The 110,896-nt window shown below is 66.4% G+C and carries 109 protein-coding genes, 2 tRNA genes, 2 pseudogenes and 1 riboswitch (1 of these 114 cut by a window edge); of the genes and pseudogenes, 52 read left to right on the forward strand and 61 right to left on the reverse strand.

The window, feature by feature from the left end:
- From JNO53_RS11940 to JNO53_RS11950, 3 genes and pseudogenes are all read left to right on the forward strand, one after another.
- A pseudogene (locus JNO53_RS11940) lies at positions 1-323 on the forward strand (hydantoinase B/oxoprolinase family protein); the annotation flags it as partial.
- Positions 324-377: 54 nt separating this feature from the next.
- Positions 378-1,823 (forward strand): NADP-dependent succinate-semialdehyde dehydrogenase, encoded by a 1,446-nt coding sequence (gene gabD / locus JNO53_RS11945; protein ID WP_203111455.1) that lies wholly within the window; start codon positions 378-380, stop codon positions 1,821-1,823.
- Positions 1,824-1,978: 155 nt separating this feature from the next.
- The gene (locus tag JNO53_RS11950; protein WP_203111459.1) at positions 1,979-2,737 is read left to right on the forward strand and encodes a GntR family transcriptional regulator; all 759 of its coding nucleotides are present in this window, start codon (positions 1,979-1,981) and stop codon (positions 2,735-2,737) included.
- Here JNO53_RS11950 and leuD read toward each other — a convergent pair.
- The 6 genes from leuD to JNO53_RS11980 form a co-directional block, all read right to left on the reverse strand.
- On the reverse strand, positions 2,734-3,324 hold the full coding sequence (leuD, locus tag JNO53_RS11955; protein WP_203111462.1) for a 3-isopropylmalate dehydratase small subunit: 591 nt from the start codon (positions 3,322-3,324) through the stop codon (positions 2,734-2,736). The genes JNO53_RS11950 and leuD overlap by 4 nt on opposite strands.
- Complete coding sequence (locus JNO53_RS11960) at positions 3,321-4,736, reverse strand: 3-isopropylmalate dehydratase large subunit (RefSeq protein WP_203111465.1); 1,416 nt, start codon at positions 4,734-4,736, stop codon at positions 3,321-3,323. Before JNO53_RS11960 ends, leuD begins: the two co-directional genes overlap by 4 nt.
- A gap of 294 nt (positions 4,737-5,030) precedes the next feature.
- Positions 5,031-5,106, reverse strand: a tRNA-Lys gene (locus JNO53_RS11965).
- Between the two features lie 26 nt (positions 5,107-5,132).
- A complete protein-coding gene (gene folK / locus JNO53_RS11970; protein WP_338015353.1) occupies positions 5,133-5,609 on the reverse strand; it encodes a 2-amino-4-hydroxy-6-hydroxymethyldihydropteridine diphosphokinase in 477 nt (158 codons plus the stop codon).
- Between the two features lie 17 nt (positions 5,610-5,626).
- Positions 5,627-6,478 (reverse strand): N-carbamoylputrescine amidase, encoded by an 852-nt coding sequence (aguB, locus tag JNO53_RS11975; RefSeq protein WP_203111468.1) that lies wholly within the window; start codon positions 6,476-6,478, stop codon positions 5,627-5,629.
- Positions 6,479-6,529: 51 nt separating this feature from the next.
- Complete coding sequence (locus JNO53_RS11980) at positions 6,530-7,363, reverse strand: class I SAM-dependent methyltransferase (RefSeq protein ID WP_203111471.1); 834 nt, start codon at positions 7,361-7,363, stop codon at positions 6,530-6,532.
- Between the two features lie 102 nt (positions 7,364-7,465).
- Between JNO53_RS11980 and msrA the strand changes: the two genes are divergently transcribed.
- Together msrA and catB are read left to right on the forward strand one after the other, a co-directional pair.
- Complete coding sequence (gene msrA, locus JNO53_RS11985) at positions 7,466-8,002, forward strand: peptide-methionine (S)-S-oxide reductase MsrA (RefSeq protein ID WP_203111481.1); 537 nt, start codon at positions 7,466-7,468, stop codon at positions 8,000-8,002.
- Positions 8,003-8,195: 193 nt separating this feature from the next.
- Entirely contained in the window at positions 8,196-8,828 is a 633-nt protein-coding gene (gene catB / locus JNO53_RS11990) for a type B chloramphenicol O-acetyltransferase (RefSeq protein ID WP_203111484.1), read from the forward strand.
- 29 nt (positions 8,829-8,857) lie between these two features.
- Here the strand turns inward: catB and JNO53_RS11995 are convergent, their stop codons facing one another.
- Positions 8,858-10,090, reverse strand: a complete 1,233-nt coding sequence (locus tag JNO53_RS11995; protein ID WP_203111487.1) for an RsmB/NOP family class I SAM-dependent RNA methyltransferase — start codon at positions 10,088-10,090, stop codon at positions 8,858-8,860.
- A gap of 54 nt (positions 10,091-10,144) precedes the next feature.
- Here JNO53_RS11995 and JNO53_RS12000 point away from each other — a divergent pair, with 54 nt between their 5' ends.
- Positions 10,145-10,303 (forward strand): DUF1674 domain-containing protein, encoded by a 159-nt coding sequence (locus JNO53_RS12000; protein ID WP_203111490.1) that lies wholly within the window; start codon positions 10,145-10,147, stop codon positions 10,301-10,303.
- Positions 10,304-10,441: 138 nt separating this feature from the next.
- Here the strand turns inward: JNO53_RS12000 and JNO53_RS12005 are convergent, their stop codons facing one another.
- From JNO53_RS12005 to JNO53_RS12020, 4 genes are read right to left on the reverse strand one after another with little or no spacing between them, the layout of a single operon-like run.
- Positions 10,442-11,842, reverse strand: coding sequence for a cytochrome P450 (locus JNO53_RS12005; RefSeq protein ID WP_203111500.1), 1,401 nt, complete (start codon positions 11,840-11,842; stop codon positions 10,442-10,444).
- 45 nt (positions 11,843-11,887) lie between these two features.
- Positions 11,888-12,910, reverse strand: a complete 1,023-nt coding sequence (gene hemH / locus JNO53_RS12010; RefSeq protein ID WP_203111502.1) for a ferrochelatase — start codon at positions 12,908-12,910, stop codon at positions 11,888-11,890.
- Positions 12,907-15,192 (reverse strand): molybdopterin cofactor-binding domain-containing protein, encoded by a 2,286-nt coding sequence (locus JNO53_RS12015; protein ID WP_203111504.1) that lies wholly within the window; start codon positions 15,190-15,192, stop codon positions 12,907-12,909. Before JNO53_RS12015 ends, hemH begins: the two co-directional genes overlap by 4 nt.
- 2 nt (positions 15,193-15,194) lie before the next feature.
- Positions 15,195-16,160 carry an Mrp/NBP35 family ATP-binding protein gene (locus tag JNO53_RS12020; RefSeq protein ID WP_203111507.1) on the reverse strand — a complete coding sequence of 322 codons (966 nt, stop codon included), beginning with the start codon at positions 16,158-16,160 and terminating at the stop codon, positions 15,195-15,197.
- Between the two features lie 116 nt (positions 16,161-16,276).
- On the opposite strand from JNO53_RS12020, the gene hflK reads away from it, so the two are divergent.
- The 6 genes from hflK (at position 16,277) to JNO53_RS12050 (ending at position 21,656) form a co-directional block, all read left to right on the forward strand.
- Positions 16,277-17,389, forward strand: coding sequence for a protease modulator HflK (hflK, locus tag JNO53_RS12025; protein ID WP_203111510.1), 1,113 nt, complete (start codon positions 16,277-16,279; stop codon positions 17,387-17,389).
- 1 nt (position 17,390) lies between these two features.
- Complete coding sequence (gene hflC / locus JNO53_RS12030; protein WP_203111513.1) at positions 17,391-18,236, forward strand: protease modulator HflC; 846 nt, start codon at positions 17,391-17,393, stop codon at positions 18,234-18,236.
- Between the two features lie 123 nt (positions 18,237-18,359).
- Positions 18,360-19,877: a Do family serine endopeptidase gene (locus JNO53_RS12035; protein ID WP_203111516.1), complete on the forward strand. Its 1,518-nt coding sequence runs from the start codon at positions 18,360-18,362 to the stop codon at positions 19,875-19,877.
- A 112-nt stretch (positions 19,878-19,989) separates the two neighbouring features.
- Complete coding sequence (locus tag JNO53_RS12040; protein WP_203111519.1) at positions 19,990-20,397, forward strand: SufE family protein; 408 nt, start codon at positions 19,990-19,992, stop codon at positions 20,395-20,397.
- 1 nt (position 20,398) lies between these two features.
- Positions 20,399-20,746, forward strand: coding sequence for a YbaN family protein (locus JNO53_RS12045; protein ID WP_203111522.1), 348 nt, complete (start codon positions 20,399-20,401; stop codon positions 20,744-20,746).
- An 88-nt stretch (positions 20,747-20,834) separates the two neighbouring features.
- The gene (locus JNO53_RS12050) at positions 20,835-21,656 is read left to right on the forward strand and encodes a hypothetical protein (RefSeq protein ID WP_203111525.1); all 822 of its coding nucleotides are present in this window, start codon (positions 20,835-20,837) and stop codon (positions 21,654-21,656) included.
- A gap of 3 nt (positions 21,657-21,659) precedes the next feature.
- On the opposite strand, the gene JNO53_RS12055 is transcribed toward JNO53_RS12050, so the two are convergent.
- Positions 21,660-22,178 carry a sterol desaturase family protein gene (locus JNO53_RS12055; protein ID WP_203111533.1) on the reverse strand — a complete coding sequence of 173 codons (519 nt, stop codon included), beginning with the start codon at positions 22,176-22,178 and terminating at the stop codon, positions 21,660-21,662.
- An 18-nt stretch (positions 22,179-22,196) separates the two neighbouring features.
- Positions 22,197-22,598, reverse strand: a complete 402-nt coding sequence (locus tag JNO53_RS12060) for an acyl-CoA thioesterase (RefSeq protein ID WP_129522958.1) — start codon at positions 22,596-22,598, stop codon at positions 22,197-22,199.
- 138 nt (positions 22,599-22,736) lie between these two features.
- On the opposite strand from JNO53_RS12060, the gene leuC reads away from it, so the two are divergent.
- Positions 22,737-24,170: a 3-isopropylmalate dehydratase large subunit gene (gene leuC, locus JNO53_RS12065; protein WP_203111536.1), complete on the forward strand. Its 1,434-nt coding sequence runs from the start codon at positions 22,737-22,739 to the stop codon at positions 24,168-24,170.
- 154 nt (positions 24,171-24,324) lie between these two features.
- Here the strand turns inward: leuC and JNO53_RS12070 are convergent, their stop codons facing one another.
- The 5 genes from JNO53_RS12070 to JNO53_RS12090 all read right to left on the reverse strand — a co-directional run bounded on the left by JNO53_RS12070 (position 24,325) and on the right by JNO53_RS12090 (position 28,708).
- Positions 24,325-26,496 carry a PBP1A family penicillin-binding protein gene (locus tag JNO53_RS12070; protein WP_203111539.1) on the reverse strand — a complete coding sequence of 724 codons (2,172 nt, stop codon included), beginning with the start codon at positions 26,494-26,496 and terminating at the stop codon, positions 24,325-24,327.
- A gap of 97 nt (positions 26,497-26,593) precedes the next feature.
- Positions 26,594-26,992 carry a peptide-methionine (R)-S-oxide reductase MsrB gene (gene msrB / locus JNO53_RS12075; protein WP_203111542.1) on the reverse strand — a complete coding sequence of 133 codons (399 nt, stop codon included), beginning with the start codon at positions 26,990-26,992 and terminating at the stop codon, positions 26,594-26,596.
- Between the two features lie 46 nt (positions 26,993-27,038).
- Positions 27,039-27,710 carry a glutathione S-transferase family protein gene (locus JNO53_RS12080; protein ID WP_129524581.1) on the reverse strand — a complete coding sequence of 224 codons (672 nt, stop codon included), beginning with the start codon at positions 27,708-27,710 and terminating at the stop codon, positions 27,039-27,041.
- Positions 27,711-27,794: 84 nt separating this feature from the next.
- Positions 27,795-28,271: a hypothetical protein gene (locus JNO53_RS12085; RefSeq protein ID WP_203111545.1), complete on the reverse strand. Its 477-nt coding sequence runs from the start codon at positions 28,269-28,271 to the stop codon at positions 27,795-27,797.
- A gap of 68 nt (positions 28,272-28,339) precedes the next feature.
- Positions 28,340-28,708 (reverse strand): hypothetical protein, encoded by a 369-nt coding sequence (locus JNO53_RS12090; protein ID WP_238401876.1) that lies wholly within the window; start codon positions 28,706-28,708, stop codon positions 28,340-28,342.
- A gap of 110 nt (positions 28,709-28,818) precedes the next feature.
- Here JNO53_RS12090 and JNO53_RS12095 point away from each other — a divergent pair, with 110 nt between their 5' ends.
- The 5 genes from JNO53_RS12095 (at position 28,819) to fghA (ending at position 33,653) form a co-directional block, all read left to right on the forward strand.
- Positions 28,819-30,252 carry an NAD-dependent succinate-semialdehyde dehydrogenase gene (locus tag JNO53_RS12095; RefSeq protein ID WP_203111548.1) on the forward strand — a complete coding sequence of 478 codons (1,434 nt, stop codon included), beginning with the start codon at positions 28,819-28,821 and terminating at the stop codon, positions 30,250-30,252.
- 275 nt (positions 30,253-30,527) lie between these two features.
- Positions 30,528-31,640, forward strand: a complete 1,113-nt coding sequence (locus JNO53_RS12100) for an S-(hydroxymethyl)glutathione dehydrogenase/class III alcohol dehydrogenase (protein WP_203111551.1) — start codon at positions 30,528-30,530, stop codon at positions 31,638-31,640.
- Positions 31,641-31,696: 56 nt separating this feature from the next.
- Positions 31,697-32,098: a VOC family protein gene (locus JNO53_RS12105; RefSeq protein WP_203111554.1), complete on the forward strand. Its 402-nt coding sequence runs from the start codon at positions 31,697-31,699 to the stop codon at positions 32,096-32,098.
- A gap of 5 nt (positions 32,099-32,103) precedes the next feature.
- The gene (locus JNO53_RS12110) at positions 32,104-32,604 is read left to right on the forward strand and encodes a prolyl-tRNA synthetase associated domain-containing protein (protein ID WP_203111556.1); all 501 of its coding nucleotides are present in this window, start codon (positions 32,104-32,106) and stop codon (positions 32,602-32,604) included.
- A 206-nt stretch (positions 32,605-32,810) separates the two neighbouring features.
- Positions 32,811-33,653, forward strand: coding sequence for an S-formylglutathione hydrolase (gene fghA / locus JNO53_RS12115; RefSeq protein WP_203111558.1), 843 nt, complete (start codon positions 32,811-32,813; stop codon positions 33,651-33,653).
- Here the strand turns inward: fghA and metW are convergent.
- Positions 33,650-34,255 carry a methionine biosynthesis protein MetW gene (metW, locus tag JNO53_RS12120; RefSeq protein ID WP_203111560.1) on the reverse strand — a complete coding sequence of 202 codons (606 nt, stop codon included), beginning with the start codon at positions 34,253-34,255 and terminating at the stop codon, positions 33,650-33,652. The genes fghA and metW overlap by 4 nt on opposite strands.
- The gene (gene metX, locus JNO53_RS12125) at positions 34,248-35,354 is read right to left on the reverse strand and encodes a homoserine O-acetyltransferase MetX (protein ID WP_203111564.1); all 1,107 of its coding nucleotides are present in this window, start codon (positions 35,352-35,354) and stop codon (positions 34,248-34,250) included. Before metX ends, metW begins: the two co-directional genes overlap by 8 nt.
- Before the next feature lie 131 nt (positions 35,355-35,485).
- Between metX and hisC the strand changes: the two genes are divergently transcribed.
- Both hisC and JNO53_RS12135 read left to right on the forward strand, forming a co-directional pair.
- Positions 35,486-36,589, forward strand: coding sequence for a histidinol-phosphate transaminase (gene hisC, locus JNO53_RS12130; RefSeq protein ID WP_203111567.1), 1,104 nt, complete (start codon positions 35,486-35,488; stop codon positions 36,587-36,589).
- Positions 36,586-37,491, forward strand: a complete 906-nt coding sequence (locus tag JNO53_RS12135; protein ID WP_203111570.1) for a prephenate/arogenate dehydrogenase family protein — start codon at positions 36,586-36,588, stop codon at positions 37,489-37,491. Before hisC ends, JNO53_RS12135 begins: the two co-directional genes overlap by 4 nt.
- Before the next feature lie 42 nt (positions 37,492-37,533).
- Here the strand turns inward: JNO53_RS12135 and JNO53_RS12140 are convergent, their stop codons facing one another.
- The 4 genes from JNO53_RS12140 to ftsE are packed head-to-tail and all read right to left on the reverse strand — an operon-like array spanning position 37,534 to position 40,425.
- A complete protein-coding gene (locus JNO53_RS12140) occupies positions 37,534-38,229 on the reverse strand; it encodes a lysophospholipid acyltransferase family protein (protein WP_203111574.1) in 696 nt (231 codons plus the stop codon).
- Positions 38,230-38,237: 8 nt separating this feature from the next.
- Positions 38,238-38,765 (reverse strand): YdcF family protein, encoded by a 528-nt coding sequence (locus JNO53_RS12145; RefSeq protein ID WP_338015354.1) that lies wholly within the window; start codon positions 38,763-38,765, stop codon positions 38,238-38,240.
- The gene (locus tag JNO53_RS12150) at positions 38,762-39,694 is read right to left on the reverse strand and encodes a cell division protein FtsX (protein WP_203111577.1); all 933 of its coding nucleotides are present in this window, start codon (positions 39,692-39,694) and stop codon (positions 38,762-38,764) included. Before JNO53_RS12150 ends, JNO53_RS12145 begins: the two co-directional genes overlap by 4 nt.
- Positions 39,691-40,425, reverse strand: a complete 735-nt coding sequence (ftsE, locus tag JNO53_RS12155) for a cell division ATP-binding protein FtsE (protein WP_203111579.1) — start codon at positions 40,423-40,425, stop codon at positions 39,691-39,693. The genes JNO53_RS12150 and ftsE overlap by 4 nt, the downstream gene beginning before the upstream one ends.
- A gap of 154 nt (positions 40,426-40,579) precedes the next feature.
- Here ftsE and JNO53_RS12160 point away from each other — a divergent pair, with 154 nt between their 5' ends.
- Positions 40,580-41,401, forward strand: coding sequence for a zinc-ribbon domain-containing protein (locus tag JNO53_RS12160; RefSeq protein ID WP_203111581.1), 822 nt, complete (start codon positions 40,580-40,582; stop codon positions 41,399-41,401).
- Positions 41,402-41,510: 109 nt separating this feature from the next.
- Positions 41,511-41,597 (forward strand) — tRNA-Leu (locus JNO53_RS12165).
- A 187-nt stretch (positions 41,598-41,784) separates the two neighbouring features.
- Here JNO53_RS12165 and JNO53_RS12170 read toward each other — a convergent pair.
- From JNO53_RS12170 to JNO53_RS12185, 4 genes are all read right to left on the reverse strand, one after another.
- Positions 41,785-43,470 carry a recombinase family protein gene (locus JNO53_RS12170; RefSeq protein ID WP_203111583.1) on the reverse strand — a complete coding sequence of 562 codons (1,686 nt, stop codon included), beginning with the start codon at positions 43,468-43,470 and terminating at the stop codon, positions 41,785-41,787.
- Positions 43,463-43,885: a DUF2924 domain-containing protein gene (locus JNO53_RS12175; protein WP_203111585.1), complete on the reverse strand. Its 423-nt coding sequence runs from the start codon at positions 43,883-43,885 to the stop codon at positions 43,463-43,465. The genes JNO53_RS12170 and JNO53_RS12175 overlap by 8 nt, the downstream gene beginning before the upstream one ends.
- Complete coding sequence (locus JNO53_RS12180; RefSeq protein WP_160734062.1) at positions 43,882-44,253, reverse strand: DUF3489 domain-containing protein; 372 nt, start codon at positions 44,251-44,253, stop codon at positions 43,882-43,884. The genes JNO53_RS12175 and JNO53_RS12180 overlap by 4 nt, the downstream gene beginning before the upstream one ends.
- Before the next feature lie 137 nt (positions 44,254-44,390).
- A complete protein-coding gene (locus tag JNO53_RS12185; RefSeq protein WP_203111587.1) occupies positions 44,391-44,606 on the reverse strand; it encodes a hypothetical protein in 216 nt (71 codons plus the stop codon).
- 403 nt (positions 44,607-45,009) lie between these two features.
- Here JNO53_RS12185 and ybaL point away from each other — a divergent pair, with 403 nt between their 5' ends.
- Complete coding sequence (gene ybaL, locus JNO53_RS12190; RefSeq protein ID WP_203111590.1) at positions 45,010-46,845, forward strand: YbaL family putative K(+) efflux transporter; 1,836 nt, start codon at positions 45,010-45,012, stop codon at positions 46,843-46,845.
- Positions 46,846-46,887: 42 nt separating this feature from the next.
- On the opposite strand, the gene JNO53_RS12195 is transcribed toward ybaL, so the two are convergent.
- The 3 genes from JNO53_RS12195 to JNO53_RS12205 form a co-directional block, all read right to left on the reverse strand.
- Positions 46,888-47,154, reverse strand: a complete 267-nt coding sequence (locus JNO53_RS12195; RefSeq protein ID WP_203111592.1) for a hypothetical protein — start codon at positions 47,152-47,154, stop codon at positions 46,888-46,890.
- Positions 47,155-47,185: 31 nt separating this feature from the next.
- Positions 47,186-47,347 carry a hypothetical protein gene (locus JNO53_RS12200; RefSeq protein ID WP_203111594.1) on the reverse strand — a complete coding sequence of 54 codons (162 nt, stop codon included), beginning with the start codon at positions 47,345-47,347 and terminating at the stop codon, positions 47,186-47,188.
- 533 nt (positions 47,348-47,880) lie between these two features.
- The gene (locus JNO53_RS12205; protein WP_338015355.1) at positions 47,881-48,741 is read right to left on the reverse strand and encodes a transglutaminase family protein; all 861 of its coding nucleotides are present in this window, start codon (positions 48,739-48,741) and stop codon (positions 47,881-47,883) included.
- A gap of 170 nt (positions 48,742-48,911) precedes the next feature.
- Here JNO53_RS12205 and JNO53_RS12210 point away from each other — a divergent pair, with 170 nt between their 5' ends.
- Positions 48,912-49,355, forward strand: coding sequence for a hypothetical protein (locus JNO53_RS12210; protein ID WP_203111596.1), 444 nt, complete (start codon positions 48,912-48,914; stop codon positions 49,353-49,355).
- Between the two features lie 300 nt (positions 49,356-49,655).
- On the opposite strand, the gene JNO53_RS12215 is transcribed toward JNO53_RS12210, so the two are convergent.
- Positions 49,656-49,865, reverse strand: a complete 210-nt coding sequence (locus JNO53_RS12215) for a cold-shock protein (RefSeq protein WP_203111598.1) — start codon at positions 49,863-49,865, stop codon at positions 49,656-49,658.
- 192 nt (positions 49,866-50,057) lie between these two features.
- A complete protein-coding gene (locus JNO53_RS12220; RefSeq protein ID WP_203111601.1) occupies positions 50,058-50,282 on the reverse strand; it encodes a hypothetical protein in 225 nt (74 codons plus the stop codon).
- A gap of 924 nt (positions 50,283-51,206) precedes the next feature.
- Between JNO53_RS12220 and JNO53_RS12225 the strand changes: the two genes are divergently transcribed.
- Both JNO53_RS12225 and JNO53_RS12230 read left to right on the forward strand, forming a co-directional pair.
- On the forward strand, positions 51,207-51,431 hold the full coding sequence (locus JNO53_RS12225; RefSeq protein ID WP_203111604.1) for a hypothetical protein: 225 nt from the start codon (positions 51,207-51,209) through the stop codon (positions 51,429-51,431).
- Between the two features lie 35 nt (positions 51,432-51,466).
- Positions 51,467-51,712, forward strand: a complete 246-nt coding sequence (locus tag JNO53_RS12230; protein ID WP_203111607.1) for an antitoxin Xre/MbcA/ParS toxin-binding domain-containing protein — start codon at positions 51,467-51,469, stop codon at positions 51,710-51,712.
- A 248-nt stretch (positions 51,713-51,960) separates the two neighbouring features.
- On the opposite strand, the gene JNO53_RS12235 is transcribed toward JNO53_RS12230, so the two are convergent.
- A complete protein-coding gene (locus tag JNO53_RS12235) occupies positions 51,961-52,710 on the reverse strand; it encodes a spermidine synthase (RefSeq protein ID WP_238401879.1) in 750 nt (249 codons plus the stop codon).
- Entirely contained in the window at positions 52,682-52,999 is a 318-nt protein-coding gene (locus tag JNO53_RS15390; RefSeq protein WP_238401880.1) for a DUF6481 family protein, read from the reverse strand. The genes JNO53_RS12235 and JNO53_RS15390 overlap by 29 nt, the downstream gene beginning before the upstream one ends.
- A 441-nt stretch (positions 53,000-53,440) precedes the next feature.
- On the opposite strand from JNO53_RS15390, the gene JNO53_RS12240 reads away from it, so the two are divergent.
- A complete protein-coding gene (locus JNO53_RS12240) occupies positions 53,441-53,746 on the forward strand; it encodes a hypothetical protein (protein ID WP_203111613.1) in 306 nt (101 codons plus the stop codon).
- A 325-nt stretch (positions 53,747-54,071) separates the two neighbouring features.
- Here the strand turns inward: JNO53_RS12240 and JNO53_RS12245 are convergent.
- Positions 54,072-54,173: pseudogene (locus tag JNO53_RS12245) on the reverse strand (transposase); the annotation flags it as partial.
- Between the two features lie 107 nt (positions 54,174-54,280).
- Here JNO53_RS12245 and JNO53_RS12250 point away from each other — a divergent pair.
- Positions 54,281-55,435 carry a hypothetical protein gene (locus JNO53_RS12250; RefSeq protein WP_203111616.1) on the forward strand — a complete coding sequence of 385 codons (1,155 nt, stop codon included), beginning with the start codon at positions 54,281-54,283 and terminating at the stop codon, positions 55,433-55,435.
- A gap of 169 nt (positions 55,436-55,604) precedes the next feature.
- On the opposite strand, the gene JNO53_RS12255 is transcribed toward JNO53_RS12250, so the two are convergent.
- Together JNO53_RS12255 and JNO53_RS12260 are read right to left on the reverse strand one after the other, a co-directional pair.
- Entirely contained in the window at positions 55,605-56,018 is a 414-nt protein-coding gene (locus JNO53_RS12255) for a DUF5681 domain-containing protein (protein ID WP_203111619.1), read from the reverse strand.
- 126 nt (positions 56,019-56,144) lie between these two features.
- On the reverse strand, positions 56,145-57,470 hold the full coding sequence (locus JNO53_RS12260) for a site-specific DNA-methyltransferase (protein WP_203111622.1): 1,326 nt from the start codon (positions 57,468-57,470) through the stop codon (positions 56,145-56,147).
- A gap of 340 nt (positions 57,471-57,810) precedes the next feature.
- Between JNO53_RS12260 and JNO53_RS15595 the strand changes: the two genes are divergently transcribed.
- The 3 genes from JNO53_RS15595 (at position 57,811) to JNO53_RS12275 (ending at position 59,771) form a co-directional block, all read left to right on the forward strand.
- A complete protein-coding gene (locus JNO53_RS15595; RefSeq protein ID WP_443111179.1) occupies positions 57,811-58,236 on the forward strand; it encodes a hypothetical protein in 426 nt (141 codons plus the stop codon).
- Between the two features lie 46 nt (positions 58,237-58,282).
- Positions 58,283-59,173, forward strand: coding sequence for a hypothetical protein (locus tag JNO53_RS12270; protein WP_203111628.1), 891 nt, complete (start codon positions 58,283-58,285; stop codon positions 59,171-59,173).
- A 358-nt stretch (positions 59,174-59,531) separates the two neighbouring features.
- Positions 59,532-59,771: a DUF6356 family protein gene (locus JNO53_RS12275; RefSeq protein WP_203111631.1), complete on the forward strand. Its 240-nt coding sequence runs from the start codon at positions 59,532-59,534 to the stop codon at positions 59,769-59,771.
- Between the two features lie 111 nt (positions 59,772-59,882).
- Here JNO53_RS12275 and JNO53_RS12280 read toward each other — a convergent pair whose 3' ends face one another.
- Positions 59,883-60,311 carry a DUF2147 domain-containing protein gene (locus JNO53_RS12280; protein ID WP_228766254.1) on the reverse strand — a complete coding sequence of 143 codons (429 nt, stop codon included), beginning with the start codon at positions 60,309-60,311 and terminating at the stop codon, positions 59,883-59,885.
- Positions 60,308-61,162 (reverse strand): metal-dependent hydrolase, encoded by an 855-nt coding sequence (locus JNO53_RS12285; protein ID WP_203111633.1) that lies wholly within the window; start codon positions 61,160-61,162, stop codon positions 60,308-60,310. Before JNO53_RS12285 ends, JNO53_RS12280 begins: the two co-directional genes overlap by 4 nt.
- Positions 61,163-61,328: 166 nt before the next feature.
- Here JNO53_RS12285 and JNO53_RS12290 point away from each other — a divergent pair, with 166 nt between their 5' ends.
- On the forward strand, positions 61,329-61,955 hold the full coding sequence (locus tag JNO53_RS12290; RefSeq protein ID WP_203111635.1) for a TetR/AcrR family transcriptional regulator: 627 nt from the start codon (positions 61,329-61,331) through the stop codon (positions 61,953-61,955).
- Positions 61,956-61,968: 13 nt separating this feature from the next.
- Here JNO53_RS12290 and JNO53_RS12295 read toward each other — a convergent pair whose 3' ends face one another.
- The 4 genes from JNO53_RS12295 to lgt form a co-directional block, all read right to left on the reverse strand.
- Positions 61,969-64,470: a hypothetical protein gene (locus tag JNO53_RS12295; RefSeq protein ID WP_203111637.1), complete on the reverse strand. Its 2,502-nt coding sequence runs from the start codon at positions 64,468-64,470 to the stop codon at positions 61,969-61,971.
- Positions 64,471-64,595: 125 nt separating this feature from the next.
- Positions 64,596-65,159 (reverse strand): hypothetical protein, encoded by a 564-nt coding sequence (locus tag JNO53_RS12300; protein WP_203111639.1) that lies wholly within the window; start codon positions 65,157-65,159, stop codon positions 64,596-64,598.
- 273 nt (positions 65,160-65,432) lie between these two features.
- Positions 65,433-66,497: a class I SAM-dependent methyltransferase gene (locus tag JNO53_RS12305; protein WP_203111641.1), complete on the reverse strand. Its 1,065-nt coding sequence runs from the start codon at positions 66,495-66,497 to the stop codon at positions 65,433-65,435.
- Positions 66,494-67,357: a prolipoprotein diacylglyceryl transferase gene (gene lgt, locus JNO53_RS12310; protein ID WP_203111644.1), complete on the reverse strand. Its 864-nt coding sequence runs from the start codon at positions 67,355-67,357 to the stop codon at positions 66,494-66,496. The genes JNO53_RS12305 and lgt overlap by 4 nt, the downstream gene beginning before the upstream one ends.
- A gap of 151 nt (positions 67,358-67,508) precedes the next feature.
- Between lgt and JNO53_RS12315 the strand changes: the two genes are divergently transcribed.
- From JNO53_RS12315 to JNO53_RS12325, 3 genes are all read left to right on the forward strand, one after another.
- Positions 67,509-69,206 (forward strand): class I adenylate-forming enzyme family protein, encoded by a 1,698-nt coding sequence (locus JNO53_RS12315; protein WP_203111647.1) that lies wholly within the window; start codon positions 67,509-67,511, stop codon positions 69,204-69,206.
- Positions 69,203-71,962, forward strand: a complete 2,760-nt coding sequence (locus JNO53_RS12320) for a [protein-PII] uridylyltransferase (RefSeq protein ID WP_203111649.1) — start codon at positions 69,203-69,205, stop codon at positions 71,960-71,962. Before JNO53_RS12315 ends, JNO53_RS12320 begins: the two co-directional genes overlap by 4 nt.
- Positions 71,963-72,065: 103 nt before the next feature.
- Positions 72,066-74,795, forward strand: a complete 2,730-nt coding sequence (locus JNO53_RS12325; protein ID WP_203111651.1) for a TonB-dependent receptor — start codon at positions 72,066-72,068, stop codon at positions 74,793-74,795.
- A gap of 36 nt (positions 74,796-74,831) precedes the next feature.
- On the opposite strand, the gene JNO53_RS12330 is transcribed toward JNO53_RS12325, so the two are convergent.
- Complete coding sequence (locus tag JNO53_RS12330; RefSeq protein WP_203111653.1) at positions 74,832-75,494, reverse strand: YggS family pyridoxal phosphate-dependent enzyme; 663 nt, start codon at positions 75,492-75,494, stop codon at positions 74,832-74,834.
- A gap of 22 nt (positions 75,495-75,516) precedes the next feature.
- Between JNO53_RS12330 and JNO53_RS12335 the strand changes: the two genes are divergently transcribed.
- The gene (locus JNO53_RS12335; RefSeq protein ID WP_338015356.1) at positions 75,517-76,056 is read left to right on the forward strand and encodes a thiamine phosphate synthase; all 540 of its coding nucleotides are present in this window, start codon (positions 75,517-75,519) and stop codon (positions 76,054-76,056) included.
- Between the two features lie 155 nt (positions 76,057-76,211).
- Positions 76,212-78,557, forward strand: a complete 2,346-nt coding sequence (locus JNO53_RS12340; protein WP_203111665.1) for a DNA translocase FtsK — start codon at positions 76,212-76,214, stop codon at positions 78,555-78,557.
- Here the strand turns inward: JNO53_RS12340 and JNO53_RS12345 are convergent.
- The 4 genes from JNO53_RS12345 to JNO53_RS12360 all read right to left on the reverse strand — a co-directional run bounded on the left by JNO53_RS12345 (position 78,554) and on the right by JNO53_RS12360 (position 81,845).
- Entirely contained in the window at positions 78,554-80,272 is a 1,719-nt protein-coding gene (locus JNO53_RS12345; RefSeq protein WP_203111667.1) for a sensor domain-containing diguanylate cyclase, read from the reverse strand. The genes JNO53_RS12340 and JNO53_RS12345 overlap by 4 nt on opposite strands.
- 132 nt (positions 80,273-80,404) lie before the next feature.
- Positions 80,405-80,989 carry a DUF4142 domain-containing protein gene (locus tag JNO53_RS12350; protein ID WP_203111669.1) on the reverse strand — a complete coding sequence of 195 codons (585 nt, stop codon included), beginning with the start codon at positions 80,987-80,989 and terminating at the stop codon, positions 80,405-80,407.
- 92 nt (positions 80,990-81,081) lie between these two features.
- Entirely contained in the window at positions 81,082-81,411 is a 330-nt protein-coding gene (locus JNO53_RS12355) for an antibiotic biosynthesis monooxygenase family protein (RefSeq protein ID WP_203111671.1), read from the reverse strand.
- A 134-nt stretch (positions 81,412-81,545) separates the two neighbouring features.
- A complete protein-coding gene (locus JNO53_RS12360; protein WP_238401881.1) occupies positions 81,546-81,845 on the reverse strand; it encodes a helix-turn-helix domain-containing protein in 300 nt (99 codons plus the stop codon).
- Positions 81,846-81,936: 91 nt separating this feature from the next.
- Between JNO53_RS12360 and JNO53_RS12365 the strand changes: the two genes are divergently transcribed.
- The 3 genes from JNO53_RS12365 to JNO53_RS12375 are packed head-to-tail and all read left to right on the forward strand — an operon-like array spanning position 81,937 to position 83,329.
- Positions 81,937-82,392: a GFA family protein gene (locus tag JNO53_RS12365; RefSeq protein WP_203111673.1), complete on the forward strand. Its 456-nt coding sequence runs from the start codon at positions 81,937-81,939 to the stop codon at positions 82,390-82,392.
- Between the two features lie 25 nt (positions 82,393-82,417).
- Positions 82,418-82,810 (forward strand): GFA family protein, encoded by a 393-nt coding sequence (locus JNO53_RS12370; RefSeq protein WP_203111675.1) that lies wholly within the window; start codon positions 82,418-82,420, stop codon positions 82,808-82,810.
- 60 nt (positions 82,811-82,870) lie between these two features.
- Positions 82,871-83,329 carry a pyridoxamine 5'-phosphate oxidase family protein gene (locus tag JNO53_RS12375; RefSeq protein WP_203111678.1) on the forward strand — a complete coding sequence of 153 codons (459 nt, stop codon included), beginning with the start codon at positions 82,871-82,873 and terminating at the stop codon, positions 83,327-83,329.
- Positions 83,330-83,368: 39 nt separating this feature from the next.
- Here the strand turns inward: JNO53_RS12375 and JNO53_RS12380 are convergent, their stop codons facing one another.
- Together JNO53_RS12380 and arr are read right to left on the reverse strand one after the other, a co-directional pair.
- Positions 83,369-83,746 (reverse strand): VOC family protein, encoded by a 378-nt coding sequence (locus JNO53_RS12380; protein ID WP_203111681.1) that lies wholly within the window; start codon positions 83,744-83,746, stop codon positions 83,369-83,371.
- A 57-nt stretch (positions 83,747-83,803) separates the two neighbouring features.
- Entirely contained in the window at positions 83,804-84,214 is a 411-nt protein-coding gene (gene arr / locus JNO53_RS12385) for an NAD(+)--rifampin ADP-ribosyltransferase (RefSeq protein WP_203111683.1), read from the reverse strand.
- Positions 84,215-84,293: 79 nt separating this feature from the next.
- Here arr and JNO53_RS12390 point away from each other — a divergent pair, with 79 nt between their 5' ends.
- Positions 84,294-84,464 carry a hypothetical protein gene (locus JNO53_RS12390; RefSeq protein ID WP_203111685.1) on the forward strand — a complete coding sequence of 57 codons (171 nt, stop codon included), beginning with the start codon at positions 84,294-84,296 and terminating at the stop codon, positions 84,462-84,464.
- Positions 84,465-84,522: 58 nt separating this feature from the next.
- Entirely contained in the window at positions 84,523-86,085 is a 1,563-nt protein-coding gene (locus JNO53_RS12395; protein WP_203111687.1) for a P-loop ATPase, Sll1717 family, read from the forward strand.
- A gap of 74 nt (positions 86,086-86,159) precedes the next feature.
- Here the strand turns inward: JNO53_RS12395 and thiC are convergent, their stop codons facing one another.
- Positions 86,160-88,016, reverse strand: a complete 1,857-nt coding sequence (gene thiC / locus JNO53_RS12400; RefSeq protein WP_203111689.1) for a phosphomethylpyrimidine synthase ThiC — start codon at positions 88,014-88,016, stop codon at positions 86,160-86,162.
- Positions 88,017-88,062: 46 nt separating this feature from the next.
- Positions 88,063-88,174: riboswitch (TPP riboswitch) on the reverse strand.
- 147 nt (positions 88,175-88,321) lie between these two features.
- Between thiC and JNO53_RS12405 the strand changes: the two genes are divergently transcribed.
- Entirely contained in the window at positions 88,322-89,413 is a 1,092-nt protein-coding gene (locus tag JNO53_RS12405; RefSeq protein WP_203111692.1) for a glycosyltransferase family 4 protein, read from the forward strand.
- A 38-nt stretch (positions 89,414-89,451) separates the two neighbouring features.
- Complete coding sequence (locus JNO53_RS12410; protein WP_203111804.1) at positions 89,452-91,662, forward strand: amylo-alpha-1,6-glucosidase; 2,211 nt, start codon at positions 89,452-89,454, stop codon at positions 91,660-91,662.
- Between the two features lie 45 nt (positions 91,663-91,707).
- Here JNO53_RS12410 and JNO53_RS12415 read toward each other — a convergent pair whose 3' ends face one another.
- Both JNO53_RS12415 and JNO53_RS12420 read right to left on the reverse strand, forming a co-directional pair.
- Positions 91,708-93,540: a DUF885 domain-containing protein gene (locus tag JNO53_RS12415; RefSeq protein WP_203111695.1), complete on the reverse strand. Its 1,833-nt coding sequence runs from the start codon at positions 93,538-93,540 to the stop codon at positions 91,708-91,710.
- Positions 93,541-93,641: 101 nt separating this feature from the next.
- Complete coding sequence (locus tag JNO53_RS12420) at positions 93,642-94,910, reverse strand: metal-dependent hydrolase family protein (RefSeq protein WP_203111698.1); 1,269 nt, start codon at positions 94,908-94,910, stop codon at positions 93,642-93,644.
- Between the two features lie 139 nt (positions 94,911-95,049).
- Here JNO53_RS12420 and JNO53_RS12425 point away from each other — a divergent pair, with 139 nt between their 5' ends.
- The gene (locus JNO53_RS12425; RefSeq protein WP_203111701.1) at positions 95,050-97,089 is read left to right on the forward strand and encodes a S9 family peptidase; all 2,040 of its coding nucleotides are present in this window, start codon (positions 95,050-95,052) and stop codon (positions 97,087-97,089) included.
- Positions 97,090-97,130: 41 nt separating this feature from the next.
- Here the strand turns inward: JNO53_RS12425 and JNO53_RS12430 are convergent, their stop codons facing one another.
- Complete coding sequence (locus JNO53_RS12430; protein WP_203111704.1) at positions 97,131-97,985, reverse strand: MipA/OmpV family protein; 855 nt, start codon at positions 97,983-97,985, stop codon at positions 97,131-97,133.
- A gap of 61 nt (positions 97,986-98,046) precedes the next feature.
- Positions 98,047-98,637 carry a DUF2585 family protein gene (locus JNO53_RS12435; RefSeq protein WP_203111707.1) on the reverse strand — a complete coding sequence of 197 codons (591 nt, stop codon included), beginning with the start codon at positions 98,635-98,637 and terminating at the stop codon, positions 98,047-98,049.
- A gap of 87 nt (positions 98,638-98,724) precedes the next feature.
- Here JNO53_RS12435 and crtY point away from each other — a divergent pair, with 87 nt between their 5' ends.
- The 6 genes from crtY to JNO53_RS12465 all read left to right on the forward strand — a co-directional run bounded on the left by crtY (position 98,725) and on the right by JNO53_RS12465 (position 103,802).
- Entirely contained in the window at positions 98,725-99,903 is a 1,179-nt protein-coding gene (gene crtY, locus JNO53_RS12440) for a lycopene beta-cyclase CrtY (RefSeq protein ID WP_203111710.1), read from the forward strand.
- On the forward strand, positions 99,900-101,459 hold the full coding sequence (locus JNO53_RS12445; protein WP_203111713.1) for a phytoene desaturase: 1,560 nt from the start codon (positions 99,900-99,902) through the stop codon (positions 101,457-101,459). The genes crtY and JNO53_RS12445 overlap by 4 nt, the downstream gene beginning before the upstream one ends.
- Positions 101,460-101,526: 67 nt before the next feature.
- Complete coding sequence (locus JNO53_RS12450) at positions 101,527-102,090, forward strand: hypothetical protein (RefSeq protein ID WP_203111716.1); 564 nt, start codon at positions 101,527-101,529, stop codon at positions 102,088-102,090.
- Positions 102,091-102,192: 102 nt separating this feature from the next.
- Positions 102,193-102,654, forward strand: a complete 462-nt coding sequence (locus JNO53_RS12455; RefSeq protein ID WP_203111718.1) for a Dps family protein — start codon at positions 102,193-102,195, stop codon at positions 102,652-102,654.
- Between the two features lie 72 nt (positions 102,655-102,726).
- Entirely contained in the window at positions 102,727-103,347 is a 621-nt protein-coding gene (locus JNO53_RS12460) for a 6-phosphogluconolactonase (protein WP_203111720.1), read from the forward strand.
- Complete coding sequence (locus JNO53_RS12465) at positions 103,335-103,802, forward strand: NUDIX domain-containing protein (protein WP_203111722.1); 468 nt, start codon at positions 103,335-103,337, stop codon at positions 103,800-103,802. The genes JNO53_RS12460 and JNO53_RS12465 overlap by 13 nt, the downstream gene beginning before the upstream one ends.
- On the opposite strand, the gene dinB is transcribed toward JNO53_RS12465, so the two are convergent.
- Positions 103,797-104,924 (reverse strand): DNA polymerase IV, encoded by a 1,128-nt coding sequence (dinB, locus tag JNO53_RS12470; protein WP_203111731.1) that lies wholly within the window; start codon positions 104,922-104,924, stop codon positions 103,797-103,799. The genes JNO53_RS12465 and dinB overlap by 6 nt on opposite strands.
- A gap of 65 nt (positions 104,925-104,989) precedes the next feature.
- On the opposite strand from dinB, the gene JNO53_RS12475 reads away from it, so the two are divergent.
- Positions 104,990-106,264, forward strand: coding sequence for a multidrug effflux MFS transporter (locus JNO53_RS12475; protein WP_203111734.1), 1,275 nt, complete (start codon positions 104,990-104,992; stop codon positions 106,262-106,264).
- A gap of 135 nt (positions 106,265-106,399) precedes the next feature.
- Here JNO53_RS12475 and JNO53_RS12480 read toward each other — a convergent pair whose 3' ends face one another.
- From JNO53_RS12480 to JNO53_RS12495, 4 genes are all read right to left on the reverse strand, one after another.
- Positions 106,400-108,304: an acetyl/propionyl/methylcrotonyl-CoA carboxylase subunit alpha gene (locus tag JNO53_RS12480; RefSeq protein WP_203111737.1), complete on the reverse strand. Its 1,905-nt coding sequence runs from the start codon at positions 108,302-108,304 to the stop codon at positions 106,400-106,402.
- 53 nt (positions 108,305-108,357) lie between these two features.
- Positions 108,358-109,404, reverse strand: a complete 1,047-nt coding sequence (locus JNO53_RS12485) for a phytoene/squalene synthase family protein (protein WP_443111180.1) — start codon at positions 109,402-109,404, stop codon at positions 108,358-108,360.
- A gap of 76 nt (positions 109,405-109,480) precedes the next feature.
- The gene (locus tag JNO53_RS12490; protein ID WP_203111741.1) at positions 109,481-110,062 is read right to left on the reverse strand and encodes a TIGR00730 family Rossman fold protein; all 582 of its coding nucleotides are present in this window, start codon (positions 110,060-110,062) and stop codon (positions 109,481-109,483) included.
- 102 nt (positions 110,063-110,164) lie between these two features.
- On the reverse strand, positions 110,165-110,896 hold the 3' portion of the coding sequence (locus tag JNO53_RS12495) for an alkaline phosphatase PhoX (RefSeq protein ID WP_203111743.1). Its footprint extends 591 nt past the window's final position; only the last 732 of its 1,323 coding nucleotides appear in the window; its start codon lies off the right edge, out of view; the stop codon is at positions 110,165-110,167.

Genomic DNA, 110,896 nt, shown 5'->3' on the forward strand with positions numbered 1-110,896 from the left:
TGCTCCACTTCATCACCTGGGGCGGCGGCGGTTGGGGCGATCCGCTCGAGCGCGACCCCGAACTGGTCGCGAAGGAGATCGTGCAAGGCCTCCTCACACCAGAAGGCGCCCGCGCCTACGGCGTCGTCATCACCCCGGACGGCTCCATCGACACCCCAGCCACCGACACGCTCCGCAAAACCATCCGCGACGAGCGCGGCACCGTCCAAGTCTTCGACTTCGGTCCCAGCATCGATACCCTCCGCACCAACTGTGAGAAGGAGACCGGCCTGCCGGCACCGCGCCAGAAGATGTGGGAGGCCGTCGCCGAGGCGGCCGAATAGGTGGCAGGCGGGATTATCGACGGTCCGCCTCCGATCTCTCCCAAGGAATCCTCGATGAGCTTCGAAACGTTGCTGAAGCGGCAAGCCTATATCGACGGCGCCTGGATCGATGCCGACGACGGCGAAACGATTCCGGTCACCGATCCCGCCACGGGGGACGAGATCGGAACCGTGCCCAGAATGGGCGCCGCGGAGACGGAGCGGGCGATCGCGGCTGCTGAGGCCGCCCTGCCCGGATGGGCGGCACTGGCGGCGAAGGAGCGCTCGGCGATCCTGCGTCGCTTCTTCGACCTGATGATGGCCAACCAGGATGCTCTCGGTGCCCTGCTGACCCGCGAGCAAGGCAAGCCGCTTGCGGAGGCGAAGGGCGAAATCGCCTACGCCGCCTCGTTCGTCGAGTGGTTCGCCGAAGAGGCGAAGCGCGCCTACGGCGAGGTTATACCCGGCCATGCGCGCGACCGCCGCATCCTCTGCCTGAAGCAGCCGATCGGCGTGGTCGGGGCGATCACACCCTGGAATTTTCCCTCGGCGATGATCACCCGCAAGCTCGGACCCGCATTGGCGGCGGGATGCACGATGGTGCTGAAGCCAGCATCGCAAACCCCGTTCTCGGCCCTGGCACTGGCGGCGCTGGCCGAGGAAGCAGGCATTCCCAAAGGGGTGTTCAATGTCGTGACCGGCAGCGCCCGCGCGATTGGCGGGGCGCTGACCGCCAGCCCGATCGTGCGGAAGATCAGCTTCACCGGATCGACCGAAGTAGGGCGCGAGTTGATGCGGCAATCGGCCGACACGATCAAGAAACTGTCGCTGGAACTGGGCGGGAACGCGCCCTTCTTGGTGTTCGACGACGCAGATGTCGATTCCGCCGTCGAGGGCGCCATCGCTTCCAAATATCGCAACGCAGGACAGACCTGTGTCTGTACCAACCGCTTCTATGTGCAGGACGGAATCTACGATGCGTTCGTGGAGAAGCTGGCGGCGCGTACCGCCGCGCTGAAGGTGGCCAACGGGATGGAAGCGGGCGCGGAAATCGGTCCGCTCATCGATGCCGCCGCAGTGGCCAAAGTGCAGGAGCATATCGACGACGCGCTCGAGAAGGGCGGCCGCCTGGTCGCGGGCGGGCAGCCGAGCCCGCTCGGCGGGACCTTCTTCACGCCAACGGTGATCGCCGACGTGAAAGCGGACATGAAGATCGCGTCGGAAGAAACGTTCGGCCCCCTGGCGGGTATAGTGCGCTTCCACGACGAGGGCGACGCGATCCGCCAGGCCAACGACACCGAGTTCGGTCTCGCAAGCTACTTCTATGCCCGCGACCTCTCCCGCGTCTGGCGGGTCGCGGAGGCGCTGGAAGCCGGCATCGTAGGGATCAACACAGGCCTCATCTCCACGGAAGTTGCACCGTTCGGAGGGGTGAAGCAATCCGGCCTCGGGAGGGAGGGATCCCGCCACGGGCTGGATGACTACATGGAGATCAAGTACCTGTGCATGGGCCTGGACTAGCGTCCTCGGGAAGACGGTCGCTGGTGAACGAACGGCGGGTTTCGTGGACGAGAGGCGGCGGCCATCATCTCGTAAAAAGTTTGCACATCGCGCTCCGATTTAGATAGAGCCCTGTATTTGCAATAATCTCAATCCAAAATGTCGAAGGGGCGACGATGACGGAGACCGGTCTTGCAAGGGATGACGCGATCCCCCTTTACCATCAGTTGTTCCTGACATTGCGAGACGAAATCCTGTCGGGAAAGCGCCCTCACGGCAGCGTCTTGCCGACCGAACACCAGTTGGCGGAGATGTTCAGCGTGTCGCGCATCACCGCCCGCCGCGCACTGGACGAACTGGCGCAGCATGAATTCGTCGAGCGCCGCCGCCGTACCGGCACGCGGGTGATTTATCAGTCCGCGATGAAGCCGATCGAGGCCAATCTCGAACAGACCGTCGAGGCCCTGCTCGCCTTCGGCCGTGACACACGCGTGCGGGTTCTCTCCGTGGGCGAAGTCGAGGCCGACGCGGGCGCGGCCGAAGCCCTACGTCTGGCGCCGGGCGCGCCCGTCGTACGGGCGGTCAGGCTGCGTACGCTGGACGGCGAGCCTCTGGGGCAGATCGTCAGCCACATTCCCGCGACAGTCGCGCGGGGGCGCATCGACCGGGCGGCGCTCCAGTCGCAGCCCATCCTGTCGATGATCCGCGATCTGGGGCATCAGATCGTAGGCGGCTGGCAAGCCGTGTCGGCGCTTTCAGCGGATCCCGTGCTGGCGGCAACGCTCGACATCGAACCGCGTGCCGCCATCCTCCAGGTCGAACGCGTGGTCACAGGAGAAGGGGACGCACCCCTCCTTCATACCGTCGCCAGCTACCGCGCTGACCGTTACCGCATCAGCCTGGATCTGCGCGGATCGACCCTCGGCTTCGCCTAGAGATAGGCCCATGGGCGTTCCGCCCGATCCGCGTCGCGGAATGCATCGATCTTGTCACGAGACTTGAGCGTGAACTCGATCTCGTCGAGCCCGAGCGTCAGCATCGTCGCAGCCTCTTCCTCGATCGCGAATGACCATTGCCGACCGTCCGACGCGGTGACCGAGCGCTGCTCCAGATCGACGGTTACAGGGCCTGGCACCGCTATGACCGGTCCCGGGTCCAGTTGAACCGGCAGGATGCCGTTCCTTATGCAGTTGCGGCGGAAGATCGAGTTGAACGACGGCGCGATTATGACTCTGAAGCCGTATTCCGCCAGTGCCCAGACGGCCTGTTCCCGGCTGGATCCGCAGCCGAAATTCTCGCCGCCACCGAGGATTTCAGCTCCGGCATAGAGCCGCTGGTTCAGCACGAAAGATGGATCGGGCGTGCGATCGGAATCGAGGTAGCGCCAGCCCGCAAAGAGGCCATCCGCCAATCCGTTCTTGGAAACCGTGCGTATCTCTTTCGAGGGAATGATTGCGTCCGTATTGATATTGTCGCAGACAAGGGGGACCATCAGGCTCTCGACCTTGGTAAACCGGATCATGCGTCGGTCTCCCGCTGGAGCGGAGGAAGGTCTGCAACGCCCCCGATCCGGCCCAATACGGCGGAGGCTGCAACTGTCTCCGGCGATGCCAGGTGCGTGCGCGTTCCGGGCCCCTGCCGTCGTTCGAAGTTACGATTGGTACTCGAAATTACCCGATCGTCGGCGGCGAAGCTTTCTCCCCCGGCAAAGAAGCACATGGAACAGCCGGGCTCCCGCCATTCGAATCCGGCATCGCGGAATAGCTTGTCGATACCTTCGCTTTCCGCCGCCGCCTTGACCTGCCCCGACCCCGGCACGCAGATGGCGCGGACGTGGCTCGCGATTCGCCGGCCCTTCAGGACGCTGGCGGCACGGCGCAGATCGGACAGCCGGCTGTTCGTACAAGATCCGATAAACGCCGCCGTGATCGATAGATCGGAAACCGCGGCACCGGGCATTACATTCATGTAGTCCCGCGTCCTCGCCTCCGCCTCGTCGCCCGTCGCCGCCAGCACGTCCGGAACGGCGCCGACGAGCGGCACGGCCTGGTCCGGGCTGGTGCCCCAGGTCACCATCGGCACCACCTCGCAAGCGTCGAATGCGTATTCGGTGTCGAACTCTGCGTCGGGGTCGCTCCTCAGGTCCTGCCAGTGGCGCATGGCCATCTCCCACGCTTCGCCCTTGGGGGCGAACGGGCGGTCTTGCAGAAACGCAATGGTCTTCTGGTCCGGCGCGATCACGGCAGTGAACGCCGCCAACTCGGCAGCCATGTTGCAGAGGGTCATTCTGCCTTCCACCTCCAGATCGTCGACCGCGCTGCCCGCGAATTCGACAGCCGACCCTTTCGCGCCCGAGCTGCCGAGGCGGCGAATGATGTGGAGCGCCAGATCCTTCGCGGTGGTGCCCTGTCGCAAGGCCCCGTGCACCGTTATCCGCATGGTGGCCGGCCGATTCACCCGCAAACTTCCGGTGGCGAGCGCGTGCTCGGCCTCCGTCGAGCCTATGCCCCACGCGAGCGCGCCGAGAGCCCCTTGCGAGCACGTATGGCTGTCGGGACACACAAGCGTCAGACCGGGCAGAACGATGCCCTGCTCCGGGGAGATGACGTGGACGATGCCCTGGCGTGGGTCATCGATATCGAAAATCGTCAGGCCAGCGGCGAGTGCCTCTCGGCGCGTGGTCGTGATGAAATCGCGGCCCGTCGGCATCAGCGTATCGTCGGTGCGGCCCGGCAACGTATCCACGACATGGTCCATCGTGACGAAGACATGCGACGGCGTGGCGATCTCGCGCCCCGTTTCTGCCAGGCTCTTGAGGGCGACGCCCCCGGTGCGCTCGTGCAGCAGGATGCGATCGATCAGCAGCAACGACGCTTGGTCGTCGCCATCGATCGCATGGCGATTCCAAATCTTCTCGAACAAGGTCTTAGGCAACTGTGACTTCCATCTAAGTATGATCTTGGCTGCGCAGCTCGCCCCCGATGTAGGGCTTTGCACACAAGCCCCGCGATCTAACGCGTTAGGTCATAATTTGATATAAGAATATATCAATTAGGCGAAAGAGCTCAAGCCACACTTCCGCGTTGCCTTCAGCGTCGGTGCCCTGAGGGGCTGCGTCCGGTGCAGCGGAGGATGCCCGGTCATCTCCAAACGATGACCCACGGCGAGTCCTTCTCCGTTCTTGACCGGAGACCGACCTTCGATGGCGGACAAGTTACTGAGGAAAGGTGGTGAGCCCTGCTGGGTTCGAACCAGCGACCTACTGATTAAAAGTCAGTTGCTCTACCGACTGAGCTAAGGGCCCACGTGCGCTTCGGCGCCGAGGGGGGTTCACCTAGGGAGGGGGCGCGGGCGGGTCAAGCGGGCATGCAGATGGCGGGGCGTCAGGCCGGTGGCCGGATCGCGCCAGCGGGACGCGATGGCGGCGGCCGGCGTGAGGACGAACGTCCGGCGGCGGAATTCGGGGTGGGGGATCGTCAGCCGCTCGCTGCGGTGGGTACCGCCGCTCCACAGCACCAGGTCGAGGTCGAGCACGCGGGCGCGCCAGCGCCGGCCGCGGCGGCGGCGGCCGAAGGCGCGCTCGATTCGCTGCAGGGCGGAGAGCATCTCCTCGGGCGACAGCGCGCTCTCGATCACCGCCGCGGCATTGGCGTAACGCCGGTTCGAAGGGCCGAGCGGCGCCGTGTCGAAGACGGCGGAGCGCGCGACGATCCCGGCGCCTGCCGCTTCCAGCTCGCCGAGCGCCGCGGCGATCACCCCGCGCGGCGGCCCGTATCGCGGATGGCGGACGTTCGAGCCGAGCGCCACCAGATAGCAATGCGCGCTCAGATATCCTCGCAGATGCGGCGGTAGAGATGCGGGCGGCGGTCGCGGAAGAAGCCCATGCCGGCGCGGTGCTTCGCGGCGCGCGCGAGGTCGATCTTCGCCACCAGGGCACCGCTCTCGTCCGCGCCATATTCGCACAGGAAATCGCCCCACTCGTCGGTCACGAAGCTGTGGCCGTAGAACCGCTGCCCGTCCTCCGTGCCGATGCGGTTGGCCGCGATCACCGGCATGCAGTTCGACACCGCGTGGCCGAGCATCGCACGGCGCCACATGCGGCTCGTGTCGAGATCGGCGTCGTAAGGCTCGGACCCGATCGCCGTGGGATAGAACAGCAGCTCCGCGCCCATCAGCGCCATAACGCGCGCGCTTTCGGGATACCACTGGTCCCAGCAGATCCCGACGCCGATGCGCGTGCCGAACAAGTCCCACACCTTGAACCCGTCGTTCCCGGGGCGGAAGTAGTACTTCTCCTCGTAACCCGGTCCGTCGGGGATGTGGCTCTTGCGATAGGTGCCCAGGATCTCCCCGTCGGCGCCGATCATCGCGAGCGTGTTGTAGTAGTGGTGACCGTCGCGCTCGAAGAAGCTGGTCGGGATCGCGACGCCGAGCTTCTTCGCCAGCGCCTGCATCGTGGCGACCGAGGGATGCTCGGCGACCGGCCGCGCGAGAGCGAACAGGCCCTCGTCCTCGACCTTGCAGAAGTAGGGGCCGGAGAAGAGCTCGGGCGGCAGCACGATCTGCGCGCCCTGCCGCGCGGCATCCTCGACCAGCGCGGAGACGGCGGCGATGTTTTCCTGCTCGTCGTTCGACGAGAGATCGAGCTGCAGGGCGGCAACGGTGATTTCGCTCATGCCCGCGCGATTACCGGCGCGGGACCCCGGAGTCCATTCGACTGCGGCGAATCAGCGCTTGCGGAAAAGCAGCGTCATCCGGTCGCTTTCGCCCAGAACCTTGAGCTCCTCCCGCTTGGTGGCGAGCGTGGGCGGCATTTCCCACACGCCCTCGGGATGGTCGGCGGTGTCGTTCGGATTGGCGTTGATCTCGCTCGCGGCGACCAGTTCGAAGCCGAGCGCCTCGACGAAGCGGACCACGTCCTCCTGCCGCAGATAGCCCTTGCTGCCGTCGGCATAGTCGTCCGGCGCATCGGCCTTGGCGCGGTGCTGGACGATGCCCAGCATGCCGCCGGGCTTGAGCAGATCGCGCATCACCGTCAGTTCGCTGTCCGCGATGCCCCAGCGCATCATGTTGTGCAGCATGCGGATCACGAGCACCCGGTCGAACGTGCCCTTCTGCGCATCGGTCACATCATCGAGCGTGAGCCCCGCGAAGTTCGCAGCGGGCTTGCCGGTCCACCCGGCCACTTGGGCGGGGAATGCCGCTGCGCCCTCTCTGATGCCGGCCTGCCGCTGTGCGTCAAAGGGGCCCGACTCGGGCGTGAAGTAGAGCCCGACCAGCTTGCCCCCGTCGCCGAGGTAATTGCCGAGCACGCGCGAGTACCATCCGCCGCCGGGCGCGTATTCGCCGACCTTCATGTCGGGCGCGACCTGGAAGAAGGCGATCGTCTCGGCCGGATGGCGGAATTCGTCGCGTGCGCGGTCGGCGTCGCGGTTCGGATTGGCGATGGCGGCCGCGAGCGCCGCCTCCCCGGCGGGGTCTTCGGTAGCCTCCTGCGCAAGCGCGGGTGCGGACATGGCAAGCGCCGCAATCGGCGCGGCAGCGGCAAGCAGGAAACGCATCGGATTCTCTCCCCGATTGAACGGTGCGCAGTCTTAGGTCCCGGCGGAGCGATGACAAGTGCGCATGCGCTGCCTATCTCCCCTCGCGAAGGAGAAGTTCGAATGGCGAACAGCGAGCAGGCGATCGTTGCCGGCGGGTGCTTCTGGTGCACCGAGGCGGTGTTCCGCGACGTGATCGGCGTCAGCGAAGTCGAGAGCGGCTATATCGGCGGTACGGCGGCGAACCCGACCTACAAGCAGGTCTGCAGCGGCGACACAGGGCATGCCGAAGCGATCCGGGTGACTTACGACCCGGACGTCATCACCCTGCCCGAAATCTACGACGTGTTCCTCGGCACGCATGATCCGACGCAGTTGAACCGCCAGGGCAACGACGTCGGCACACAGTACCGCAGCGCGATCTTCCCCCTGGACGATACCCAGCGCGCGGAGGCCGAGGCGGCGATCGCACGCTGGAACGCCGAACACGACGGCGAAGCGGTCACGACGATCGAGGGCCCTTCCGAATGGTATCCGGCCGAGGACTACCACCAGGAATACTGGGAAGGCGAAGGCCAGCGGAACCCCTACTGCCTCGCGACGATCCCGCCCAAGCTGATGAAGCTGCGGAAGAGCTTTCAGGACAAGGTGAAGGCCTAGGCCGCGGGACTTGCTCGCCGCGCGATCGCGCGGCATAGCGCCCGGCATGAAGGCGGCAGACTGTACCACCTGCATCGCGTTCCCGCGTCGCTGACGCCAGGAACCACAGCGGGGAGCCCGGCGGCTTCCCCGCGCACCCTCGTCTTATCTCGAGAAGGCCGGCGCTGGCGCCGGCGATGCAGCAGGTACTTTCATGACCAATTTCTTCGAAAGCCCCTTCCGGGGCATCACGCTCGACAAGCAGGTGACGCAGCCGAACATCCGCGTCGGGCGGTACAGCTACTATTCCGGCTACTACCACGGTCACAGCTTCGACGATTGCGCGCGCTTCATCCTGCCCGATGAGGATGCGGACAAGCTGATCGTCGGCAGCTTCTGCTCGATTGGCACGGGCGCCGCCTTCATCATGGCTGGCAACCAGGGCCACCGGAACGATTGGATCAGCACCTTCCCGTTCTTCTGGATGCCCGAAGTGCCCGCGTTCGAAGGCGCACAGAACGGCTTTCTGCCCGCCGGCGACACGGTGATCGGCAACGACGTCTGGATCGGCTCCGAAGCGATCGTCATGCCGGGCGTGACGATCGGCCATGGCGCGGTCATCGGCACGCGCGCGCTCGTCGCCCGCGATGTCGAGCCCTACACGATCGTCGGCGGCAATCCCGCCAGACCCATCCGCAAGCGGTTCGACGAGACGCAAATCGCGATGCTGCTCGAGATGCAGTGGTGGGATTGGCCGGAGGACCGGCTGCACGGCGCCATGCCGCTACTCACGAGCGGCGATATCGAGGGGCTCTACCGCTACTGGAACGACGCCCAGGGCGCGTGAGCGAACGGGCGGGCGGCCTCGGCTGCGGATCAGGCGCGGAAACGTGCGATGAAGAATCCGTCGAGGCCGCCCGCTTCCGGTAGCATGCCGGGGTCGGTGCGGACCCAGCCCTCGGATGACGGCGAGAGACCGGCTGGCAGTTCCTCCGCCCGGATGGGCAGCGACTCGAGGCCGGCTTTGTCGAGCTGTTCCTCTCCCTCTTCGCGTTCGAGCGAGCAGGTGGCGTAGACGAGCACGCCGCCAGGCTTGAGCCATTCCGCGGCCCGGGCAAGCAGTGCGGTCTGGAGCTCGGCCATTTCGGCGATCTGGCGCGGGCCGATGCGGTGGAGCACGTCTGGGTGGCGCCGCGCGGTGCCGGTGGCGGTGCAGGGCGCGTCGAGCAGGATCGCGTCGAAGCGGTGCTTCGGTTCCCAGGTCAGCGCGTCGGCGCGGACGACGCCTGCCTTGAGCCCGGTGCGCTTCAGGTTGTCCTTCAGCAGATCGAGCCGGCGTTTCGAAATATCGAGCGCAGTCACCCGCCATCCGGCAGCGGCGAGTTGGAGCGTCTTGCCGCCGGGCGCCGCGCAGAGGTCGAGCACGTGGCGCCCCTCCCCCGCACCCAGCAGGCGCGCCGGCAGCGAGGCGGCAAGGTCCTGCACCCACCAGCCGCCGTCTGCGAAGCCCGGCAGTTGCTCGACTGGCGTGCCGCGCGGCAGCCGGACATGGCCGGGCGCGAGCGATTCGCCGCCGAGCCGGACGGTGAGCGACGTCGTTTCGCTCGGATCGCGCAGGGAGAGGTCGAGCGGCGGCGGGTCAGCCAGCCCCGTCGCGATTCCCGCCGCTGCCTCTCCCCACCGCGCGCGAGCGGCTTCGGGTAGCGTCGGCACCTCCGGCAGCGCCGCGTTCCGCTTGGCCAGCGTCGAGAACACGCCATGCGCCAGCCGCCGCGGACCGCCGGAGAGCAGCGGCAGCGCCGTCGCGATCACCGCGTGGGGCGGCGTGCCGAGGCGAGGCCACTGCGCCAGCATCAGCCGCAGCACTGCGCGGGGCTTGGCGTCGTCCGGCAGGCGTTTGGCCGTGGCGCTATCGATCAGCGCGTCGAAATCGACCAGCCAGCGCAAGGTCTCGCTCGCGATGGCGACGGCGAGCGCGCGGTCGGGCGCGGCGCGCACCGAACGCAGCGCGGCGCCTTCCGCCTGCTCGAGCGTCTCGCCCCGGCGCAGCACGGCATCGAGCATATGCAGCGCGGCGCGGCGCGCGGGCAGTCCGGGTGTTTCGGCCATCGCCGCGCCCTAGCCGGGCTTGCGCCAGCCCGCCAGTGCGCGCATCTTGGCGAAATGTCGAAACGCGCAACCAAGCGGCCCGAAACCTTCGAGAAGCCCGCCCACTGGAGCGATGCTCCGCCGCCCAGACCGGAGGCGGGCAAGCAAGACGAGGAACTCAGCCCAACCCGCTACGGCGACTGGGTGAAGAACGGTATCGCCATCGATTTCTAACTGGCACGAGCCCCCGCGAAGGCGGGGGCCTCAGGCCGCCTGGGACGACATAGTTGCCCAAGCCTTCGGCCGAACAATCCCAATACACGCGGAGCGCCAGCGGCATGAGGTCCCCGCCTTCGCGGGGACACAAGCTCCTTACAGCGGCTTGAACGTCACCCTCAGCCCATCCTTCGGCCGAGGGATCGGCCAAGGCTGCCACTGCGGCTCGTAGCCGTGCTCGATCGCGATCTCGTAGCGGGTGAGGAGCTGCGCCATCAGCACCTTCACCTGCATATAGGCAAAGTGCAGCCCCAGGCACATGTGCGCCCCGCCGCCGAACGGGATCCAGGCGTACTTGTGCCGGTCCTTCACCGCTTCGGGCGTGAAACGCATCGGATCGAAGCGCGCGGGATCGGGCCAGTATTCTTCCATGCGGTGGACGAACTGCGCATTGATGCCGACCGGCGCGCCGGCGGGGATACGATAGCCGCCGAATTCGAACTCGCGCAGCGCGCGGCGCGGGGTCGAGGGCACCGGCGGGATCATCCGCAGCGCTTCCTTGAACGCCATCTCGGTCAGCTCCAGTCTCCCGAGATCGTCGTAGCCGATGTCGCCGCTACCGCCGGTGATGGCGGTGATCTCGGCCCGCAGCCGCTCCTGCCATTCAGGGTGCTTCGCCAGCAGCCAGACGAGCGTCGTCGCCGACGAGGTGATCGTGTCGTGCGCCGCCATCATCAGGAAGTTCATGTGGTCGACGACTTCGTCCACCGGCAGCATCGAGCCGTCCTCGCGCGTCGCCGTGGCGAACTGGCTGAACATGTCCTGCCCGCCGCCCTCGGCGCGGCGGCGGCGCGTCTCCCTAGTGAAATAGTCGACCAGGAATTCGCGCCCCTTCACGCCCTTGCGCATCAGGGTGAAGGGCAGCGGCGTTCGGATCGGCGCGACCGAGGCCTGAACCATGTAGACGAACGCCTCGTTAATCCGGTCCGCTTCCGGCCCCCAGGGGATGCCGATGAAGCTGTCCGCCGCGAGGTCGAGCGTGAGCTGCTTGATCGCCGGGTAGAACTGCATCGGCGCGCCGCCCCAGCCCTTCACCGCCTGCGCGATCCCGCGATTGAGACTGCCGGCGTAGTGCCGCATCGGCCCGGGCTTGAATGCGATCGACAGCGCGCGCCGGTCGGCGCGGTGATGGTCGAAATCCATCAGCATCAATCCGCGCGGGAACAGCCGGTCGAGGATCGGCCCCCAGCCCTGCTCCGAAGAGAACAGCTTCTCGCGGTCGAACAGCACCAGTTCGTTAGCGTCGGGGCCGACCATGGCGATGTTCCAGCCGCCGAAGGCCTTGCTCTTGTAGACCCGCCCATAGGTCTCGACCATCCGCCGGGTGAAGGCATGCGGATCGGCCAGCATCCGGAAGGTGTTGCCGACGACCGGCAGGCCCGCCTCGCCGGGAATGTGCGCGATGTCGGCATCGGTCAGCACGTCCTCGCGCCAGTGGCGCGGCGCGGCTTCGGCCGGAGCATGGGCGGACAGGGCAGGTTCGGCGAGCGTGGCCATGGCAACGGACCTCCTTACTTACCGCAGTGTAAGTAATCCGCGCGGTTAAATCCAGCCCGCAAGTTCGCGCCGGACCAGCGCCTCCAGCATCTCCATTCCCGGCTCGCGCGCGTTGAGACAGGCCAGCGCGGCGAACCGCTCGCCGCCGGCGCAGAGGAATTGATCGCGGCCGCGGATCGCCAACTCCTCCAGTGTCTCGAGACAGTCGGCGGAGAAGCCCGGTGCGGCGACTACGAGCCGCTTGGTGCCTTTGTGTGCTTCTGTGACCAGCGTCGCGTCGGTCGCGGGCCCGAGCCATTTCGCCCGGCCGAAACGGCTCTGGAACGTGGTCTCTATCCGTAAATCCGCCCGCCCCAGCGCTTCTTCCAGCAGCCGCGCCGTCTTGCGACAGTGGCAATGATAGGGATCGCCCAGGTGCAAAGTGCGCTCGGGCATGCCGTGAAAGCTCAGCAGCAGAACCTCCGGCGCGAAGTCGAGCGCATCGAGCTGCGCGCCGATATCGCTGGCGAGCGCATCGATGTAGAGCGGGTCGTCATGGTACGGCGGCAGCGTCCGCAGCGCGGGTTGCCAACGCATTTTCCGCAGCCTTTCCGCAGTTTTGTCCACAACCGTCGCGGTCGTCGCGGCGCAGTATTGCGGATAGAGGGGCGCGAGCAGAACACGCTCGCAACCTTCGTCCATCAGCGCCTGCAGCTCATCGCCGATCGACGGGCGGCCGTAACGCATGGCCCAGCGGACCCGCACCGTCTCGCCGAGCCGCTCCTGCAACTCCGCCGCCTGCTCCGCCGTAATCGCCGCCAGCGGCGAGCCGGCCTCGGTCCAGATCTGGCGATAGGCGTGCGCGCTTTTCTTCGGCCGCGTGGTGAGCACGAGCCCGCGCAGGATCGGTTGCCACGCGAGCCGCGGAATCTCGACCACGCGCGGGTCGGACAGGAACTCGGCGAGATAGCGCTTCACGGACGCCGCATCCGGCGCATCGGGCGTGCCGAGATTGACGAGTAGGACGCCGACACCCCCGCTCCTCACCGGCGCGTGATCGCGCGGCACATTCTGTTCCTGCCAGGTCATAGCCCGCCCGATAGCAGCGGCAGGCGGCGCAGGCGAAGCCCCGTTGCCGAATGGAGCGCATTGGCGATCGCCGGTGCCGCCACCGCCACGCCGAGTTCACCCGGGTCGAATGGCTCCGCCTCGCTCGCAACGAAGTCGACCTCGATCTCCGGCACGTCGGCCAGCAGCGGCAGGTTCAGGTCGGCGAGCCGGCCCTGGACCGGCAGCCCTTGCCGGTATTCGATCGCGGCGCCGAGCGCCTGCGCCATGCCGAAGACCAGCCCGCCCTCGATCTGCTGCCGCGCAATGTCGATATTGACGATCCGTCCGATGTCGACCGCCGCCGTCAGCCGGGTCACGCGCACGCCGCCCTCGTCCTGCCGAGCCGTGGCGATGCACGCTATCCGTCCGCCGCCTGCCGCGCCGCCCATCCGGTGACAGGCGAGCCCCTTGCCGCTCTGATCGAGGCCCCCGTCCCATTCCGCAAGCCGCGCGGCGCGCTGGAGGCATTCGGCCAGCCGCGCATCCTCCCCCAGCATCCCGATCCGGTACGACAGCGGTTCGCGCCCATGCCGCGTCGCCAGTTCGTCGATGACGCATTCGATGAAGAACGCGGTGTACCCGTGCGCATTGGCGCGCATCCGGCCACTGGGCATCCCGGTCGCGACCGGGATGTGCTCCACCGTGACATTCGGGATAGCGTAGGGCGGCAGCGCGCCTTCGGTCACCATCGGATCCGTTTCGCCGGCCGTGTTTTCCAGCGCGGCCCGGCTCGTCTCGTTGTCGAACAGCCGGCGGCCGAACTCGCGGGCCGCCGGCTGCATCGCGATCCTGACCTTGAGCGCCGTTATCTCGCCATCGCCGTTCGGGCGAACATTGGCCGAGACGATGGCGGAGACCGGTGCGCGAGGGTGCCCGGCGAGCTGTTCCTCCCACCGCGACCAGACGATCTGGACCGCGCGGCCGTGCCTCTCCCCCACCTCGCGCGCAATCAGCGCCGCTTCGATCGCATGATCGTGTTCGAGCCGCCGATCGAAGCTGCCGCCGGCCGCCATCGGGTAGAGGATCACGTCCGAGAGCGAGAGTCCGATCGCCTCGGCCGCCGCCCGGCGGGCCCGCTCCGGCGCCTGGCTTGCGATCCACAGCTCCAGTCGCCCGTTGGCGAAGCGCGCTGTTGCGCTCGCGGTTTCCAGCGTTGCGTGGACCGCCGGCGCGACGTCGTAGCGCAAGGCGAGGTCGGGCGCCTCGGCCCACTCAGCCCCCTCGCCCGTAACAGCGACCGCATCCCCAGTGCCGCGCCGGATCGCTTCGTCGAGCTTCGTTTCGATCTCTCCGGAATCGAGCGGCCCGGTGACGCGGAATCGCGGACGCATGACCTGGAGCGCGCGATCGGCGGCCCACCAGTTGGTCGCGACCGCGGCAAGCCACCGCCTGCCCTCAACCACCTGCACCAGTTCGCGAATGCGTGCCGCGCGGCGCGGTTCGAAGTGCGACAGCTCCGCCTGGACCGCCGGCCCGTGCTTGATCGCGGCGTAGACCATGCCTGGCAGGCGCACGTCGCCCGCGAACAGGAAGCTGCCGTCGACTTTCGAGGGGAGATCGAGCCGAGGAAAGGACGTCGCCGCATCGGCCGCGCCCGTAATCGGACGTTCGGACGCGGGCAGCGGCCGTAGCGGCGGCGGATCGGGCGGATCGAGCCGCGCCGCTTCTGCCGCGAGTTCGGCGAAGCGCAGCCGGCGTTCGCCGTGGCGCACGAAACCGGCGGCTGCGTCGCATTCCTCCCATGCCACACCCCACCGCTGGGCCGCAGCCATGCACAGGACCGCGCGAGCCGCGGCCGCCGCCATCCGGCAAGGGCCCTCATGCGCGGCGAGCGCGGTGCCCTCGGCCGTCGCCACGAAGCGGGTTTCCTGCGCGTAGCGCTTGGCCAGAAGATCGTCGGGATCGCCCGCGAGGCCGGGGGCAAAAGGCATCCACAGCGGCGCCCATTGCGCAGCCAGTGGGACGTTCGCATAGGCCCCGCTCACAGGCGCGGGCTCGACTGCGATCTGCCGCCAGTCCGCGCCGAGCTCGACCGCGACGATCTGCGGCAGGATCGTCGTCACGCCCTGCCCCATCTCGAGCTGGGGCACCGCCACGGTGATGACGCCGTCCTGCGCGATCTTGAGCCAGGCGCCGAATCCGTATTCGCCGCGACCGGGAGCCAGCGGGTCGGGAAAGTTTCGGGGCCGCAGCGTCCAGGCGACGAGCAGACCCCCGCCCACCGCGGCACCGATCAGGATCCCGCGGCGGCTGACCCGCATCCTCAGACGTCCGCGCCGTCGAGCCAGCGTGAGAGCTTATCCGCGATCGCGCGGAATGCGTCGCCCTGTGCGCCGTCGCCCGCGGCGGGCGGCGTCCCGGCGTCGCTCGCCTCCCGAATTTCGAGCGACAGGGGAATGCGCCCCAGGAAGGGCACGCCTTTCGCCGCGGCGGCAGACTCCACGCCGCCCGCGCCGAACGGATCGCTCACTTCGCCGCAATGCGGGCATGCGTAGCCCGCCATGTTCTCGACCAGGCCGATCACGGGAATGGAGCCCGTTTCGAACAGCTGCATCGCGCGCGTCGCATCGATCAGGGCGAGATCCTGCGACGTCGAGACGATCACCGCGCCGGCGGGCTTGAAGCGCTGGAGCATGGTCAACTGGACGTCGCCCGTGCCCGGTGGGAGGTCGATCAGCAGCAGTTCGGCATCGCCCCAGTTCGCATCGATGAGCTGGCCGAGCGCACTGCCGACCATCGGCCCGCGCCAGGCGATCGCGCGACCCGGTTCGACCAGATGCCCCATCGAGAGCACGGGCACGCCCCACTTGCTTTCGACCGGCACCAGCTTGTCGTTCTCGGCCACGGGCCGCTCGCTCTGGTTCGCGAGCAGCGTCGGCTGGGAGGGCCCGTAGATGTCGGCGTCGACGATGCCGACCTTGCGGCCGGCGCGCGCGAGCGCGATCGCCAGATTTGCGGTCAGGGTCGACTTGCCGACGCCGCCCTTGCCCGATCCGATGGCAATGATCCGGCGCTGCGGGCGATCGGCCATCATCGCGACCCGAACCTCCTCGACGCCCTCGGCCTGCCCCAGCAGATCCTGCACCGCCCCTTCGACGTCCCGCCGCGCCGATGCATCGAGACCGGAGGCATCGAGGATCGCGGTCACCTTGCCATCCGCAATGCGCAGCGATCGCACCCGCATGGCAATCGCATCGGGCAGGCGGGCTTTCAGCTCCTCGTCGGTCATGGCGCGGGTCACTAGCACCAAAATCGGCTGCGCAACCCCTGTTTTTCCCGCCATCGCCACCTATAAAGGCTGCCATGAACATCTTGGGCGGTTTTCAGAAACGCATAGCGCTGGCGATGGCCGGCAAGAGCCCGTGGGGCGGGAAGCCAGGCGGCAGCGACGGCAAGGACGGCGAGCAGCCGGAAGAAGCACCGGCGGCGGAGGATGCCCCGCGCGGCCCGCGCAATCCGTGGCTCCCGGGCGGCGGCGAGGAGCCGCGCCGTTCGGCCAATATCGAGGATATCTTCAAGCATCGCGGCGCCGAAGGCCCCCGCCGCCGAGGTGGAGGGGGAGGCGATGGCCCCCGCTTCCGGCTGCCCGAAGGGCCCGGAGGACGGAGCTGGTTCCCGCTCGCTATCGCGGGAATCGCCGGAATCTGGCTCTTCGTCACCAGCATCCATCAGGTCGCTCCGCGCGAGCAAGGGATCGTCACCTGGGTGGGCGGCAAGTATTCGCACACGCTTTCCTCGGGCATCAACTTCACGCTGCCGTGGCCGATACAGGTCGTGGAGATCGAGAACGTCAGCCAGATTCGATCCGAGAGCATCCCCGGAACCAACGAGGAGAAGCTGATCCTCACCGGAGATCAAAACCTGGTCGACTTGTCCTATCTTATCCGCTGGAACATCAAGGATCTGCAGCAATTCAAGTTCCAGCTCGCTGATCCCGAGGAAACGATCCGCGAGGTCGCCGAAGCGGCCATGCGTGCCTCGGTCGCCGAGCAGGATCTCGACAGCGTGCTCTCCGGCGCCGGCCGCGCCACGATCGAGGAGCGCGTGCGCACCCGCATGCAGTCGATCCTCGACGCCTACCGCGCCGGCGTTGCCGTGCAGGGCATCGAGATCGAGAAGACCGACCCGCCCGCCGAGGTCGTCGAGGCGTTCAAGGACGTTTCCGCGGCGCAGCAGGATGCCGAAACCGCCGTCAACAGCGCGCGCGCCTATGCCCAGCGCGTTCTCGCACGGGCGCAGGGCGATGCGGCCGCGTTCGACAAGATCTACGAGGAATACCGCCTGGCGCCCCAAGTCACCCGCCAGCGGCTCTATTACGAAACGATGGAAAGCGTGCTGAGCAAGACGAACAAGACGATCATCGAGGCGGACGGCGTCGTGCCGTACCTTCCGCTGCCCGAAGTGCAGCGCCGCCCGTCGGGCACGCCCCCGATCGTCTCCAGTCCGGAGGGCCAGTGACATGACCCGCATCTGGCAAGACCACAAGGGTAGCGTCATCGCGCTCGGCATCGCGCTCCTGGCGCTGCTTTCGAGCATCGTCATCGTGCCCGAGACGCATCAGGCGGTGATCATCCAGGGCGGGCGGCCCGACCGGGTCGCCAACCAGTTCCAGCCGGACGCGCCTTATGGCGAGACCGGCGCGGGCATCGTGCTCCGCATCCCCGGCTACGAGCGGGTGCAGATGATCGATAAGCGGATCCTCGATCTCGACATGGAGCGGCAGCAGGTCCTCTCCAGTGACCAGCAGCGCCTCCAGGTCGACGCCTATGCCCGTTTCCGCATCATCGATCCGGTGCTGACGGTCGAGAACGCCGGTTCGGAGGAAATCCTGCGCACGCAGCTCTCGCCGATCCTCACCTCGGTGCTGCGGCAGGAACTCGGACGCCGCTCGTTCGCTTCGCTGCTGACGGCGGAACGCGGGACGGCCATGGCGAACATTCGCGACGCGCTCGACCGCGAGGCGCGCAGCTACGGCGCGCAGATCATCGACGTGCGGATCAAGCGCGCCGACCTGCCCGACGGGGCCCCGCTCGCAGCCGCCTTCACACGCATGCGGACCGACCGCGAGGAAGAGGCGGCGACGATTCGCGCGCAGGGCCAGAAGAATGCGCAGATCATCCGCGCGGAGGCCGAGGCGGACGCGGCGTCGACCTATGCTGCCGCTTACGGCAAGGATCCGGAGTTCTACGACTTCTACCGCGCGATGGAGAGCTATCGCCGCACCTTCGAGCAGGGCGAAGGCGAGAGCACGATGATCCTGTCGCCGGACAACGAGTACCTGCGTCAGTTCCAGGGAGAGCGCTGAGGGCGCGGATATTCAAGCCGGGTTCAGGGCTTCGCGCCATCTATCCGGCTCGGGACTGAGCGGCCCTCTCTCGAGGGCATCGAGACTGACGATTACGAGAGGAAGCATAAGGAAGTGAAGCCCGTGAAATACGCCTATGGCCTGACTTCGGCACTCCTTGTCGGCGGCGCCGCGATCTCGCTCGCGACCGGATACCCCGCCGGGGCGCAAGTCGCCCAGAACGACGACACCCGCATCGCGAGCGCCGTGCCCCGTGCCGGAGCGCCCGAAAGCTTTGCCGACCTGACGGCCCAGCTCCAGCCTGCGGTGGTCAATATCTCCACCCGCCAGCGGGTCGAGGTGCAGAACGTCAACCCCTTCGCCGGCACGCCGTTCGAGAACTTCTTCGGCCGCCGCGGCGGGTCCGAGCCGCAATACCGCGAGGGCCAGTCGCTCGGCTCCGGCTTCATCATCTCGGCCGACGGCTACGTGGTCACCAACAACCACGTCATCAGCCCGCCGGGCGGCAACGGCACGGTCGAGGAGATCACCGTGAAGATGCCCGACGGCACCGAATATCCGGCCGAGCTGATCGGTTCGGACGCAGCCTCGGATCTCGCGGTGCTCAAGATCGTCCGCGACGAGCCCTTCCCGTTCGTCGAATTCGGAGACTCGCGGCAGGCGCGCGCGGGCGACTGGGTGATCGCGATCGGTAACCCGTTCGGGCTCGGCGGCACCGTCACCTCCGGCATCATTTCCTCGGTTCTGCGCACCGCCGGAAGCGGAGCCTACGACCGCTACATCCAGACCGACGCGAGCATCAACCGCGGCAACTCCGGCGGCCCGCTGTTCGACATGCGCGGCAACGTCATCGGCATCAACAATGCGATCCTGTCGCCGACCGGCGGCAGCGTCGGCATCGGCTTCGCCATTCCGGCCGAAATCGCGGCCCCGATCGTCGAGCAGCTCCGCCGCGGCGAGGAGATCGAGCGCGGCTATCTCGGCGTCCGCATTCAGCCGGTAACCGAGGACATGGCCGACTCGCTCGGGCTCCAGCGCAACGTCGGCGAGTTCGTCCAGTCGGTCGAACCCGGCGCCGCCGCCGATGAAGCCGGCATCCAGGCCGGCGACGTGGTCGTGGAAGTGAACGGGGAAAGCGTAACGCCCGACCAGACCCTTTCCTTCCTGGTCGCCAACATCGAACCCGGCACGAGCATTCCGGTCGAGCTCTATCGCGACGGTCGGCGGCGGAGCGTGAATGTGACGGTCGGCAAGCGTCCCAGCGAGGCGGAGCTCGCCCAGCAGCAGATGTTCGATCCGAACGCCGAACCGGAGGTTCCGGAAGGAACCGAAGGCGGCGCTATCGGAGAGAGCCTGGGCCTCCAGGTGATCGAGCTGACGCCGCAGATCCGGCGTCAGCTCGGCGTATCGACCGATACGACGGGCGTGGTCATCGCCGCGGTCGATCCGAACTCCGACGCGGCCCGCAAGGGCCTGCAGCGCGGCGACATCGTGCTGAGCGCGAACTACAACGAGACCGCGTCGATCTCGGGGCTCGAGCAGGTCGTGGGCCAGGCCAAGGAGAGCGGCCGCGAAGCCGTCCTCCTGCGGATCCAACGCCGCGGCCAGCCGGCGATCTACGTGCCCGTCCGGCTCCGCTAGGCACCGCAACAGGTTCGCACAACCAAGGAGGCCCTCCCCCACCGGGAGGGCCTTTTTCGTTTGAACGCGGCGGGACTTTCGTTTTCCCCCTAGCCCTCCTAACTGGCCTACCATGCGCACGCTCGACGATATCCGCGAAGAATACGAGTTTCTGGAAGGCGACGAACGCTATCGCCTGCTGATCGAGCTCGGCCGTGAGCTGGAGCCGATGCCCGATGCGCTCAAGACCGACGCCACGCTGGTGCGCGGGTGCTCCGCCGCCGTGTGGGTCTATCCGACCGGCGACACGCAGCGCCTGCACTTCCTCGCCGACAGCAATGCCGCGATCACCAAGGGCATCGTCGCGCTGGTGATCGCCGCCGTACAGGACAAGCCGGCGGCCGAGGTCGCCGCGATGGACGTGACCGCGGCGCTCGCGCCGTTCGACCTCAGGAACCAGCTCAGCTCCAACCGCACGCAGGGCGTGCCCAACATGATCGCGCTGGTGAAGGACCACGCAGCGCGGATCGCGGCCGGCTGACATGCGCCGCCTCTATCTGGCAGGCGGCATCCTCGCGGTCGGACTGGGGGCGGTCGGCGCCTTCCTGCCGATCATGCCGACGGTGCCGTTCCTGCTGCTGGCGGTCTATTGCTTCGCGCGCAGCAATCCCGAGTGGGAACAGCGCATCCTCGACCACCCGCACTGGGGGCCGCAGGTGCGCGACTGGCGCGAACGGCGCGCGATCTCGCGCCGGGCCAAGACCCTCGCGATCGGCGCGATGACCGTGGGCGCGGTGTTCACCTGGTACACCCTCGGCCATCCCTGGTACTGGATCTCGATCGCGATCCTCGTCGTAGCGGGGAGCTGGATCGCCACCCGCAACGAATAAGCGACGGCGCGGCGAATCCGCGCGGATTAAACCGCCGTCGCCATCCGTTGTCCGATCGGAACCTGTTCTGCCGATCGGAGACGATGACTTGCCTTACTTTCGCGCCTGCCTGCTGTCCCTGCCCCTGTTCGTCCTCGCCGTGCCGCTCGCCTCGCAGCAGCGCGAGGAGGTGAAACCCGAGGCCGCCACCGAGGGCGACGACACCGCGGTGGAATTCTTCACCGGTGCGGAGTTTCAGGAGATCGAGCTGAGCGACGGGCGCAAGGTCGAGAAGTTCTCGATTCCCGTCGCCGCGCAAGTGACGGCCGGGCGCCTGCGCGTCACCGCGCAGCTCCCCTACATGCGCGTGAAGGCGCCCGGAGACGTGGTGGTGCCGAGCGGCCCGCTCGGCCTTCCCATTCTGGTCGACCCGGCCGGGCCTGCCGAAGTCAGCACTCGCGAGGGGATCGGCGATCTGCGGGTCGATGCCGCCTACCAGCTTCCGATTTCCGGGCTGAACGCCTCGATCAGCAGCGGCGTCAAGCTTCCGACCGCGTCGACCGAGAAGGGCCTCGGCACCGGCGAGACCGATTACCGCGTCGGCGCCGATCTTTCCAAGACGGTCGGGACGGTGACACCGTTCGCAGGGGTGAGCTACACCAAAGTCGGCGATCCGGCGGAGTACGATCTGGAGGACACGCTGGCCGGCCACGCAGGCGCCGCGGTGCGCCTCGGCAGGTCGGCCTCGGCCCACGTCGGCTACAGCTACGAGGAGAACGCCAGCGGCCTGGTGGACGATCAGCAGCGGGTCTTCGGCGGGGTCAACACCGCGCTGGGGAGCGGGCTGTCGCTGGGTGTGTACGGTTCCGCAGGGGTGAATGGCCCGGCGGATATCGGCGCGGGCATCAGCCTCGGCGTGCGGCTGGACTGAGGCTCAGCCCTCGGCGCTGTAGCGCAGCGTCGCCAGCCCCGCCTCGCGCTGGCGTTTCAGTTCGGCCTTCAGCTTTGCCGGATCGCGGGCGAAGACGAAGCCGAAGCTCACCCCGCCCTCCTTGCCCAGGGTCGCGTGGTGGAGCTTGTGGGCCTGGACCAGTCGGCGGGCGTAGCCGCGCTTGGGCACCCAGCGGAAATAACGCTGGTGGACCAGTCCGTCGTGCACCAGCGTGTAGATCACGCCGTAGATCAGCACGCCCAGCCCGATCCACGTCCCCGGCCACCACGCGCCCTCGCCCATCACCAGCGGGCTGCCGAGCGCGAACATGGCGATGCTCAGCGCCGCGCCGACGAGGGCGAAGCGGTCGTTCTTCTCCAGCACCTTGCCGTGCGGTTCGTGATGGTCGCGGTGCCAGGCCCAGGCGAAGCCGTGCATGACGTACTTGTGGCTGGCCCAGGCGATCCCCTCCATCGCGACCGCGGTGGCGATGACGATAAGAGCTGGGACGATCACGCTCATGACGAGCGCGACTATACGCTAGTCGTCCTTGGGAAAGAAGAAGCGCGAGATGTCCTCGCCGATCCGCGCGGGGCGCAGGGTTTCTGCGTCGATGCAGCACCAGCTCGATTTCACTTCGGCCAGCACTTCCTCCCCGCGGTGGATCACGGTGGAGTAGAACGCCCGCGCGCCCTTGATGCTTTCCAGCACGGTGCGCGCGATCACGTCGTCCTCGAGGAAGGCCGGCTTGCGATAGGTGATCTCGTGCTTGAGCGCGACCCAGGCCTTGCTCGCCACCTCGTCCGACGGGGCCAGCTTGCGCCAGTGCGCGAGCACCGCGTCCTGAACCCAGCCGAGGTAGCGCGCGTTGTTCACGTGCCCCATGAAATCGATATCGGCCGGCTGGACCTTGATCGGAAATGCGAATGACCTTGCTGACATAGGTGTAAGCTATCAGATTTCCGTTGCAATTGCATTGCAAATCTCAGGGCAAATCTCGACCCCTGCCACGCCGATCCTTGAGCGCGCTCAAGTTTTCCCATCTTGTCGGGCGCAGGCCGCAGGCATAGCCCGGCAGACATGCCCGACACCCCCCGCACGCTCTACGAGAAGATCTGGGACGCGCATGTCGTCGAGACCCGCGACGACGGCACCAGCCTGATCTTCATCGACCGCCACCTGGTCCACGAAGTCACCAGCCCGCAGGCCTTCGACGCGCTGCGGGCGAGCGGCCGCACCGTCCGCCGCCCGGACCTGACGCTGGCGGTGCCCGACCACAACCTGCCGACCACTGCGCGCCTCGACGCGGCCGGCAAGGCGATCCCGATCGCCGACCCGCAGAGCGCCGCCCAGCTCGCCGCGCTCGAGCGCAACGCGCCCGACTTCGGCATCCGCTACATCGGGGCGAGTGCGCCCGAGCAGGGCATCGTCCACGTCGTCGGGCCGGAGCAGGGCTTCTCGTTGCCGGGCGCGACGATCGTCTGCGGCGACAGCCACACCGCCGCGCACGGCGGGATCGGCGCACTCGCCTTCGGTATCGGCACCAGCGAAGTCGAGCACGTGCTCGCCACCCAGACCCTGCTGCTCAAGCGCTCGAAAACGATGGAGGTCCGCGTCGAGGGCGATCTCGGCCCCGGGATCACGCCCAAGGACCTGATCCTCCACGTGATCGGGGTGATCGGCACCGCCGGCGGCACCGGCCATGTGATCGAATACCGCGGTCGCGTGTTCGAGGAGATGAGCATCGAAGGCCGCCTCACCGTCTGCAACATGAGCATCGAGGCCGGCGCGCGCGCTGGCCTGATCGCGCCCGACGACGTCACGTTCGAATACCTGAAAGGCCGCCCCTATGCCCCCAAGGGCGAGGAATGGGGCCGCGCAGTCGCCTGGTGGCGCACGCTGCGGACCGACGAGGGCGCCGTGTTCGACAAGTCGGTGACGATCGACGCCGCCGCCGTCCAGCCCACCGTCACCTGGGGTACCAGCCCCGAGGACGTAGCCCCGATCGGCGGCACCATCCCCGCCCCCGAAAGCTTCGCCGACCCCTCCAAGCAGGAGGCCGCGCGCAAGAGCCTCGCCTACATGGGCCTCGAGCCCGGCCAGCGCCTCGCCGACGTGGCGATCGAGAACGTCTTCATCGGAAGCTGCACCAACAGCCGGATCGAGGACTTGCGCGCCGCCGCCGAGGTCCTGCGCGGGCGGCACAAGGCCGAGGGCGTACGGTGGGCCATCGTCGTGCCCGGATCGGGGCTGGTGAAGCACCAGGCAGAGGCCGAGGGGCTGGACAAGGTCTTCACCGATGCCGGGTTCGAATGGCGCGAACCGGGCTGCTCGGCCTGCCTTGCGATGAACCCCGACAAGGTGCCCGCCGGCGAGCGCTGCGCCAGCACCAGCAACCGCAACTTCGTCGGCCGCCAGGGCCCCGGCGCCCGTACCCACCTGATGAGCCCCGCCATGGCCGCCGCCGCCGCGGTGACCGGCCGCCTGACGGACGTTCGCGAACTGGTGCGCTGAGGAGGCGCCGCCCGGCCTGCTCGTCCGAAGCAGGCAAGCGGCACGGTCTCCGTCACCCGGCGAAGCCGGGATGGCAGAGCGTGGTGGAATATCTTCGCGCTTCAGCGCTTTTGCGTGCCGGCGATGAAACCTCGCGGCCCCAGCGCGGTAGTGCCTATTCGACCCCGCCGACCCCCGGCTGGGGCGTGGGCGCCGGTGCGCGGGGCTGGAGGCGGATCGGCGGCGGTGACGGTCTACCCTGCGGCTCGGCGCGTCCGGTCGCGCGATCGAGGAAGTCGTCGCTTGCCGCCTGTCCGGGATCGCCATTGCTCGTCGGAGGCGGCGGCTGACGCGGACGATCGCCGGGCGGCAGTTCGCCTTCGATCGGGAACGGCAGCTCGCCCGGTTCCTCCGGCACGCCGGGTTCGATCAAGTTCCCCTGCTCATCGATGTAGTAGTAGTCGTCCGGCTCGCCGTAATAATACTCGTCGTCCGGCTCGAGCTGCCATTCGGGCAATTGCACTTCGGTATCGAACTGCTCGACCGGGCGATCCTTCACTGCATAGCGCATGTAGGCGGCGAAGGCCTGCGCCGGTGCGCGCCCGCCCTGCAATCCCGGCACCGGATCGGCATCGTCGCGGCCCATCCACACCCCGGTGGTGATCCCGCTGGAGAAACCGAGAAACCAGCCGTCCTTGTTGGAATTGGTCGTCCCTGTCTTGCCCGCGACCGGCCGGCCGATCTGCGCCGCGCGCCCCGTTCCCGTATTGACGGTGGTCTGGAGCAGATCGGTGATGCCGGCCGCCACGTAGTCCGGGACAAGCCGGGTCGAACGCGGCGCGTCGTGCTGGTAAAGCACCTCGCCGTCGGCCGTAGTGACCTTGACGATGCCGTAGGGTTCGACCGAGCTGCCTTCGGCCGAAATGGCGGCGAAGGCGCGCGTCATGTCGATCAGCCGCACTTCCGAGCTGCCGAGCACCATCGCCGGATAAGTCGAGATCGGGGTGGTGATGCCGAAACGCTTGGCCATCGAGGCGACAGTGCCGAAGCCGACCTCGTTGCCGAGCTGCGCCGCGACGGTGTTCTTCGAATAGGCGAAGGCGGCGCGCATATCGATCTCGCCGGCATAGGTCCCGCCCGAATTGCGCGGGCTCCAGCCGTCGATGGTGACCGGCGCATCGACCACGCGGTCGTCGGGCGTGTAGCCGGCCTCGAGCGCAGCGAGATAGACGAACAGCTTCCATGCGGAGCCCGGCTGTCGCAGCGCGTTCGTCGCCCGGTTGTAATTGGTCGTGACGTAGTCGGTCCCGCCGACCATCGCCAGGATCGCCCCGTCGCGGTCGAGGCTGACCAGCGCGCCCTGCGCGCCGCCAGGGGTATTCGACTTGACCGCCGCGGTCGCCGCCCGCTGCATGCCCACGTCGATCGTGGTCCAGACCTCGATCGGCTCGAAAGTCTCGGGCAACAACAGGTCGAGCTGCGGCAGCGCCCAGTCGGTGAAGTAGCGCACCGAGTTCTGGCCGCTTTCCTCCTTGAGATTGACGGTCGCGGGATCGACGCTTGCCTCGCTCGCCGAGATACGTCCCTGCTCGCGCATCAGCCGCAGGACGACGTTCGCGCGGCCGACCGCGGCTTCGACGTCGGCGGTCGGCGAGTAGCGGCTCGGCGCTTTCACCAGCCCGGCGATGATCGCCGCTTCGGCGGTCGAAAGCTCGGTCGCGGGATGGCTGAAGAACTTCCGGCTCGCGCTGTCGATGCCGTAAGCGCCGCCGCCGAAATAGACCTTGTTCAGATAGAGCTCGAGGATCTGTTCCTTCGAGAACTTGCTTTCCAGCGCGATCGCGAGGACCGCCTCGCGCAGCTTGCGGTCGAGCGAGCGGTTGGAATTGAGGAAGATATTCCGCGCGAGCTGCTGCGTGATCGTCGAGGTTGCGGAGATGCGCCCGTCACCCGTCATCGCCACCCAGAGTGCGCGAACGAGGCCGTAGGGATCGATCCCGAAGTGCGAATAGTAGCGCCGGTCTTCGACCGAGATCATCGCGTCCTTCATCACCTGCGGGATTTCGGAGCTGTCGAGCCATTCGCCGTAGCTCGGCCCGAGTTCGACGATCTCGGTCCCGTCGCGCGCGCGCACGATGATGGTCTGGGCGTTGTCGGTCGCCTTGAGTTCCCCGTAGCTGGGCAGCGAGCGCGCAGCGAAAGCGACGGCCAGGCCGAGGAACAGGGCGCCGAGCAACGCCAGGGCGCCGCCCCAGATGAGCAGGCGCCGCGCCCACAGCCGCCAGCCGCTCGCCGTGCGCCTGCCGGTCGACTTCGGTGCCTTCCGCCGGCTCCCCCGCTTCGCCATCAGTATTCGCTTACCTTCTTGCGGGCCGCAGCCCGATTACCCGTCGCGTGCCCGATGCATAGGGCAGTTGTAACCCGGCGTGAACGGGGCGGCGGGATTATTCCTCGGGCATGAAATCCAGCGCCGCGCTGTTGACGCAGTAGCGCAGGCCGTCCGGCCCCGGACCGTCGGGGAAGACATGCCCCAGGTGCCCTTCGCACTTCGAGCAGACGACCTCCGTTCGCACCATGCCGTGCGAGGTATCGCGATGCTCCTCGACCGCATCGCCTTCGGCCGGCGCGGTGAAGCTCGGCCAGCCCGAACCGCTGTCGTACTTGTCGGCGCTTTCGAACAGCAACTGGCCGCAGGCGGCGCACCGGTATTCGCCGGACAGCTTGTTCTTCTCGTACTTGCCGGTGAAGGCGCGCTCCGTCCCGCCCTCGCGCAGCACGTGATACTGCTCGGGCGTCAGGCGTTCGCGCCATTCGGCATCGGAAAGCTGGATCTTGTCGGACATCGTGCGTTCTCCTCGGCAGGAGATATGGGAAACGCGGCGCGCGCCTTCAAACGTCCAGTTCGGCATAGTGGCGCGGCGGCTGGATCACCTCCATGCGCTCCGACAGCAGCGGGCGGAACGAGGGGCGGCTCTTGAACACCGAATACCACCCGCGCGTCTGCTCGTGCCCGGTCCAGTCGATTCCGCCGAGATAGTCGGCAACCGAAATCTGTGCCGCGGCGGCAAGATCGGCGAGGCTCATCGTCGCACCGGCGAGCCAGGTGCGGTTGTCGATCAGCCAGTCGATATAATCGAGATGCCCGTGCGCCAGCTTCATCGCCTCGCGCAGGATCCGCGAGTCGGGCGGCTGGCGCAGCACGAGCCGCTTCTTCATCCGTTCGTGCAGCAACGGCATGGTCACGTCGCCGAAGAAATTCTCGTCGAACAATGCGACCAGCCGGCGGATCTCAGCCCGGTTGGCGGCGGTGCCGTTGATCATCGGCGCCTTGTCGACCGTCTCTTCGAAATACTCGCAGATCGCGCGGCTGTCGGACAGCGCCAGGCGCCGTTCCGGATCGTAGAGCACCGGGGTGCGCCCGGCCGGGTTGAGCGCCCAGAACTCGTCGCTAGCGTCCCACGGGTTCTCGCGCCACAGCTCGTAGCCGACGCCTTTCTCGCTGAGGAGCAGGCGAACCTTGCGACTGAAGGGACAGAGGGGAAACTGATAGAGGCGCCACATATGCGCCCCTGCTCATGCCGCAAGTGCGCGGGGTCGTCTACAGTGCCGGGCGAGGCGAAACAGGGTTTTACGCAGACCGCCGCATCAGCGCTGGCCGCGAGTCGCCTGATCGATGCCGAATTCCAGCCGCTCGGCCATTTCGCGGAGCGCCGGGCGCATCGCTTCCAGGCTGTCGGCCATCGACGCCATCGCGCCCATCGCGCGCGGCAGATCGCGGGCGACGCGGGCGGGCACGTCGCTCGCCTCCGGCCGCATCTTGCGCAGGGTCAGGTCGGGATCGACGCTGCCCGGGTCGCGGCCGGTGATTTCGGCCATCGGCTCGACGATCGGCGCCAGCGGCATGTCGAGGAGGATTTCGCCGAGCACCGCGACGGTGCTGGCAAGCTCGTTCTGCACCACGGGGTCGGCGAGCCGCTGCGACAGGGGCTCTTCGTATTCCACCTCCGGCGCGTAGAGCGGCGCGTCGTAAAGCTCGAAATCAGGCAGCGGCGCGGGTTCGGAGGCGCTGGCGGCCGCCGGAAACGCGAGCGCAGCGGCCGCGCAAAGAGCGAGAATACGCATGGTCGTTCTCCGATTCGTTCGCGGGCGAAAAAGTGCCCGAGAGTGCCTGACCGGGCACTGAACGGCCCTTAAAGACCCGATGCGTCGAGCAGCAGCATGCACGGCGACATGACCCGATCGAGCGCCTCTTCCTCACGCAGCGATTCGACCTCCGCACCAAGGAGGCCGGCGACCGCGTCGCGGCTCATGCCAGTCTCGTCCATGATGCGTGCGGAGGTGCGGACGAAGAATTCGCGTCCTCGCTCGCCGAGTGCGGGGTAGGCGGCCATCGCTGCGTCGCCGCGTGCCTGCCCCTCGGCGACCAGCGCGAAGGCGACCGAGCAGCGCAGGGCGGTGCGCTGCTCGATGGTGAGATTCGGCTTGGGCGGCTCCTGCGCCTGCGCGGCGGGTGCGAGTGAGGCGAGCGCCAGCGTGGCGAAGGTGAGAAAGCGGGTCATGGCCGCCGCCCTATACGAGGCAAGATCAACGCTTGCCTAGATCGGCACAGTTGACGCGCCCGGCGCGCGCGGCCATCCCCCGCGCAAACACGACAAGAGGAGCTGCTGCAATGGCCGATTACCCTTCCCTCCACCTCCTGATCGGCGGCGAACAGGTGACCGGCGGCGGGCGCGAGACCGAGGAGGTGATCGATCCGGCCACCGGCGAGACGATCGGCACCCTGCCCCGCGCGACCGCCGAGGATCTCGACCGCGCGCTCGACGGCGCGCAGCGAGGCTTCCGCGAATGGCGCAACGCCCCCGCGGACAAGCGCGCCGCGATCCTGACCAAGGCCGCTGCGCTGCTCAAGGAGCGCGCCAGCCAGATTGCCCCCGCGATCACGCGCGAGCAAGGCAAGCCGGTCAAGGAAGCGATGGGCGAGGTGATCTATTCGGCCATGCTGCTCGAATTCTACGCCGGCGAGATCAAGCGCATCTACGGCCGCACGCTGGTACGTCCCACGGGCCAGCGGGTCGAGGTGCAGTACCACCCGATCGGCCCGGTCGCGGGCTTCGCGGCGTGGAACTTCCCGATGATCAACGTCGTGCGCAAGATCGGCGGCGCGCTTGCCGCAGGCTGCTCGGTGATCGTCAAGCCATCGGAGGAAACCCCGGCGGGCGGCATCGCGCTAGTCCAGGCGCTGCTCGACGCGGGCGTGCCGGGCGATGCGGTGCAGTGCGTGTTCGGCGTGCCCGACACGGTCAGCCGCCACCTGCTCGGCTCGCCGGTGATCCGCAAGGTGACCTTCACCGGCTCGACCGCAGTCGGCAAACATCTCGCCCGCCTCGCCGCGGATGACCTCAAGGTCGCGACGATGGAGCTCGGCGGCCACGGCCCGGTGCTGGTGTTCGACGACAGCGACGTCGACAAGGTGCTCGATACGATGGTCGCGGCCAAGTACCGGAACGCGGGCCAGGTCTGCGTCAGCCCGACCCGCTTCCTGATCGAGGAAGACGTGTTCGAGCGGTTCCGCGACGGCTTCGTCGAGCGCGCGAAGACGGTGAAGGTCGGCAACGGCTTCGACGAGGACACGCAGATGGGGCCGATGGCCAACGCGCGCGGGCCCGACTCGCTGGCGAAGCTGATCGGCAACGCGAAGGACAAGGGCGCGAACCTGCTGACCGGCGGCGAGCGGATCGGCAACCGCGGCTTCTTCCACGAGCCGACCGTGCTCTCCGAAGTGCCGGTCGATGCCGACATCATGAACAACGAGCCGTTCGGTCCGGTCGCGCTGCTCAACCCGATGAAGGGCGAGGACAGCATGATCGAGGAGGCCAACCGCCTGCCCTACGGTCTTGCCGCCTATGCCTGGACCCAGGACCCGGCGCGCCGCAGCCGCCTGGCCGCCGAGATCGAGACGGGCATGCTGGCAATCAACGGCGCCAACGTCTCGGGCGTCGATGCGCCGTTCGGCGGTGTAAAATGGTCGGGCTACGGCAGCGAGGACGGGCGTGAGGGCGTCATGGCGTGCATGGTGCCCAAGACCGTGCATGAGACGGACTGAGGTCAGGGGTATAACCTATTTGGTGTTTTTTATTGACATCGCGATGCCATAAGGTTATCTGATCAGAATTCGCAACCGGAATTGGCTCGGCCGTAGTCATCCGAAACGGAAGTTCGATACATCATCCCCCGTCATGCTGAACTTGTTTCAGCACCCATCGCGCCTCCAGAATCGGCAGCGCGAAGGGAAGAATGGGCCCTGAAACAGGTTCAGGGTGACGGTTTTGCAGGATATGAACGTCGTTCCCGCCATAGACGTTTTACAGGAGTGCCCAGATGAAGACCCGCGCCGCCGTCGCTTTCGAGGCGAAGAAGCCGCTTGAGATCGTCGAGCTCGACCTCGAAGGGCCGAAGGACGGCGAGGTACTGGTCGAGATCATGGCGACCGGCATCTGCCACACCGACGCCTACACGCTCGACGGACTGGATTCCGAAGGCATCTTCCCCAGCGTGCTGGGCCACGAGGGCGCGGGGATCGTGCGCGAGGTGGGCGCGGGCGTGACCAGCGTGAAGCCCGGTGATCACGTCATCCCGCTCTACACCCCCGAATGCCGCCAGTGTAAGTCGTGCCTCAGCGGCAAGACCAACCTGTGCACCGCGATCCGCGCCACGCAGGGCAAGGGCCTGATGCCCGACGGCACCAGCCGCTTCTCCTACAAGGGCCAGACGATCTACCACTACATGGGCTGTTCGACGTTCTCGAACTTCACCGTGCTGCCGGAGATTGCGGTGGCGAAGATCCGCGAGGACGCGCCGTTCCAGACGAGCTGCTACATCGGCTGTGGCGTCACCACCGGCGTCGGCGCGGTGGTCAACACCGCCAAGGTCCAGGTGGGCGACAACGTCGTGGTGTTCGGCCTCGGCGGGATCGGCCTCAACGTGATCCAGGGCGCCAAGCTCGCCGGCGCGAACATGATCGTCGGGATCGACATCAATCCGGACCGCGAGGAATGGGGCCGCAAGTTCGGCATGACCCACTTCCTCAACACCAAGGGCCTGAGCCGCGACGAGGTCGTTGCCAAGGTGGTCGAGCTGACCGACGGCGGCGCGGACTACAGCTTCGACTGCACCGGCAACACCGAGGTCATGCGCACCGCGCTCGAATGCTGCCACCGCGGCTGGGGCACTTCGGTCGTCATTGGCGTGGCCGAGGCGGGCAAGGAAATCGCCACCCGCCCGTTCCAGCTCGTGACCGGCCGCAACTGGCGCGGCACCGCATTCGGCGGCGCGCGCGGCCGGACCGACGTGCCGAAGATCGTCGACTGGTACATGGACGGGAAGATCCAGATCGACCCGATGATCACCCACGTCCTCAGCCTGGAGGAGATCAACAAGGGCTTCGACCTGATGCACGCCGGCGAGAGCATCAGGAGCGTGGTGGTCTATTGACCGGCGGCTCGCAACCGATATAGGTAGCGAATCGAAACTTAATGGGAGGCTTGGCGATGTTCAATCATATCATGGTCGGCACGAACGATATCGAGAAGGCCAAGACGTTCTACGACGCCGTGCTCGGCACACTGGGCTTCACCGGCGAAGCGATGCGCCATGTCTCCGCGAGCGGGCACACGCGCCTGTTCTACATGCACAACGGCGGCACGTTCTGCGTATCCGAGCCGATCAATGACGAGCCCGCGACCTTCGCCAACGGCGGGACGATCGGCTTCAAGTGCGATTCGCCGGAGCAGGTGCAGGCCTTCCACGACGCCGGCGTCGCCAGCGGCGGCACCTCGATCGAGGATCCGCCGGGGCCGCGCGACGGCGGCGCGCTCGGGCCCATGCACCTGAGCTACGTGCGCGATCCTTCCGGCAACAAGCTCTGCGCGCTCCACCGGCCGAAATCCTGACCGCAATGCGCGGCGAAGCGGGATTGCTGGCCGACCTGGCGTCGCTCGCGATCCCGCATTCGCTGCACGAGCACCCGGCGGTCTTCACCGTCGCAGAAAGCCGCACGCTCGACCGCGACATTCCGGGCGAGCACACCAAGAACCTGTTCCTGAAGGATACCGCCGGCGCGTTCTGGCTGGCGACCGTGCCGGCCGAGGCGCGGGTCGACCTCAAGGCCCTGCCGCAGGCGATCGGCTGCAAGCGGGTGAGCTTCGCCAAGGCGGAGGACATGCAGCGCCTGCTCGGGATAACGCCGGGCTCGGTCACCCCGCTCGCCGTGATCAATGCCGCGCCGGGCAGTGTGACCGTGGTGCTCGACGCGGGGCTGGCCCAAGCTGAGCGGATCAACGTCCACCCGCTGCGCAACACCGGGACCCTGGGGCTGGCGGGTGCCGAGGTCCTGCGGCTGCTCCGGCACTGGGGCCATGCGCCGCTAGTGGCCGAGGTGCCGACGGTCCAAGCCTAATCCTCCCCATTTTGCGAAGCCAAATGGGGAGGTGGCAGCGCGCAGCGCTGACGGAGGGGCTAAAGCACGCCGCTGAGGCAGCGCAATACCCCTCCACCACGCGCTACGCGCGCGGTCCGCCTCCCCATTTGCCCCTTCGACAAGCTCAGGGGAAAATGGGGAGGATCCGCTTCGACACACAGGCGGCGAACGGATAGGGAGGGCGGATGAAACTCGAGACCATCAGCACCAATCGCAGCCACGGCGGCACGCAGGGCGTCTATTCTCACCAGTCGGCCGAAACCGGCACGGAGATGACCGTCTCGGTCTTCGTGCCCGAGCATGCCGACGGCGCGAAGCTGCCCGTGCTCTGGTATCTCTCGGGCCTGACCTGCACCCACGCCAACGTCACCGAGAAAGGCGAATACCGCGCGGCCTGCGCCGAACACGGCGTGATCTTCGTCGCCCCCGACACCTCCCCGCGCGGCGACGACGTTCCCGATGCCGAGGGCGAATACGATTTCGGCAAGGGCGCGGGCTTCTACGTCGATGCGACCGAGCAGCCCTGGGCGGCGCACTACCGCATGCGCAGCTATATCGAGCGCGAGCTGCCCGAGGCGATCGCGGCGAACTTCCCGGCGGACATGGCGCGCCAGTCGATCACCGGCCATTCGATGGGCGGCCACGGCGCGCTGACCATCGGCCTGCGCAACCCGGAGCGCTTCCGCTCGATCAGCGCCTTCTCCCCGATCGTCGCGCCGGGCGAAGTGCCGTGGGGTGAGAAGGCGCTCGGCCGCTATCTAGGAACCGACCGGGCATCGTGGCGCGAATATGACGGGGTCGCCCTGATCGAAGGCGGTGCCCGCCACGACCACATTCTCGTCGACCAGGGCACCGCCGACGACTTCCTGGTCGAACAGCTCCGCACCCACCGCCTCGCCGAAGCCTGCGAAGCGGCCGGCCTCGACGCCACGATCCGCCTGCAGGCCGGCTACGACCATTCTTACTACTTCATCTCGACCTTCATGGCCGAGCACGTGGCGTGGCATACGGAAAGGTTGAAGCGCTAGCGCCGCACTTCGAACAGCGCGTATTCGGCGCGCCAGTTGGCGCCGGCCGGGCCGATCTCGCGTTCGCGGGTGAAGAACCAGCGGTTCTCGAGTTCGATGCCGAGATCGCGTGCCAGTTCCTCGAAATCGCGCACGGTCATGTGGTGGATGTTCTCGGTCTCGTACCAGGTCACCGGCAGGTGGCGCGTCACCGGCATGCGGCCGCGGCTGAGCAAGGCCCAGCGCATGCGCCAGTAGGCGAAGTTGGGGAAGCTGACGAAAGCGCGGCGGCCGACCCGCAGCAGCTCGGCCAGCATCCGGTCGGGCCGCGCGGCGGTCTGCAGCGTCTGACTGAGGATCGCCACGTCGAACGCGCCGTCGGGGTAGAAGGCGAGGTCGCGGTCGGCGTCGCCCTGCACCACGCTGAGGCCGCGCGCGACGCAGCGTTCGACCAGTGCGCCGTCGATCTCGATCCCGCGCGCGTCGATCTGCTTGGTGTCGCGCAACACCGCCATCAGCGCGCCGTCGCCGCAGCCGATATCAAGCACGCGCACGCCGGCGGGCACCTGCCGCGCGATCACGGCGAGATCGGGACGCAGCGCTTCGGACCCGGGCTCAGCCATCGAGAAACCCCTTCACCACCCGATCGAGCGCGGGCACGTCGAGCAGGAAGCTGTCGTGCCCGAACGGCGCGGAAAGCTCGACGAAGCTGACCGGCGCGCCCGCGGCGTTGAGCGCGTGGACGACATGGCGGCTCTCCGCCGTGGGATAGAGCCAGTCGGTGTCGAAGCTGACGAGGCAGAAGCGCGCGCCCTTGCCCATCGCGTGCCCCGCGAAGGCCTCCGCCAGCGTGCCGCCGTGCGCTTCGGCGATGTCGAAGTAGTCCATCGCGCGGGTGATATAGAGGTAGGAGTTCGCGTCGAACCGGCGCGTGAAGCCGCTGCCCTGGTAGCGCAGATAGCTCTCGATCTGGAAATCGGCGTCGAAGCCGAAGCTCTTCGCGTCCCGATCCTGCAACCGGCGGCCGAACTTCTCGGTCAGCCCCGCTTCGGAGAGGTAAGTGATGTGCGCCGCCATGCGTGCGACCGCCAGCCCGGCGTCGGGCGCGCTGCCATCGCCGTAGTAGTCGCCGCCGCGCCAGTTGGGATCGGCCATGATCGCCTGCCGCCCGACCTCGTGGAAGGCGATGTTCTGCGCCGAATGCCGCGCGGTCGTCGCAATCGCCAGCACGCGCGCGGCGCGCTCGGGGAAATTGGCGGCGAGGCTCAGCGTCTGCATCCCGCCCATCGATCCGCCGACCACCGCGTGCAGCCGCTCAATCCCGAGCCCGTCGAGCAGGGCGACCAGCCCGCGGACCATGTCGCGGACGGTGATGACCGGGAAGCGCATCGCCCACGGCTTGCCGTCGGGTGCCGCGCTCGCCGGGCCGGTCGAGCCCATGCAACTGCCGATCACATTGGCGCAGATCACATGGTAGCGGTCCGTGTCGATCGGCTTGCCGGGGCCGACCATCCGCTCCCACCAGCCGGGCTTGCCGGTCACCGGATGCGGGCTGGCGAGATACTGGTCGCCGGTCAGCGCATGGCAGACGAGGATCGCGTTGGCCTTGTCCGCCGCGAGCTCGCCATATGTCTCGTAGGCGATCGTCGCGCCTTCGAGCGCCTGCCCGCCGTCGAGCGGCAGGGGATGAGGAAGGCGGAAGATTTGTGAGGAGGCGTTCAAACCGGACCTTGGGGCAGCAAAAAGAACGGTGCTTCGACAAGCGCAGCACGAACGGGTTGGTGGATGTCACCCTCTAACCGTTCGCCCCGAGCTTGTCGAAGGGCCGTATTGCTTTAAGGGCCGATAGCCAAGTGTCCGAGCAACGCCCCATCCCCAAGCCCTGGATCGAGGGCATTCACGCCTACGTGCCGGGCAAGGCCCGCGCCGCCGACGGGCGCGAGCTGGTCAAGCTCTCGGCCAACGAGAACCCGCTCGGCACGAGCCCGGCCGCGCTGGCTGCACTGACGCAGGCCGCGCCGCCGGCGCGCTATCCCGACCCGGACGCGAGCGCCCTGCGCACCGCCATCGGCGCGCTTCACGGGATCGATCCCGCGCGCATCGTCTGCGGCACCGGTTCGGACGAGCTGCTCAACCTCGCCACGCAAGGTTATGCCGGGCCCGGCGACGAGGTGCTGTTCACGCGTTACAGCTTCGCCGTCTACGACATCGCCGCGCGCCGCTGCGGGGCGGTGCCGGTCGAAGCGCCGGATGCCGACTACGGGGCCGACGTCGATGCACTGCTTGCCGCGGTGAGCGAGCGGACCCGCGTGGTCTTCCTCGCCAACCCGAACAATCCGACCGGCAGCTTCCTCCCCGCCGGAGAAGTCGCGCGGCTTCACGCCGGGCTCCCGCGCGACGTGCTGTTCGTGCTCGATCAGGCTTATGCCGAATACCTCGCGCCGGAGGACGACGACGGCGGCCTCGCGCTCGCGAGCCGGCACCACAACGTCCTCGTCACGCGCACCTTCTCCAAGATCTACGGCCTCGCCGGCGAGCGGATCGGCTGGGCGACCGGCGCGCCGGGGATCGTCGATACGCTCAACCGCATCCGCGGGCCCTTCAACGTCACCAACCACGGCCAGGCAGCGGCGCTCGCCGCGTTAGGCGATCAGGGGTTCGTGGGCCTTTCGCGCGAGCACAACGCTACCGAACTGGCGCGGTTTTCGGACGCGGTCGGCGCGCTGGGCAATCACGGGCTGCGCGCCTTGCCCAGCAGGGGCAACTTCGTGCTGGTGCTGTTCGAAGGCGCCCTCGACGCAGCATCGGCTCTCGAGGGCTTGGCCGATGCGGGCTTCGCTGTGCGCCACCTGCCAGGCCAGGGACTTCCGCAAGCGCTGCGGATAACCGTCGGCACGCGCGAGCAGATGGATGCGGTCGCGCAGACGCTGCGCGCCATGGCGGAGGCGGCGCGGTGACGATCGAGCGCGTCGCGATCATCGGGCTCGGCCTGCTCGGCGGATCGGTCGGGCTGGCGATTGCCGAGCACCTGCCGGAAGTAGAGACGACGGGCTACGACGCAGACCCGGCGGTGCGCGCGCGGGCGGGCGAGCGTGGGCTGGTCGGGACCGTAAGCGAAACGGCGCACGAGGCGGTGGCCGCTGCCGACCTCGTGCTCTTTTGCGTACCCGTAGGCGCAATGGCACGCGCGGCCGCGGCGATCGCCGACCACTTACCCGAACATGCCATCGTCAGCGACGTGGGGTCGTCGAAACAATCGGTGATGGACGCACTCCGCGAGGCGTTGCCGGGCCGGATCGTCATTCCCGCCCACCCGGTGGCGGGCACCGAGCAGAGCGGTCCCGATGCCGGGTTCGCGAGCCTTTTCCGGCATCGCTGGTGCATTCTCACCCCACCCGCCGATGCGGACCCGACCGCCGTCGTCGCCCTCACCCGCTTCTGGGAAGCCCTAGGCGCGAAGATCGAGATCATGGATGCCGCGCATCACGATCTCGTGCTCGCCGTCACCAGCCATATCCCGCACCTGATCGCCTATACGATCGTCGAAACCGCCTCCGATCTCGAGGAAGTCACGCGCAGCGAGGTCATCAAGTATTCGGCCGGCGGCTTCCGCGACTTCACCCGCATCGCAGCCAGCGATCCGACCATGTGGCGCGACGTTTTCCTCTCCAACCGCGATGCGGTTCTGGAGATGCTCGGCCGGTTCAACGAGGACCTGACGGCGCTCCAGCGCGCAATCCGGCGCGGCGACGGCGAGGCGCTGTTCGATCTCTTCACCCGTACGCGCGACATCCGCCGCTCGATCGTCGAACAGGGGCAGGACGATGCGCGGCCCGACTTCGGGCGCAAGGATCACTAGGGTCTGTACTCAATTGGAGCGAGGTCTGATTGAGTACAGACCCTAGGCCGCGGGCGATCCCGCGTTCAGGGCATTGATCGCCTCGATCACCTGCCGCTCGACTTCGGCCCGCGGCAGGCCGGGGGCGATCGGCTCCGCAAACCGGTAGGTGATGGTGCCCGGCCGCTTGAGCCGGCGGTGGTAGAGCGGACCGCTGTCGACTGCGACCGGCACCACCGGCAGCCCGAGGAGCTTGTAAAGGCCGGCGAAGCCCGCCTGAAGCTGGCCCCGCTCCCCATGTGGCACACGGGTGCCCTCAGGAAAGATCACCAGCGGCCGGCCCTGCGCGGAATAAGTCCGGGCGGAGGCGACCATCGCCCGCAGCGCCCGCGCGCCTTCATCGCGGGCCACGGGGACGCAGCCGTAAGCCTCCGCCGCACGGCCCCAGCCGGGGATACGGAACAACTCGCGCTTGGCGAAGGGCACCGGGTGATCGAACAGGCACGGCGCATCGATCGCCTCGAAGAAGCTCTCGTGCCGGATCGCATAGAGCGCCGCGCCGGCGGTGGGCGCACCTTCCAGGCGCACTCTGATGCCGAGGAACAGCCGGGCGCAGCTGCGGTGGAAGCAGCACCAGCGGTCCACCACCCAACCGAGGGCCCGGGCCCCCAGCGGAATGGAGGCGACTGCCGAGAGCACGTAGACCACGCTCCCCAGGTAGAAGACGAGATAGAACGCGAGATTGCGCAGGAGGAGCATCGCCTGCCTCATTGCCACAGCCGGCTGGCGGTGCTGGCGAGGAGCTTGTGATATTCGAGGAACAGGTCACCGAACGACGGGCGCGAGGGGACGGCATCCCACACCACGGTCACGCCGTCAGGCAGCGTGCGCGCAAGTTCGCCTGCCGCGCGCCGCATGTGCCAGTCGGTCGTAACCAGGCGGAGCGACTTGATCTCGTGCGCATCGACCCAGCGCGCGGTTTCCGACGCGTTGCTGCGCGTATCGACCGCCGCGAAGCCGAGCGCGATGCAGCAATCCATCAGCTCGGCGGGCACGTCGAACTGTGCCGCGAACTCGCGCGGCCTGACCTCGGGATCGACCCCCGTCACGAGCATCGCTTCGGCCTGCCCGTCGCGAAGGATCTCGAGGCCCCGCTCGATTCTTCCGGCGCCGCCGGTCGGCACGATCACGGCGTCGGAATGAATGTCCCCTGCCGGTCCCGGCAGCGCGACCGCAAACCACAGGAAGCCGAGGGCCCAGAGCATGACCGCGGCGGAAACGATGCGGCCGATCACAGCATTCGCCTCACGGAAGCGAGCACGGTCAGCCGCGCGGTGACGACCGCGATCACGACCCCCGCGACCGGAATCCCGGCGAGCATCAGCCAGTCCGGCAGGGTCAACCCGCCACCCGCCATCATGCCCGAACCGAGCGCCGCGAACTGCCGGCCGAGCACCATGACGCCGGCGACGCCGATCGCCAGCCCGGCCACGCCGCCGAGCACCGCGTCATAGCCGATCGAGCGCTGGAAAATGCGCGCGATCTGCCCGTCCGTCCCGCCGAGCAGGTGGACGATCTCGATCGTGTTGCGGTTGCTGCCGAGCGCCGAGCGCGCCGCAAGCCACACCGCCGCTGCGCTCGTCAGCGCCAGCAGCACCACGAGCGCGATCGCCAGCCACTGGAGCGATGTGATCGCCGCGAACACGGGTTGCAGCCAGCCCGACTGCGCATCGACCCGCGCATCGGGCGCGATCTCGAGCAGCCGGGTCTGGAGGTCGTCGATCGCCGCGCGGTCGGCGACGCCGCGCAGGCGCACATCGATCAGCGCGGGAACGGGCACGGTTGCGTCGGTCGCGCCAACGCCGAGCCAGGGCTCGAGCAGCGCGTCGAGCTCGGCTTCGGGCACACGCCGGTAGGTGGCGATCTTCGCATCGTTCGCGAGCGCTTCCATCACTGCGCCTGCCTGCCGTTCGCGCGCGGCTGGGAATGCCTCGATCACCTGCACCGTTACCCCGCCGGAGAGCTCGGCGCGCGCCGTGTCGGCCATGTTCTGCAGGGCGAGCCCGCCTGCGGCCGCAACCACCGTCAGGGCGACCATGATCGCGATCACCCACGGCATCGGTCCGACCAGCCGTGCCTGCGGCACCAGACGTGCCGCACGATCCCCTCCGAACGGGGAGAATCCGCGCACGATCGCGCGATTGAGCGCCCCCGGCCGCGTCATGGCGCCGAACTCTCGCGGCGCACGGCGCGCGGCGGGTAGCGCAGCGCGCCCGTGGGATCGGACAACCGCCCCTTGTCGAGCCGCATGATCAGCGAATCGGGAACCTTCTTGAGCAGATGCACGTCGTGCGTCGCGACGACGACCGTCGTGCCCAGGCGATTGAGCGCCTCGAACAGGCGCAGGAGCTTGAGGGCCATCTCGGGATCGACGTTGCCGGTGGGCTCGTCCGCCACGAGCATGTCGGGCCGGCCGATCACCGCTCTGGCGATCGCCACGCGCTGCTGTTCCCCGCCCGACAGCGTGGCCGGCCGCGCTTCGTACCGATGCGAAAGGCCGACCCAGTCGAGCATGTCGGCGACCGGCTTCGCCACATCGGATTCGGGCATGCCCGACACGCGCAGCGGAAGCGCCACATTGTCGAACGCCGAGAGGTGCGGCACGAGCCGGAAATCCTGGAACACGACGCCAAGCCGCCGGCGGAATGCCGGCAGGCGGGCACGCGGCAGGGTGATCACGTCGGAACCGAACATCCGGATCGCCCCGCGCGATGGGCGCTGCGCCAGGTACAGCAGCTTGAGCAGCGACGTCTTGCCCGCCCCGCTCGCGCCGGTCAGAAAGTAGAAGCTGCCGGGGTAGAGCGTGAACGATATGTCGCGCAGCACTTCCCCGTCGGTGCCGTAGCGCAGCCCGACGTTGTCGAACGCCACGATCTCGCCGTCGAAATCGCTCATGGACGAAAGTCCGTCCGCAGTGTCGGGAGATCGCAGCTTCGCATGTGCGCGCGGCTATAGCGGCGCTTCGATGTGGAAAAAAGCCGCTCGCTCGCTCCTGCATCGCGGGCAAGTCTTGTGCGATCCGTGGCCCGCCCTAAGGATGCCGGTTACGATGATCATCGCCTGCCCCGCCTGCTCGACCCGCTATGTCGTGCCAGACAGCGCTATCGGAGTCGACGGGCGCACGGTGCGATGTGCGAAGTGCCGGCATAGCTGGTTTCAGGAAGGTACGGGGGCGGAGATCGGAGAGGGCATTCCGCCGCCCGCTGCGCCGGTGCCGCCGCCGGCCGCTCCTCCCGCACCGCCGTCCCCTCCTCCCTCTCCGGCTGAAGAACCGTTGCCCGAGCCTCAGGACGAGCCGGATGTAACGGAGGCTGCGGTCCCGCCGCCCGCCCCCGATTTCGACCAGCCGCCGCCCGTGGCCGAGGCGATTCCGGCGCCCCCTCCGCCGGTGGAACCCGACGATGGCTATTCCCCTTTCGCGGCCGAACCGCCGTTCCGGCCGCGGCGCAATCCGCTGAAGATATGGACCGCGGCGGCGGCGGTGTTCGCAGTGCTGGCGCTCGGCACCATTGCCGCCGTCAGCTATTGGGGCCTGCCCGACTGGGTCCCCGTCAGCCGCCCGACGTTCGCGGTCGAGCAGCCCGATCTCGTGCTCGAGTTCCCGCCCGAACAGCAGGACCGGCGCACTCTGCCCAACGGCACCGAATTCTTCGGCGCGAGCGGCACGATCACCAACGTCGGGCGGGAAACGCGCGCCGTGCCCTCGATCCTGATCGTCATGCGTGATGCGCGCGACCGGATTGTCTATAGCTGGGAAGTCGCCCCTCCCAAGGCGCAGCTTGCGCCGGGCGAGAGCGTCACGATCAACGAGGCGGTGACCGACGTTCCCAAGTCGGCCAAGTTCGCGGAAATCGGCTGGAAACCGGATTGATTGCGAGCATGGTGCGATAGGCGCGCTCAAACCGCTTGCGGAGGGGCGCACCTGTTGCTAGTGGCGCCCGCCTACCCCCCGAGGGCGCCCGTCGCCCTTCTGGCTGAGTGCGGTCGTGGCGGAACTGGTAGACGCGCAACGTTGAGGTCGTTGTGGGCGAAAGCCCGTGGAAGTTCGAGTCTTCTCGACCGCACCAAACAGTCCTGAGTAGTCCTGGAAAATCGTACCGGCCCCGGAACGCCCGCCCGAAGTGGCGCAGTCCTGCGGCCTTTCTGTATATGATCTCGTGGAACTGCAGCCGGAGACGTGGCGGGGTGAGGCGGATTTTACCTGGATTCGCCGGGGCGTCTCAGCTCGCGAAATCGTGACTGCAAGTGGTCGGTTCAGGCGAAGCCCAGTTCGCGACGCTGCTCCGTCCAGGACAGTGGCAAGGGTCCGCTCATCAGCTGCTTCGCCGTGAGATGCTTCGGCTGTCTGCCTTCTACAATCGCCGTGACGATATCGGGCGCCAGACAGGACAGAGCAACGAGTTTGCCAAGCCTTGTCCTGCATCGACTATGCTCGCTGGCAATGCTCGCAATCGATCGCGCCGGGCTCGCGAGCACCAGTTGCCTCGCCTGGTGAGCCTCGGCGACGAGTGAAACGAGTTTCTCGTCTCGCCGGACAATCGTCGGCCGGCAATTCTCCGGGCCCGGTACGATCAGCCGCAGCTGATGGCCCCGGCGGACGCGCACGGCCGGGATGGTGATCACCGGAATGCTCCGCCCGGTTTCCAAGCCGGCACCAACGCCAAGCCGCTCCCGGACAGCGTCGTGATCTAGCTCGATTCCGATCCTGTCTTCAGAGAGCCTGACCTGCCGGACAAGCGCCGCAATCAGTTCTGCCCGGTCATGGGCGTTGCCACTGCTCAGTGTCGCAGCCAAAGCGTTCGCTTCTGCGGTGGCATTCTGAAGGTGCTCGGCCTTCCGCGCATCGCCCCTCGCAAGTTCCAGCACGAACTGCTGATTAGCCAGCTTCCCAGCGATCGCCGCACACACCATCTGCTCGAGATCATGGGCCGAGACCCGCCATGCCCGGGTGCCGCCGAGCTCATCTAAACGGGTGACGTAGTAGCGATAGCGTTTCCGGTTCTTTGTGGCGTGACTCGGGCCCATCTGCCGACCTTCGCCATCCACCAGCTTGCCGATCAGCAGGCTTGGATGCTGGTGTTTCAGACGCCGCGATGAACCGGAAGCGTTGTCGGCAAGGAGCTTCTGCACCGCATCCCACAGTTCGGCGTCGACGATCGGTTGGTGTTCGCCCGGGTACGCCCTGCCTTTGTGAACAATGAACCCGCGGTAGATGCGGTTCGAAAGCAGGTGATAAAGTGTGCCTCGCCTGAAGATGCAGCCGCCCCTGTGCGGACCACTGGTCCGGCGCTGAACCTTGGTTCTGTAGCCTTCCCGGTTCAGTTCCTCGGCCAGCGCAGGCACCGATCCCAGCGCCAGATAGCGGCGCATGATGTGCCGCACCTGCTCTGCCTCGTTGCCCTTCACCACGAGCTTGCGATCGCACACCTCGTACCCGAGCGGCACCGGACCTCCCATCCACAGGCCCTTCTTCTTCGAGGCTGCGATCTTGTCCCGGATGCGCTCACCTGTGACCTCCCGCTCGAACTGGGCGAAACTCAGCAGCATGTTGAGCGTAAGCCGACCCATGCTGGTGGTCGTGTTGAAGCTCTGGGTAATGCTGACGAAGCTCGCGCCGGCCCTGTCGAGCACCTCCACAATCCTCGCGAAATCTGTGAGGCTGCGGGTCAGCCGATCGATCTTGTAGAGCAGGATAATATCGACCTTGCCTGCCTCGACATCGGCAAGCAGGCACTTAAGCCCCGGTCGCTCCATATTACCGCCCGAGAACCCGCCGTCATCGTAGCGGTCCTTCGCCAGCACCCATCCTTCATGGCGCTGGCTCAGGGCATAGGCAGCACAGGCCTCATACTGCGCATCGAGTGAGTTGAATTCCTGCTCAAGCCCATCGTCAGTGGACTTGCGGGTGTAGACCGCGCAGCGAAGCAGTTTCTCAGCCATTGCCGGTGAGACCGAAGAACCGCGGCCCGGACCAGTGCGCGCCGGTCACATACCGGGCGATTTCACTGAGCGAGTTCCAAGTGCGGTCAGCATAAGCGAACCCTTCTTCCAGAACCTCGACCGTAATGGTCTGACCGTTCCACTCGCGAACCAGCCGGGTGCCAGGTGTGAGTTTGCTACGGCGACAGAGAGGCGCGGAGTTCGGCTTCGCCACGGCAATCCGTGTCAGTTCCCGCATGACCAGCGCCGGCAAGGCACCGCGCCGCCGCTCTTGCAGGCGCTGCGCCACGAGACGGCTCAGAAGGGAAGATGGAACAGATGGCGGGGTGGTGCCCTCCATGTTGCTCCACTTCTCCCGCAACTGCGATGGCACGAGGTCCGCCAGCGCATTCAGTTCGTCATCTAGCCGGCTCATCGAGACGCTGCCGCCTCCACGACCGTATACCGGCTGATGCCGTCATGCTTCGTTCGCCGGATAGAATGGCCCTTCTTCCTGAGGCCGGTCAGCGCCGCTCGGGTAGTGTGCGGAAGCCAGCCGGTCGCCTGCACCAGTTCATCCAGCGTTGCGCCCTCTGCGCGCTCCAGGAGTGAAAGCACTTCCTCTATCTTGCTTTGCCCCTTTGAGGGAGCGTCGTCGGCTGGCTCCCTCACCGCGACGTCTTGTGCGCTCCCGCTCTCCGCTGACGCGGCAGGCCGGGCCATCGGCTCTCGCGCCATCCGGCGCGTACGCTTGCTGCTGTTTGTGTTCGCCATGAGTAATCCTCCGGATCGGGACAGCACCATTGCTGCCCCACGACCCGAAGCCCTGCCGGGCGAGCCGGTCAGGGCAGCAGCAGGTCTTGCCGGCCGCGATTCACATGAACAGCAATGCTCCGATTGCAGATGAAGTCGAATGGAATTTGAGATTACCTATGAATTGATCAACTGCGATCGGGTACCGCCTCAAGCAACATCCGGGCTGCCGCGGCAAGAGCGCACAGCCCATTTGCGCTTCTCGTCAGCTGATCGATCCGTTTCCGGACTTCCAGTGGATTCTCTGGCATCGGAAGAGCAAACTCGGGCGAAACATCTTCCATAATCCGACCGGCTTCCTGCAAAAGCCGTTGGACGAGGTCGTACTGCGTGGCGAATTCCATGCGGCCTATGAGGCGACGTTATCGAAGGAAGTCCAGTTGCAACTTTTGACAGCCGCTGTGCACCCTCGTCTCAGTCGTTCGGGAATCTACCCGACGAATCCAAAAGTGGACGTCAATTGCAGGCCGCTGGAACGGCAGTATCGTTGGACAGTCCGGTAAGTCCGCTTCTGTAGGAGAAATTGCGCTAAGCCGACGTTACCTTCTGACGCGGACATGCATTGCGATGGCAGGTCTTTGTGCAGCTTGGATCATAGCTTTGTCGGACGGTTTGGTGTAGGTCCGCCACCTCATCGTTATCGACTGGATGACAAGGCAAGTGCGGAGGGCGCTGCGCCTCGCATCGGCCCGCCTATCGGTGTTACACCCAGCGCGTCGTTCCGGCGGGCTCCCGGAAAGGATGCCGATGCCCCATGACACCAGTCTCATCACCACGATCGTCATGGGGCTGGTGCTCGCCTTCGTGGGTGGATTCATAGCGAGCAGGCTCCGGTTGCCGCCGCTGGTCGGCTACCTGTTGGCGGGCGTCGCGGTCGGCCCCTTCACGCCCGGGTTCGTGAGCGATGCTGGCCTTGCGGAGCAACTGGCCGAGATCGGCGTGATCCTCCTGATGTTCGGAGTGGGCCTGCATTTCTCGGTGAAGGACCTTCTCTCGGTGCGGCGGATCGCCATTCCGGGCGCCATCGTGCAGATCACTGTTGCGACCTTATTCGGCGCGGGACTGGCGTATTTGTGGGGCTGGACGCCGGGAGCTGGCGTCGTCTTCGGCCTTTCCCTGTCCGTCGCCTCCACGGTCGTGCTCCTCCGTGCGCTTGAGCACCGCAACACGCTGGATTCGATCAACGGGCGCATTGCCGTGGGTTGGCTGATCGTCGAGGATGTTGCCATGGTTCTGGCGCTGGTTCTGCTGCCGGCGCTTGCGGGTGTTCTGGGCGGCAATGCCGGTGAAGGCAGCCAGGCGACCGGCGGCGCCATCGCGCTGGCCCTGTTGCTCACTCTGGGAAAGGTTGCGCTCTTCCTGGTGCTGGTTCTCATCGTTGGCACGCGCGCGGCGCCCTGGGTGCTCGAACGTGTCGCCCGCACGGGATCGCGCGAATTGTTCACGCTTTCGGTGCTCGCGACGGCGTTGGGCATCGCCTATGGATCGTCCGCGCTGTTCGGCGTGTCCTTCGCCCTCGGAGCCTTCTTCGCAGGCGTGGTGCTGAGCGAAAGCGACTTCAGCCATCAGGCGGCCGCGGATTCGCTGCCGCTGCAAGACGCTTTCGCTGTCCTGTTCTTCGTTTCGGTCGGCATGCTGTTCGATCCGGCTGTGCTTGTGCACGAACCGATGGCAGTGCTTTCCGTTCTGGCGATCATCCTGATCGGAAAGTCCGTTGCGGCATTCGGGATCGTACTTGGCTTTGGCTATCCCACCCGAACCGCGCTGACGGTGTCGGCGAGCCTGGCCCAGATCGGGGAGTTCTCCTTCATCCTGATCGGCCTGGGCGTGACGCTTGGCGTGGTTCCGGTGGAAGGCAGGGACCTGATACTCGCCGGTGCGCTTCTCTCGATCACGCTCAACCCACTCGTCTTCAAGACCTTCGATGGGATCGAGCGGTGGCTGGGCCGGCGACCACGCGTGCTTTCGGTTCTGGAACGTGGCGGCGGACAAGCCCTTTCCACTCTTCCCGAAACACGCGATGAAAGCCCGCACGATCATGCGATTATCGTCGGCTACGGGCGCGTGGGCCGCGTGGTTGGCAAGACACTTGGCGACCAGACGCTTCCTGTCGTCATCGTGGACAAGGATCGGCGGCGTGTCGAAGCGCTTCGCGCGAAAGGCATTCCAGCGATCTATGGCGACGCATCGACCCCCGGTATTCTCGATGGCGCAGGCATCGCCCATGCACGCCTTCTGGTGATCGCAACGCCCGAAGGGTTCCAGACACGCCGGATCATCGAACTCGCCCGTGAACTTAATGCGGATGTTGACGTTGCGGTGCGGACGCAGAGCGATGCCGAGGTGGCCCATCTCGAAAGCCAGGGCGTCGGCCTTGCCATCATGGGCACACGCGAGTTGTCGTTCGGCTTGGCGGACTATGCGCTGCGCAGTCTGGGGGTATCAAGAAAGCGAGCCGTCGCGATCATTCAGAAAGAGCGGATATCAGGCGAAGGCGGGGCATTCGAGCGGCGACCGGACCTCCCTGACCGCGAAGCACCGGAACTGCGCCTCCGCCGTCAGGATGATGAAGAGGCTGCCTGAGGACGTGCTACGGTCTATATCTCGGTGAGATCCCGGACCAGCTCAGGGGTTTTCAAAGCCTCGGTCCGGGTTTTCGCTCAGTGACCTGTCTTCCTCGTCTGCCACAGGTTCATTCTGAAGGGCCGCAATGTCGGCAATGATGCGCGTGCGTTCGCGGCGGGCTTCGCGCTGTTCGGCCAGAAGAGCTACAGCACTCCATGCCTTGGCCGCCTTCTCTGCCACGAGGCGAATGTTCCCCAATATCGCATTGGCCGCGCGATCACGCTGGACGGTCTCCTGCATGCGGCAGAAGGCGGATGTAAGTTCCATTGGATGTCCTTTCATAATCAGATGGCGATAATCAGGAGCGTGGCTTGTCGCGCTTTGCCTGAGCAATTGCGTCGCTTAGCTTTGAGTAGCGATAATCCTTGTAACGATACTGATCGGCCGGGACGCGCGTGATGCCGTAAAGAGCCATCTGCTCGGCTGCGGTGGCTTCGTCGAGTTCAGAGGGGCTGCTCACGATTGTTGCTCCTGTGCCTGAAAGCTGGCGCGCAAGACATCGAGCTTGGCCTTTGCTGGCGCAGAACGCGCGAGCGATGCGCGTAGGTGTTGTAGCGCCTGCCTACCCATCCATCGGCAAAGTCGCTGGCCAGAGTGCTTTCCATGGCATTCACCTGGGCCTCGAGTGCTTCAACATCGCTGGCTGAAATTAGGAAGGATGCGATCGCGGAACTTGGACTGGCGATATGACCGCCTTCATTCTCCCAGTTGTCCTCGCGTAAGGATCGGGCGGCATCACGCCGTGCGGCGCTGGAAACCCGGATCATTGGGAAATCGAGCGAAAGAACCGCCCTGCCTGTGCGTGTAACGCTACTGGATAAAAGGACATCATTCGTCTCCATCGGCGAGCGGGAGCACGAACTATCTCTCTGCCGCACTCGTGCCCGAGGCATTCGGAGTGCGATGGGCCTTATATGGGGTGTAGAACACGAATTACCATCGGCGAGAGGCGTTTTGATAATCCACCAGGCAATCCGCCGATACCTGGACTTGTCAGCGCAGTTCCACTTCCACGGTCATATCGTCCAGCATGTCCGCAGGCCCCGCATAGCTTCCACTGACCGGCATCACCTGGCGGATATCACGCCCCACCGCCACCGGGACGAGGTTGAACCCGCCGACGCTGCGGTTGGTGGGATCGAACGTGATCCAGCCGGCGCCTGGCACATAGACCTCCGCCCAGGCATGGGTGGAACCAGCCAAATTCTGGCCGATGAGGTTCTCCGCCCGGTTATCGAGATAGCCGGAGACGATCCGCGCACCGAAGCCGAGGCACCGGACCGCCTCGACGAACAGCACCGCGAAATCGCGGCATGATCCCCATCTGCGATCCAGCGTCTCGATCGGCGATTGCGTACCTTCGTCATCGCGCTGACGGTAGGCAATCGCCGTCGAAACTCCGACACATACATCCTTCAGCAGGGCGAGCGTATCGGTCGGGTTGCCGCTGACGAATGCTCGGGTCCAATCCCGCAGCCTGCCCTTGGAATCTGGATTTTGCGGTACCGTCAGCGCGCCCAGGTCTGTCCATTCGTCGTCACCGTAGCGGAAGGGATAACAGATTGCCGATGCCGCGATGTCGAAGATCGGCCAGGCGACCGCTCCAAGAGTTAGTGTCGCGTGGCTTTCGATCGCCAGGCTGTCGGTGGCAAACGGAAAGGCCGCTGTCGCCACGGTATTGCCCATCACATCCTGGGCCCATGTAACGTGCGCGTCAGGGGTGATCACAAGGCGGAAAGACGTCAGGCCCACGTCGTGGCCCTCGCGCGGACGCAGCATCAATCTGTGCGGCCCGAGATTCACCGGAGCGCGGTACCGATAATTGGTCCGATGCCTGATGGTGAGCGTGGTCACTGCGTGATTTTCAAGGAGTCGATCCAATTCGCGTATAGAGCATGTTTCTGCAGCATAGACCTTGTATGGCTAATGCTGCACCCCATATGGGCTGAACCGCCCGATCGCTCTGATGCTCATGGCGGCTGAGAGACACAAGTGCGCTCCCGCATCCGGTGGAGCAACTTGTCATGATCGATACTCTCCAGAACTATCTCGACAGAGCTTCGACTTCACGATCCGCAGCGGAAGGTTCGCTGCTGGACAATGTTCGCCGCAAGCACCTCGCGTCCGCCGCAGCATGGGAGGGCCTAGCCCGCGTGCTGGGAAGGAAGGGCGACCGCCATAATCTGCGGCTATCGGAATTACCTCAGGTCCTCGCCGTCAGCGGCGAAGGTTCACAGCGATTACCCCTGCCCAATTCCGGGCATCAAGAAAGGTTGTTCGACATGAACGACAGCAAGAACCAGCAGAATAGCGAACGCCCGAACCAGGGCCAGTCGCAGCAGCAGGGCCAGTCAGGCGACAAGAATCGTCAGCCGAATGCTCCCGAGCAGGGGGGCGACAAGCGCCAGCAGGAACAGGAAGGCGCCCCAAAGAAGCAGGAAGGCGACAAGAGCTCCAGCCCCAGCTGAGTGCATCTCCATTATGCGAAGGAAGGCCGCCTCTCGGGGCGGCCTTTCCTGTTCTACGCATGGGTGCTGCAGTGCTGCAAATCCTGAAACGAAGCGCGAACCTCAATTTATCCAATCCTGTTTTAGGAACCTGGCAGTCGCGAACCTCCAAACCCAGCCGGGTCCTCTCTTTTGTTCGGGAATGGCCTAAGTCGAGAACGGCGGATTTCCGTGCTTCAGGCGGTGTGGCGCACCCTCGTCCTTCGAGGTGCAAATTGGAAGCCCCGGACCGCCAACGGGCGATCCGGAGCATCAATTCGTTTAGTCGACGGACGAAAGGTTGACCGCGCTGGCCTTGCCGTCACGGCCGGTCTCGACCTCGTAGTTGAGGCGCTGCTCCTTATCGAGCGTTGTCATGCCTGCCGCCTGGACGGCAGAAATATGCACGAAGCTATCGGCGGAGCCATCGTCGGGCTGGATGAACCCATAGCCCTTGTCACCATTGAAGAATTTTACGGTACCAGTAGTCATAGTCGCTTCCTTTCAAGAAACGGTCGTGTCCGGCTGGCGAAATTGCGAGCCGGGGTCATGCATCAAGTCGTCAATTGAAAGGATGTCGTCGTACTCACGGAGCGAAAACCGAAACGATCCGATTTTTGCGCCCGGCGTCGATACCCGTCGAATTCAACGAGAGCAGGATTTGTATGGCAGGTCTTGGCGGCATTAGATAGCCGCGTCAGATCCCACGCCGATTTGTGCCGAATTGGCGAATTGTGCCTTGCTCCAAGCACATGCTGCCCCTGCGCCCAGTCCATGTTGGAAATCGCTGATGCGTCCTGCGATGCGGGAGGCCCGTGCGAGCCTTGCGCGTCGATCGTCGTCGTTGGCGGCGACATTGGCGCTCATTAGCGCGCGCTGGTGCGCACTGTATTCCCGGTTCAGATCCATGTCAGTTCTCCTGCACGGCGGGAATGCTGGTGCATGGCCGCCCGGGGGTGATGTAGGCGTCAATCGACCATGGTTGCGACGATACGTCGCAGATCGGTGACTGGGATGACGGCGGCGACGGACGTGTGTTCCGTTGACGCTCGCGAATGCACAGCGCCATAGCGCGGAGTGAGTTTGGCGCGAGGCGTGTCGCGCGCAATCGTGTGGTTCATTATCTTGATATCCGGCGGTTCTTCACCGCCGCCTTCTTAAAGTGTCAGCGCCTGTATCCGCGCTTGCGAGCACCGCCAGGGCTTTGCCCGGGTGCCGGTTCGCAAAAGACGATCCGGCCTTTTGGTCAGATCGCAGGCGTGTCTCGAGATGTACGCGGTCCAACGACCGATCGAATATGGTAACGGTGCGCTTTTTGCTGCCGTGTGGGCGATGATGCTCGCTCATTGTCGAGGATAACGCGAAGCGTCCGTCGAGCGGGAGCTCGTTGATCGCTCATCGTGATGAGCGCGGGCTCGCCATCCATATTCCTTGCGTACGAAAATCATCCGCACGGACGTATTCCGTTACGGAGCCATGGTGCATGAAAAGAAAACTGGTGCTGATCTCGCGCTTCTGCGCGAATTGCAGCAATCATAATCCGTCGCAAGCGACGTCAGGCAACAACTATATAGCGGCGTGCAAAAAAATTACAATGGGATTCGATAGGGAAAGCAAGGAAATTGTCGAATCTCGACATTCTCAGCTGCGAACGCAAAAGCACCAAGAACCGTCAAGGTGTGCCTCGGCGACTCTGATTTCGAATATCGTCAGCTCGCACCTTACAATCTCCCGCCATCAGGCCTACATGAGCGACATCGCAGGCAATCGCTCATGTAGGCGCCTGCGGCTGAGAGACGCGATATGCTCCCGCTTACAACGAGGGAGACGATCGTGGACCTGAACCAGCTCTATTTCGACCATCAGCAGCTATTGATGGAAGCGTCGCAAGCGACTTCGGTGGGCGCGCGGCACGAGCATGAAATCGGTGCTTCGCAAATAGCGGGTCGCATCGGCTGCATACAAAGTGCGATGGGCGCGGCTGCAGTTCCGATCGGGGAAGCGCTCGCACCAGTCGACGGCGGCCCGCTTCGGCACTGTCAGGGCTACATCTCGTGAGCGGACCCGCCGAAGCGAGCGCCGCGAGGCCTGTGATGACGATGCGGTTCGGCCGGTCCCGCGCTCCAAGGCTGGAGCCCGACAAGGCGCGCCGTCAGGGCGAGATAACACAGCTCGCCTTGCTCCTTCTCGGTCGCGACAGGGCCATCGACTTCCTCAACAGCGATAACGCTGAACTAGGTTCTCGACCGCTCGATCTCGCGACGGAAAGCGCTGTCGGCTGCGCGAGCGTGGAGGCCGCGCTCGGCCGCATGACGCTTCATCCTTCCACGGGGACTTGACATGGGATTTCACGACAATCGTTGTGCGGACGGAATTCGTTCGGCCGGCCGATCCACAGCCGACGGTCATTTTCTCAGGCCGGACGCTCGCGGCTACCCGCCATTTGCCACCGATGTTTCTGCCTGAACGATGGCCGGTTTCGACAAGGCAAACTGGCAGCAGAACGACGGCTTTTTCGGCGGTCACTGTCCGCGTACCTGGCCGTCCGTTTGCCTCACGGCCATCTCTCAGTGAAACCCGACAGCGCTCATGGCCGGGTTAGCGCTAATTGAGAAGGGGCAGCTGATCCCTTGGAGGCAAACCAAATGTGGTGGCAGGTTCCCTCGCCGTCTGGGCGCGCAGTCACGCTGGCTTCCGTCACCTTGAAGCCGGCGCGCTGCAGTTGAGCGGTAAATGCGGGATCAGGATCTGCTGACCAGATTGCGAGGATGCCCGTAGGCTTGAGCGCGTTCAGAGCGGCGTTCAGCCCGCATCTCGAATAGAGGTAATCATTCAACCGGCGCGTGAGCCCCTCGGGCCCGTTGTCAACGTCGAGCAGGATCGCGTCGTATCCCTCCCATGCTGCGTCGATCAGCATCGCGACGTCATCCATGATGAGAACGACACGCGGATCATCAAGGCATCCCGCAGTGAGCTCACGCATTGGGCCTCGCGCCCACTCGATAATCTCGGGCACGAGCTCTGCTACCGTTACGCTCGCATCTTCGCCGAGGGCAGCTAGCGCGGCCCGCAAGGTGAAACCCATGCCGTAGCCGCCGATGAGTAGCTGTGGTGCGGGGCGGTCACCGAGATGTTCGCAGGCCATTATCGCAAGAGCTTCCTCCGAAGCACTCAGGTCAGTGCTCATCAGCTCGATAGACTGGAGGAAGATCGCGAAATCTGAATCGTTGCGCATCAGGCGCAACTCCACGCCATCGGGTACTACAGCGGTCCCGATCAGCTCATCCCCGTTCACGCTACGCCCGATTCTACTTCCGGCGGGCTTTCCGGGCGGCATAGCGTGCGTCTCGAGCCGCCTTGCGTTCGGCCTCAGTCCGTTCCGGTGCGGGTTCGGCAGCTTTCGCCGTCTCCGCGGCCCGGGCGGCAAGCTTCGCTTCCCGCTCTACTTTGGCCGCATTGCGCTTTTCTGTCTGCCGCGCTTCACGTTCCGCTGCTCTAGCAGCACGCTCCGCCTGTACTTCGGGATCGACCGGAGGTTTGGCCTTCAACCGGGCCAAGGCCTTCGCCCGCGCCTGAGCCGCAGCTTTCACGCGATCCTGAAACTCTGGTTCCTTGTATCCTGCCATAAATCGCTACTCTGTTCCTGATAATCATCGAAAGGGCCGGCGGGCATCGGCAAAAGCAGCGCGTACCGGCTTGGTCTGTTACTGTGACGCCGGTGGAACCGATACGGTCGGATGTCGCCGATCGCGACATCGGCGCGAAGGCCTGTAGCACAGCATCGTTCAGAGGCCACAATGGCGTGGTCGGCCAATTCCCGCTCACATAGTTCCATAGAATTGATCATAGCGAACCTTCCCCGCGGGAGCTCGCACCGTGAACACGGCAACGGCGATGACACCGCCACCGGGATCTGGTCGGCAGGTCACGTTCAGAGGTAAGTGCTTCGGCTCCCGGCCAACACTTGCATCGCGAGCGATCGTCCCCAACTTGAATGCCATCGCACCCCCGTTTCGAGCAAAGTGCGACTGAGAGTTTGGCAGCTCCCGCTCCTGCGGAGATAAGCCGTGACCAACTCATCCCCCGAGAACACCACTACCATCGGCGCCGCTTCCCCGGCTGCGGCTGAATCAAGGCAGCCCGGCCGGACCGACTTGCGCAACACCAGAACATCCGAAGAGCGGAAGGTTCTTGCTCTGGAGATGATAGCCGATCAGCTTGCTCTGATCCACGCCGACCTCTGCTCGATCGATGATTTTTCACGCGCCGGAGCCGGCAGCGGCGGCCCCGATTCTGGCGGCGGCGAGGCCGCGCAGGATCGCTGGGACAACGAAGGCGGCAGCTTCACGGATGAGGCAGCCCCTCGATCCTGACGTTACCCGCTCCGTGGAGCACACTACGCGGTGGGCGGGTATCGCTACACAAACTTGCAGCACGCGATAGCTGAAGCGAAGCGAGCAAGACGAGCCGAGGGGCAAGGGCGAATAGATTCTTGCGGGAGCGGCTCGCCTTACTGCTGCGAGACGCTCCGATAGACAGCTCGCGATCAATTGCATGAGCGACACTTGAACTGTCATCTGAATCCGAAACCTTCGGCCGACAGGCGAACTCGCCGGTAGTCGATGCCGATGCGCTTGCCCAGTTCCGCAACCCCGCTGCTGAGTATCGCCCGTTCGCGCGTGTCGGCATTCTCCCACGCACATCCAGATCGCGCGACGCCTGGGCGATCGTCACCCCGCGTTCGCGGACCATCCTCACCGCCTCAAGCTTGAACTCGCGGCTGAACTTCCTTCTTTGCATTGTGGACCTCCGATAGGTGGAAACACCCTATCTCGGTGTCCATCAAACCGGCAGCAGGCCACCTTTCGAGTCTCGCCCTTACGACCGCATGATGGCAGCATGCTTGCATGAACCATGAAACCTTCCTTGCACTTCCTGCTGACGTGGTGCGCTTTGCCTGGTCCGCACCCATGCGTGAACTCGCTGTGAAGGTTGGTATAAGTGACGTCGGTCTCAGAAAGCTGCTGGTATCAGAGGGAGTGCCCATACCGCCACAAGGGCACTGGAACCGCGTGCATGCAGGCCGCAAGGTTGGGCCGCCGCCGCACGCCAAGCCACGAGGTCCCGGCGAAAGCGGTCGCATCCGTCTCGATCACCGCTTTCGCGACCTCGTTCCCGAAGCCGGACCGATCCCCGAAGAAGGGCCATTTGCATCCGCAGCGGTCCCTGAAGACCTAGCTGACCTCCGCGCGCTCGAGCTCAAATCGATTGGGCGGGTCGCCGCAAGCCGCGATCTGGAGCGAGCTCACCCGGCACTGCGCCAACTGCTCAAGCGCGAGGCACAGTTGCGCGAGAAGCACTCGGTCAGCAATTACTCCTGGGATCGCCCCAACTGGGACGGGCCGCTGGCGCAGCGCCAACTGCGCATCATCAACGGTCTGTTCAAGACGCTGAGCAAGCGAGGGCACGCACCGTGGACTCGCTACAGCCAGGGCGAGCTTCAGATGTACGTGTCGATTGGCACCCGGCATTTTCAGCTGCGCTTTGGCGGGTCTGGGCACCGCGGTGGAGAGCGGGCGCCTTCGCGGGATCTCCCAGCTAACACGAAGCTGACCCTTTCGGTCGATCACAAGTCCCGGAGCGCGCTGATCACTAGCTGGATGGACGGCGACCAGCAGCTTGAGCAGCAGATCGCATCGATCGCTGCGGACCTCATCGTCGTTGGCGAGGAGGCGTTCCGGCAGGGCCTCGTCGAACAGCGCGAGTGGGAAGAGCAACGCAGGCGCTGGGCGGACGAAGCGAGCCGCGCGGAGCTTCAAAGGCTTCAGGAGAAACGGCTAACTGACCTTGAGGAGAGCGGGACCCTCTTGCACAAGGCCGCCGAGATCCGCGCGCTGGTCGGCCAGGTCGGCGCCGCCGTTGAAAACGGCAACCTAGCTGTGACGCCTGAGCAGCTGGCACGTTGGAAGACGTGGGCGCTCGCCCAAGCGGATAAACTCGATCCGGTGCTCACGGGTCAGGTGCTGTCGCATCTGGTCGTGCCTCAGCTTGACGATGCCTAAGATTACAAGACTGAGCCGGATTTATTCACCTGGCGACCAGGCGATCTCGCACGAGAACTCCACTTTATTCGTCGATACTGGTGGTCACCGTGACTGCGCGACAACTCGCGCGGGCGCAGGAAGGCGAAGCGCACCTCGAGTGAACTATCGGGATATTTGTCGGCGACCATCAATGGTCTTCGTCGGCCCCCTGTTTCTTACGGAACTTCTCTTGCTGAAGCGCCGCGGCGGCGCTCCATTTGTCGAGGGGCATCATGCCTGGCACGACCAGCACCCCGCCCCCCGATGATTGAGGCTGGTTACAGCCCGCCTGCGTTCTGAGCGCGTTGAGGTGCTTGCTAGCAGCAATATCGCCCTTGGCAGCCTTTCGTTGAATTGCCATCAGCTCCAGCTCCAACATCGTCACCGACCTACCCGAAATGTCGACTTCTTCGCTTGCGACGCGCTCGAGCATTGACCGAAGATCAACCGAAGCCTTTTGCTTCTTCGGGCGCCCAGCGGGGTTACCCGACTGTCCCTTCCTGAAGCGTGAATGCCTGGGGGGTCTGCCATAACCGACCGTGTAGTCGTCCTCATCGCTCATTGTGTTTCCCGAATTGCTAATGATGAACAGCGCCCGGATGGAGAAATGCGGAGCTGAAAACACTCATTCCAATTCTCGGGAAAACCCGTGAGCAGACGCGGGGCAAGCCGGTGTTGCTTCGATGCCCTACGCTTCCAGATCCGCAGCGAGCGCGGCGCAGTCGTCAAAGCTCACGCCGGAGCTGGCGAGAAGCGCCGTACCGTTCGTCGCCTCCTGCCACCGCCGGATGGCGACATCGACATAACGCGGATCGAGCTCGATTGCCCTCGCACGGCGCCCGGTCTGCTCAGCCGCAATGATGGTCGTTCCCGAACCTGAGAAGGCATCGAGAACAATGCCGCCGCGCCGCGAGCAATCGCGGATGGCATCTGCCACCATCGCGACGGGCTTTACCGTCGGATGCATGGCGAGTTCCTCGTCGCGTCCTGCCTTGAGGGAATTGACGCCAGCGTAATCCCAGACGTTGGTCCGATAGCGCCCGTGCTGGCCAAGCCCGAAGTTGTTGATATGCGCCGCGCTGCCATTCTTGAAGACGAACACCAACTCGTGCTTCGACCGATAGAATGCCCCCATGCCGCCGTTGTCCTTGTTCCAGACTACGAGGTTTTTCAGCTCCGAATAGGCCGCCAGGCCGGCGACAAGCAGTTCGCCCATATGGCGCCAGTCCATACAGATGAAGTGAATGGCACCATCGGCGCTGAATGCTGCGAGATTGCTGGCGACACGCGTGAGGAAGCCGGTGAATTCAGCCTCGCTCATTTCGCCCGAGGCCATCACGAACTCGTCGTGCTTCACCTTGCCCAGCCCGCAGATGTGGCCGTTGACCGGCACATTGTAGGGCGGATCAGTGAAGACCATCTGCGCCTTCTCGTCACCGAGGAGTCGGCGATAGACCTCCGGATCGGTCGCATCGCCACAGATGATCGCATGATCGCCGAGAAGCCAGATATCGCCGGCGCGGGTTACGACAGGCTGGCTCTTGTCGATGTCGATCGGCTGTTCTTCCGGCGCATCCGGATCGAGCGTGCTCAACAGCGCTTCGATCTCGGCCGCGTCGAAGCCGGTGAGAGCGAGCTCGAACTCTTGGTCGAGTTCGGCGATGGTCTCGAATTCCAGCGCCAGCAGCGAATTGTCCCAGCCGGCCAGCTCCGCAAGCCGGTTGTCCGCAATGACATAGGCTCGCTTCTCGGCCTCGGTCATATGCTCAAGGCGCAGTACCGGTACATGGCTCATCCCCAGAATCTTTGCCGCCTCGATGCGACCATGACCTGCGACGACCGAATTCTTGCCGTCCACAAGCACGGGATTGGTGAAGCCAAAGCGCCTGATGCTGTCGGCAATCTGCTTCAGCTGCTTCTTCGAGTGGGTGCGTGCGTTGCGCTCGTGCGGAACGAGCTCGCCGACGGCGACGCTTTCAAGCCGCTCCGGGCTGATTATGGGCAAGTGGGACATGTCAGGGTGCTCTCCTCGTCTGATGGAAAGCGCTTGATTTCAGTTGCCCGCAGGCAAAGCCCTCATATTAATTTCGCGGATTATTTCGTGAGGAGAGGAGATTGCGGACGCTCTCCGGTTCCATGCCAAAGCGCTTTCCGATCATTTCGCAGAGCCGATCAGCTGGGCCGGAACTCCCGCGTAACTTTCGTTTGCCGCGGCGTTCACGCGCCATGCGCTTTTGCAAGCGGGGAAGCAGATGCTCGTAGAGCGCAACAATGTAGAGTTCCTTCAGCTCCTGTGAGCGACTTCGCCTTCTACCTCGTTTGGCGGGAAGCGGTTTCTCCAGTGCGCGGACCACATGATCCCGAAGTATATCATCTGGCACGAGCTCGGGATTTGCCTCGATGATGCGTATCAGATCCGGGTTGAGGATCTGCTCGCCTCTTTTCGCACGCCTGTGCAACCATCCGACACTCGAAGGATCGAACTGGAAATGGGGGCTGTTCGAATCGTGCACTCGAAGTCAGCGCTCAGAGCGACGCAGCAGCTCGCTGAGCTCGACATCGAGGCCTCGGGCAAACTTCTCCGCGAGCAAAAGCGTCGGGTTTCGGAGACCACGCTCGACACCCGAGACATAGGTCCGGTCTATACCGGCTGCAAAGCCGAACTCTTCCTGCGACAGGCCCTTCTCCAGCCGAAGCCGGCGCACATTCGTGCCAAAGACCTGTCGAACATCCATGCGCCGACAGGGCCGCCATTATGCCAATCGGTCTACGGACGATGAGTCACAATTTGCTCGACTTCGCAGCCGGAGGAAGCAACGTGGAGACATGGCTCCAGACGAACCCGCCTATCTTCGCTCCGCTGACCTCGAGAAAGTCCTCGAACATCGATTTGTCGCTGAGCTGACCAGCCGCCTCTGGCTTGATGGTTGCCGGGATTTTGAAGTGCTTCGTTCCGAGGTCGACACCAGCGGCTACGATCTCGTGGTCGAGGCCAGGAGCGTACTCCGGCACATCCAGCTCAAATCGATGGCAAGAGGTGGAAAAAAGCGGAGCGTGACAGTCAATATGCGCCTTGCTTCGAAGCAGGCGGGCTGCGTCATCTGGTGTGACTACAATCCGGCGACGCTTGAGCTCGGCCCGTTCCGATGGTTCGGTACACTTCCGGGTCTTGGTCTTCCGGATCCTGGCGACAAGGTCGCCAGGCATTCAAAAGGGGATGCAAACGGGTCAAAAAACCTGCGAGGCGGACATCGGGTTCTCCGCAAATCGAAATTCGTCGAGGTCCCGACACTTGGCGACCTCCTGCCCTTCCTCTTCGGCTACGATGACACCGACGAGATCAAACTCTTGCGTCACAGCATCTGCGGCACGCTTGCAAGCACTACGCCCACCTGGCTGCAGGAGGTTTGCGCGGGTCACTTCGATAACATCCCCGAGGACCTGCAGTGGAAAGACTCGGTCGAACTCGCACATCTCGTTGAAGGATATGACCTCGCCGCACGTCTGGGTCTTGGAGACCCTTTTGAGTTCGACGAAAGGCAACTCGCCTTCGCGCTCGAAAGTGGCAGCTGGAAAGGCGGGCCCGCGGTGCTCTGGGCGACCCTGTTTCTGGAACATCGCCGATGGCGAACTGCACCGATCGAACCCGATCCCGGTATGCGGCTACTGTTGGATCGCCTCTGCCAACAGCTGATTGAACGGCTGAAAAGAGCATAGGCTGGGGCGGCCCTGATACGGCGCCCACGATCCCTGTTCGCGGAGGAAACTTCCCTGATCGGTCGAGGTCGATTCCCTGTTATCAGGAGCAGGGAATTCCGAGCGGAAGACGCGGATTACCGCGCCTTTCACAGCGTAGGTAGCAGCCGGTTCGCTTCAGTTTCTGCAAATCTCCCTGCTTTCGGCCATTATCAGGGAAATGAAGGATGAGGCGGGTTCGCTCAGGACTACGTCGCGCACCAATCACCATAATTGCTCCCGATAATCCTCGATGCCGGGCGGCGACCGGGCCCGTTGTTGCGCGCTGCGTGGCTAGGCGATAGTCGGCGCCCGGAAGCATGGCGAAAAGGGAGGAGCAATGATCGACCGGATGTTCTTCGCGCATCCGCGCAGTGTCGGCGAGAACTATGCCGAGCATGCGCGGATCGCGCTGGCTTTCGGCGGCAGGATGGTTTTCGCCGGCTGCAAGTGCGTGGTTCACGCAGCGATTCCGGCGCTGTTTCCTTCGGCGGCCAGCGACAGCATCCGTGAACTCAGCGGCGAGCTCGAAACGCGCCGTTCGCACGCCGGCGATCATTATCCCGACTACGTCATCTGATGCCCGCGCGCGCCGGATACACATAAAAAGACGCCCGCGGCACCCATGGGCGTCGCGGGCGCGCAAGGGACGGATGCGACTATCGTCCCTTGTGAGGAGCCCTCGATATGCTCAGCGTAAGCGCGTCCAGACTTTGGTGCGGCAGAAGATCGCGGCCTTGCAGCCCTTGACCTCCAGCTTGCCGTCGCGGCGCAGGGTCAGATAGCCCTTGGCGGCTCCATCGCCCGATTCCGGGTCGTAGACCGGGCCGCCCTGCCATTCGGCCGGACCGCCGGTGAAGCCGCGCAGCACCACGAGTCCCTTCAGCTTGCGATCCCTGAGCGACTTGTCGGGATTGCGCACGTCCCGCAGATCGGGATTTGCACGCAGCCGCGTCGCGTCGACGATCCTGCCGCACAAGGCTTCGCCGCAGCGATAGATCTCGACCCGGCCGCCTTCGCTGCCGGTCGCCCAGACACCCAGAAGCCGGCTGCCGTCCGCCGCTGCGGCCGGCGCGGATGCGGCGAGCAGGAGCCCGAGCATGACCGCAACGGCCCTCACGACGCGAGTTCCGCATCGGCAGGCGGCGTGAGGGTGTCGAGCGCCCGCGCCACGAGCGCCCGGTCGTCATGCTGCCAAGGGTGGAAGCCGGGGCGCATGTACCCGATCGCGCTGCCCACCAGCAGGCGCATGGCGCCCGGGCGTACATAGAGATAGTGCAGCAGCTTGCGCCAGGTGGCGAAATCGTTCCTGCCGTCCTGGCGGAGCAGATCCGCGGTGTTGCGGAATATGACATAGTGAAACCGTATCGTCGCCGCCGCCATCGCGAAGGAACGCCCGAGCCAGCGCCGCCAGCGCGGGAACTTGCGGGTCGCGTGCAGCCAGGTGTCGTAAGCGACCGCCTTGTGCTCGATCTCCTCGATCGCGTGCCACCGCCACATGCGCTGCGCTTCCGGCTCGGCGCCGGCGAGATGTTCGGGGTTCGAGAGCACCGCGTTCGCCAGCGTCGCGGTGAAGTGTTCGAGCGCGCAGGTCGCCGCTAGCTGCATCACAGGCTTGCGGCGCTTGGCCCAGGCGATCGTGCGCGCCGCACGATCCTCTCCCGAGCGAATGTCGTATCCCGCATCGCGCGCCTGCTTGTTGAAGAACACGTGCTCGCGCGTGTGCATCGATTCCTGATAGACGAAATCGTCGATCTGCGTGCGCAGCGGTTCGGGCGCGTCGTCACGGTAGTGGCGCACGGTGGTCATGAAGAACTTCTCGCCTACCGGAAAGGTGGAGGAGAGCGCATTGAAGAAGGCGGTGCGCCCCGGGTCGCCCCCGTGCCACCAGCGGCGGGCGGGCTCGTTCCGGCCGAATTTCCAGTTGCGCTTGTGAATCGCAAGATCTTCCGGGGTTCGGGGTGAAGACATTGTCCAATCCTCCTGATCGTCATGCCCCTTTAATTTACATTGATGTCAATGTAAATAGTATTTTCGGGGATGGTTGCGTGGCAGCCGACGATCTGGGGTGACGCGCCTTCGCACATCTGTATGTGGTATCCCGACGAAGGCGGCAGTGCCGCATATGGAGGATGGAATGGCACAGCCGAAGGAGGAGCGGGTCCGGCGGCGCAAGCGAATGGGCGACGAGGTTCGCGACGAGGCCTTGATTGCGGCCCGCAAGCTGCTCCTCGACAGCGGCCCGGCCGCGGTCACACTGGCGAACGTGGGCCGCGAGATCGGCATGTCGCATGCCAACGTGCTGCATCACTTCGGATCGGCGGCGAGCCTGCAATCGGCGCTGATGGGATCGATGATTCGCGATCTGACCTCGGCGCTCGACAACGTGGTGGAACTGCTCAAGACCGACGCGGCGGCGCCGCGAACGGTCGCCGACAAGGTGTTCGACGCGTTCGACAAGGGCGGCGCGGGCCCTCTTGCCGCCTGGATTATCCTGTCCGGCGACGTGAAGCAGCTCGAACCCGTGCGCGAGGCCGTGCGGGCGCTGGTGGAAGCGATCGTCGGCCAGTCGACCGACGATGCGGCACCCGAACGCGTCCGCGCCGCGGTGCTGATGATGGCGGTCAGCGCCTTCGGCGATGCGCTGATCGGCCCGCACGTGCGCGAGATGCTCGATCAGGAGGACGACGCGATGCGCGACCTGATCGCGCGGATCCTGCCGCTGTTCCTGATCCCTTCGGGCATTCCTCCGGCGATCGGCTGACGGCAGGCGAACCCTAGAACCTCTTTCGCACCGACAGCTCCACCGTGCGCCCGAGCGGATCGACCTCGTGTCTGCTGAAGCCTGGCGGAACGCTGCCGTCGCTCAGCGTAACGCGGCGATAGGTATCGAGCAGGTTCTCGACCTCGAGCGAGACCTTGAGGTTCTCCAGCCAGCCGAGCCCTTGCGCCTTGGCCCAGAGCTTGTCGGGAAGAATGAACACGCCGGCATTGACCATCAGCGGCGGCCGATAGCGATAGCCCCCCGCGGAATGCGAGCTGCGAACTTGTGCCGGGCTGCTCCAGGTCGCGCGCAAGTCGCCGCCGATTCCCCTCTTGCCCGCCGTCGCCTGCAGCGAGAGGTAGTGCCGTGACTGCCCGGTCTCGGAGAGTTGGTCGATCGTGGGCATGCCGGCACGGGTCAGCAATTCGCTCTCCAGGCGCCAGGTGTGGTTGAGGGAGAATGTCAGGCGTAGCGGATCTGCCGCCGGTTCTTCCGCATTGCCTTGGCTGCTCGATGGCGCAGGAAGGCGCAGTGCGATGCCCGAGACGAGTTCGGCACTTCGGGTTGCGGCCACGTTGATCGCGCGCGCGTCCACGCTCCGCAACCGCTCCTCCGAATCGCGCGTGATACGCTCGGGAAATGCCGCCTCGATTGTCGGCGTCAGTTCGGGAAAGGGTGCGACACCGCCTTCCCCGCTGCTCTGCCGGTAGCCTACGCTTAACGAGAGCACCGGGCTGTCGAACGGCCGCACCCGGACGTCGAGCGAGAGGCTCTGCCTGCTGCCTCGGTGAAGCAGTGGATTGCCTCCTGTGATCCAGAGCGGCTCTGCCACCTCCTGACGAATGAAGTCGTAGACGCGCCGGACGGTTTCGATGCGAGGCGCGCCGAGCTGCTCCGAGGACGGGACCACCTCGCGATGCTTGAAGGCGCCCAGAACCTCAAGCAAAGCCGCCGGCGACCAGGTGAAGCCGCCACCGTATTGTCTGCGCAGTCCACTTCCCGTCGCCGCCTGACCGCCCAGGAAAAGGTCCGCAGTCAGATCGCCCAGCGGGCCGAGGAAGTCCGCCCCGCGGCGCGCAACGGGAATGCTGAGGGAAAGCTCTCCCCCCAGATGCTCGCGCGTGTAGACGTCCGGTGCGCGATCGCTTCCATCCAGCCCATGATAGCTGCTCCTGTCCCTGCTGGCATCGGCGGAGAGATTGGCCGTCACGGGACCCGCCGGCAGCTCCAGAAGGGGTCGGGCGAGGTTGAGGCGCAGGCCCAGACTTTCGCTTTCCGAACGACTGCCAGTGACCTTCGGGAGGCGCTCAGGCCAAGGGGCATAAGGATTGAACGCGGGGTCGTTCGCATCGATCAGCGCTTGCACCAGGGCCGTGTCGATCCCCTGCTCAAGTCGGCTGTCCGCCCAGCTTCGCGCATAACTTCCCGAAACCATGGTGCGCCACGACCCCAACGCGCCTGACAGCGTCAGCGAGAAACTCAGCGATCTGGCGCTGTTTTCACTGCGCAAGGTACGATCACCGGCGAGCGGGCGAACGAGCAGCACGTCGCGGGCAAACGGCGACCAGACGCCGCCCGCCGGGAGGATCGCCGAGGTCATCGGTACGCCGCGCAGCCGGCTGCTGCGATTGGAGGTAGCGTTCACACTCACGGAAGCATCGAACGGCCCCAGCGGCCGACTGGCGCCGAAAGCGAGCGACAGATTTCGGCGCGAGGGCCGAAGCGTCTCGAACCGCTCCGGAGAGGCTTGGTGGGTACTGTGAATTCCTTCCGCGAAATCGGCGAGTTCTGGCGGCCCGCCATCGGCCATCGCCGGGACGGCTGCGACCGCGACGGGCGCGCCAACCACCTTGCTTAGCGCCGGATCAATCTCCTCCCCGCCGGCAGGCACCACATAGCCGACGAGATCGATCGGGCCGCCTTCCGCAGCGACATTACGCGCGCTCTTGCGCAGTGCACTCTCGAGCGAGACACGGCCCTGGACGTTCCAGCGCGTCTCTCCGGCAATCGCCATCTGACCGGCGGTGAGGTCGCCGCCATGTTGTCCCCCTCCGGTCGCCCCATGCACTGCCGCTTCGGCATGGCGGCTTGCGTAGTTCTTCTTGAGAACAAGATTCACTACTCTCCGGCCCGAGGCATGACCGTAGTGACCGGCCGCCTCGGCCTTCAGCACCGCGATGCGGTTCAGGGCCTCGGGCGGATAAGCGAGGATCGAACGATCGAATCCGATCTCCTTACCGTTGACCAAGATCACCGGCTCCTCGCCGGAGGCGTCGATCAGCGGTGCGAGCAGGCCAAGAATTTCATCGATATTGTCCGCACCATAGCCGGCGATCTCCTCTTCGCCGAATTCCGTTTCCGCGGGTACTTCCGCTTCACCCCGACGCGGCGCGGTGACCACGATATCGCCCGAGGGAGGCCGTTCATTGCCGTCCGGCCCGGACTGCGCCATCGCATCATCGGCCGCACACCCTAGCGCGACGAAAGCGGACGCGACGCGCAGAATCGCTTTCATCACGCAACGGCTGCGGCCTGCGACTCTCCGCATCACTCCGCCCCTTGGAAACGAAGCGGGTGCACGAACCGCGCACCCGCCCCGATTGACCGTCATTTCATCTCCAAATGAGAGGACGGATCGCTTCAGTGGTTGGGGTTGTGATCGGCGTCACCATCAGCGCTGACGTTGCCGGAGGCAGGTGTGACGAGGCCGATATCATCGCCGTCCATCGTGCAATCCGAGCCGCTCACAGCCGGCAGAATGCCCGAGACGCTCAGGCGCTGGTTCGGTTCATCCCACACGGCAGTGATATCACCCTCGCAGTTGCCCGGCGTGATGGTCGTCACGAAGACATCGTGGAGAGTGAATATCCCGCCGGTCGACCCGGTCGAAGCATAGCTGATGTTTCCGGCGGGAATCGGAGCGACATTGACCAGCGGGCACAGACCTCCGGCGAGGTCGATGGTCGCGCTGAGGTTCGCCACGTCGGTATGGCTGAACGGCGGAGTGGTATCCGAGGCGTTATTGGGGCCGCTGATCGTCACCGTTGCATTGCAGGTAAGCGCGATACCCTTGTAGACGTCGACCTCTCCTTCGAAGACCCACGCTGGCGTTGCCGCCGGTGCGACATACGGGGCAGACGCCATCGCGGTCTGCGCACCCAGAAGCGCGACCGAACTCACGAGGAAAGCTACAGTTCTTTTCACGTCGTATCTCCCATTTCTTTTTTTGCGTACGGACTAGGCAGATGCACCTAGCCTATACTTTTATATATTACATTGATGTCAATGTAAATTGGGAGAAAGGGCTAAAGTATTAGGTAGGACTACCTAACAGTTACGGGTTTTTACTTGTGCCTTGCTAACTGCCGGAACCTGGGGTCGGGCTTTCACGTCACCCGCATGCCGCTCGCAGGCACCTCTGCGCCGGCGGGTGTCCGGCGCGGCCGTATCGTTGAGCGCGAACTGCGCGGTGTCGGCTTAGTCCGCCCCAAACCCCACGCCATCCGGCCACGCGGCGGCAGCGAGGCCCATGACCTTGAACAGCTTGCCCATCTGGTCTTCCGCAACCAGCCGATGCCTCGCAATCTCGATGTCCTCGGCATAGTGCGGCGCGCGGGCGGCGAGGGTTTGGGCGCGCATGTCGATGCCGAGGGCGCGCAGCCAGTCCCCCTGCGTCGCGGTGCCGAGATGCCGCACCCCGCGCGACTGCGCGATCCGTGCGAGCGTTGCGAAGTCGACGTGCGCGGTGAGGTCCGCCTCGCCGGGCGCCGCGAAGGGGTCGATCTTGGCATGGGCGCGAACGGCCTGCAGCGTCGATCCCGTGCGCACCTCGTCGCTGCCGTAGTCGATGAGCAGGGCGGCCCCGCCCTGTTCGGCGAGCCGCCCAGCGATCTCGTAGACGACCGCAGCGGCCCCCGGGTTGGTTTCAAGCAGCGTGCCCTGCGGCGCCTCGCGCCATTCGTCCGGCACTGCGGCGTCCATCGGCTGAGCGCCTGCAACGAAGACGAAGATATCGCCGTCCAGCCCGACCATTCGTTCGCGCCAGCCGTCGGCAGTGCGGACCAGCTGGCGCACCGGCAGCGCGTCGAGGAACTCGTTGCCGACCAGCAGCAGGGGTGCGTGCTGGGGCACGGTCGAAAGGTCGGCATGCCAGATCGCGCCCGGGACCGCTTCGCCCTGCAATTCCCGCAGCGCGGTCGACGCTTCCACGAGGTGAACTTCGGGCACGAAGCCGTATCGCCTGCCGGCCCGCAGCGCGTCCTTCGCCAGCGTGCCGCGGCCGGGGCCGAGCTCGACATAGAGTACCGGCTCTTCCCGCCCGGCGCGGATCCACATGTCGGCGAGCCAGAGGCCGATCAGCTCGCCGAACATCTGGCTGATCTCGGGCGCCGTGACGAAGTCGCCCTCGCTGCCGAGCGGGTCGCGGTTGGCGTAGTAGCGCGCATTGCTCTCGCCCATGAACTGCGAGAGCGAAATCGGGCCCGTATTGCGGATCAGCCGGCGGAAGATCGCCGCGAGGTCGCCGTCTCGGCCGGCGCTCATGCCGCTCCGGGTGCAGCCTGGCCGCTCGCGAGCGGCGGCCGCATCAGGGCGCGCACGGTCACCGCTATGCCGAGGACGATCAGCGGAATCGTCAGCCACTGGCCCATCGAAAGGCCGGTGTCCGCGGCGAACTCGGCGAGCTGCGCGTCAGGCTCGCGGAAGAACTCGACCGTGAAGCGGCCGAGCGCAATGCCCGCCGTGAAGACGCCCACCAGCAGCCCGGGGCGGTAGCGTGCGCGGGTCCGCCAGAACAGGAACAGCAGCACGATCACCAGCAGAGCGCCCTCGAGCGCCGCTTCGTAAAGCTGCGAAGGGTGGCGCGGGAGCGGCCCTGCGCCGGGGAATACCATGGCCCACGGCACATCCGACGGGCGCCCCCAGAGCTCTCCGTTCACGAAGTTGGCGAGGCGGCCGAACATCATGCCGAAGGGCACGTTGACCGCGATGTAATCGGCGACCCGCAGGAACGAGAGCTCACCACGCCACGACACGAACGCGATCGCCGCCAGCACGCCGGCGAGTCCGCCGTGGAAGCTCATCCCGCCGGTCCAGAGCTGGAAGAACCGCAGGCTGGTCCACAGCGACGGGTCGTAGAACGTCGCATAGCCGATCCGCCCGCCGATGATGATGCCGAGCGTGCAGTAGAAGAACAGGTCGTCTGCGTGGCGCTGGGCCATCGGCGCGCCGGGCGCCTTGATCATCCTCGACAAGTGCCAGTAACCCAGCACGATGCCTGCGAGATAGGCGAGCGAATACCAGCGCAGCGTGAAGAAGCCGAGGTCGATTCCCGGCGTAAGACCCAGCTCCGCCCATTGAATCGGATCGGCAACGCTTGCCGTGGCGGCAAGTAGTGACAGCACTAGGCGAACCCCTTATCAAAAGCTCCCGCCGCGCGGGAATTCGCGCGGCTTTTGGCATAGAGCGAGACGGGGTTAAACCCTGCGTTCAGACGGCCGGAGCGATTTATCGCAACCGGGCCGCGGGGCCAGAGGCGAGAGGAGAGAGAACGAAATGCCGAGTGAGCTGGACAACGATCTCGAACGGATCATGGACGTGCTGACCGGTCCGGGCATGCCGTTCGAAACCGAACCGTTCGAACGGTTCGGCCGGACGATTCCCGCGTTCAAGAACGCCCCGCCGACTCTCGCCCACTATTTCGCGCATTACTGCAACGAGCATAAGGATCTGCCCTTCCTCGTCGATGCGGGCGGCCGGCTGACTTTCGGCGAATGCTGGGCGGCAGCGAGCCACGTCGCGGCCGGACTGGTCGAGAAGCACGGCATGCGGAAGGGCGACCGGATCGGCATCGCCGCGCGCAACTCGGCCAACTGGATCGTCGCCTACATGGGCGTCATCATGGGCGGCGGCTGCGCGACGCTGCTGAACGGGTTCTGGACCGGCGAGGAGCTCGCCTATGGCGTCCGCATCGCCGAATGCTCGCTGGTACTGGCGGACGAGGAGCGGACGCGCCGGCTTGAGGGGATCGACCATCCGGCCCGGGTCGTCACGATCTCGCACGACCAGCCTCCGTCCGAAGGGCTCGCTTCGATCTGGGGCGACGGGGACGTCGCCATGCGCATGCTCGGCGAACTCGGGCCGGACGATCTCGCGACGATCCTCTACACCTCGGGCTCGACGGGCCAGTCGAAAGGCGCCTGGTCCGATCATCGGAGCGTCGTCCACGGCACGATGAGCTATGTCTCGCAGAGCGCGATGGCGGCGCAGCTTCTCACCCAGCGCGGCGATCCGCCCTCGGGCCAGGCCTGCGCATTGATCGCCGTGCCGCTGTTCCATGTCACCGGCGAAGTGCCGCTCTATCTCCAGAGCTACGCCATCGCCCGCAAGCTGGTGCTGATGCCCAAGTGGGACGCGCGCGAGGCGATGCGGCTGATGGAGGCGGAACAGGTCAGCTACTTCGTCGGCGTGCCGCTGATGAGCTACGAGATTGCGACCCATCCCGAGCGCGACCAGTTCGACCTCACCGCCTGCAAGAGCTTCGCCGCCGGCGGCGCACCGCGCCCGGTCGACCATGTGACCAAGATCAAGGACGCCTTCCCCGAGGGTTTCCCGCTGCTCGGCTATGGCCTGACCGAAACCAACGGCGTGGGCTGCGGCAACTTCAACGAGAACTACATGGCGAAGCCCGGATCCACCGGCCGCGCTAGCCGGCCGCTGGTCGACCTCGCCATTCTCGACGAGGGCGGAAAGCCGCTGCCGCAGGGCGAGGTGGGCGAGATCTGCATCCGCTCGATCGCCAACTTCCTCGGCTACTGGAAGGACGACGCGGCGACTGCCGCGGCGTTCTTCGACGACGGGTATTTCCGCAGCGGCGATCTCGGTTATCTCGATGAAGACGGCTATGTCTTTATCGTCGACCGCAAGAAAGACATCATCATCCGCGGCGGCGAGAACATCTCCTGCCTGGACGTGGAGGAGGCGATTTACGGGCACGACGCGGTTGCCGAATGCTCGGTTTTCGGGCTGCCCGATCCGCGGTTCGGCGAGGTCCCGGCCGCGGTCTATTTCTGCAAGGACGATTGCACGCTGACCCCCGAGGAACTGCGCGAGTTCCTCACCGGCCGGCTCGCGCCGTTCAAGATTCCCGAGCGCATCTGGCGGGCCGAGGAGCCGCTGCCGCGGCTGGGCACGCAGAAGATCGACAAGCGCGCCGTGCGTGCGGCGTTCGGGAAGGAGTTGCTCGACGCTTGAACCAGGTCCGCGTCCCCAAGCAGCGCGCGATCCTCGACCGGCGCGCCCTGGCCGAAGCGATCGCCGGGCTGGTGGAGGAACGCGGTGCGGACGCCCGCAATGCGGTGGTGGACACGCTCCGCGACGCCCTGGGCAAGGGCCGCGAGGAACTGCGCCGGCGGCTCGAGGCAAAACCCCATGCCGGTCACGAATGCGTCGCCGGCCACGCTTTCCTGATCGATCAGATGGTGCGGCTGATCCACGATCACGTGGTCGAGCACGTCTATCCGGTCGGCAATCGTTCGGAAGGGGAACGGCTCGCGATCCTTGCGGTGGGCGGCTACGGCCGGGCCGAGATGGCGCCCCATTCGGACGTCGACATCGCCTTCCTTACCCCCACACGCCGCGCGCCGTGGTGCGAGCAGGTGATCGAGGCCATGCTCTATCTTCTGTGGGACCTGGGGCTGAAAGTCGGCCACTCCAGCCGCACGCCCGACGACATGGTGCGCATGGCGAAGGAGGACGTCACCATCCGCACGGCGCTGCTCGAGGGGCGTTACGTCTGGGGCGACCAGCCGCTCTACGACGAGGCGCGGCGGCGCTTCTGGACCGAAGTGGTGAACGGCACCGAGCGACAGTTCGTCGCCGAGAAGCTGGCCGAGCGCAACGCCCGGCACAAACGCATGGGCGACAGTCGCTATGTCGTCGAGCCCAACGTCAAGGACGGCAAGGGCGGCCTGCGCGACCTGCAGACGCTCTACTGGCTGGGAAAATACATCCACAAGGTGCGGAGTGCCGCCGAGCTGGTCGATGTCGGCCTGCTGACCGCACAGGAATATCGCAGCTTCCGCCGCGCCGAGGGCTTCATGCTGGCGGTGCGCTGCCACCTGCACATGATCACCGGCCGCGCAGAGGACCGGCTCACCTTCGACCTCCAGCGCCAGGTCGCGATGCGGATGAACTTCGTCGACCGCCCGGGCAAGAGCCAGGTCGAGCGGTTCATGCAGTTCTATTTCCTCCAGGCCAAGCGCGTCGGCAGCCTGACGGGCGTGTTCCTCGCCCATATCGACGAGCAGTTCGCCCAGAGGCACGCCCGCAGGGGCCTGCTCGCCGGCTTCAAGGCCCGCCCCCGCAGCCTGAAGGGCTACCGCGTGTTCGGGGGCCGCATCGGAACGCCGCACGACGACTGGTTCCGCAAGGATCCCGTGCGGTTGATCGAAATCTTCCGGATCGCGGAAGCGGAGGGGTTCGAGATCGAACCGGCCACAATGCGCCAGGCCGACCGCGATTCGCGGCTCATCACCGCCGAGGTGCGCGACGACCCGCGCGCCAATGGGCTGTTCCTCGAGCTGCTTTCGGGCCGGAACGATCCCGAAACCGCACTGCGCTGGATGAACGAGGCCGGCGTGTTCGGCCGCTTCGTGCCCGATTTCGGCAAGGTCAACGCGCAGATGCAGTTCGACATGTACCATCACTACACGGTGGACGAGCACACGATCCGTGCGATCGGGCTGCTGAGCCGGATCGAGAAGGGAGAGCTGGCCGAGGATCATCCGCGCTCCACCCGCCTGATCCACAAACTCGCCTCGCGCCGCGCCGCATATGTTGCAGTGCTGCTGCACGACATTGCGAAAGGGCGCGGGGGCGACCATTCGGTGCTCGGCGAGGGCGTCGCGCGCGAGCTCTGCCCGCGGTTCGGACTGAGCGAGAACGAGACCGATCTCGTCGCCTGGCTCGTGCGTCAGCACCTGCTGATGAGCGCGACCGCGTTCAAGCGCGATCTGACCGATCCCAAGACGATCGAGGACTTCGTCGCCGAAGTGCAGAGCGTCGAGCGGCTTCAGCACCTGTTGATCCTGACCGCGGTCGACATCCGCGCGGTCGGCCCCGGTACCTGGAACAGCTGGAAGCGGCAGTTGCTCGGCGAGCTATACGACGCGGCGCACGAACGGCTGCGCCTCGGCCACATGCGTCATGGCCGCAAGGAGCGGGTGACGGCAAAGAAGCAGGCCGTCGCGGAGCTTCTGGAGACAGGCGCGGAACTCGTCGGCCGCCATGCCGCCGACTTCGGTGATCCGTACTGGATTGCGGAGCCGGAGGACATCATCGCGCTCAACCTGCGCCAGTTCGACGCCGCTCGGCGCGATCAGCGCGAGCTGTCAGTGCATTGCGAAGTCTACCCCTCCCGCGGGGCGACGCTGGTGAGCGTGATCGCGGCGGACCACCCGGGCCTGTTCTACCGCATCGCAGGGGGCATCCATCTGGCGGGCGCCAACATCATCGATGCGCGCATCCACACGACCCGCGCCGGCTGGGCGGTCGACAATTTCCTCGTCCAGGATCCGCACGGCCAGCCGTTTCACGAAACGGCGCAGCTCGACCGTATCGAGACCGCCATCGGCGACGCGCTTGCGAACCGCATCGAGCTGGTCCCGCGCCTCGCCCGGCGGCCGCTGCCGCACAGCCGCGCGAAGGCGTTCGATGTTCGCCCGCGGGTGATCGTCGACAACAAGGCCTCGAATCGCTTCACCGTGGTCGAGGTCAACGCGCGCGACCGGCCCGCATTGCTCAACCGCCTCGCACGCGCCTTGTTCGACAACCAGCTCGTCGTCCACTCCGCGCATATCACCGCCTATGGCGAGCGGGCGGCGGACACCTTCTACGTGACCGACCTCCTGGGCGAGAAGGTCGAGGCGGCCGAACGCATCACGGCGATCGAGACCGCCCTGCTCGATGCTGCGAGCGACCGGCGGCAGGCCGAGCTGGAAGCGACGTGAATGCAACACAGAGCGGCCGAATTCGGCCGTTCGTGGAAACGATGTTTCCTCCAGCCCCGGCTCACGTTAACGAAAGCGTCAAGTTTTGGTGGAGGAGAACAACATGAAAAATACGGTATCCATTCGCGCGCTCGCCCTCGCCGGCGCGAGCATTGCGTTGCTTCCCCAGGCAGCACTGGCCCAGGACGCCGGAACCCAGGAACCGGCCGCGGCAGCAGAGGCTTCGCCCGAGACGACCGGGCCGGTCATCGTCGTGACCGCCCAGGGCCGCGAACAGTCGCTGGCCGACGTTCCGGTCGCAGTTTCCGCGGTCTCGGGCGAACTGCTCGAGAAGTCGGGCACCAACGACATTCGCGAGCTGAACCAGGTGGCACCTTCGCTGCTCGTCTCCTCCACGGGCAACGAGGCCAACGGCTCGGCGCGTATCCGCGGCATCGGCACGGTCGGCGATAACCCCGGCCTCGAAAGCTCGGTCGCGGTGTTCGTCGACGGCGTCTACCGCTCGCGCTCGGGCAACGCGCTGAGCGAGCTCGGCCCGATCGACCGGATCGAGATCCTCCGCGGTCCGCAGGGTACGCTCGGCGGCCGCAACGCCTCCGCCGGCCTGATCAGCATCTACACCGCCCCGCCCGAGTTCGAGACGAGCGGCTACGGCGCCTTCACCTACGGCAATTACGATGCGATCCGCGTCGAAGGCGGGATCAACGTGCCGCTGGGCCAGACGGTCGCGGCCCGTGTCGACGGCGTCTATTTCAAGCGCGACGGCTTCTACAACGACGTCAACAACGACACGACCGTCAACAACCGCGACCGCTACCTCGTGCGCGGGCAGCTCCTGTTCGAGCCGAGCGACACGCTCAGCTTCCGCCTGGTCGGAGACTATTCGAAGAAGGACGAGGCGTGCTGCGCGGCGACGTTCGTGCAGACCGACTTCGCGCCGCTTGCGCGAATGAGCCCCGGGCTCGACACGTTTGCCCGGCCGGAGGGCGGCCCGCCGCTGACCAGCACCGAAAACCCGATCATCCCGATAATGATCGCACTCGGACAGGATCCGCGCGCGCTCAACCAGGGCACGTTCAACCGCGACATCTACGTCACGCCCGGGCGGACTTACGAAGGGGCGACCGAAGACTACGGCGTGTCGGGCGAGCTCAACTGGGATCTGGGCGGCGTCAGCCTGACCTCGATCACCGCCTACCGCGAGTATTCGAACACCCAGGCATCCGACACCGACTACACGCAGGTGGACATCATCTACCGCGCGCCAGGGGATTTCGCGGGTGCCCGCGAGTTCAAGACGTTCAGCCAGGAGCTGCGTCTGCAGGGCTCCGCGTTCGACGACCGTCTCGACTGGCTCGTCGGCGGCTACTACGCCAACGAGAAGCTGGAGGTGCGCGACAACCTGCGCTTCGGCGATCAGTACGGTACGTTCGCCGCCTGTCGCATCGCGCTGGCGATCAATCCGGCGCTGGCCAACCCGGCTGCCGAGAACTGCCTCGGCCCGAACGTGGCGGCGCTCGACGGCACGCTTACCGGCACGCCTGCATTCGGCCCCGCCACCCCGGCGATCCTTGCCGCGATCAACAACCTCGGCAGCATCAGCGATCTCGGCAGCACGGGCGACATCTATAACCAGACGAGCAAGAACTTCGCGCTCTTCACGCATAACATCTTCCACATCACCGATACGGTCGATCTCACGCTGGGTCTTCGTTACACCAACGAAACCAAGGACTTCGACGCCCAGTTCAACAACGACAACACGATCTGCCCGACCAACCGCGCGCTGCTCGGCGGTCTGCTCGGCGTGCCGGCGCTCGCCCCGCTCGCGGGGGGCATCATCTCGCTTTCGTGCCAGGGCAACTCGAGCTCCGAGCTCGACGGGGTCACCCTCAGCGATACGCGTGACGAGGACGAGTTCACCGGCACGGCGGTGCTGAGCTGGAAGCCGACTCCCGACCTCCTGCTCTACGGCTCGTACTCGCGCGGCTACAAGGCGGGCGGCTTCAACCTCGACCGTTCGGCGCTTTCGAGCCCGGTGGCCTTCGATCCCGACACGATCGACGTCGGATCGCTCCAGTTCGCGGAGGAGACGGTCGATGCGTTCGAGATCGGCGCCAAGTACTCGACACGCCAGTTCGGATTGAGCGTTGCGGCGTTCCGCCAGGAATTCTCGAACTTCCAGCTCAACACCTTCAACGGCTCGTTCTACCTGGTCCAGAACATCAACGCCTGCTCCACCGACCTCGGCGGTGCGGACCGGGACGCGAGCGCCACGACCGGCGCCTGCGCGCCCGAGGACGTGCAGCCGGGCGTGATCGCGCAGGGCGTCGAGCTCGAAGCGTCGCTCAACCCCGTTCCCGATCTCGCGTTCACGATGGGCCTGACCTATTCGGACACGAGCTACGAGGACAACCTGATCGGCGACGACAGCGGTGCGCCGCTCGATCCGGCGCTGCGCCTGCTGCCGGGCGACAACCTGTCGAACGCGCCGGAATGGGTCGCGACCTCATCGGTTTCGTGGACACCCGAACTCACGCCGGGCGGCCTGCGGGGCCTCGTGTTCTTCAACGCGCGCCTGACCGACGATTACAACACCGGCTCCGACCTGCTCTACGGCAAGGAGCAGGACAGCTACTTCATCGTCAACGGCCGCGTCGGCGTGACCAATATCGCCGGCCGGTTCTCGATCGAGGGCTGGGTGCAGAACCTGTTCGACAAGGACTACACCCAGATCGCCTTCAACACGCCGTTCGTCGCACCGCAGCAGACGTTCTCGGCCTTCCTCGCCGAACCGCGGACTTACGGCATCACCGTGCGCGGCGAGTTCTGACGCGCTCTCCCCTCCCGCTCGCGGGAGGGGATTTTTTTACATTCGTTCGCCGAACAGCGCCGTGCCCACCCGTACGTGGGTCGCGCCGAGCATGATGGCGGTCTCGTAATCGCCACTCATGCCCATGCTGCGCCCGGCCAGCCCGTGATCGCGGGCGAGCTTGTCGAGCAGGGCGAAGAACGGGGCGGGTTCGATTTCGAGGGGCGGAATGCACATGAGCCCGGCGACCGGGATTTCGGCCTCGCCAGCCTGCTTCAGCAGTTCCGGCAGGTCTCCGATCGGGCAGCCGCCCTTCTGCGCCTCGCCGCCGATGTTGATCTGGACGAAGCACGGCACGCGCTTGTCCGCCTTGTCCATCGCCCGCGCGAGCGCCTTCACGAGGCTTGGCCGGTCGAGCGAATGGATGACGTCGAACAGCGCGACGGCCTCGTCCGCCTTGTTCGACTGAAGCTGCCCGATGAGATGGAGCTGCACCGCCGGGTTCGCCTCGCGGAGCGCCGGCCATTTGCCCTGCGCCTCCTGCACGCGGTTCTCTCCGAACGCGCGTTGCCCCTGCCGCAGCAGCGGCTCGATGGCTTCGGCCGGGTGCGTCTTGCTCACCGCAACGAGCGTGACTTCCTCGGGCTTGCGCCGCGCAACCGTGCACGCCTTCGCGATGTTCGCACGGACCTGTTCGAGCGGGGTCTCTGGGTTTTCCATCGTGCCGCGCTATAGCGTCCGCGTGCCCCGACGCCAGACCCGTGAGCCCCTGCCCGACCTGTGGCTGCTCTCCGATGTGCGCAACGACGCGCGGCTGGAGCAGGCGCTGCGCGCGCTGCCGCGGGGCTCGGGTTTCGTCTTCCGTCACTACCACCTTGCGCCCGAGGCACGGCGGCGGCGGTTCGACGATCTGGCGAAGATCGCGCGGGAATGCGGGCATGCGGTGATCCTTTCCGGCACCCCAGGCGAGGCGGAGCGCTGGGGCGCGGGCGGTCTCTACGGTCCGCCCGGCGGCATCGGACCCGGACCGGCACTGCGGATCGCCACCGCGCACGGCCGCGCCGAGATCGAAGCGGCCAACGCGATCGGTGCCGACGCCGTGATGCTCTCACCGGTCTTCGCGACCCGCTCGCACCCGGACGCTCAGGCGCTCGGCCTCGAACGCTTCCACGTTCTGGCGACGCTCGCCCAGATGCCCGTGATCGCGCTCGGGGGAATGACCCCGGTGCGCGCGCAGGAACTCGGCTGGCCGCGCTGGGCGGCCATCGACGGGCTCTCGTGACTGTCCGTCCCGGAGAAAACCGGGATCGCGGCCCGCGACGCCCCTCCCCTCGGGATGCAAACCACGGCGGTTAAACAAGCGCTCTGCCGCAGGATTCTTGACGCGGGAGTCTACCCCGGCGCATGATGGCGGCTCACGGGAAGCAGGGGAACGAGATGGCCACCCGCGCGATCGGGAAATCGCCGACAGCAGACTGGCGCGCCGCGTTGCGGCGTTCGCTGCGCCGTGCCGCGCAAATGGCGGGCGCAGTCGTGCTGTTCGCCGCCGCGGTGTTCCTGACGCTGGCCCTGGTCAGTTACACGCACACCGACCCGAGCCCCTCCACCGCCGCTTCCGGCACCGACATCGCCAACTGGATGGGCGCGAGCGGGGCCTGGGCTGCGGAGCGCGCCCTGTTCCTGTTCGGCCTCAGCGCCGTGCTCCTGCTCCCCTTGCTCTACGTCGGCGCGCGCAAGCTCTGGCGCGACGTCGAAGAGGAGGATCGCGATACCGATACGCACTGGCTGCGCCCGGTGGGCATGTTGCTGCTGGCCATGGTCCTGGTCTCGACCGTCCTTGCGCTCGCGTTCGAGGGTCCGGGTTGGGCCCTGCCCGCCTCGATGGGCGGCATCACCGGGCTGCTCGGCGCGGCGGCGGTCGAGGGAATTGCCGGTCGCCTGCCGGAAGGCGCCCAGGGCTGGGCGATCCTCGGCATCGCGCTGGCGAGCCTCGCGCTGGGCGTTGCGCTGCTGACCCGCGTCTTCGCGATCGACTGGCGCGCCCTGCTGACCCTGCCGATGTTCCTCAAGCGTGCGCCCGCGCTACCGCACCGAGACATCCCCTTCCTGCCGAAGCAGCGGCGGCAGGCCAAAGCCAGGCCCTCCATGGACGAGGAAGAGGACGCCGGGGAAACCGCCTCGCCGCCACGCCGCAGCCCGGAGATCGCGGAGCGCACTGCACCGCCGAAGAAGGCGACGCTGGCCAAGCCCGCCCAGCGCGACATGTTCGCCGCCTACGAGTTGCCGAGCCTCGACATCCTCGAGGAGCCGCCCACGGACAAGGGCCCCAAGCTCGACAAGCTCGCGCTCGAGCGCAACGCGCGCCTGCTCGAAACCGTGCTCGACGACTTCAACGTCAAGGGCGAGATCACCGCGGTCCGCACCGGCCCGGTGGTGACGATGTACGAGCTCGAGCCCGCACCCGGCATCAAGGCGAGCCGCGTGGTCGGTCTGGCCGAGGATATCGCCCGCAACATGAGCGCGATCAGCGCCCGCGTCAGCCCGATCCCGGGCAAGACGGTGATGGGCATCGAACTGCCCAACGCGCACCGCCAGACCGTCGCGTTCAAGGAACTCGCCGCATGCGAGGCCTTCGCCAATGCCAAGGGCAACCTGCCGATCATCCTGGGCAAGGATATCGCGGGCGAGCCGATCGTCGCCGATCTGGCTGCGATGCCGCATCTGCTCGTCGCGGGCACGACCGGTTCGGGCAAGTCGGTCGGGCTCAACTGCATCCTGCTCAGCCTGCTCTACCGCTTCACGCCCGAAGAGTGCCGGATGATCCTGGTCGATCCCAAGGTGCTCGAGCTCAAGAGCTACGACGACATCCCGCATTTGCTCAGTCCCGTGGTGACGGAGCCGCACAAGTCGGTCCGCGCGCTCAAGTGGGCGGTCGAGGAGATGGAGCGGCGCTACCGCATGATGAGCTCGATCAACTCGCGCAACATCAACTCGTTCAACGAGCGGGTGAAGGCCGCGATCGCCAAGGGCAAGCCGCTCGGCCGCCGGGTGCAGACCGGATTCGATCCCGAGACCGGCGAGGAGCTCTACGAGGAAGAGCAGCTCGACTACGCGCCGCTGCCGCAGATCGTGCTGATCGTCGACGAGCTGGCCGACCTCATGGTCACCGTCGGCAAGGAGATCGAGGTGCTGATCCAGCGCCTTTCGCAGAAGAGCCGCGCGGCCGGCATCCACCTGATCATGGCCACCCAGCGCCCCTCGGTCGACGTCATCACCGGCGTGATCAAGGCGAACCTCCCGACTCGCATCAGCTTCCACGTCACCAGCCGGATCGACAGCCGCACGATCCTGGGCGAGCAGGGCGCGGAGCAACTGCTGGGCAAGGGCGACATGCTCTACAAACCATCCAGCGGCGCGATGGTGCGCGTCCACGGCCCGTTCGTCTCGGACGAGGAAGTCGAGGCCGTGGCCGATCACTGGCGCGCGCAGGGCAAGCCCGAATATGTCGATGCCGTCACCGAGGAGCCGGAAGACGGCGGCTTCAGTTTCGACGACGAGCTGACCGCGAGCGACAACCCGGACGAGCGCAAGTACCGCCAGGCGTGCCAGATCGTGTTCGAGAACCAGAAAGCCAGCGGATCGTGGCTCCAGCGCCAGATGGGCGTCGGCTACAACACCGCCGCCAAGTGGATCGAACGCATGGAGGAGGACGGGCTGGTCGGTCCCGCCAACCACGTCGGCCGCCGCGAAATCTACCGCGACCGCGACGGCAACCCGCTCTAGGCAACGGCCGCGCTGCGCCCCGCGCGTTCGCCGCCGCCGAACAGCGTCAGGCGCTCGTACATCGTGCGGTTGCGCCCCGCTTCCTTGGCATCGTAGAGCAGCTTGTCGGCCCGGGCGTAGAGGTCGGCGAAGCTCGTCGCCTCCAGCCCCTCGCGCGGCATTTCGATGACCCCCATGCTCGCCGTGACGGGCGCTTCGAGGCCTTCGATGCTCGCCGCGACGCGCTGGGTGATCGCGCGCCGCAGATGCTCGGCGCGCTGGCGTGTTCCCGGCCCGCGCAGCAGCAGCATGAATTCCTCGCCGCCCAGCCGCAGCGCGATCGCGTCGCGATCGCCGTCGGCGCGGAGCACGCCGGCGCAGACGCGCAGCACGTCGTCCCCCACCTGATGGCCGTGCGTGTCGTTCACGCGCTTGAAGTGATCGAGATCGATCAGCGCCATCGTGTCGAAACCCTGCCGCTGGAGCTCCGCGAAGCGGGCCTCGATTGCACGGCGGTTGAGCAGGCCCGTGAGCGGGTCGCGCTCGGCCATGGCTTCCATCGCGAGCGATTGCGCACGGGCGCGGTCACGCTCGTCCTTGAGGATCATGAAGCGGTCCGCCGCGCCGAGCGATGTGACGACGAGCTGGAACGCGACCGCCGCGCTGAAGGCGAAGATCTGGTCCTGCGGCGCGTCGCCGAAGCCGAGGTTGGTGAATATCCGCTGGAGCGCGACGGTCCAGATCGGCATGCAGGCGACGAACTGGTAGCGCGCGGCCCGGCTGCCGCGCAGGATCGCCTGCCCCAGCGCCACGCAGAACAGCGCGATCAGCGGCACGAACGCAAAGTAGAAGACATCCGACCCATGCTCGCGGAGCAGGGGAATCCTGGTGGCCTGGGCAAGCGAGGTCGCCGCGGTGATCCCGGCGAAACAGCGCAGGAGCCAGCGCGTGCGTTCGGGCAGGCACCCCTTCTCGAACAGGTCCGCCGCGAAGACCGCCGCGGCCCCCACCCCGATGGACGAGGTCAGCGGCAGAAGCATGGAAACCTGCCATAGCGTCAGGTCCGCAAGGTGCAGCACCAGTCCCGAGGAGACGAGCGTCAGCGCCAGCATTCCGAAGACCGACAGCAGGTGCCAGAGCAGGAATGGCGCCTTGAGAATGCGGTAGAACGCGAGATCGAACAGCAGCGGCATGCACAGCAGGCCGCAGATCGCGGCAAGCGCGAGCATGGTCTCGAGCGGCCAGCGGATATCGTCGGGCGAGGCCACGAGGCGGCCGTCCGACACGACCGGCGCGACCCATGCCTCGTCGATCGCGACGACGACGCGATCCGAATTCGGGGTGATCGCCGGCAGCGGCAGGACGAAGTTCAGCCCGCTGCCGATCAGTTGCGCATCGTCCATGCCATATCGAACGCTGCGCACCGCGCCTCCGCGATCCACGACGGAGATCACGATCCCGCCAAAGGTGCTCGCCCGCGTCGTGAAGTAGACCGGCCGCTCGCCCGTCTGCGGGAGGTCGAAGCGAAGCAGCGCCCGCGGCGCGCGGTAGTCGGCGATGCTCCCGTCGCAGCGCCAGGCGGGCGGGCTCGCCCCGCGACCCGCGGGATCGGACGACACCGCCGCCGTAGCCTGGCACGCGGGCGCGATCGGCTGCGCATGGGCCGCAGAAGCGGCCAGCAGCGCCAGCGCGGCGGCCGCGATCGCCAACAGACCCTGAAGCGCACGTCGAAGCATGACGCGCGCGGTATGCAACAAATATTATCTTCGCCTTAAACTCCGGCGGCTGGCCGGCGCCTGGAACCGTGCGGGGAGCGGCGGCGCGAGCTTGCTCGGCGCCGTGTTCCACCGCCACGGAGCGGGCGCGGCCTAGTTGGCCGATAGGCCGCGCGCGTGATCGAGGTGCCCCTCGACCACTGTGGCCGTCTCGCTCGCAAAGCTGGTGAGCGCCTCCGGCCCGCCGCTGCCGGCGTAGCCTTGCAGCAGCGCCAGTGCCTTCTCGTGCGCCGCCACCTGCTGCTGCGCGTAGACCGCGTCGAAGCGGTCTCCGGCCTGGCGCAGATCGTCGAGCTGGGCCTGCTGGTCGGCGGTGAGCTCGGGCGCGACCGTCAGCGCTGGCTCGGCTCCGGCGGCGGCGGACTTCAGGCTCTCGCTCGAGGCCGTGTGGTCCTCGATCATCATCGCGGCGAAATCCTTGACGGCCTGCGCGGAGCCCATCTCCTGCGCCAGCCTGGCGGACTCGACCTCGAACATGTCGCTGGCGGCGGCCATGTCGACGAACTCCTGCGGGCTCGACGGCATCGCTACTTGGCCGGCGGGCGGGGTCATCGCATCATTGGCGGTGTCGTTCACGGTCAGGTCGGCGTTGGGATCGGTGGTCGTCTCGTCGGCGGCATCGCCGCAGGCGGTCAGGGCGAGCGCGCCGGCGAGCGCGAGGAATGCAGTGTGCTTCATCTCGATGCTCCTTCTCCAGAGTCGAAGATCAATCCGGCGCACGGGGGGATGTTCCACCCGGGAAGGGGAATTTTTCATGCTGCAGCAAGGTTTTAACCTGGGTTAGGAGCGCGCTCCAGCAGGTCGTCGGTCACCTCCATCAGCAGCAGCGGCTCGTCCGCTGTGTCGGCGATGGCATCGACGAATGCGGCGCGGGTTGCGGGATCGTCGTAGACCATCTTCGCATCGTAGGCCGCCTGCCAGGTCGCGCGGTCGGGCCATTCGGCGACGCCGACGAAGCGGCGCTCCCGCTCGTCCCAGTGGAGGCGCGAGCCGAGCGAGCCGTACTTCTCCGTGATGAGCTCGGTCCCGCGGCGCCAGGCGGTGCGGAACTGCTCTTCCTTGCCCGGATGGACCTTCCACCAGTAGGCGGCGACGAACATTTCGGTCTCCTCTCGTCCCTCACCAACCCGCGCCGCGAGCGGAGCGTTCCGGCGGGAGTGTTGACAGATGCGACACGGTTCCAGGGCCCGGTGTCACCTTGCGAAAAGGCCTGTCACCTTGCGGCGAGGACCTGTCACCTTGCGCCACCGCCACTCCGCTCGCGCTCCACCGCCCGCCGCACGTGGCCGGCGCGCCGGGCGAGGTCCCAGCCTTGCGCGAAGTATCCGCCGGCCCGCTCGCGCAGGCGGTAGGCGGACTGGCGGCTCATCCCCAGCCTGCGCGCGGCGGCGGCCACGCTCTCCCCCGCGGCGAGCAGGTCGAGGAAGGCCATCGCCTTGCGCGGGGTCCAGCGATAGTCGGCGTTGGGGCGGCGGCCCGAACCGGGGGCGGCGCGGGAGGCTGCGGCGGGCGGAGGGATCGATTCGTGCGTCATCGGGTAGTCTAAGGCACAAGCGCCGGCGTGTAGGAAAGTCTTTTCCGCCCCGCGCCCCGGCGCTAGCCCGAACGCGCAGAAGGAGTGACCGATGGCCGACCCCGTTACCCTCGATCCGCCGCTCAAGGGCCAGTGCCTGTGCGGCGCCGTCACGATCCGGCTTGCGCGCGTGAAGCCGGGCGTCGACGTGTGCCACTGCGACATGTGCCGGCAGTGGTCGGGCGGCCCGTTCTTCTCGCTCCACGGAGTGACGGAGGCCGACTACACGCTGGAGGGCGAAGGCGCGGTGCGCAGTTACCGCTCCTCCGAATGGGCCGAGCGCGCGAGCTGCACCGAATGCGGCAGCAACCTGTGGTACCGCTTCGTCCCGGCCGGAACCGTCTCCTTCACCGCCGGCCTGTTCGACCTCCCCGCCGACTGGGGGATCGACGAGGAGATCTTCGTCGACGAAATGCCGCCCTACGCCGAGCTCGCCGCCGACAGCACCAGGAAGACCGGCGCCGAAGTCATGGCCGAGGCCAAGGAAGGCGGATACGACTTCGGCTGACGGGCCGTTTCGAAAGGAGCGCGGCATGGACCAGTTCACCGGCGGCTGCCTGTGCGGCGCGGTGCGGCTCGCGGCGGCGGGGCGCCCCTGGCGCGTGGGCCTGTGCCACTGCCTCGACTGCCGCAAGCACTCCGGCAGCCTGTTCTACGCCGCGGCGATCTTCCCGGCGGACGCGGTCGCGGTCGAGGGCGAGACCGGCGAATGGCAGGGCCGCCATTTCTGCCCGCGCTGCGGATCGTCGGTCTTCGCCCGCTTCGAGGACGAGATCGAGGTCCACCTGGGCGCGCTCGACGCCCCCGACCAGTTCGCCCCGACTTACGAAAGCTGGACTGTCCGCCGCGAAGCCTGGCTGCCGCCGTTTCCGCTGGCGCGGCGGTACGAGCGCGACCGGGAAGGCGAAGGCCGGTTCGAGGACTAGCCCGGAACCACGGGCCCGCTCGTCCGCTTGCCCCGATGGACGGCTCGAGGAGAGACACGCGTGAGCAAGACCCTGGCGGACATATCCGAAGCGATGAAGGACATCGATTACTGCATGCTGGTGACCCGGGCGCAGGACGGCGCGATCGGCGGCCGGCCGATGAGCAACAACCGCGAGGTGGAGTACGAGGGCACCAGCCGCTTCTTCACCTGCGAGGACACCCGCATGATCGACGACATCGAACGCGATCCCTCGGTCGGGCTGACCTATCAGGGCAAGGCCGGGGTGCTCGGTATCGTCGGCAAGCCGGGCCTGTTCATCCATGTCGAGGGCGAGGCGCGCGTGGTGCGCGACAAGGCCCGCTTCGAGGAACACTGGACGCCCGGGCTCGACCGCTGGTTCGAGCAGGGCACCGACACGCCGGGCCTGCGGATGCTGGAAGTGGCGGCCCGGCGCATCCATTACTGGGACGGGGAGGACGAAGGCGAAGTCCCCCTCCGCGCGGGGGCCGGCGCCTAGACCGGCGGTGGCCAGCTTCGGTCCGGTGCGGAGGACCGCTCACCTGGCCATGAAGCAGACCGCCTCGATCTTGTTGCCGTCGGGATCGCGCACGAAGGCGCCGTAGTAGTTCGCGTCGTACTCCGGCCTCAGGCCCGGCGCGCCCGCATCGCTGCCGCCGTGGGCGAGCGCGACGCGGTGGAACGCCTCGACCGCCGCGCGGCTCTCCGCGATGAAGGCGACGTGCACGCCGTTGCCGACGCTCGCAGGCTCGCCGTCGACCGGCTGTTCGAGGCTGAAGCCGATCGTCGCCGCGCTGTAGTCGACCGATCCGCCGCGCCGCTTGCCCTTGCCGATGCCGAGCACCGCGAGGACCGGATCGTAGAACGCCGCCGCGCGCGCCGCGTCACTGGTGCCGAGGGAGACGTGACTGAGCATGGCGAGGGAACGCGCGAGGGGGCGCGGGTTTCCGGCCCCGTCGCCGGGACGGCACGCTCAGTCGATGATCTCGGCCCCGCCCTCGGCCTCCATCCGCGCGAGGGCGGCCTTCATCTCCGCCAGCCGCTCGGGCGGATGCGGCTCCCACTGCTCGACCTCGCCGACAATGCGGAGCGGTTCGCGCGAGCGGTAGGACTCGGTCGGGTTGCCCGGGAAGCGCTTGTCGGTGAGGTTCGGATCGTCCTCGAACGCCCCGGTCGGCTCGACGATATAGATGCGCTCCCGGCCCTCGCCCTTGGCCAGTTCGCACCCCCACGTCGCCGCGTCGAGCGTGCCGGAGAAGTAGATCCACGACAGCTTGCGGTCCGCGTAGTTGGAGGTGAAGCCCGGCGCGAGCAGGTCCCCCGGCGCGAGATCGGCGCGGGTGCCGTGGTAGAAGGGGCCGGTGGCGTTGGCGGCGTAGGTCATGGGGCCATGTGAAACGAAGGCGGCTCTGGGGCAAGAGGGCTGCGCTTCGCGCTTCACCAATCGTCAAAGTATTGGCGCGATGCTGTTCGTCATGGAGACGGTGAATTTCTTGCTCGACCGGCCTGTGGCCCTGCTGATCGTGCTGGCGATCGGCGACGCGCTCGAATACCAGGGCTCGGGGAATCATGCAGGCGACTGCGCCCCGGCGCGCGACGCGGTGACGGCGATATTAAGGCGGCGGTCGTGCTGAAAGTCTATTTTCAAAATTCACTTTTCGACATATTCCCTGTCAAAACGGAGGGAAAGCGATGACCGTCGAAGTTGCAAAAATTGAATTCGGTGAAATCGACGCAAAGAACGAAGTGATTCAACAGGATCGTCTCGGATCATCTGTCTTTCATAATTCGTTCCGCATTCCTCCGGAGGTCAATCCCGACGCTCTCATTACGGGTGCCAAGTGCTTTATCTACGGCCAGAAAGGCTGCGGAAAGACGGCCTTATTGCTCCATGTAAGAAAGAGATTTGAAGACTCCGGTGCGAGAACTAAGACAATTCTCTTCAAATCTAGTGTGACTGAAAGAGAAAGGCAGAAAATCGCTTTAGGCGGTGATATTGTGTTCGAAGATCAAGGGGAAATAAAGTTCCGCGAATACGATTATAAAATTAACTGGCTATGGTACATTTACCGAAATATATTCCGTCTGGTCGAGAAGAGCATGGTACTCTCAGGCTGGAGCACCGTGGAAGGAATAAAAGCCTTACTCGGGGTTAAACAAGAAATATCGACAAGCGTATTGACTGACCTGTCGTCAAAAAGGATTAAAGCTTTTGCTAAAGCCGGCGTTAAATCAGGGCCGTTTACTGCTGAAATGGGGGCAGAAGTAGAAGCCCTCAAGGATGATATTGAAAACAGTGATATTGAAATAATTGATATAGTAGAGAGATATTTACCGGAGATTAAATTAAATATCAAAGATAGGGTAGCTCTTTTGTTTGACGAATTGGAGTTATTCTGGAACCGAATAGACCAAAAAGAGCGTGACCTTTTTTTAATTCGTGACCTGCTGTATGCCGTTAATCGAGCGAACGTCGCCTTCGGACAATCAAGCGCTTCGTTTTCCGTAATCGCGTCCGTAAGATCGGAGGTCCTTCACGAGGTCAACAGAGAGGGTCCCGAGATTAGCCGTGACGTACAGGATCGCGGCATACGCGTCCATTGGAACGTTAAAGCTGACGCCATCGCCCAGCCAATACTCGAAATTGTTGAGAACAAGATAAAATTTTCTGAAATTGAATTAGACGAGCTGCCAACAGAAAATATTTGGGCCAGCTACTTCCCAGCAAAGATATTCGGGAGAACTATTCAACAGTACCTGCTCGATATCTCTATGTTCAAGCCACGAAATCTAGTTACATTACTTGGAATTGCTAAGAAAAAAGAGGCGGGAGCAACATCGCTTTCAAAAGAGGCTATTGAACAAAGCCAACCTGAATTCTCTCAGAGGTGCTGGACGGAAATCGAGGAAGGCCTTTTGGGAGAATTCACCTCCAATGAGGTGCGTGCAATTAAGGTTCTCTTTATGGGTTTTCGTCCTAAGTTTTCACCCCGAGTTTTTGAGACTAGATTTCAAGCAATGGCCGCTCAAGACGCTCGAGTGAAGGATCTGATGCAAAAGCATCCGAATAGCTTGGATATTCTTGACGTGATGTATCGCTTGGGGGCGATCGGGAATGTATTTTCGGTTAGAGAGGGTAAGCGATGGGTGCCTCGAAACCGATGGATGTTTCGAGACCATTACGAAGCAATTCCAGGAAAGGAATTTCAAGTCCACGAGTCCCTGAAAAAAGAGTTGCAGTTGCCGTTCGTCTAGCGTGGCTTGTAGTCAGGTCTGTGATCTCGCTCTATCGCCAAGTACACCCATTTATTTGACTATTTGGAGTAGCGTCAAGTGCGGCCCCGATCACCCTGACCGATGTATAGTTCGCGCCCAGTTTCGTGGTACACCCGGCTCATCTCCTCCATCCCCTCTTCCGCCCCCTCGACAGGCGCGGTCGCCGCCAGATAGCTCTCCGAGTTCTGCTTCGCCGCGAAGTCCCGCACTTCCTGCGTGATCTTCATCGAGCAGAACTTGGGTCCGCACATCGAGCAGAAGTGGGCGGTCTTGGCGCCTTCCGCCGGGAGGGTCTGGTCGTGGTATTGCTCGGCGGTGTCGGGGTCGAGGCTGAGGTTGAACTGGTCGCGCCAGCGGAATTCGAAGCGGGCTTTGGACAGGGCGTCGTCGCGGACCTTGGCGGCGGGGTGGCCTTTCGCCAGGTCCGCGGCGTGGGCGGCTAGCTTGTAGGTGACGACGCCGACCTTGACGTCGTCGCGATCGGGCAGGCCGAGGTGCTCCTTGGGGGTGACGTAGCAGAGCATCGCCGTGCCGTACCAGCCGATCTGGGCGGCGCCGATGCCGCTGGTGATGTGGTCGTAGCCGGGCGCGATGTCGGTGACGAGCGGGCCGAGGGTGTAGAACGGCGCCTCGCCGCAGGCCTCGAGCTGCTTGTCCATGTTCTCCTTGATCTTGTGCATCGGCACGTGGCCGGGGCCTTCGATCATCACCTGCACGTCCTGCGCCCAGGCGCGCTTCGTCAGCTCGCCGAGGGTGTAGAGCTCGGCGAACTGGGCCTCGTCGTTGGCGTCGGCAATGGAGCCGGGGCGCAGGCCGTCGCCCAGCGAATAGGCGATGTCGTAGGCCTTCATGATCTCGGTGATCTCGTCGAAGCGTTCGTAGAGGAACGATTCCTTGTGATGCGCGAGGCACCACTTGGCCATGATCGAGCCGCCGCGGCTGACGATGCCGGTGACGCGCTTCGCGGTCATCGGGACGTAGGGCAGGCGCACGCCGGCGTGGATCGTGAAGTAGTCGACGCCCTGCTCGGCCTGTTCGATCAGCGTGTCGCGGAAGATCTCCCAGGTGAGGTCTTCCGCGATGCCGCCGACTTTCTCGAGCGCCTGATAGATGGGGACGGTTCCGATGGGGACGGGGCTGTTGCGGATGATCCATTCGCGGGTGTCGTGGATGTTGCGCCCCGTCGAGAGGTCCATGACGGTGTCGGCGCCCCAGCGGATCGACCAGACCATCTTGTCGACCTCGCTCGCGACGTCGCTGGCGACGGCGGAGTTGCCGATGTTGGCGTTGATCTTGACCAGGAAGTTGCGGCCGATCGCCATCGGCTCGGCTTCCGGGTGGTTAACGTTGGAGGGTATGATCGCGCGGCCGCGGGCCACTTCATCCCGGACGAATTCGGGGGTGACATAGTCAGGGATTTCCGCGCCCCAGCTCTGCCCATCGCGTTCCTGACGGAGCATTTCGCGGCCGAGGTTCTCGCGCTCGGCGACATATTCCATTTCGGGCGTGATGATGCCGCGGCGGGCGTAGTGCATCTGGCTGATGTTGCCGCCGGCTTTTGCGCGCAGGGGCTTGCGGAGCGCGGTCGGGAACGGAGGGACGCCGCCGGAGCGGTCGGGGCCGAGCTGGCCGTTGTCTTCCGGCCTGACTTCGCGCGGTTCGTATTCCTCGACGTCGCCGCGGGCGAGCTGCCAGTCGCGCCGCAGCGCGGGGAGGCCCTTGCGGATGTCGATCTGCGCCTCGGGGTCGGTGTAGGGGCCGGAGGTGTCGTAGACGCGCACCGGCTCCTCGCCGCCTTCGAGCGCGATCTCGCGCATGGCGACACGGCGGGGCCCGACGTGGATCTTCCGGCTGCCGCGGATCGGCCCGGTGGTGACTCCGATTTCGAACTGGGAATTGATGTCGGCCATGGAACTCGCTCTCCGTTGAATCGGAGCGAGGTCACGGGTTTCCTGTCGTGAAAGCCGCTACCCTCCCTCCGCCCGTATTACCGGGATCAGGTTCGACGGGTCGCGGCATATTCCGCTCTCAACCTGCGTTTGCGCGACAGGCTCCCCGGGGATGCCGCGCAACCTAGGCGATCGGTCGCATGCCGTCCAGCCGTCTGTCGCAACCGGCGGAACCCGGCCCGGGCAGGCGCATTGCCAGATCGAGCGACCGGCGGGTTGCGCGTCCCCGCATCCTTCCGGCCTCTGATCTCAGGAGCCATGGCAGAATGAAGATCGCGCAGATCGCACCCCTGATGGAAAGCGTGCCGCCCAAGCTCTACGGCGGCACCGAGCGGATCGTCTCGTACATCACCGAAGAACTCGTACGGCAGGGCCACGAGGTGACGCTGTTCGCCAGCGCCGATTCGGTCACTACGGCCGAGCTCGTTCCCATTTGCGAAACCGCCCTGCGGCTCGCCCCGGAGGTCAGGGACCCCCTGCCTCACCACCTCGTGCTGCTGGACGAAGTGCATCGGCGCGCGGCGGAGTTCGACGTCCTCCACTTCCACATCGATCTGGTCCACGGGCCGATGGTCCGGAACTTCGGCGTGCCGACCGTGACGACGCTGCACGGCCGGCTCGATCTGCCCGACCTGCAACCTTACTACCGCACCTTTGGCGACCTGCCGCTGGTCTCGATCTCGAACGATCAGCGGCGCCCCCTGCCGCCGGTCAACTGGGCGGGCACAGTGCATCACGGGCTGCCCCCCGACCTGCTGAAGCCGACGTTCGCCCCCGCTGGCGACTATCTCGCCTTCCTCGGCCGGATCTCGCCCGAGAAGCGGCCCGACCGGGCGATCGCCATCGCCGCGGCGACCGGCATGAAGCTCAAGATCGCGGCCAAGGTCGACAAGGCCGACCAGCTCTACTGGGACGAATCGATCGCCCCGATGATCCGCGCCTATCCGGGCATCGAATATATCGGGGAGATCGGCGAAGGACAGAAGGCCGAGTTCCTCGGCAACGCGCGCGCGCTGCTGTTCCCGATCGACTGGCCCGAACCCTTTGGCCTGGTCATGATCGAGGCCATGGCCTGCGCCACGCCGACGATCGCCTTCCGCTGCGGATCGGTACCCGAAGTGATCGACGAGGGCGAATCGGGTTTCATCGTCGACAGCGTGGAGGAAGCGGTCGCTGCGGTCGGCCAGCTCGATCACCTCGACCGGCGCCGCGTGCGGCAGACCTTCGACCGCCGCTTCACCGCCGAGCGCATGGTGAACGACTACCTGACGATCTACCGCCAGCTCGGCGGCACCCGCGCCCAGATCGCGCCGGTGCGACTTGGAATGGGAGAGGCCAGCCTGCCGGCGCTGGCGTGACCGGCAAGAGCGAACGAATGAACCGGAGCGACGACGGGATGGACGCATCTGCGAGTGCCCGCGTGGACGACACGGCAGCCCAACCGGCGGCGGAATGCCCCGAGCGGTTCGCCATTCCCGCCGCGTCCTCGCTGCACGAGCGGCGCCCGCGCACGCTGAAGCACGGCGATACTTTCGCGGTGTTCGACCACAGCGGCGACGCGATCGCCGGGCCGGGCAGTCCGGAGGGCATCTACCACCGCGACACCCGCTACCTCTCGCACTTCCATCTGACGCTGTGCGATGCGCGGCCGATCCTGCTGAGCTCCTCGCTGCGCGACGACAACGTCGCGCTCAACTGCGACCTCAGCAATCCGGACCTGTCCGACGCACGCGGCGAGAGAACGCTGAGCAACGACCTGATCCACATCCGCCGCGTGCGGTTCCTGTGGCAGGGCGCGATGTACGAGCGGCTGACGGTCGGCAATTACGACCGCGCCGCGCACACCCTGTCGCTGGAGCTCTATTTCGAAGCCGACTTCGCCGACCTGTTCGAGGTGCGCGGGAGCAAGCGGGAGCGGCGCGGGACGATCCATGAACCGGTCGTCGGACCGGACAGGGTGCGCCTGTCCTACGACGGGCTCGACGGGGTCCACCGCGCGACGGAAATCCGCTTCGAACCCGCGCCGCAGTCGATGGGCGCCAACCGTGCGCGGTTCCTGCTCGAGCTCGAACCGCGCTCCAGCCGGACATTGATCGTGCGGATAAGCTGCGGCGACGGGGCGGACGGCACCTCGCTCCGGCGCGAGCTGATCCGCGCCTATCGCAACGCGCGGCGCGAACTGCGCGATTCCTCGTCCCGCGCAGCCTCGATCCTGGCTTCGAACGAGGTGTTCAACCGCTCGGTCCAGCGCTGCGTGGCGGACACCTACATGCTCGTGACGGAGACGCCCCACGGCCCATACCCTTACGCCGGCATCCCCTGGTACAGCACGGTGTTCGGCCGCGACGCGCTGATCACCGCGCTCGAGACCCTGTGGCTCGATCCGGAAATTGCGGGCGGCGTGCTGCGCTATCTCGCGGCGCATCAGGCGCGCACGTTCGACCCGGTCGCAGACGCGGAGCCGGGCAAGATCCTGCACGAAGTGCGCCAGGGCGAGATGGCCGAACTGGGCGAGGTCCCGTTCCGCCACTACTACGGCAGCATCGATTCCACCCCGCTGTTCGTGATGACCGCCGGCGCCTATCTCGAACGGACCGGCGACGGCGCGCTGATCGAGGCGCTGTGGCCGAACATCGAGGCGGCGCTCGGCTGGATCGAACGGTACGGCGACCGTGACGGCGACGGCTACGTCGAATACGGCCGCCATACCGACGAGGGGCTTGCCAACCAGGGCTGGAAGGACAGCCACGATTCGATCTTCCACGCCGACGGATCGCTTGCGGTCGGGCCGATCGCACTCGCCGAAGTGCAGGCCTACGTCTACGGCGCCTGGCAGGCGGCGGCGGCCATGCTGTACGATCTCGGCGACGAAGAGGGGGCCGAGGCCTACCGCACCAAGGCGGGGGCGCTGCGCGACCGCTTCGACCGCGATTTCTTCGACGAGGAGCTGGGGACGTACGTGCCCGCGCTCGACGGACGCAAGCGGGCGTGCCGGGTCAAATCCTCGAACGCGGGCCACGTGCTGTTTACCGGCCTCGCCCTGCCCGAGCGCGCGCCGCCGACCGCGCATACGCTGATGGAGCCGGCCTCGTTCTCCGGCTGGGGCATTCGCACGATCGCCGCCGGCCAGCCGCGCTACAACCCGATGAGCTATCACAACGGGTCGATCTGGCCGCACGAGAATGCGATCATCGCAGCCGGCCTCGCCCGCTACGGCCTGCGCCGGGAAGCGAGCGCGGTGTTCGAAGGGCTGTTCGCGGCCTCCACCTATGTCGACCTGCGCCGCCTGCCCGAGCTGTTCTGCGGCTTTTCCCGCCGGCCGGCACAAGGGCCGACGTTCTATCCGGTGTCGTGCATTCCGCAGGCCTGGGCCGCGGCGGCGCCGCTGTTCCTGATCCAGTCGAGCCTCGGCCTCTCGCTCGACGCCGCGGCGCGGGAGATCCTGTTCGACCAGCCGCATCTCCCGCAGTTCCTCGACGACGTCTACTTGCGCAACCTGACCGTGGCCGGCGCGCGGGCCGACATCATGCTGCACCGTTCGGGCAACAAGGTGCTGGTCGACGTGCGCAGGCGCGAGGGCGACGTGCGGGTGATCGCGCGGGTCTGACCTCGACCCGGGCCAAGTCTGGCGGCCAGCCCGCGCGGCCGCGCGTCAGGCGCCGCCAGCGGCGATCCAGTCGTCGATCTTCTTTTCCAGCACCGGCAGCGGCAGCGGGCCGGTGCCGAGCACCTGGGCGTGGAATGCCTTGATGTCGAAGTTGTCGCCCAGCGCGGTTTCGGCCTTCTCGCGCAGTTCCTGGATCTTGAGCGCGCCGATCTTGTAGGCGAGCGCCTGGCTCGGGATCGCGATGTAGCGCTCGACCTCGGCGACGACTTCGGTGCGGGTCATGCCCGAATTCTGAAGCATGAAGTCGATCGCCTGATCGCGGGTCCAGCCCTTGGCGTGGATGCCGCTGTCGACCACCAGCCGCATGGCGCGGAGCTGTTCGTCCTGCAGCGTGCCGTAGCGGTTCCAGGGATCGTCGAAGAAGCCCATCTCGTAGCCGAGCGTCTCGGCATAGAGTCCCCAGCCCTCGACATAGGCGGTGTTGCCGCCGAAGCGCATGAAGGCGGGCAGCGCCTCGTTCTCCTGCGCGAGGCTGATCTGGAAGTGGTGTCCCGGCGCGCCCTCGTGCAGGTAGAGCGTGACGTTGCCGGGCGTCAGCCGGCTCGGCAGGTCGTAGGCGTTGAAGTAGAACGTGCCGGGTCGCGATCCGTCGGGCGCGCCGGGCATGTACGATCCGCCGGCCTCGAACTTCTCGCGGAACGGCTCGTAAGGCTTGATCTCGAGCGGGGTCTTGGGGACGAGCGAGAAGTAGTCGCCGATCTTCGCGTCGACCTGCTTGCCGATATCGTAGAAGGTCTGCGTCAGCGCCTCGCGGCTCTCCGGCTTGAACTTGGGATCGGTACGGACGTAGTCGAAGAATTCGTTGAGCGTGCCTTCGAAGCCCACCTCGGCCTTGATCTTTTCCAGCTCGGTCTTGATCCGCGCGACCTCGCCGAGGCCGAGTTCGTGGATATAGTCGGCGGTCAGCGGCAGCGTGGTCGTGCTCTCGATCATGTGCTCGTAGAGCTTGGCGCCGCCCTTCATCTGGCTGAGGCCGACGCTGTCGCGCGCCTGCGGCAGATACTCGTCGCGCAAGTAGTCGCGCAGGCGCGTGTGGACGGCGTTGATCGCCTCGACCGAGGTGCGGTACTCCTCCGTCAGCCGCGCCTTGTCGGCATCGGCGATCCCCTCCGGAAACATCGTGACCGGGCCCCAGAGCGGCGATTCCTCGATCGGCATGGCGAGCTGGGTGTCGAGCTGCTCGATCACGTTGCCGATGGTCAGCTTGGTCTCGTAGACGCCTGCCGCCTGGCCTTCGCGGAACTTGGCGATCGAGCGGTCGATCAGCTCCACGTATTCGGCATGGCGCTTGAGGTTGTTCTCGTAGTCCTCCAGCGTCTTGAACGGCGCGGCACCCTGCCCGCTGGCGAAGGTCGGGTAGAAGGTGTGGAAGCCGGCGAAGTGGTTGATCGGGCGCGTCTCGGTCAGCGCTAGGACTTCGGGCGCGTAATCCTTGAGCGTTTCCTGCTGGTTGTATTCGAACACGTCGTAGGCGATGCGGTCGGTCTCGTTCAGCGCCGCGCGGTCGATCTGCCCCAGCGCGGCGAGGTTCTCGCGCGCATGGGCGACGGTCTGCGCGTTGTATTCGTCGGTCAGGAAGCCGCCGAGCCGGTCGGCGTAGCGCATGTCGCCGCGGAACAGCGCGAAGATCGGATTGAGTTCGAGATGCTTCTCGTCCGCCGCCGCGAACAAGGCGAAGAGCCGGTCGTGCTCCGACTGGGCGTCGTTCGCGGCAGGTGCGGGCGGCGTGTCGCTCTGCGCGAAGGCCGGCACGGCCGGCACGGCGGCGGCGAGCGACAGCGCGGTGGTCGCGGCGAGCGCGAGGCGAAGCTTGGTCATGCGAGATCTCCCCTGAATCGTTCTATGCGGCCAGCATTAGGACGGCCGCGCGCCCTGGGCGGGCGCGCTTCGATGAGCGGAGCCCGCAGGTCGACGAGCGGTTATTCGATCACGCGGCCGCGGACCATGACCCAGTCCACGTTCTCGAGCACGGTGGCGTCCTCCAGCGGGTTGCCGTCGACCGCGATGATGTCGGCCGAGTAGCCGGGGGCGAGGCGGCCGATCTCGTTTTCCATCTCGAGCACTTCGGCGGCCACGGTCGTCGCGGCGGCGAACGCCTCGCGGCTCGTCATGCCCTGGCCCATCATCAGGCGGAATTCCTGCGCGTTGCGGCCGTGCTCGAACACGCCCGAATCGGTGCCGAAGGCGATCGTCACGCCGGCGTCGCGCGCCTTGCCCATGAAGACCTTGGCGGCTTCCGCCACGGCGCGGACTTTCTCCTCCACCACCGGGGTATAAGTGCCGGTGCCGAGCCGTTCGGAAATGCCCTGGAACGCCATCAGCGTGGGCACGAGCACGGTGCCGTTTTCCTTCATCGCCTTGATCGCGCCGTCGTCGAGGTAAGTGCCGTGCTCGATCGTATCGATCCCCGCCACGCTCGCCGCCTCGATCCCGCGCGCGCCGTGCGCGTGGGCCATGACCTTGAGGCCGAGCGAGTGCGCGGTGTCGGCGATCGCCTCCATCTCCTCGCTGGTGAAGTGCGCGCCGAGGCCGCGGCCCTGCTGGCTGAGCACGCCGCCGGTGGCGGTGATCTTGATCCAGTCGGCCCCGTTCTGGCTCGCGCGGCGGACTTTCTCCGCGCATTCGACCGCGCCGGTGCAGGCATAGCCGGAGGCGAGGATCTGGTTGATCTCGGGCCGGAAGCCGGTGACGTCGCCGTGGCCGCCGACGATCGCGAGCGCCGGGCCGGCGGCGATGATCCGCGGACCGGCGATCATCCCCTCGGCCGTCCCGCGGCGCAGCGAGAAGCCGGAGTGCTGGCTGCTCCCCGCCTCGCGCACCGTGGTGAAGCCGGCGAGCGCAGTCAGCCGCGCGTTCTTGGCGCCGACGACGACGCCCCACTCGTCGGGCTCGACCGCTTCCTTCCAGAAGTCGCCGCCCGGGTCGCCGGTGAGATGGACGTGGAGGTCGATCAGGCCCGGCAGCACGGTCTTGTCGGTCAGCGCGACGACTTCGGCCCCGGCGGGCGCGGGCTGGATGCCGTCGGCGATCGAGACGATGCGGCCGTCGGTCACCGTGATGGTGGACGGGCCGCGCGGCTCGCTCGCGGCGTCGGTGACAACCGAACCGGCGTGGATCACGACGGTTTCGGCCAGCGCGGGCGTGGCGACGAGCGCGCCGGCGGCGGCAAGCAGGGCTTTGAATTTCATCTGTGGTTCTCTCCCCGTGGTGGTGGGGTGATGCCTCGCCCCGCGCTCCGGCGCAAGAGCGGCACGGCCTGCCGTTGCCCTCGGCGCGAGAGACTGTATGACCGGGGCAGCCGGTTTCAGTTGAAAGGAATTTCCCCGCATGCCCCGCAAGCTGCTTGCCCTCGCCGCCCTGCTCGGCTCCGCCTCGATCGCCGCCACCGCCGCCGCGCGGCCCATGACGCCCGAGGATGTTGCGAAGATGGAAAGCCTGGGCGAGCTGACGGTCTCGCCCGACGGCAGCCGCGTCGCCTTCACCACCGCCCGCCTGCCCGACGTGACCGAAGGCGAGGAAAACGGGACGACGAAGCAGCAGCTCAAGCTCACCTACGGGCCCGACAGCGTGCGTGCCTTCCTGCCCGCGGGCATGAACGTCTCGACCGTCCGCTTCTCGCCCGACGGGACGACGATCAGCTTCCTCTACACCGCCGAGGACGAGAAGCGCGCGGTCTGGGCCATTCCGGTCGATGGCGGCGGGCACCGCAAGCTGGCCGAAGTCGCCGAGGCCGACGTGCGCGACTACGCCTGGTCGCCCGACGGCGCGACCCTTTACCTGCTGGCCGGCGCGGCACCCGACGAGGCGCTCGACAAGCGCAAGGAAGCCGGGTTCGACGCGGTGGTGTACGAGGAGGAAGCCAAGCTCAACCGCCTGTTCGCCGCACGGGTCGGAACGGAGGTCGACGCCGCGCCCAAGCCCGTCGCCGTCCCCGGCCACGTCAGCGCGATCCAGGTCGCGCCGGGGGGCACGACCGCGATCGTCGAGAGTGCGCCTTCGCCGCGGGTCGACGACAGCTACACCTCCAAGCGGGTGCACGTAATCGACCTCGCCAGCGGCCGGGTGATCGAAGTGGTCGAGACGCCGGGCAAGCTGGGCGACGTCGAGATCTCGCCCGATGGCCGCCGGATCGCGCTGATCGCCGGGGTCGACGCGCACGATCCGGCAACGACCACGCTGCACCTCGCGGACGTCGCGACCGGCGAATACCGCGCGCTCAACGCCGGCGCGGCCGAGGCGGCCAACGATGCCGAGTTCCTGCCCGACGGGCGGCTCGCCGCGATCGTCGACGTGGGCACGCAGAGCGTGCTGCGCATCTATTCGGCCGACGGCACGCTGCTGGAAGAGCACGACCCGGGCGCGCTGATCCTGAGCGATCTGGAAGTCGGCGGGAACACGATCGCGGTCGAGGGTCACTCCCCCGAGCATCCGCCCGAGCTGTTCGTGATGGCCGACGGCCGGTTCACCCGCTGGACCCGGCACAACCCGTGGCTGGCCGAGATCGACATGGGCGAGCAGCGCACCTTCACCTACACCGCGCGCGACGGGCAGGCGATCGAAGGCGTGCTGATCGAGCCGGTCGGCGGCCCCGCGCGCGGCGGATCGCCGGTGATCTTCGACGTCCACGGCGGGCCCGAGGCACACGAAACGAACGGTTGGCAGACGCATTACAGCTCGCCCGGCCAGGTGGCGGCTGGCCAGGGCTACGCGGTGTTCATCCCGAACTACCGCGGCTCGACCGGCTACGGCGTCGCTTTCGCCAAGCAGCATCAGGCCGACTATGCGGGCAAGGAATTCGACGACCTGGTCGACGGCAAGCGCGCGCTGGTCGAGGCCGGGATCGCCGATCCCGACCGCGTGGGCATCACCGGCGGCTCCTACGGCGGTTTCGCCACCGCCTGGGGCTCGACCTACTACTCGCAGGAATTCGCCGCGGGGGTCATGTTCGTCGGCATTTCCAACAACATCAGCAAGTTCGGCACGACCGACATTCCCAACGAGATGTATCTCGTGCACGAGCGCAAGTGGCCGTGGGAGGAATGGGATCACCTGCTCGAACGCAGCCCGATCTACCATGTCGACAAGGCGGAGACCCCGCTGCTGATCATGCACGGCGACAGCGACACGCGCGTCTCGCCGACGCAGAGCTATGAGCTCTACCGCCACATCAAGACGCGCAAGCCCGACACGCCGGTGCGGCTGGTGCTCTATCCCGGCGAGGGCCACGGCAACTCAAAGGCCGCCGCGCGCTACGACTACAACGTGCGGATGATGGAGTGGTTCGACACTTATCTGAAGACCGGCGACCGCGACGCCCCGCTCCCCGCCCCGCGGCCCGAGCTGGCGATCGAGACGGCGGAGAAGTGACGGAAAGGGGCGCGGTTGCGGCCGCGCCCCTCTCCCTTCGGCTAGAAGGTGTAGCCGACGCCGAGGGCGGCGAAGAACTGGTCCGCGTCGCCGCGCAGGCTGGTGTACGGCGTGCGCTTGGCGTCGCCCAGCATGCGCGAATAGCCGCCGACGCCGAACAGCGAGATGCCGCCGTTGGCCAGATTGCCGTCGAGATCCATCGCCAGCAGCGCGGTCGCGCCCGCCTTGGTGAAGCCGCCCTCCGCCTGATAGAGCGGCAGGCCACTGGCCGCGCTCTGCGTCGGCGAGACCGAGTAGTAGTAGTCGGCATAGCTGTCGTCGACATACTCGGCGCTGAGCGCGAGCGCCCCGGCCATGCCGCGGCTGAGCGGGGTGAAGTAGGACAGGCCCGGGCTCATCACCATGCCGTCGTGCGCGCCGGCCACGTCCCATCGCGCGTCGAGATTGAACGACAGGCTGTCGTAGGGATTGAGAACGCCCGGGATGCTGATTCCCGCGCTCGGCCCGATCTCGACTGCGCGGTCGAGTTCGCCCGCCGCCTTGACCACCGGATCCTTGATCTTGTCGGCACGGTTGGAGTTGAGACCGACGGCCACGCCGAGATCGAAGGCCACGCCCTCTTCCGGATCCGGGATGAAGTCGAGCGCGATGCCGCCGCCGCGCGGGCTGATGCCGACGGGGCCGATCTGCCCCATGACCATCGGCACCGGGAAGATCACGTAGTCGTCCGACCCGTCGTAGCTCGGCGCATAGACAGCGCCCGCGCCCACGGTGACCCAGTCGCCGTCGTAGACGGTGGTCTGCTCCGAGGGCGGCGGCCCCTCGCTGTCTTGCGCCAGAGCCGGACAGGCGAACACGGCAAGCGCGCCGCCTGCGGCCAGAAGTGTCGTTCTCATGAAAAAATCCCCGCTATCGTTGAAGTTGCAACGTGCAACCGTGCGGCGCGTTCCTGTCACCTCACACCATGCCCTGCCACTGTCGGACCGCTTCGAGCGGCCAGAACAGCATCAGCACGTTGAGCGTCAGATTGTCACGGATCGCCCAGGCCGTGAAGGCTTCGAAGAACAGCGCGATCGCCAGGCTCGCCTGCCACGGGATGCGCGCGGCGACAAGGAAGCCCGCGATCATCCAGCCGATATCGGCCAGCGAGTTGACCACGCTGTCGCCGGCATAGCCCCAACTGATCGTCACCTCGCGGTAGCGGTCGATCACCATGGGGGTGTTCTCCATGATCTCCCACGCGGCCTCGATCACGACTGCGATCGGCAGCGCCCAGCGCGCCGCCGCGCCGCCCAGCAGGCGCCACTTGTCCCACAGCAGCCAGGCGAGGAAGAACATGATGAGGCCGTGGGTGAAATGGCTCGGGCTGTACCAATCGGTCAGGTGCTGGCTGTTCTCGCTCGACTGCACCACGCCGTGCCACAGCTTGACCGTGCCGCATTCGCAGATCGGCGGGCGGTCCATCGCGATCAGGATCGCGGCGCTCGCGAGAAAGACGGCCGCCGTGGCGAGGATGGCCTTGCGATGCGGGAGGAGCGACAGCTGCATGCGCGCCCTTGTGCCACAAGGTTCCGCACGCACAAGCGTACCGACGCGGCGATTGCCCGGCTGGCGAAAGGGCCTTAGGCCGAGGGTATGAGCGGGCGCAGGGTGGACATTGCGATCGTCGGCGGCGGGCTCGCCGGGGGATTGGTCGCGCTGGCGCTGCATCGCCGCGATCCCGGCATGCCGGTGCTGCTGATCGAGCAGGGCGAGGTGCTGGGCGGCAATCACCGGTGGAGCTGGTTCGCCAGCGATCTCGACGCGGAGGGCGCAGCACTGCTCGCGCGGTTCCGCACGACTGCGTGGGGCGGTTACGAGGTGCGCTTTCCCGCCTATTTTCGGGGGCTGCGCACGCGGTACAACTCGCTTTCCTCCGCCGAGTTCGACGCCGGGTTGCGGCGCGAATTGCCGCAGGGGGCGGTGCTGACCGGACGTGCGGTTGCGGCGCTCGATGCCGAGGGCGTGACGCTGGCGGGCGGGGAGCGGATCGCGGCGCGCGCGGTGATCGACTGCCGGGGTTTCGTGCCGAGCGCGCGACTGCGCGGCGGATGGCAGGTCTTCATGGGCCGCCATCTGCGCACCGCCCGGCCGCACGGCATCGCCCGACCGATCGTGATGGACGCCACGGTCGAGCAGCGCGGCTACCGCTTTGTCTACGTCCTCCCGCTCGGCGCCGACGAGCTGTTCGTCGAGGACACTTATTATCAGGACACGCCCGAGCTCGACCGCAGCGCGCTGTCCGCGCGCATCGACCGTTATTGCCTGCAGCACGGGTTCGAGGGCGAGATTCTCGGCGGTGAGAGCGGGGTGCTGCCGGTGATCACCGGGGGCGACTTCGCCGCCTGGCAGCGCGAGACGGCCGTGGCCGGGGTCGCCCGCGCCGGGGCACGCGGCGGGTTCCTCCATCCGCTGACGAGCTATACCCTCCCCTTCGCGGTCGAGACTGCGCTTGCCGTGGCGGACGAGGCACAGTTGCCCGGCGACCAGCTCGCCGCCTTGCTCGACGCGCGCGCGAAGCGGCTGTGGGGCCGCATGCGCTTCTACCGCCGGCTTGGGGCGATGCTGTTCGGAGCGGCCCGGCCAGAGGCGCGCTACCGCGTGTTCGAGCGCTTCTACCGCCTGCCGGAAGGGCTGATCGAGCGCTTCTACGCGGGCCGTTCCACGCTCGGCGACAGGGCGCGCGTGCTGCTCGGCCGTCCGCCGGTTCCGGTGAACCGTGCAATAGCCGCGCTTGCACGCAAGGGTGCGCCGCTGCAAGGTCCCCGCCGATGAGCGAATCCGAAACCCAGCCTTCCTTCCTTCCGGAGCTTTCCGCGGAAGAGACGCAGGCCGCGCCCGCCCCGCTGGGGAACAAGCGCGTCTGCGTGATCGGCGCGGGCTTCGGCGGGCTGGCGCTCGCGATCCGGCTGCAATCGGCGGGGATAGCGACCACGGTGGTCGAGGCCCGCGACAAGCCGGGCGGGCGGGCTTACGTGTGGGAGCGCGAGGGCTTCACCTTCGACGCCGGGCCGACCGTGATCACGGACCCCGCCAGCCTGCGCGAGCTGTGGACGCTGTCGGGCCACGACATGGCCGAAGACGTCGAACTGCTGAAGGTTTCCCCCTTCTACCGCCTCAACTGGCCCGATGGGGTCACCTTCGACTATTCGAACGACGAGGCGAGCCTCAATGCGGAGATCGCCAAGGTCAACGCCGCCGACCTCGCCGGCTATCAGGAATTCCTCGCCTATTCGGCGGGCGTCTATCGCGACGGCTACCAGCGGTTCGGCACCGTGCCGTTCCTCGACTTCAAGTCGATGCTCAAGGCCGCGCCGACGCTGATGCAGCACCAGGCCTGGCGCTCCGTCTATTCGATCGTCTCGCGCTTCATCGAGGACGAGAAGCTGCGCGAGGCGTTCAGCTTCCACACGCTGCTGGTCGGCGGCAATCCGATGACCGCGAGCGCGATCTACGCGCTGATCCACAAGCTGGAGCGGGACGGCGGCGTGTGGTGGGCGCGGGGCGGCACCAACCGGCTAGTGGCGGGCATGGTGCGGCACTTCGAGCGGCTCGGCGGGACCGTGCGGCTGGGGGAGGCGGTCACCCGCGTGCACACGATCGGCAACCGCGCGACCGAAGTCGAGACGGCCTGCGGCTGGCGCGAGAGCTTCGACGCGGTCGCCAGCAATGCTGACCTGATGCACACCTACCGCGATCTGCTGCGCGGCACCCGGCGCGGGGCGAGCTATGCCCGCAAGCTCGCGCGCAAGCGGTTCTCGCCGAGCCTGTTCGTGGTCCATTTCGGGCTCGAGGGGACCTGGCCGGGCATTCCGCACCACACGGTCCTGTTCGGCCCGCGCTACCGCGGCCTGCTGGCCGACATCTACGAGCACGGCGTGCTGCCCGCGGACTTCTCGATCTATCTCCACCACCCGACCGTGACCGATCCGAGCCTCGCGCCGCCGGGCCGCTCGACCTTCTACGCGCTGATCCCGGTGGCCCACATGGGCAAGCTGGCGATCGACTGGGAGCAGATGGGCCCGGTGCTGGAGAAGCGCGTGCTCGACGAAGTCGGCCGGCGGCTGATCCCCGACATCCACGACCGGATCGTGACCAAGTTTCACTACGCCCCGCGCGATTTCGCGCTCGACCTCAACGCGCACCTCGGCAGCGCCTTCAGCCTCGAGCCGATCCTGACCCAGAGCGCCTGGTTGCGCGCCCACAACCGCGACGACGAGATCGGCAACTTCTACCTCGTCGGCGCCGGCACGCACCCGGGCGCCGGCATCCCCGGCGTCGTGGCCAGCGCCAAGGCGACGGCGGGGCTGATGATCGGTGACCTTGCCTGACGGTCCTCCGGCAGATGGCAAAATAGCGGCTTGTCCCCGCGGCGCCGCGCCCGCATGATCGGTCGCGATGCCTTCGCTGTTCTTCGCATTCGTCGCGGTGCTGCTGGGCACGATCGGCAGCAGGGACCAGTTGATCGTCGCGCATTTCTCCAGCGCCTCGCGGCGGGGCGCTGGGGTCCTGGTCGCGGCGGTGGTCAGTGCGGTGCTATCGGCGCTGGCGATGGCGCTCGCGGGGCAAGTGATTTCCGACCTGCTGCCCGATGCGGCGAAGATGATGCTGGTCGCGATCGCGCTGCTCTTCGCCGCGATCGAACTCGCCTGGCCCGCCCGCTATGCCGCGCCGGAGGAGCCGACCCGCTCGCTCGCGGCGATCGTGATCGTGCTGGTGGCCAAGCAGTTCGGCGACGGCGCGCGCTTCCTCGTCTTCGCGATCGCCGCGGCGACGGGAGCGCCGTTGCTGGCGGGGATCGGCGGCGCGCTCGGCGGGGCGCTCGCCCTGGCGGCGGCATGGGCGGCCGGCGCGGCGTTCGTGCGCCGCATGCCGCTGCGCGCGATGCGGCTGACGCTGGCCGCGGCGACGCTCGCGCTTGCGCTGTTCATCGGCCTTTCCGCGCGCGGGATCATATCATGATCGACGGAGGCGATCAGTGAAACCCCCGAAAGCGGTGAAACCGATCGGCACTCATCGCGTTCGATAGACGAACCATTCTCCAGAACAACGAAGGGACGGACCATGACCCAGAAGGGCGACAATTCGAAAAAGGCACTGGTCGATGCGCTGAACGGCGCGCTGGCGGATACGCTGGCGCTCTACGTCAAGACCAAGAACTTCCACTGGCACGTCGCGGGTCCGCGCTTCCGCGACCTGCACCTCCTGTTCGACGAACAGGCCGCGCAGCTCATCGGCACGGTCGACCTGATCGGCGAGCGCGTGCGCAAGAACGGCGAAGTCACGCTGACCTCGATCGGCTCGATCGCCAAGGCGACGCAGGTTTCCGATCAGGACGACGCCGCGCTCGATGCCGACGCGATGGTCAAGGAACTGCGCGACGACAACCGCAAGCTCCACACGCGCCTCGGCGAAGTGAAGGACGCGGCCGAGGAAGCCGGCGACAATGCCACCAGCGGTGTCGTGGACGACTGGATCGACGAGGCGGAGGAACGCATCTGGTTCCTCACCCAGACGCTCAAGTAAGCGCACACGTATTCGCTGCCGGAAACCCGCGGCGACGCTTGGTCGCTGCGGGTTTCTTGCTATGCAGAACGCATGGCGGACGTAACCCTGATCGAAGGCGTGGACGACGCGCGGATTGCCGAGTGGCTGGGCGGGCGGATCGAACGCGCGCTCGCCGCGAACGAGGGACCGGTGGCGATCACCATGCCCGGCGGATCGACTCCGTTTCCGATCCTCGAGCGGCTGACCGGCGCGCCGATCGAGTGGGCGCGGCTGCTCGTATGGCCGGGGGACGACCGGATCGTTCCCGAGGATCATCCGGCCAGCAACACCGGCCGCATCCGCGCCGCGTTCGAACCGCTCGGCGCCGAGGTCGTGACGCTGACCGAGATGGAGCAGGTGCCCCGCTTCGCGCTCGCCTGGCTCGGCATGGGGGCGGACGGGCATATCGCCTCGCTCTTCCCCAACACCGATCCGCAAGTGGACGACCCGGCGCCGATCCGCCGCCTGACCCCCGATCCGCTGCCGCCCGAGGCGCCGTTCGACCGCGTCACGCTGACCATCCCCTCGCTGCTCGCCAGCGACGAGCTGCTGTTCGTGATCCGGGGAGGCGACAAGCGGGCGGTGTTCGAAGCGGCCATGCGCGGCGAGCACGACCTGCCGGTCGCGCGCCTGCTTGCGGCCGCGACCCAGCCGGTCACGTGCTTCGCCTGATCCCGGCTTCGCTGCACCGCCGGGCCTACCGCCTGGCTCATGCGGTGCGAAAGGTCTGGTGGAGGCTGGCGCGGCCGAGGCTGAACGGCTGCGCGATCGTCGCCAGCGATATCGAAGGCCGGCTGCTGCTGGTCCGCCAGAGCTACGGCACAGGAGGCTGGTGCGTCCCCACGGGCGGCGTACGGCGGGGCGAGGACCCGGAGGCCGCGGCGCGGCGCGAACTGCGCGAGGAGACCGGGTGCGAGGCCAATGCGATGACCTTGCTGGGCGTCGAGGACGCCGTGCTGCACGGCGCGCGGAACCGGGTCCATGTTTTCGCGACCCGCATCTCGGACCAACCGCGGCCCGACATGCGCGAGATCATCGAGGCGCGGCTGTTCCCCCCGCACTCGCTGCCCGAACCGCTAAGCGAACGCACGCGCCGCCGGCTCGCGCTCTGGCGCGAGCGGTCATAGCAGCAGCGAGAGCTGCGCCTCGTCGCGCGGCCGCTCCTGCGCACTTCCGGCCTGCTCGAGGTTGGACAGCGTCAATCCCATCAGGCGGATCGGAAGCGGCAGCGGCAGCAGCGCTTCCAGCAGCTCGTGCCCGAGCCGCGCGAACTCCCTCTTGTCTGCCACGTTGCGCGGCAGGCTGCGCGCGCGGGTGACGATCTGGAAGTCGGTGTACTTCATCTTCAGCGTGACCGTGCGGCCCTTCGCCCCGGTGCGCTCGATGCTCTCCCACACGACGTCGACGATATTGTCGAGCGCCTCGCGCAGCGCATGGCCGCTCGAAATATCCTCGCCGTAAGTCCGCTCGCCGCCGACCGACTTGCGGATGCGGTTGGCGCGCACGGGCCTGAGGTCGATTCCCCGTGCGGCGCGGTAGAGATAGTCGGCAAAGCTGCCGAAGTTGGCACGCAGGAAGGCGATGTCCTTCGCCGCGAGATCGGCGCCCGTCGCGATCCCGAGCCGCGCCATCTTCTCCGCGCCTTTCGGGCCGATCCCGTGGAACCGGCGCACCGGCAGGCCGGCGACGAACACCGCGCCCTCGCCGGGCCGGATCACGCACAGCCCGTCGGGCTTGTTCTGGTCGCTTGCGAGCTTGGCGAGGAACTTGTTGTACGAGACGCCGGCGCTCGCCGTCAGTCCGGTCTCCTCGCGGATACGCTGGCGGATGAGCTGCGCAATGCGCGTCGCCGAGCCGATTCCCCGGATATCGTCGGTGACGTCGAGATAGGCTTCGTCGAGGCTCAGCGGTTCGACGTGCGGGGTATAGTGGCGGAAGATCGCGCGGATCGCTTGCGACACTTCCTTGTAGACCTCGAACCGGGCGCGGACGAAGATCAGGTCCGGGCACAGCCGCTTGGCAGTGACCGAAGGCATCGCGCTGCGCACGCCGAACTTGCGCGACTCGTAACTCGCCGCCGCGACGACCCCGCGCCCGCCCGATCCGCCGACCGCCACCGGCTTCCCGCGCAGCTCGGGGTTGTCGCGCTGCTCGACGCTGGCGAAGAAGGCGTCCATGTCGACATGGATGATCTTGCGCAGCCCCTGCGCCTCGTCGCCCTCGCCTTCCTCATATGCCGGATCGTCCATCGCGATCAGGATAATCCCCCCGGTTGCAAAGCGGAACCGTTCGTCGCAAGGACGATATTGTGCAGATGCGAAATGAAACTTGGTCCCCCGGCGAAGACGAGGTCCGGCCGCCCTCCAGCCTGGCGAAACGCCCGCCGATCGGCGAGCGCGAGCTGATCTGGATGATGGCGATGCTGATGGCGCTCAACGCCTTCGGCATCGACGCGATCCTGCCCGCGCTGGACGATCTTGCGTCCGATCTCGGCATCGCGGGCAATCGCCGCCAGTTCGTGGTCGGCGCCTATCTGCTCGCGACCGGCCTCGGCACGCTCGTGCCCGGCAGCTTCGCCGACCGGTTCGGGCGGCGGCCGGTGCTGTTCGTCGCGCTCGGCGCATACATCGTGTTCTCGATCGGTTGCGCGCTCGCGACTTCGTTCGAGGCGCTTGTCGTGCTGCGCGCGGTGCAGGGGTTCTCCGCCGCCGGCATCGTCGCGCTGCCGCCGGCGATCATCCGCGACCGCGTGGGCGGCGACCGGATGGCGCGGATGATGAGCCTGATCTTCGTCATCTTCCTGCTCGTGCCCGCGATCGCGCCGAGCTTGGGGCAAGGGGTCATCGAGCTGTTCGGCGACTGGCGCTGGATCTTCCTCGTGATGGCGGCCGCTGCCGTGATCATGACCGCCTGGGTCCACTGGCGCCTGCCCGAAACGCTGCATGCCCGCGACCGGCAGGAGATCCGCCTGGGCCCCATCCTGCGCAACATGGCGAGCGCGGTCACCCTGCGCGAGACGATCGGCTACACGCTCGGCAGCGCGCTGGTGTTCGGCGGCCTGTTCGGCTTCATCAACTCCAGCCAGCAGCTCATCGGCGAGGCTTTCGGCGCAGGCGACAACTTCCCGCTGATCTTCGCCATCTGCGCTGCCTGCATGGCGGTGTCGAACTGGTCCAACTCGCGCATCGTCGAGCGATTCGGCGCGCGGCGGGTGAGCCATGCGGCGCTGTTCGTGTTCATCGCGGTGGCTGCAGTGCAACTCTGGTTCGCCAGCCAGCCGGACGAGAGCCTGTGGACGTTCGTGCCGCTGATGGCCGCGAACATGAGCTTGCTCGGCTTCATCGGCGCGAACTTCGGCTCGATCGCGCTCCAGCCCTTCCGCCATATCGCGGGTGCCGCCTCCTCCGCGCAGGGCTTCCTGCGCATGACCAGCGGCGCGGCGCTGGGCGCGGTGATCGGCTTCGCCTACGACGGCACGGCCCGCCCGCTGGCGCTGGCGCTGCTGGTAACGGCGGTGCTGACGCTGGGCTTCGTGCTGTTCAGCGAAAAGGGCGAACTGTTCGGCCCGCCGGTGGCGGACGACGATTGATCTGCACTGAAAGCCCCCCTCCTCTTCAGAAGAGGGGGTTTGGGGGTGGTGGCGAGCGAAGCGAGCATCGCCAACGAACGATGCCTGCGGCATCGACACCACCCCTCGGTCCCCTCCTCTAAAGAGGAGGGAGGTTCATCCCTCCGCCGGCTCCACCACCGCCAGCACCGCCTCCACCTGCACCTGCGCGCCCGCGCTGGCGGCAAGCTCGGTCACGGTCCCGTCGAACGGGGCGGTCAGCGCGTGCTCCATCTTCATCGCCTCGAGCACCATCAGCCGCTGCCCGGCGATGACGACGTCCCCCTCCGCCACATCGACTGCGATCACCTTGCCCGGCATGGGCGCGACGATGTCGCCATCATGGGCGGAGTGGTGGCCTGAGCCATCGGGTCCTCGCACCGAAAATGAGTAGGTCTGACCGCGCTCGGTCACGAATATCGTTTCATCAGGCGTCATCGAGGCGCAAATGCCAAATGCGGCCTCATGTTTGCTGCTATCGCCTGTCACCGCGTGACCACCTTCGAAAAGGGTCACATCCTCTTGGCGCGGTCTGTTGAGTCGGAAACCAAAAAGTCCTGCGCGCAGCTGTCCTTCGGGCGTATAACTCCCGCTCCAATCAAGATGGTCGCGCCGGAAGCGGCGTGCCGCTGCGTTATTGGCGGACTGGCTTGACCGCTCGGCTGGTAGCAGAGTCGTTCCCTTACGTTCAATCAGACCTGTATCTAGTTCGGCAGCACGAAACTCCTCCAGATCGAGGCACTCGAACAGGAAGCCCTGATTGGTTTTCAAGGGCGAAACATAGCTGTTGTTCAATGCGTCCAATATGGCCTCGATCGCACTGTCGCGATCGGCGGCGTGGACCACCATTTTGGCAATCATCGGGTCGTAGTGGGAGCTGACGATATCGCCTTCCTCCACACCCGTTTCGATTCGGATGCGGTGTTCAAGCTCCAGGTCATTGATCAGCCCAGGACTCGGCAAAAACCCTTTCGCCGGATCTTCGGCATAGAGCCGCGCTTCGATGGCGTGGCCGTTGATGCTCAGCTCCTCCTGCTTGAGCGGCACCGGCTCCCCGCTCGCCACGCGTAGCTGCCACTCCACCAGATCCACCCCGGTGATCTCCTCGGTCACCGGGTGTTCGACCTGGAGGCGGGTGTTCATCTCCATGAAGAAAATGTGGGTAGCGCGCAGGCCCTCGCTGGCGTCGGCGATGAACTCGATCGTGCCGGCGCCTTCGTAGTCGACCGCCTGCGCCGCGCGGACGGCGGCGGCGCAGATTTCCGCGCGCGTCGCCTCGTCCATGCCGGGGGCCGGGGCTTCCTCGATCACTTTCTGGTGGCGGCGCTGGAGCGAGCAGTCGCGTTCGAACAGGTGGACGACGTTGCCGTGGCTGTCGCCGAACACCTGCACCTCGATATGGCGGGGCGAGGTGATCCACTTCTCCAGCAGCACCTCGTCGTTGCCGAAGCTCGCCTTTGCCTCACGGCGGCAGGATTCGAGCGCGGCTTCGAAATCGCCCGCCGCATCGACCTTGCGCATGCCCTTGCCGCCGCCGCCGGCGACGGCCTTGATCAACACCGGATAGCCGATCGCGTCGGCCTCGGCCTTGAGGCGCTCGGCCGACTGGTCCTCGCCTTCGTAGCCGGGCGTCACCGGAACGCCGGCGGCGCGCATCAGCTTCTTGGCCGCGTCCTTGAGGCCCATGGCGCGGATGCTCTGCGGCTTCGGGCCGACCCAGATCAGCCCGGCATCGATCACGGCCTGCGCGAAATCGGCGTTCTCGGAAAGGAAGCCGTAGCCGGGATGGATCGCCTCCGCCCCGGTCTGCTGCGCGGCGGTGATGATCTTCTCGCCGACGAGGTAGCTTTCGGCCGCGGGCGAAGGGCCGATATGGACCGCTTCGTCGGCCTGGCGGACGTGGAGCGCCCGCGCGTCGGCATCGGAATAGACCGCCACCGTGGCGATCCCCATCGCGCGCGCGGTGCGGATGATGCGGCAGGCGATCTCGCCGCGATTGGCGATCAGAAGCTTGGTGATCATCGGCAACGGATAGGGCGGTCGGCCCGAAAAGGAAACGGGTCCTTCGCGGTGCGTCACGCCTCGTCCGGCAGCGGATCCATCGGGGGCTTGGCGATCGGGCCGGCCATGCGGACGTCGATCAGGATCTCGCCGCGGGTCCATTCGGGCAGGGCCTCGGGCGGCTGCGGGCGGTTGCGCAGGGCTTCCCAGAAGGCGCCGATGACGTGCTTCGCCTTTTCCCAGCGCGAGATCACCACGCGGTGATCCCAGGCCGCCCGGCCGCGCGCGCGAACCTCGCGGCCGATCGCACCGTAGATGCGCGCGGCGGCGAGCACGGCCCAGCGGCTGCGGAAGGGCAGGCGCGTGGTGCCGAGCTTCGCGGCTGCCTCGTGCCGCTCCATCAGCGCGACCAGTCGCGCGGCCATGTCGGCCAGTTCGCCGCGGTGGTGCGGCTTCATGTGCTGGCCCGGCTCGATATCCTCCTCGACCAGCCATTCGACCGGCAGGTAGCAGCGGTCGGCCGCATCGTCCTCGCCGATGTCGCGCGCGATATTGGCGAGCTGGAAGGCGATGCCGAGGTCGCAGGCGCGGTCGAGCGTTTCCGAATCGTCCTTGGGCACGCCCATGACCACCGCCATCATCACCCCGACCGCGCCGGCGACGTGGTAGCAGTAGCGCGCAAGGTCGCGCTCGGTGCGCGGGCGCCAGCCGGCCGCGTCGAGCTCGAAGCCCATGATCACGTCCCCGGCCATCTCGCGCGTCAGCCCGCATTCGCGCGCGACGAGGCCGAAGGCGTCGAACGCCGGATCGGCGGTGGGCAGGCCTTCGAAGGCCCGCTCGGTCAGCAGACGGATCGCGCGCAGGCGCTTGTCGGTATCGGCATGGTCGCCCGGCTCGCCGCCGTGGTCCTGCCCGTCGGCAAGATCGTCGCACCGCCGGCACCAGGCGTAGAGCAGCCATACCCGTTCGCGGGTGGCACGGTCGAACAGCTCGCTCGCGGTGGCGAAGCTTTTCGATCCTTCGGCGATCGCATCGTAGGCGTGCTCCACCAGCGACCAGCGTTCCCGCCCGCCGCCCGCCTGCGCCGGCGTCGTCCGCAGGATGCGCGACGGCGCCAGCATCCGCGGCACGACCCGGCGGGGGCGGCTCATGGTCTCTCCCCTCCCGGTTGCGCGAGGGGCCGGGGGCGCGCCGCGTTCACAGGTCGCTCGCCTTCATCTGGAAGATCGGGGTGTGCGGTTGGTAAGCGGCCATCCGGTCCAGCAGCGCGGGCAGAGTCGGTTCGGCGATGACGATACCCTGATGCGCGGGCCGGACGAAGCCCACTTCGGCCATGTGCCGGTTGAACGCGATCAGATGGTCGTAGAACCCGAAGGCGTTGAGCAGGCCCACGGGCTTCGTGTGATAGCCGAGCTGCGCCCAGCTCACGGCTTCCCACAACTCGTCCATCGTCCCGACGCCGCCGGGGATGGTGACGAACCCGTCGCTGAGGTCGGTGAAGCGCTGCTTGCGCTCGTGCATGCCGGTGACGGTGTGGAGCTCGGTGCAGTCGGTGTTGGCAACCTCGCTGCCGGCGAGCGCATCGGGGATCACCCCGATCACCTCACCCCCCGCGTCGAGCGCGCCGCTCGCCACAGCTCCCATCAGCCCGAGCCGCCCGCCGCCATAGACGACCCCGATCCCGCGCTCCGCCAGGGTGCGCCCGACCTCGCGGGCGAGCTCGATGTAACGCGGATCGGCGGGCGTCGCGGACCCGCAGTAGATGGCCAGACGGTTCATGCCGCGCTCTTTGGCCCGGTGCGGCGCATTGGGCAATGTTTCACGCGGCGGCGCTCCATCCTGCTCCGTCATCCCGGCTTTCACCGGGATGACGATGGCCCGCTACGCCAGCCACGGCCCCTGGATGGCGAAGGTCTTGGCCGGGCTGTAGGCATTGACGAACAGCGTGCGGCCGTCGGGGGAGAAGCAGGCGCCCGCCCATTCGGTCTGCTCGTGCAGGAAGGCGATCGGGTAGGCGGCACCTTCGGGCGTGATTCCGCGCAGGTGGTTCTCGACCACGTCGGTATACTGGTCCTCGCACACCACCAGGTGTCCGTTCGGCCCGACCGTCAGGTTGTCGCCGTAGTTGAACTGGTCGCGGCTGGTCGATTCGAAGAACAGTTGGAGCCGGTCGGCCTGTCCGCCGCGGCCGGGGACGAGGCGGAAGATCTGCCCCAGCTTGGCCGCACCGCCGCTGGTGCAGCAGAAGTAGAGCTCGCCGTCGCCCATGTGGATGCCCTCGCCGCGCGCGAACACCGCCGCGCCCGCCGCCGCGCCGCGCTGGCGCAGGTCGTCCTCCGGCGCTTCGACGTTGTCGAGATCGACCCAGCGCACCTCGGCCCAGGCCTGCGCCGGCATCGGCGCACCCTGCCAGTTGCGCGTGTCCGCCGGCGCATCGACGATCGCCAGCGCCTGGAGCTTGCCGCCGTCGGCCAGCTTGCCCCGCGTGTTCGGAACGAAGCGGTAGAGCAGGCTGTCGTCGCGGTCCTCGGTCTGGTAGACGATCCCGGTCGCCGGATCGACGCAGGCGGCCTCGTGATTGAAGCGGCCCATCGCCGTCAGCGGCACCGGATC

It is taken from the genome of Altererythrobacter sp. C41 (genome assembly GCF_016803135.1).
Taxonomy (GTDB): domain Bacteria; phylum Pseudomonadota; class Alphaproteobacteria; order Sphingomonadales; family Sphingomonadaceae; genus Pelagerythrobacter.

Excerpts from the sequence above, each read along its gene's own strand:
- gabD (WP_203111455.1), top strand. The coding sequence starts at position 378 with ATGAGCTTCGAAACGTTGCTGAAGCGGCAAGCCTATATCGACGGCGCC.
- JNO53_RS11950 (WP_203111459.1), top strand. The coding sequence starts at position 1,979 with ATGACGGAGACCGGTCTTGCAAGGGATGACGCGATCCCCCTTTACCAT.
- leuD (WP_203111462.1), bottom strand. The coding sequence starts at position 3,324 with ATGATCCGGTTTACCAAGGTCGAGAGCCTGATGGTCCCCCTTGTCTGC.
- aguB (WP_203111468.1), bottom strand. The coding sequence starts at position 6,478 with ATGAGCGAAATCACCGTTGCCGCCCTGCAGCTCGATCTCTCGTCGAAC.
- JNO53_RS11980 (WP_203111471.1), bottom strand. The coding sequence starts at position 7,363 with ATGCGTTTCCTGCTTGCCGCTGCCGCGCCGATTGCGGCGCTTGCCATG.
- msrA (WP_203111481.1), top strand. The coding sequence starts at position 7,466 with ATGGCGAACAGCGAGCAGGCGATCGTTGCCGGCGGGTGCTTCTGGTGC.
- catB (WP_203111484.1), top strand. The coding sequence starts at position 8,196 with ATGACCAATTTCTTCGAAAGCCCCTTCCGGGGCATCACGCTCGACAAG.
- JNO53_RS11995 (WP_203111487.1), bottom strand. The coding sequence starts at position 10,090 with ATGGCCGAAACACCCGGACTGCCCGCGCGCCGCGCCGCGCTGCATATG.
- JNO53_RS12000 (WP_203111490.1), top strand. The coding sequence starts at position 10,145 with ATGTCGAAACGCGCAACCAAGCGGCCCGAAACCTTCGAGAAGCCCGCC.
- JNO53_RS12005 (WP_203111500.1), bottom strand. The coding sequence starts at position 11,842 with ATGGCCACGCTCGCCGAACCTGCCCTGTCCGCCCATGCTCCGGCCGAA.
- hemH (WP_203111502.1), bottom strand. The coding sequence starts at position 12,910 with ATGACCTGGCAGGAACAGAATGTGCCGCGCGATCACGCGCCGGTGAGG.
- JNO53_RS12015 (WP_203111504.1), bottom strand. The coding sequence starts at position 15,192 with ATGCGGGTCAGCCGCCGCGGGATCCTGATCGGTGCCGCGGTGGGCGGG.
- JNO53_RS12020 (WP_203111507.1), bottom strand. The coding sequence starts at position 16,160 with ATGACCGACGAGGAGCTGAAAGCCCGCCTGCCCGATGCGATTGCCATG.
- hflK (WP_203111510.1), top strand. The coding sequence starts at position 16,277 with ATGGCCGGCAAGAGCCCGTGGGGCGGGAAGCCAGGCGGCAGCGACGGC.
- hflC (WP_203111513.1), top strand. The coding sequence starts at position 17,391 with ATGACCCGCATCTGGCAAGACCACAAGGGTAGCGTCATCGCGCTCGGC.
- JNO53_RS12040 (WP_203111519.1), top strand. The coding sequence starts at position 19,990 with ATGCGCACGCTCGACGATATCCGCGAAGAATACGAGTTTCTGGAAGGC.
- JNO53_RS12045 (WP_203111522.1), top strand. The coding sequence starts at position 20,399 with ATGCGCCGCCTCTATCTGGCAGGCGGCATCCTCGCGGTCGGACTGGGG.
- JNO53_RS12055 (WP_203111533.1), bottom strand. The coding sequence starts at position 22,178 with ATGAGCGTGATCGTCCCAGCTCTTATCGTCATCGCCACCGCGGTCGCG.
- JNO53_RS12060 (WP_129522958.1), bottom strand. The coding sequence starts at position 22,598 with ATGTCAGCAAGGTCATTCGCATTTCCGATCAAGGTCCAGCCGGCCGAT.
- leuC (WP_203111536.1), top strand. The coding sequence starts at position 22,737 with ATGCCCGACACCCCCCGCACGCTCTACGAGAAGATCTGGGACGCGCAT.
- JNO53_RS12070 (WP_203111539.1), bottom strand. The coding sequence starts at position 26,496 with ATGGCGAAGCGGGGGAGCCGGCGGAAGGCACCGAAGTCGACCGGCAGG.
- msrB (WP_203111542.1), bottom strand. The coding sequence starts at position 26,992 with ATGTCCGACAAGATCCAGCTTTCCGATGCCGAATGGCGCGAACGCCTG.
- JNO53_RS12080 (WP_129524581.1), bottom strand. The coding sequence starts at position 27,710 with ATGTGGCGCCTCTATCAGTTTCCCCTCTGTCCCTTCAGTCGCAAGGTT.
- JNO53_RS12085 (WP_203111545.1), bottom strand. The coding sequence starts at position 28,271 with ATGCGTATTCTCGCTCTTTGCGCGGCCGCTGCGCTCGCGTTTCCGGCG.
- JNO53_RS12090 (WP_238401876.1), bottom strand. The coding sequence starts at position 28,708 with ATGACCCGCTTTCTCACCTTCGCCACGCTGGCGCTCGCCTCACTCGCA.
- JNO53_RS12095 (WP_203111548.1), top strand. The coding sequence starts at position 28,819 with ATGGCCGATTACCCTTCCCTCCACCTCCTGATCGGCGGCGAACAGGTG.
- JNO53_RS12100 (WP_203111551.1), top strand. The coding sequence starts at position 30,528 with ATGAAGACCCGCGCCGCCGTCGCTTTCGAGGCGAAGAAGCCGCTTGAG.
- JNO53_RS12105 (WP_203111554.1), top strand. The coding sequence starts at position 31,697 with ATGTTCAATCATATCATGGTCGGCACGAACGATATCGAGAAGGCCAAG.
- JNO53_RS12110 (WP_203111556.1), top strand. The coding sequence starts at position 32,104 with ATGCGCGGCGAAGCGGGATTGCTGGCCGACCTGGCGTCGCTCGCGATC.
- fghA (WP_203111558.1), top strand. The coding sequence starts at position 32,811 with ATGAAACTCGAGACCATCAGCACCAATCGCAGCCACGGCGGCACGCAG.
- metW (WP_203111560.1), bottom strand. The coding sequence starts at position 34,255 with ATGGCTGAGCCCGGGTCCGAAGCGCTGCGTCCCGATCTCGCCGTGATC.
- JNO53_RS12140 (WP_203111574.1), bottom strand. The coding sequence starts at position 38,229 with ATGCTCCTCCTGCGCAATCTCGCGTTCTATCTCGTCTTCTACCTGGGG.
- JNO53_RS12150 (WP_203111577.1), bottom strand. The coding sequence starts at position 39,694 with ATGACGCGGCCGGGGGCGCTCAATCGCGCGATCGTGCGCGGATTCTCC.
- ftsE (WP_203111579.1), bottom strand. The coding sequence starts at position 40,425 with ATGAGCGATTTCGACGGCGAGATCGTGGCGTTCGACAACGTCGGGCTG.
- JNO53_RS12160 (WP_203111581.1), top strand. The coding sequence starts at position 40,580 with ATGATCATCGCCTGCCCCGCCTGCTCGACCCGCTATGTCGTGCCAGAC.
- JNO53_RS12170 (WP_203111583.1), bottom strand. The coding sequence starts at position 43,470 with ATGGCTGAGAAACTGCTTCGCTGCGCGGTCTACACCCGCAAGTCCACT.
- JNO53_RS12175 (WP_203111585.1), bottom strand. The coding sequence starts at position 43,885 with ATGAGCCGGCTAGATGACGAACTGAATGCGCTGGCGGACCTCGTGCCA.
- JNO53_RS12180 (WP_160734062.1), bottom strand. The coding sequence starts at position 44,253 with ATGGTGCTGTCCCGATCCGGAGGATTACTCATGGCGAACACAAACAGC.
- JNO53_RS12185 (WP_203111587.1), bottom strand. The coding sequence starts at position 44,606 with ATGGAATTCGCCACGCAGTACGACCTCGTCCAACGGCTTTTGCAGGAA.
- ybaL (WP_203111590.1), top strand. The coding sequence starts at position 45,010 with ATGCCCCATGACACCAGTCTCATCACCACGATCGTCATGGGGCTGGTG.
- JNO53_RS12195 (WP_203111592.1), bottom strand. The coding sequence starts at position 47,154 with ATGGAACTTACATCCGCCTTCTGCCGCATGCAGGAGACCGTCCAGCGT.
- JNO53_RS12210 (WP_203111596.1), top strand. The coding sequence starts at position 48,912 with ATGATCGATACTCTCCAGAACTATCTCGACAGAGCTTCGACTTCACGA.
- JNO53_RS12215 (WP_203111598.1), bottom strand. The coding sequence starts at position 49,865 with ATGACTACTGGTACCGTAAAATTCTTCAATGGTGACAAGGGCTATGGG.
- JNO53_RS12220 (WP_203111601.1), bottom strand. The coding sequence starts at position 50,282 with ATGGATCTGAACCGGGAATACAGTGCGCACCAGCGCGCGCTAATGAGC.
- JNO53_RS12230 (WP_203111607.1), top strand. The coding sequence starts at position 51,467 with ATGACGATGCGGTTCGGCCGGTCCCGCGCTCCAAGGCTGGAGCCCGAC.
- JNO53_RS12235 (WP_238401879.1), bottom strand. The coding sequence starts at position 52,710 with ATGCCGCCCGGAAAGCCCGCCGGAAGTAGAATCGGGCGTAGCGTGAAC.
- JNO53_RS15390 (WP_238401880.1), bottom strand. The coding sequence starts at position 52,999 with ATGGCAGGATACAAGGAACCAGAGTTTCAGGATCGCGTGAAAGCTGCG.
- JNO53_RS12250 (WP_203111616.1), top strand. The coding sequence starts at position 54,281 with ATGAACCATGAAACCTTCCTTGCACTTCCTGCTGACGTGGTGCGCTTT.
- JNO53_RS12255 (WP_203111619.1), bottom strand. The coding sequence starts at position 56,018 with ATGAGCGATGAGGACGACTACACGGTCGGTTATGGCAGACCCCCCAGG.
- JNO53_RS12260 (WP_203111622.1), bottom strand. The coding sequence starts at position 57,470 with ATGTCCCACTTGCCCATAATCAGCCCGGAGCGGCTTGAAAGCGTCGCC.
- JNO53_RS15595 (WP_443111179.1), top strand. The coding sequence starts at position 57,811 with ATGATCCCGAAGTATATCATCTGGCACGAGCTCGGGATTTGCCTCGAT.
- JNO53_RS12270 (WP_203111628.1), top strand. The coding sequence starts at position 58,283 with ATGGCTCCAGACGAACCCGCCTATCTTCGCTCCGCTGACCTCGAGAAA.
- JNO53_RS12275 (WP_203111631.1), top strand. The coding sequence starts at position 59,532 with ATGATCGACCGGATGTTCTTCGCGCATCCGCGCAGTGTCGGCGAGAAC.
- JNO53_RS12285 (WP_203111633.1), bottom strand. The coding sequence starts at position 61,162 with ATGTCTTCACCCCGAACCCCGGAAGATCTTGCGATTCACAAGCGCAAC.
- JNO53_RS12290 (WP_203111635.1), top strand. The coding sequence starts at position 61,329 with ATGGCACAGCCGAAGGAGGAGCGGGTCCGGCGGCGCAAGCGAATGGGC.
- JNO53_RS12295 (WP_203111637.1), bottom strand. The coding sequence starts at position 64,470 with ATGAAAGCGATTCTGCGCGTCGCGTCCGCTTTCGTCGCGCTAGGGTGT.
- JNO53_RS12305 (WP_203111641.1), bottom strand. The coding sequence starts at position 66,497 with ATGAGCGCCGGCCGAGACGGCGACCTCGCGGCGATCTTCCGCCGGCTG.
- JNO53_RS12315 (WP_203111647.1), top strand. The coding sequence starts at position 67,509 with ATGCCGAGTGAGCTGGACAACGATCTCGAACGGATCATGGACGTGCTG.
- JNO53_RS12325 (WP_203111651.1), top strand. The coding sequence starts at position 72,066 with ATGAAAAATACGGTATCCATTCGCGCGCTCGCCCTCGCCGGCGCGAGC.
- JNO53_RS12330 (WP_203111653.1), bottom strand. The coding sequence starts at position 75,494 with ATGGAAAACCCAGAGACCCCGCTCGAACAGGTCCGTGCGAACATCGCG.
- JNO53_RS12340 (WP_203111665.1), top strand. The coding sequence starts at position 76,212 with ATGGCCACCCGCGCGATCGGGAAATCGCCGACAGCAGACTGGCGCGCC.
- JNO53_RS12345 (WP_203111667.1), bottom strand. The coding sequence starts at position 80,272 with ATGCTTCGACGTGCGCTTCAGGGTCTGTTGGCGATCGCGGCCGCCGCG.
- JNO53_RS12350 (WP_203111669.1), bottom strand. The coding sequence starts at position 80,989 with ATGAAGCACACTGCATTCCTCGCGCTCGCCGGCGCGCTCGCCCTGACC.
- JNO53_RS12355 (WP_203111671.1), bottom strand. The coding sequence starts at position 81,411 with ATGTTCGTCGCCGCCTACTGGTGGAAGGTCCATCCGGGCAAGGAAGAG.
- JNO53_RS12360 (WP_238401881.1), bottom strand. The coding sequence starts at position 81,845 with ATGACGCACGAATCGATCCCTCCGCCCGCCGCAGCCTCCCGCGCCGCC.
- JNO53_RS12365 (WP_203111673.1), top strand. The coding sequence starts at position 81,937 with ATGGCCGACCCCGTTACCCTCGATCCGCCGCTCAAGGGCCAGTGCCTG.
- JNO53_RS12370 (WP_203111675.1), top strand. The coding sequence starts at position 82,418 with ATGGACCAGTTCACCGGCGGCTGCCTGTGCGGCGCGGTGCGGCTCGCG.
- JNO53_RS12380 (WP_203111681.1), bottom strand. The coding sequence starts at position 83,746 with ATGCTCAGTCACGTCTCCCTCGGCACCAGTGACGCGGCGCGCGCGGCG.
- arr (WP_203111683.1), bottom strand. The coding sequence starts at position 84,214 with ATGACCTACGCCGCCAACGCCACCGGCCCCTTCTACCACGGCACCCGC.
- JNO53_RS12390 (WP_203111685.1), top strand. The coding sequence starts at position 84,294 with ATGCTGTTCGTCATGGAGACGGTGAATTTCTTGCTCGACCGGCCTGTG.
- JNO53_RS12395 (WP_203111687.1), top strand. The coding sequence starts at position 84,523 with ATGACCGTCGAAGTTGCAAAAATTGAATTCGGTGAAATCGACGCAAAG.
- thiC (WP_203111689.1), bottom strand. The coding sequence starts at position 88,016 with ATGGCCGACATCAATTCCCAGTTCGAAATCGGAGTCACCACCGGGCCG.
- JNO53_RS12405 (WP_203111692.1), top strand. The coding sequence starts at position 88,322 with ATGAAGATCGCGCAGATCGCACCCCTGATGGAAAGCGTGCCGCCCAAG.
- JNO53_RS12410 (WP_203111804.1), top strand. The coding sequence starts at position 89,452 with ATGGACGCATCTGCGAGTGCCCGCGTGGACGACACGGCAGCCCAACCG.
- JNO53_RS12415 (WP_203111695.1), bottom strand. The coding sequence starts at position 93,540 with ATGACCAAGCTTCGCCTCGCGCTCGCCGCGACCACCGCGCTGTCGCTC.
- JNO53_RS12420 (WP_203111698.1), bottom strand. The coding sequence starts at position 94,910 with ATGAAATTCAAAGCCCTGCTTGCCGCCGCCGGCGCGCTCGTCGCCACG.
- JNO53_RS12425 (WP_203111701.1), top strand. The coding sequence starts at position 95,050 with ATGCCCCGCAAGCTGCTTGCCCTCGCCGCCCTGCTCGGCTCCGCCTCG.
- JNO53_RS12430 (WP_203111704.1), bottom strand. The coding sequence starts at position 97,985 with ATGAGAACGACACTTCTGGCCGCAGGCGGCGCGCTTGCCGTGTTCGCC.
- JNO53_RS12435 (WP_203111707.1), bottom strand. The coding sequence starts at position 98,637 with ATGCAGCTGTCGCTCCTCCCGCATCGCAAGGCCATCCTCGCCACGGCG.
- crtY (WP_203111710.1), top strand. The coding sequence starts at position 98,725 with ATGAGCGGGCGCAGGGTGGACATTGCGATCGTCGGCGGCGGGCTCGCC.
- JNO53_RS12445 (WP_203111713.1), top strand. The coding sequence starts at position 99,900 with ATGAGCGAATCCGAAACCCAGCCTTCCTTCCTTCCGGAGCTTTCCGCG.
- JNO53_RS12450 (WP_203111716.1), top strand. The coding sequence starts at position 101,527 with ATGCCTTCGCTGTTCTTCGCATTCGTCGCGGTGCTGCTGGGCACGATC.
- JNO53_RS12455 (WP_203111718.1), top strand. The coding sequence starts at position 102,193 with ATGACCCAGAAGGGCGACAATTCGAAAAAGGCACTGGTCGATGCGCTG.
- JNO53_RS12460 (WP_203111720.1), top strand. The coding sequence starts at position 102,727 with ATGGCGGACGTAACCCTGATCGAAGGCGTGGACGACGCGCGGATTGCC.
- dinB (WP_203111731.1), bottom strand. The coding sequence starts at position 104,924 with ATGGACGATCCGGCATATGAGGAAGGCGAGGGCGACGAGGCGCAGGGG.
- JNO53_RS12475 (WP_203111734.1), top strand. The coding sequence starts at position 104,990 with ATGCGAAATGAAACTTGGTCCCCCGGCGAAGACGAGGTCCGGCCGCCC.
- JNO53_RS12480 (WP_203111737.1), bottom strand. The coding sequence starts at position 108,304 with ATGATCACCAAGCTTCTGATCGCCAATCGCGGCGAGATCGCCTGCCGC.
- JNO53_RS12485 (WP_443111180.1), bottom strand. The coding sequence starts at position 109,404 with ATGCTGGCGCCGTCGCGCATCCTGCGGACGACGCCGGCGCAGGCGGGC.
- JNO53_RS12490 (WP_203111741.1), bottom strand. The coding sequence starts at position 110,062 with ATGAACCGTCTGGCCATCTACTGCGGGTCCGCGACGCCCGCCGATCCG.